We start from the raw sequence: 113,406 nt of genomic DNA, 5'->3' as shown, positions 1-113,406 counted from the left end.
GCCGGCCGCCTGCGGCATCTGGCGCATGGTGAGGTCGGAGCGGCACAGGCCGCAGCCGGCCACGCGCACCAGCGCCTCGCCGGGGCCGGGCGACGGCACGGGCGTCTCCGCGTGCGAAGGGGCGTTGCCCCAGCCGGTCATCCGGAAGGCCCGCATCGCTCTAGAGTGGAACACGTTCTATCGCCGGTCAAGCTGTGGCCGGGGCGAAGTTGATTTCAAGTTAGAACGCGTTCTAGCATGAGACGTGCTTACTCAGCCGTTCGCCGACGCCATCGCGGAAGCCGAGCGCGTCGTCGCCGAGGCGCCCCACATCCGCGGCGAGCAGGATCTGGTCGAGGGCCACGACTATCTGGCCGGCGGCATCCGGGCATCGATCCAGATGGCCTGGGCCTACGAGCGTGACTATCCCTACTTCGTGCGCTCCACCGGGCCGTACACGAAAATGGGTCTCGACAACCCCGACACGCTCTACTTCCACGCCTGGCTGCGCGACGACGCCGAGTACGTGGTGACCGGCCGTCGCGGGAGCACGGCCGACCTGAGCTTCCAGATCCTCGACGGCTCCTACTCGCCGGTGAACGTGCCGGGCAGCCTCGCCGCATTCGACGACCGGGAAATCGACATCGGCGCGGACGGCAGCTTCGAGATCCGGTTCGGGCCGGGGCTGTCCGGCCGCAACGCGTTCGCGCTCGCGCCCGGCTCGGCCATGCTCGTGGTGCGTGAAGTGTTCAGCGACTGGGCCACCGAGCGCCCGGGCATGCTGCGCATCCACCGCGCCGACCGGGCCGGCACGGCTCCGCCGCCGCTCACCCGGGAGCTCATCGCCAAGAGGTACGCGGTGGCCGGCAAGATGCTCGTCGGCCGGATCCGCACGTTCCTGGCGTTCGCCGAGCGCTTCTACCTGAACCTGCCCGTGAACACGCTGACACCGCCGCGGCTCACGCCGGGCGGGCTGGCCACCCAGTATTCGTCGGCGGGCCACTACGAGCTCGCCGACGACCAGGCCATGGTGGTCACCGTGCCGGTCTCGGACGCGCCTTATCAGGGGTTGCAGCTGGGCAGCATGTGGTACGTCTCCCTCGATTACATCAACCACCAGACCAGCCTCACCGTGCCGCAAGCACACGTCGATCCCGACGGCATGATTCGGTACGTCATCAGCGAACGCGACCCGGGCGTGGCCAACTGGATCGAGCGCACCGGCCACGACCGCGGCTACGTGCAGCTGCGCTGGCAACGGCTGTCCCGGGCACTGACCGGCGCCGACGGCCCGCGGGCGGAGGTGGTCGCCGTGGACGACCTGCCCAAGCAACTGCCGTACCACGAGCCGATCGACGAGGCGGCCTGGCGGGAACGCATCGCCGCGCGGCAGGCCGCCACCGCGACCCGGATGCTGGGCTGAGCCATGCTGCTGGCCGAGAAGGTCGTGCTGGTGGCCGGGGTCGGGCCCGGGCTGGGTCAGGCGGTCGCGGTGCGCGCGGCCCAGATGGGCGCCGACGTGGTGCTCGCCGCCCGCACCGAGTCGTATCTGACCGAGATAGCGGGAAAGGTGACCGCGGCGGGAAGGCGGGCGCTCGTGGTGCCCACCGACCTCACCGACGACGACGCGAGCGCGGCGCTGGTGCGCGCCGCGCTCGACGAGTTCGGCCGGGTCGACGCGCTGGTGAACAACGCCTTCGTGATGCCGCCCATGCGCAGCCTCGGCAAGGTCGACCTCGACGACCTGCGGTCCAGCTTCGACGTCAACGTGCTGGCGGCGCTGCGGCTGACCCGGCTGCTGACGCCCGCGCTCATCGAGTCGGCCGGCTCGGTGGTGATGGTGAACTCGGCCGTGCTGCGGCATTCCCGGAGGCCGTTCGGCCCGTACAAGCTGGCCAAGGCGGGGCTGCTCGCGGTCGCGCAGAACCTGGCCGGCGAGCTCGGGCCCAAGGGCGTACGCGTCAACTCGGTGGCGCCCGGCTGGATCTGGGCGGACAGCCTGCGCATGTGGTTCGACTACCAGGCCGCGCAGCGCGAGGTGCCGGCCCAGCAGATCTACGACGAGGTCGCGGCGACCACCGACCTGCGCCGCCTGCCCGAGCCCGACGAGGTGGCCGACGCCGTGCTGTTCCTCGTCTCGCCGATGGCGCGCGGCATCACCGGGCAGTGCCTCGACGTCAACTGCGGCGAGTTCCATCACTGAGCCGGGGGCGGCCATGCAGAGCGCACGCACGGATGTCGGCACGGTGGAGGACCTCCACGCCTCCGCGACCCGGCTCACCGGGCTCGACGACTTCGGCGACGACGACTATCGCGCGGGGATGGGTGCGCTGCTTCACGCGTACACGAAAGAGGCGGCCCTGACCCCGGCGGGCAGCAAGACAACCCGGGGGCTGTTGCGCGCGGCCCTTGTTGCGAGGCTCCTCAGCGAGGCGGCGTGGAAGCAGCACCCCGAGCACGCCGACGTGGCGGTGCCTCGCCCGATCTTCGTGACCGGGCTGCCGCGCACCGGAACCACCGCGCTGCACCGCTTGCTCACCGCCGACCTCGCGCATCAGGGCATCGAGCTGTGGCTGACCGAGGTGCCGCAACCCCGGCCGCCGCGCGAAACCTGGGCCGGGAACCCGATTTTCGCGGCGCTGCAGGCCGGATACGAGCAGCACCACGAGACCGACCCGGAGTTCATGGGGATGCACTTCACCGGGGCCGGCGAGGTGGAGGAGTGCTGGCGGCTGCTGCGCCAGTCGATGACGTCGGTGTCCTTCGAGTGCCTGGCGAACATTCCGAGTTACTCGCGCTGGCTGAGCGAGCAGGACTGGACCGCGGCGTATCGGCGGCACCGGCGCAATCTGCAGCTCATCGGCATGCCCGATCGGGATCGGCGCTGGGTGCTGAAGAATCCGAGCCATCTGTTCGCGCTGGACGCGCTGCTCGCCGCCTATCCCGACGCGGTGGTGATTCAGACGCATCGCGCGCCGCGGGTGGCGATCGCGTCGGTGTGCAGCCTCAACGCGCGGGCCTCGGAGGGGTGGTCATCGCTGTTCCGCGGCTCGGTGCTCGGCCGCGCGCAGTTGGAGTTGTGGTCACGGGGGTTGCGGCAGTTCGCCGGCGACCGCGCCCGGCACGACCCGGCCCACTTCATCGACGTCGACTACGACGACTTCGTGGCCGATCCTCTTCGCACGGTCGAATCCATCTACGACCGGCTGGGGACGCCGCTGACAGCCTCCGCACGGGCGGCGATGACCGCCCTGCAATCGGAAGGGCGGCGGCCGGCCCACCGTTACACGCTCGGCGACTTCGGGCTGACGCCGGCCGACGTGGACGCGGCGTTCGCCGACATCCGGTAGACCGGATCAGGCGCCCTCGGCGGGCGCCACGGCATCCGGCGCCGGCCTGAGACCGTTGATCAGCGCGTTGAGGCCGAGACGCCAGCGACGGTCGACCGACGCCTTCGACGCTCCGAGCCGGCGGGCGCTCTCGGCCGCGGCGAGGCCCTCGGCGAAGGCGAAGAGGAGATGGGCGATGTCGGTGACGTCGCCGGCGAGAAGCCCCGCATCGACCGCGACCCGGACGTGGTGGACGAAGATCTTGCGCACCTTGGCCCCGGCCCGGTCGTCCTGCGCCGTAGGGTCGAAGTCGGCGAACGGGCGGGAGAACATGATCTGAGCCAGCACCGGGTTCGCCACGACGAACTGGCGGAAGGCCTCGGCCAGGCGGCGGAGGGCCTCGAGCGGGTCGTCGACCGGCGGCACCGCCGCGAGCTCGTCGCCGAGGGTCCGGAACCCGTGGAAGAACACCTCGCGGATGAGGCCGGCCTTGTCGCCGAAGACCTCGTAGATGGCCGGTACCGACGCCTCCGCGCGGCGGGCGACCGTGCGCGTGGTGAGCCCGGCGACGCCCTCCTCGGCGAGGACGGCGAGAGCGCTGGCGACGCCTCGCTCGTGGAGCGCTTCGGTTCGTTGTTTCGGCCGCGGCACGGCACGACCGTATCACGGATCACTGTTACGGAACCACGATACGTAACGCTGTATAAAGGAACCATGACAGACGCCGTCCTGCAGTTGCTGCGCGATCGCCGGCAACACGGAAGTACTCCCGGGCATCGCCGCGACGACGCGCGCCTGGTGCTCCTGATCGAAGGCGGAAGCTCCCGGGGCGCCTACTCGAGCGGCATGACGATCGCCATCGAGCGACTCGGGCTGCTGCCGTTGTTCGACGCCGTCTACGGCAGCTCGGCGGGCGCGCTGAACGGCGCGTGGCTGCTGTGCGGCCAGGCCGAGAGCACCATCCACGCGTGGTGGGATCCGATCATCATGCGGGGAACCATCGACCCGCGGCGGGCCTTGCGCCGGCGGCCGGTCGTGGACACCCGTTTCCTGGTCCACACCGTGTACACCGAGATCCTGCCGATGCGGTTCCCCGAGCTTCTGGGCAACCCCGTGGAGTTCCACCCGATCGCCACCGACGCCCTCACCGGCCAGGCCGTCGACCTGCACGCCCAGGTCCGCGACCAGGCCGGCCTGCAGGCAGCATTGCGCGCGTCGACGGCGATGCCCTTCCTCGCCGGCGCCCCGGTCGAGATCGACGGCCGGCGGTACGTCGACGCCGGGGTGAGCGAGACGGTCTGCGTCCCGACGGCGGTGGCGCAGAAGGCCACCCACATCGTCGCGCTGCGCACCCGGCGTGCGGATGAGGTGGTCCTTCCGCCGTCTCGTGTCGAGCGTCTCGTCATGTCACGATGGTTCGCCCGGCAGGCGCCCGGAGCCCTCGAGCCGTGGCTGAACCGCGTGGCCCTGCGGGCGGCGGAGGAGGAACTGCTGGCCTCGCACCCGGCAACCCTGCAGATCCGTCCGCCGAACGGCAGCGCGCGGATCGGCCGCACCGAGCGCCGCCCGGCCCTGCTGCGCGCGGCAGTCGAGGCGGGCCGGGTGGCGGCATCGGACGGGCTGGCCGGGTGCGTCGATGAGCCGCTGATGGCGGACTGATCACGCTTCGTGGTCAGTGCGCCTTCGCCTCGCGGGTCACGACTCCCCTGCCGACCAGCCGGCAGGTGTGCCGTCAGCCGCCGTGGGTGTACGGCGCGCCGACGGTGTACAGGAGCAAGGCCAGCGTGGCCAGGGTGAGGAGCGCCAAGGCCATGCGGCGCCGAGAGAGTGTCATGGGTTTCAGCCTCCGTGCTCGTGTGGTGCGCCGATGGTGTACAGCAACAGGGCCAGCGTGGCCAGGGTGAAGAGCACCGGGGCAATGCAGCGCCAGGAGAGGGTCATGGGTTCAGCCGCCCTGCTCGTACGGTGCCCCGACGGTGTACAGCAACAGGGCCAGCGTGGCCAGGGTGAAGAGCGCCAGCGTGATGCGGCGCCAGGACAGGGTCGCGGTCATGGCTTCTCCGTTCGGAACGGCGCATCGCGATCACGACGAACGCGCAGGCGCCGCCGCCGATCAGGATGTCGCCGGGACTGATGAGGGCGTGCAGCGGAACGAGCGGGATCGTGTCGCCGAGGATGGCGGCCCGGGTCCGCTCGTTTGCGGGCACGTTCTTGGGTGTGCCGGCGCCGGCGGCTGCTCGTGCGTCGTAGGGCATGCGGCCGTTGAGCGCGATGGCCACGCCGTTGAGTGACGCGCCGAGAACGATCAGCACGCCGGCGATCCGGGCGGCCACCGGCCAGCGCGGCAGGTTGACCGCAAGCCAGATCAGCACGACGCCGAAGACGACGGCGAGCATCGCGGCGCGGTGCAGGCCCGGCACGTAGTACTGGGCGAATTGGGCGGCTGCCGCCAGCCAGACGAGCCACAGCGCTCTTACCGGAATGGTGCGCAGGCCGCTGATCCGGCCGCCGGAAAGGTATCCGAGTGCCACGCCCGCAAGCGGTGGCGCGGCGATGACAATGGCGAATCGCAATGACATGGCGACCATTCCCGCGCGGAACGATGGCAGGCTTGATCGGCCCGGCCACGCCGACGAACGGCGTGGCCGGGCCACGGAAAGTGGGACTAGCGGGTCGGACCCGCCCAGGTGCGAGACGGGCCGGCCCATGTGCGCTTGATCATTTGATCCCCCTGTGACAAAGCGTTCCGAATTTCGATGGGCCGACCATAGCGCGGCATGGCCGCACTGGGAATAATGCCATTGCCGGAAACAACTACTTTGCAGGAAACTGCAATCACGGGGGCTTTCATGAATGCGGCATTCCATCGTTACTGGACCGCCCGGCTCGTCTCGTACGCCGGCGACCAGATCGCCCGCACCGCCCTGCTCGTCGCCGTCTTCGACCGGTACGGCGGCGCCGCCGTCGGCCTGTTCCTGCTCGCCGCCACGGTGCCGCGACTGTTCGGCCCGGCGCTCGGCGCGCTCGCGGACCGGTTCGACCAGCGGCGCATCATCGTGGTCTGCGACGTGGCGCAGGCGGCGCTCTACACGGCGATCGCGCTGCTGAGCCCGTCGCTGCCGGTGCTGCTCGCGCTGGTCGCGGCCGCGTCGGTCGCCGCGACGACGTTCACGCCGGCCGGCCGCAGCCTGCTGCCCGAGCTGGTCGGGCCGGAGCGGCTCGGCGCGGCGAACGCGCGCCTGGCCGTCGGGGTCAACATCGGGTTCGCGGCCGGCCCGGCGCTCGGCGGCGTGCTGCTGGCGACGGTGGGTCTGACGCCGACGCTGCTGGCCGATGTGGCGACGTTCGGAATCTCGGCGGTGCTCGTGGCGGGGTTGCGGCCGCTGGCCCAGCGCGGCGCCGCGTCGGTCGAGCCGCTGCGTGCGGTGCTGCGCGACGGGCTCGCCGTGGTCCGCAGCAACCTGGTCGTCCGGGCGGTGGCGTGCGGCTTCCTGGTGCTGGTCACCTTCGCGGCCCTCGACAACGTGGCCGTGGTGCCGCTCGTGCGCGACAGCCTCGGCGCCGGGCCGATCGCGGTCGGCCTGCTCACCTCCGCGTACGGCGTCGGTATGGTCGCCGGTCCGCTGCTGATCGCCCGCCGCGCCGACCGGATCCGGATGGATCTGGTTCTGTACGCCTCCGTGCTGGTGATCGGCGCGGGAACCGTGCTGACGGGCCTGAGCTATGCCGTCGCGTTCGCGGTGGCGGGGCAGGCGCTGGCGGGCGCGGGCGCCGGGTGGCACAACGTCGCCGCCGACACGCTGGTGCAGCGCCACGTGCCGGCCAACCGCCTCGGCACGGTCTTCGGAACGATCTACCTTTTCCCGTACGCCGCCGAGGTTCTCGCCTACCTCGCCGGCGCCGCGCTGCTCGGGGTGGTCGGTGGCCGCTGGCTGTTCGTCATCTCCGGCCTCGGGGCCACGGCGGCATTGGCGCTGATCGTGCCGCTGCTGTCCCGCGCGGTGTCGCCGCGGCGAAGAAGCCCCGTCGCGGTGGGCACTTAGCGTTCAGACCAGCTTTCCGAGGCGCGCGAGAGTCTCGTCGGCCTCGGCGACGAGGTCGGCCAGCACGTCGGCGACGGGCCGGACCGAGTTCATCCGCCCCACGATCTGCCCGACCGGCATCGGCACCACCGTCGGGTCGCCCGATTCCATGAGCCGGGTGTGCGCCTCCGCCACCAGCAGGTTCTGCAGCGGCATCGGCAACGGCGACGGGGCCTCCGTCTCGTTCCAGGCGTCGGTCCATCGGTTGCGCAACAGCCGGGCCGGCTTGCCGGAGTAGATCCGGCTGCGAACCGTGTCCGACGACCGCGCCGTCAGCAGCGCCTCGCGCAGCGCGGGCGAGCTCTGGTACTCCGAGGTGCCGAGCCAGACCGAGCCCATCCACACGCCGCGCGCGCCCAGAGCCAGGGCGGCCGCGATCTGCCGCCCGCTGCCGATCCCGCCCGCGGCGAGCACCGGGACCGACTCCCCCACCGCGTCGACCACCTCCGGCACGAGCACCATGCTGGCGATCTCGCCGGTGTGCCCGCCCGCCTCGTACCCCTGCGCCACCACGATGTCGACGCCGCTCGCGATGTGGCTGCGGGCGTGGTCGGCCCGGCCGGCCAGCGCGGCCACCACCAGGCCGTGCGAGTGCGCCTGGTCGATCACGTCGGGCGGGGGCGGGCCGAGCGCGTTGGCGATGAGCCGCGGCCGGTGGGTCAGCGCCACCTCGACGTGCGAGCGGGCCACCGAGTGCAGCCAGCCCAGCACGCCGGCCCGCCGCGACTCGTCCACACCGAGCGGGGGCACGCCGAGCCGCAGCAGCGTCCGCTCGACGAAGTCGCGGTGCCCGGCCGGGATCAGCTTGTCGAGGTCGGTGGCCACCCCCTCGGTCGGCGAGTGGCTGGGCATCACGACGTCCACGCCGTACGGAAGGCCCTGGGTCTCGTCGTCGAGCCAGCTGAGCGCCGCGTCGAGCTCGGCAGGATCGTTGTAACGCACGCAGCCCAGCACGCCCAGGCCGCCGGCCCGGGTGATCGCCGCGACCACGTGCTCGGAGGGGCTGAAGCCGACGATCGGATGCTCGATGCCGAGCCGCTCGCACAGTTCAGTCCGCATGGCTGACCTCCTCGGCTTGCCCTGACTGAGAAGCCGGGTGCTCGGTGGCGTGCTCGTGTGCCCAACGGTAGTCGGCCTTGCCGCTGATCGTGCGGTGGATCTCGTCGACCAGCCAGACAGCCCGGGGCACCTTGTAGCCGGCGATCTGCTCGCGCAGGTGCTCCTCGACCGTGGCCAGATCGAGCTTCGCGCCGGGGCGGGGCTGCACGAGCGCCGCCACGCGCTGCCCGAGGCGATCGTCGGGCACGCCGATGACCAGGGCGTCGAAGACGTCGGGGTGGGTCTTCAGGGCGCCCTCGACCTCCTCGGGGAAGACCTTCTCGCCGCCGGTGTTCACGCAGGTGCTGCCCCGGCCGAGCAGGGTGATCGTGCCGTCGTCCTCGAGCCGGGCCAGGTCGCCGGGGAACGCGTACCGCACCCCGTCGACCTCGGCCAGCAGGGCGGCTGTCTTGATCGGGTCCTTGTAGTAGCCGAGCGGGAGGTAGCCGCTCTTGGCCAACCGGCCGACGCCGCCGGGCGGCACGGGGCGGCCGTCGTCGCCGAGCACCACGGTGGTGGGCCCGGGCATGACCCGCGGGTCCTCGATCGCGCCGCCGGGAACGTCGGCGACCACGCCCAGCCCGGTGAAGCCGGTCTCGGACGCGCCGATCGCGTCGGTGACCAGAATGTTGGGCAGCAGTTCCAGATACTGCCGCTTGACCACTGGGGAGAACAGGGCGCCGCTGGAGGAGACGGCGCCCACCGAGGAACCGTCGTAGGAGCCTTTCGCGTACGCCTCGATGATGGGCCGGGCCATGGCATCGCCGATCAGCACCACCACGTTGACCCGGTGACGATCGATGGTGCGCCAGACCTCGTCGGCGTCGAAATGCGGCAGCATCACCACGGTGTCGCCGGCGAACAGCGCCATGAGCGCGGCCCATTGCGCGTTGCCGTGGATGAGCGGGGCCAGGCAGAGGCGCACCAACGGATCCGCGCCGACACCGCGCTGGGACTGCTGCCACTCGTCCTCGAGCGGGATGCCGGTCATGAAGTCGACGCCACCGCCCAGCGCGCGCCACACGTCCTCGTGCCGCCAGATCACGCCCTTCGGATAGCCGGTGGTGCCGCCGGTGTAGAGCAGGTAGATGTCGTCGGCCGAGCGCTCGCCGAAGTCGCGGCCGGGGTCGCCGGCCGCCAGCGCGTCCTCGAGATGAACCCCGCCGATCTCCTCGTCCGAGCCGTCCGGCAGGGCGACGACGGTGTGCGGACCGGGCGCGGCGGCGAGCACCGCGGCGACCCTGGGCGCGAAGCGGCGGTCGTGGACCACGGCCGCCAGCTCGGCGTCCGCGAAGAGGAATTGCAACTCGTTCTCGACGTAGCGGTAGTTGACGTTGACGACCGCGGCCCGCAGCTTGTAGACGGCGATCATCGCCACCACGGCCTCGATCGAGTTGCCGGCGTACAGGCCGACATGGTCGCCCGGGCGCACTCCACGATCTTGCAGGAAGTGGGCCAGACGGTTGGCGCGCTCCTCGAGCTCGGCGTAGCTGACCGCCTGCTCGCCGAAGCACACGGCGGTCCGAGGCCCGAAAGCGTCGACCGCGTGCTCGAACAGGTCCGCAATATTTGCCGCCATCCACAGAAAGTAGAACCTGTTATTGTTCGTGACAAGCCCCAGGCCGGTCGGAGGAGGCCCCGTGGAACCGCATGCCCTCGTCGAGCAACGTGGACCGATCCTGATCGTCACCATGAACCGGCCGCAGGTGCGCAACGCGCTCTCCGCCGAGATGATGGCGATCATGCGCGAGGCCTGGGACCGGGTCGACGAGGATCCGGAGATCCGGGTCTGCGTGCTCACCGGGGCCGGCGGCGCGTTCTGCGCGGGCGCCGACCTCAAGGCGATGACCCAGTCGCATCCCGGCGACAATTTCAACGGCTCCGACCTGTCGCGGATCGACGCCTTGCTCAAGGGACGCCGGCTCAGCAAGCCCTTGGTGGCCGCGGTCGAGGGCCCGGCGGTCGCCGGCGGCACCGAGATTCTTCAAGCCACCGACGTACGGGTGGCAGGCGAGAGCGCCCGGTTCGCGGTTTCCGAGGCGCGCTGGGGTTTGTTCCCGCTCGGCGGTTCGGCGGTGCGGCTGGTGCGGCAGATCCCGTACACGATCGCGGCCGAGATGCTGCTCACCGGCCGCCAGTTGAGCGCCGGGGAGGCCCGTCAGGTCGGCCTCATCGGCCACGTCGTGCCGGACGGCCAGGCCCTCGAGAAGGCGCTCGAGCTGGCCGGGGCGATCGCCGCGAACGGTCCGGTGGCGGTGCAGGCCATCCTTCGTACGATCAGAGAGACCGAAGGCATGGCCGAGAACGACGCGTTCGCCGTGGAGTCGCGGATCGGCATGGCGGTGTTCCGCAGCGCCGACGCGAAGGAGGGTCCGCGGGCGTTCATCGAGAAGCGCACCCCGCAGTTCCAGGGGCGCTGACGTGGAAGCGCCGCTGGTCATCGAGTTCGACTACACCCGCTCGCTGGGCCCGGTGCTGGGCCGGTTCATGGCCGGGCTGCGCGACCGCCGGGTGCTCGGCAGCCGCACCGCCGACGGCCGGATCCACGTGCCCCCGCTCGAATACGACCCGGCGACCCACGCCGCGGTGACCGAGCTCGTCGCCGTCCAGCCGACCGGCACCGTGGCCAGTTGGACCTGGACCGACCGGCCGCTCGACGGGCAGCCCCTCGATCGGCCGTTCGGCTGGGCGCTGATCCGGCTCGACGGCGCCGACACCGCGATGCTGCACGCGGTCGACGCCGGGCAGCGCGAGCGGATGCACACCGGCATGCGGGTCCAGATCCGCTGGGCCGCATCCCGGAAGGGGCACATCAACGACATCGAGTGCTTCGAGCCCGAGTCATCGGCTGCCGCCATACCTTTCACGGCCGAAGGCGAACCGGTCACCATCATGAAGACGCCGATCCGGCTCGCCTACACGCACACCACCTCCGACGACGAGAGCCGGTACCTGCAGGCGCTGGCCGAGGGGCGGCTGCTCGGGCAGCGGTGCCCGGTCTGCGGCAAGGTCTACGTGCCTCCCCGGGTCTGCCCCGCCGACGGCGTGCCGACCGAGGAGGAGGCGCCGATCGGCGACCACGGCACGGTCACCACGTTCTGCGTGGTCAACGTGCCGTTCGCCGGGCAGCGTCTCGAGCCGCCGTACGTCGTCGCGCAGATCCTGCTGGACGGCGCCGACATCCCGATCCCGCACCTGATCCTCGGTCTGCCGGCCGAAGAGGTGCGGATGGGCATGCGGGTGGCCGCGGTCTGGCGCGAGCGCGAGAGCTGGTCGGCCACCCCCGAGAACATCGCGCACTTCCGGCCCACCGGCGAGCCCGACGCGCCGTACGAGTCCTACGAGGAGCACTTGTGAGCCCGCCGCCGGTTGCCGTCATCGGCTTCGCCCAGGCCCCGAACCGGCCCTCGGCCGGCACCACCAGCGGCGTCGAGACTCTCGTCCCGGTCTTCCGGCAGGCCCTCGCGGCGGCCGGCCTCGACCGGCGGGAGGTGGACTTCTGGTGCTCCGGCTCCTCCGACTATCTGGCCGGCCGGGCGTTCAGCTTCGTCAACGCGGTCGACGCGATCGGGGCGTACCCGCCGATCTGCGAGTCGCACGTGGAGATGGACGCGGCGTGGGCCTTCTACGAGGCGTACGTGAAGATCCTCGCCGGCGAGGCGGAGACCGCGCTCGTGTACGGCTTCGGCAAGTCGTCGGCCGGCGAGCTGCGCCGGGTGCTGGCGCTGCAGCTCGACCCGTACGTGACCGCGCCGCTCTGGCCCGACTCGGTCAGCGTCGCCGCGCTGCAGGCCCGTTTCGCGCTCGACGCCGGGATCGTCACCGAGCGGGCGATGGCCGAGGTGGCGGCCCGCAGCCGGGCCGACGCGACCACCAATCCGTACGCCCAGGTGTCCGGCCGTGTCGAGGCCGGCGACCTGCTCGCGGCGCCGTACGTCGCCGACCCGCTGCGCAAGCACGACTGCGCGCCGGTCTCCGACGGCGCCGCCGCGCTGGTGCTGGCGTCCGGTGATCGGGCCCGCGAGCTGAGCGAGCGGCCGGCCTGGATCACCGGCGTGGCCCATCGGATCGACCCGCAGGGGCTGGGCGAGCGCGACCTCACCACGGTGCCGTCCGCGACCGCCGCGGCCGCGGCCGCCGGGTTGCCGGGCGACCTCGACGTGGCTGAGTTGCACGCCCCGTTCACCCACCAGGAGCTGCTGCTGCGCGCCGCGCTCGGGCTGGGCGACCGGGTGCGGATCAACCCGTCCGGCGGCGCGCTCTGCGGCAATCCCCTGTTCTCGGCCGGCCTGGCCCGGATCGGCAGTGCGGCCGAGCAGGTGATGTCCGGGCGGGCGCGGAAGGCGGCCGGGCACGCCACCAGCGGGCCGGCCCTGCAGCAGAACCTCGTATGCGTGCTGGAGGCGGAGTCGTGAGACGAGCGGCCGTACTGGGTACCGGGCAGACGCACCACCGGACGCGGCGTACCGACGTGTCGATGGCCGGGCTGTGCCGGGAGGCGATCGACCGGGCGCTCGCCGACGCCGGCGTCGACTGGTCGCAGATCGACGCCGTGGTGCTGGGCAAGGCGCCCGACCTGTTCGAGGGCGTGATGATGCCCGAGCTGTTCCTCGCCGACGCGCTCGGCGCCGCCGGCCGGCCGCTGCTGCGGGTGCACACGGCCGGCTCGGTGGGCGGCGCCACCGCGATCGTGGCGACCAGCCTGATCCGCGCGGGCGTGCACCGGCGGGTGCTGGCGGTCGCGTTCGAGAAGCAGTCGGAGTCCAACGCCATGTGGGCGCTGTCGATCCAGCCGCCGTTCACCGCGCCGATCGGGGCCGGGGCCGGTGGCTATTTCGCGCCGCACATCCGCGCCTACATCCGGCGGTCGCACGCGCCCGGGCACATCGGCTCGATGGTCGCCGTCAAGGATCGCCGCAACGGGGCGCTCAACCCCTACGCCCATCTCCGGCAGCCCGGCATCACGCTGGAATCCGTGCAGGCGTCCCCGATGCTCTGGGATCCGATCCGGTACGACGAGACCTGCCCCTCCTCCGATGGCGCTTGCGCGGTGGTGATCGGCGACCAGTCGGCCGCCGAGGCGAGCGAACGGCCGGTGGCCTGGATCCGGGCGACCGCGATGCGCACCGAGCCGACCTTCTTCGCGGGCAAGGACCACGTGAATCCGCGGGCCGGCGCCGAGGCGGCTCAGGCGCTGTGGCGCGCGGCCGGCATCACCGATCCCCTCGACGAGGTCGACGCCGCCGAGATCTACGTGCCGTTCTCCTGGTTCGAGCCGATGTGGCTGGAGAACCTGGGCTTCACCGAGGCCGGGCACGGCTGGAAGCTCACCGAGTCGGGCGAGACCCGGATCGGCGGCCGGCTGCCGGTCAACCCGTCCGGCGGGGTGCTGTGCTCCAACCCGATCGGCGCCTCCGGCATGCTGCGCTTCGCCGAGGCGGCCATGCAGGTGATGGGCCGGGCCGGCGAGCACCAGGTGGCCGGCGCACAGGTGGCGCTCGGCCACGCGTACGGTGGCGGCTCTCAGTTCTTCTCGATGTGGGTCGTCGGTTCGTCGCCTTATCGGTAACGCACCGGCAGGTGCTTGATGCTGTTGAGCCAGCCGGAGCGCAGCCGCTCGGGCGGGCCGGCCAGGCTGATGTCCGGCATGTGGTCGGCGATCGCGTTGAAGATCAGGTCGATCTCGAGCCGGGCCAGGTTGGCGCCGAGGCAGAAGTGCGCGCCGCTGCCGCCGAAGCCGAGGTGCGGGTTGGGGCTGCGGGTGATGTCGAACCGCTCCGGGTGGTCGAAGACCTCCTCGTCGAAGTTCGCCGAGCCGTAGAACAGGGCAACCCGGTCGCCCTTCTTGATCTGCTGCCCGCCGAGCTCGGTGTCGCGGGTCGCGGTGCGCTGGAAGACGTTCACCGGGGTGCCCCAGCGGACGATCTCGTCGACCATGGTGCGCGGGCGGTTGGCCTTGAACGCCTCCCACTGCTCGGGGTTCTCGAGCAGGGCCAGCATGCCGTGCGCGATGGCGTTGCGGGTGGTCTCGTTGCCGGCCACCGCGAGCACCAGCACGAAGAAGCCGAACTCGTCGGAGGACAGGTGCTCGCCGCCGATCTCGGCCTGCACGAGCGTGCTGACGATGTCGTCGCGCGGGCACGCCTGCCGCTCCTCGGCCATCTTCATGGCGTAGCCGAGCAGCTCCATCGCCGGTTCCAGGGGGTCGTCGGCGCCGCTGTACTCGGGGTCGTCGTAGCCGATCATCGCGTTGGACCAGTCGAAGACGTTGCGCCGGTCTTCCTGCGGCACGCCGAGCAACTCGGCGATGGCCTGCAGCGGCAGCTCGCAGGCGACCTCGGTGACGAAGTCGCCACCGGCGCCCTCGCCCGCCTCGCCCACGATCCGCTCGGCCCGGGTCTGCAGCGCCGAGCGCAGGCTGTTGATCGCGCGCGGGGTGAAGCCGCGGGACACGATCGCGCGCTGCTGGGTGTGCTGCGGCGGGTCCATGTTGAGCAGAACGTATCGCTGCATCTCGATGCGGTCGCGCGGCATGCCGGTCTTGAACCGGACGATCGCCGTGTTCTCCCAGCTGGAGAACGTCTCGCTGTCGCGCGACACGGCCATCACGTCGGCGTGCCGGGTCACCGCCCAGTAGCCGTCGTCGTCGAAGCCGGCGCTGCCGCGCTCCTGCGGGATCCAGCAGACCGGGGCATGGCGCCGCATCTCGGCGAACTCCGCATGCGGGATGCCGTTGACGTAGATCTCCGGATCGGTGAAGTCGAAACCGGTGGGGATACGGGGCTGAGCCACGGCTCCTCCTACAGAAACAGGTTCTACCGATTCAAGCACGCGCACCACCCCCGGCGGTATGCCTCCTGTGCTTTGATATAGAAACACGTTCTAGATTTTTCGGGAGGGCGCGGTGGGCGTTCCGGTGATCGTCGACGCGGTCCGCACGCCGATCGGCCGCCGCGGCGGGTGGCTGGCCGGTCGGCACCCCGCCGAGCTGCTCGGCGCGGCGCAGCGAGCGCTGCTCGACCGGGCCGGCCTCGACCCGGGCCTCGTCGAGCAGGCCATCGGCGGCTGCGTCACGCAGGGCGGCGAACAGTCCAACAACGTCACCCGCACCGCCTGGCTGCACGCCGGCCTCCCGTACGCGACCGGCTGCGCGACCATCGACGCGCAGTGCGGCTCGGCGCAGCACGCCACCCACCTGATCGCCGGCCTGATCGCGGCGGACGCCATCGAGGCCGGCGTCGCCTGCGGGGTCGAGTCGATGAGCCGCGTCCCGCTGCGCGCCAACCTGGGCGACGCCGGCCTCCCCCGGCCCGAGTCGTGGGACATCGACCTGCCCAACCAGTACGTGGCGGCCGAGCGGATCGCCGACCGGCGCGGACTGACCCGTTCCGACCTCGACGCCTTCGGTGTGCGCTCGCAGGCGAACGCGGCGCGCGCCTGGCGAGAGGGCCGTTTCAAGCGTGAGGTGATCGCGGTCGGCGACGTCGACCGGGACCAAGGCCTGCGGGAGACCACCATGGAGGGTCTGGCCGGGCTGAAGCCGGTTCTGCCCGACGGCCGGCACACCGCCGGCACCTCATCGCAGATCTCGGACGGCGCAGCCGCGGTGCTGCTGATGGACGCCGAGCGCGCGTCGGCTCTCGGCCTGCGGCCGCGCGCCCGGATCCTGGCCCAGTGCCTGGTCGGCGCCGAGCCCTACTACCACCTGGACGGGCCGATCGCGGCCACCGACCGTGTCCTCGCGCGCACCGGCATGAAGATCCACGACGTGGACGTGGTCGAAGTGAACGAGGCGTTCGCCAGCGTGGTGCTCTCCTGGCTCAGCGTGCACCAGGCCGACCTCGATCGGGTCAACGCGAACGGCGGCGCGATCGCCCTCGGCCACCCGGTCGGCAGCACCGGGGCGCGACTGATCACCACGGCCCTGCATGAGCTGGAGCGCACGGGCGGTGGCACGGCGCTGGTCACCATGTGCGCCGGCGGCGCGATGTCCACGGCGACCATCATCGAGCGGATGTGAACGCCGGCGATCCGCGGCGGGCCCGGCGCCACCAGACGGCGGCGCCGGTGGTCAGCACGCTCGCCGCGGCGGCGCCGGCCGCGCAGGCGAGCAACTGCCCGACGGTGGCCGGCCGGGCGATCGCGACGACGGCCGCCAGCGCGGCCACCACCGCCCACACCCCCGCGGCCGGGTGGCGAGCGCCGTCGGCGATCAGCGCGTTGACGAGCAGGACGGTGACCGCATACAGCGCGCCGACCAGCACGAAGTACGGCGCGAGGTCGCCGAGCCCGGCGTATCCGCCGCCGCCGACCGCGCGCACGAGCAGGTCGCCGGCGAGCGCCGCGCCGCCGACCAGCACGGCGCCGGCCGCGACAACCAGCGCGAGGCCCACCCGCAGGGCGGCGCCGCCCCGCACGAGCTTCGGCAGCGCCACGATCGTGACGACCTGCGGGCCCCAGATCGCGGCCCGGGTGAGCACGGCGCCGACCGCATACGCCCCGGACTCGCCGGGCGGCAGCAGCCGCCGGGCGAGGATGAGATCGGCGTAGGAGGCGACGAGGATGGCCAGCGAGGCGCTCGCCGCCGCGAACACCGCCCGCCCGCGCAGCTCGCCACCGGGCGAGGCCGCCACGGCATCCGCGCCGGGCGCCACGGTGGCGGGATGCGACGCGCCACCGGCGCGCAGCAGCCAGGCGAGCGCCGGCGGGACCGCCCACGCCACCAGCGCGCCGAGCGCGAACGTGGCGGTCAGCCCGAGCCCGGCGGCCAGGCCCACCAGCACCCCGGCGTATCGGCCCAGGGCCAGCGCCACCGTCCCGAGGGCCAGGCGGCCGAAACGCTCGCTGCCCTGGAGCACACCCAGCGGCCGGCCGGCCAGCACGGCCGGCACGGTCATCGCGGCCAGCAGCGGCGGCACGCCGGGCGGCAACCGCAGCGCGGCGGCGAGCACGGGCGTGGCCAGCAGCATCGCTCCCCCGCACACCGCCGCTGTCAGCCAGGCCTGCCGCGCCGCCGCGACGGGCCGGCCCGAGCGGGCCACCGCGACGGCGACCGCGGTCTGCAGCCCGATGCCGGGGATCGTCGCGATCGCGACCAGGGCGAGCGCCGCGGCCAGCGCGCCGAGGTCGGCCGGGGCCAGCCGCCGGGCGCCGAGCACCGGCGGCAGGTACGCCAGCAGATTCGCCGTCGCGGTGGCCGCGGTGACGGCGATTCCCGCGCGGCCGAGAGTGGCGAGGGAGCCGCGAATGCCCGGCGAAGAGTCCACTGTGCCTCCACCGTCGCTGAATGACGCGGGGCCCGATCGTGCCGACAGCGTAACCGCCCCCGCAACGGCCACCCCCCGACCGGCCGGCCGCCGGGAGCGTTTGCTGCTCTACGGCTGCGCGGCGGTCGTCGTGACAGCCGTCCTGGCTCCGCTGGCCCGCGCCGGCTACGTGCTGCGCTACGACATGGTCTTCGTCCCCCGGCAGCCGCTGACCTGGAACCTGATCGCGCCGATCGGCACGATGCCCCGGGCCGTGCCGGAGGACGCGCTCGTGAGCCTGTCCGCGCTGATCGCGCCGGGCTGGCTGGTCCAACGGGTGGCGCTCGCCGGCATCCTCGCCGCGGCCGCCATCGGCGCCGGCCGGCTCGTCCCCACGCGACGTGTCCTCACCAGGCTGGTCGCGGCGCTCGCCTACGCCTGGACGCCGTTCCTCGCCGAACGCCTGCTGATCGGCCAGTGGGGCCTGCTGCTCTGCTACGCCGCCCTGCCGTGGATCGTCAGCGCAGCCCGCGACCTGCGCCTGGGCCACCCGCGCGCCGGCGCCCGGCTCGTGCTGGCCGCCGCCTGCGCCTCGGTGACGCCGACCGGCGGGCTCATCGCGCTGGCCACGACCGTTGCCCTGGTCCCCCCGGCCGGGCCTGCCCGGCGGTGGCCGCCCGGGCACACACCCACCGACCCGGCCTGGCGTCGTCGCCGGCGCGAGGGCCGCGTCGCCGTGGCCGCGGTCGCCGCGCTCAACGCGCCGTGGCTGGTGGTGGCGGCCACGTCGTCGATGATCCGGGTGACCACGCCGGAGGCCGTGGCCATGTTCTCGGCCCGGGCCGAGAACTGGGCGGGCGCCCTCGTCGCGCTCGCCGGCACCGGCGGCATCTGGAACGCGCTCGCCGTGCCGGCGAGCCGCTCCGGGCCGCTCGTCCCGCTGGTCACGCTCGTCCTGGTCGCCGTGGCCGTGGCCGGCTTCGGGCCGCTGCGCCGGCGCTGGCCCGAGGGCACCGCGACCCGGCTGGCCCGGCTCGCCGGCTTCGCCCTGTTCTTCTCGGCGATCGGTGTGCTGCCCGGCACGTCCGGCACCCTGCGCACGGCCGTCGATCTGCTGCCGGGCGCGGGCCTGTTCCGCGACGGGCAGAAGTTCCTCATGCCGTACGTGCTGTTGCTCGCCCTGTGCCTGGCGCTGGGCGCCGAATGGCTCGCCGACCGGCTCACGGCCGTCGGCGGTGGTCTCGTGCTGGCCGGTTTCCTGCTGCTGCCGGTGGTGGCCCTGCCCGACCTGGCGTGGGGCGCCGGCGGGAAGCTGCGGCCGGTCGAGTACCCGGCCGAGTGGGCGACCGTGGCGGCGGCCGTGGCGGAGGCGCCCGGGCCGGTCCTGTCGCTGCCGATGTCGGCCTACCGGGCCTACCCCTGGAACCCGGGGACGGTCGTGTACGACCCGGCGAGCCGCTACCTGCCGGCCCCGGTCATCATGGACGACCGGCTGCGGATAAGCGTGGAACGTGGCTTCCAGACGACGCGCGGCGAGAGCGATACGGCCGAGGCCGTGCAGGAACGACTCGAGGCGCACGGCCCGGCCGCCGACGACCGGATCCGCTGGGTTCTCGTGCAGGTCGACGCCGCCGGGAGCGTGCCGGCGACGGCGCTGGCCGGGCTCGTTCCGGTCCACCGTGGACCGGGCATGGAGCTGTACAGCAATCCGGGATACCGCGCCATGGGCGGGGCACCGGTGTGGGCGACGGCCGGCTACGTGCTGGCCGGGCTGGTGGTCGCCATCGCGGGATGGCGACGTTTGGCGCTTGGCAGAGCGATGAGGAGGAAAACCCGATGACCGCGTTCAAGACCCTGATCGTCGGCGCCGCGGTGGGCCTGTTGGTCGCCGTCGTCGGCACCGCGGCGGCGATGGCGGCACTCAACCCCACCGCCAAGGAGGTGGCGACGGAGATGGCCAGCCAGGCGAACACGGGAGGCGAGGCCGGCAAGGCCGCCGCCGACCCGATCGAGCCGCCGACCTTCTACGGCGCCCGCTGATCGCTGGCGAGCAGCCCGTCGACGAGGGCGGCGAGCTGCTCCCCGGCGGCGGTCCAGGTGAAGCTCTCCGCGTACGCGCGTGCGGCCGTACCCATCTGCTGCCGCACCCGTTCGTCGGTGAGCAACCATCGGATCTTCACGACGAAGTCGTCCGGATCGTCGGCGAGCAGACCGGTCTCGCCGTCGCGGATCGCGTCGCACACGCCACCCGCGGATCGGAACGCGACGGCCGGGGTGCCGCGGGCCGCGGCCTCCATGATGGTCAGTCCCCACCCCTCCTTGAGCGACGGGACCAGCGCCACCCAGCCGCGCGACAGCAGCTCGTGCTTGCGGCGCTCGCTGACGTAGCCGGCGAACTCGGTGCGCCCGGCGACGCCGAGCCGGGCGGCGTGCTCCCGCAACCGCGGCTCCCACCACCCGCGACCGGCCACGACCAGCCGCAGGCCCGGCAGGTCGGGCGCGAGCGCGGCGAGGGCGTCCAGCGCGTGCTCGACCCGCTTGTGCGGCACGAGCCGACCGAGAACGACCAGGCACGGGTACGTGGCGCGGCGGACCGGAGCGTCGAGCGCGCGGGACAGTCCATTCTGGATGATGGAGATGCGCGCGCCGGTGATGCCTAGCCGCACGAGCTCGTCGCGGGTGGCCCCGGACACCGTGACGTAGCGGCAGCGCCGGTAGACCCGCGGCGCGACCCGGGACTCGAGCCACCAGCCGAACCGGCCACGCCAATCGCCGAACACCACCGGCCACTGCTCCCGGTGCACATGGTGGACCACGACCACGGTCGGGCATCGGGCGTACAACGGCGAGAGGAACGGCACCCCGTTGCAGACGTCGACAATCAGATCAGGCCGTCCGCGTACGCCGGAGGCCAGGCGCCCGAGCCGGCAGCCGCCTGCCAGATACGTGAGCGCCGCGCGCAGGTAGACGGTGTGCCGCCCGCCGCGCCGCAGGACGTGGACGTCGGTGGGCAGCACCTGCTCGGCGGGCGCGCCGTCGTGCGCCGCGCACAGCAGCGTCACCCGGTGGCCGCGCGCCACCAGCTCGGCCGCGATCCGCTCGGTGTAGACCTCGGAGCCCCCGCCCTCGGGGTTCCGGGTGTCCCGCCAGTTCAGGAAGAGAATGTGGCGGGCCGCGGTGGTGGCGGGCACGGCGGCGGGCGGCCGTCAGCCCTGCGGTACGGCGGACGGCTCGGGCTCGGCGGCGTGGGCCGGGGCGTGCTCCTCCGGCGGCGCCGCACGCCGCGTGATCATCAGCCCGGCGACCATCGCCAGGAGCCCGAGGACCAGCAGGCCGATCGGCAGGTAGCGGCCATACAACAGCAGCTGCGAGCGGCCGTCCTGGGCCTGGTCGACGATGGCGTCGGCGGTGGCCTTGTCGTACTGGAAGGTCGCGTCGAGGATGTCGATGGCCGGCCCGGTGTCGGGCACGAGCTGGCGGTGCTGCTGCTCGCGGTAGGCCACGATGGCGCCGGTCATCGGCTCGACCCAGAGGGTGCGGGAGGCCTCGTAGTTCATCGTCGCGTTCTTCGCCTTCGGCGCGAGGAAGCCGAGCAACCCGGCGATCGTCTCGTCGTCGGCCTCGATGCCCTGCTGGGGCACGACCTGCTCGAAGCGGTACGTGTTCATGCCGGCGACATCGTCCTCGCCGCGGTATTCCATCGGCAGCGCCTTACGCAGGGTGCCGTCGAAGTACTGGTACGTCTTCTTCTCGGTGCCGAACGGGAAGAGATAGAGCTGCCCGGAGTACTCGATGTTCCCCGGCTCGCAGGTGGTCGCGTCCTGCTTGGTGACCTTGACGTCGTTGTAGCACTGGCCTTCCCACGGCACGGCGGCGCCCGACCTCCGGTCGAGCGCGATGCGGCTCTCGGCGCGGTTGATCGGCACCTGCTCGTCGGCCCAGTCGGTTGCCTGATACACGTTCCAGATCAGGGTGTTGCCGGCCAGGTCTCCGGTGAGGTCGGCGGCGGCCTCGTAGTCGGGCTTGACGCCGGTCATCGAACGCAGCGTGCCTTCCTTGACGGCGACCTCGGGCTCGCCGTTCGCCAGCAGCCGAGCGCTGACGAATTTCGCATCTGAGGCCACGACCACGACATCCGGCGGCTTCAGATCGTACGGAACCTGGCTGAGGGCGGGGACTATCAGCCATGCGAGGGCCGCCGCGGCAACCACGCAGAGCAACCCCAAGCCGAATAGCGTAGCGCCGGCAACTCGTCGCATCGTAGCACCTCCCATGAACTAGAACTCGTTATAATCTACTGCTGCGTAACCGACGACGAAACCCCGGGAGAACGATGTCTTCCGACGTATCGGCACCGCCTCGCCTGCCGGCCCTCGACGCGCTCCGGGCCGCGGGCGCCGCCGCCGTGGTCGGCGTGCACGTCGGCTTCGCCACCGGATGGGGCGCCGGCCCGTGGGGCGGTCTGGTCGTCCGGCTCGACGTCGGCGTCGCGGTCTTCTTCGTCCTCTCCGGATTCGTGCTGTTCCGGCCGTTCGCATGGGCATGCGCACACGGCGACCACCGCCCCGGAGTCGGCGGTTACCTGTGGCGGCGCGCCCTGCGGATCCTGCCCGCGTACTGGCTGACGGTGGCGGTGTGTTTCCTGGTCCTGCCGAACAACGCCGGGCTGGGGTGGGCCGAGTGGCTGCGGTACGCGACCTTCACGCAGTTCTACGAGCGCGGGCACATACACGACGCGCTCGGGCACACCTGGAGCCTGACCGTCGAGGCCGCCTTCTACCTGTTGCTGCCGCTGCTGGCGGTGCTCGCGCTCGGATCGAGGTGGCGCCCGCGGCGCACGGTCGCGATCCTCTGTGCGGGCGGGGTGATCATCAGCGGGGGCTGGTACGCCGCGATGGCCATGGGCCGGCTGGACATGGGGCTGCACACGATGTGGATGCCCGGGTTCGCGGGCTGGTTCGCCGCCGGGATGGCGCTGGCGACGCTGCGCGTGGCGATGGAGACGGGCAGCCGTTCGCTCCTGGCCGAGGCGGCCAAGGCCCCGCTGACCTGGTGGGCCCTGGCGGCCGGCCTGTTCGTGATCGCCGCCACGCCGCTGACCGGCCCGCGCGACCTCGCCGAGCCCACCGCCGGGCAGTTCGCGACCAAGTCACTGCTGTTCGTCGGGGTGTCGGTCGCGATCGTGCTGCCGGTCGCCTTCGCCGGCCCCGGGCGCCTGACGTCGGCGCTCTCCGCGCCGGTTGCCCGCTGGCTGGGCATGGTCTCCTACGGCCTGTTCCTCTGGCATCCCCTCGTGCTGGCCCTGCTGCACCCGGCCATGACGCCGGAGACCTTCGGCGGCGCGCTGCGCGTCTATCTGCTCACCGTGGCCGGCGCGCTGGTCCTGGCGACCCTGAGCTGGTACGGCCTGGAGCAGCCGCTGCAGGAGTTCGGCCGCCGGTTCACCCGCACCGCGCGTGCCGGTGGTCAGTCCCCTTCGCCGTCCGGGGACGCAGGCCGGCCCGGCCCGGGGATGACGGAGGCAGGACCGGCCGCGGAAGGGCCGGCCACGGCAGGCCCGCCTGTGGCAACGGCAGTGTGGGCAGCTGAAGCGGGGGCAGCTGAAGCGGGGGCAGCTGAAGCGGGGGCAGCCGACGCGGGGGCAGCCGACGCGGGGGCAGCCGACGCGCCGACGGCGGGAGCGGGGGCAGCCGGCGCTCGATCGGCCGATCGGGCCGGGCCGGGGGCGAACGGCAGTGTGCCGAGCCAGAGCGCGGCGAACGCGGCCAGTCCCGCGAGCTGAGGCCCCGACGCCACGTGCGGGCTGCCGGATCGTAGCGACAGCAGGCAGGCGACCGAGAAGAGGACGACCGGCGCCCACCTCAGCCCGCGCAGCACGGCGCGGCGCAGCGCACGACGCCGGTCGCTGGGTGCGACCCGTGCGACGGCCGACAGCACAAGCAGTGCCAGGACGCCGAGCAGCGCCAGGGCCGTCGCGGCGTAGCCACCGGCCACCACCAGGAAGACTCCACCCAGAACGACCAGGAAGCCACCGCCCCGGCGACCCCGCTCGCGACGCCCCGGGAAGCCCCGCCCACGACGCCTCCAGAGGCCGCGCCCCCGCGGCCGGAAGGAGTCGCGCCCAGCTTGCCGGAGCTGGTCCGGCCCGGCCGGCCGGTGGGGGTCGCGCCGGTCCGGCGGGACCGCCGCGGTCGCTGACCGACCGATCGGTAAGGCAGCCAGCACGACCGCGGCCGCGAGGACCGCGCCGCCGGCCAGCCCGGCCCGGTACAGCCCGTCCGGCGCGAACTCGATGGTCGCCACGCCCGACAGTCCGGCCGGGACGATCCACCCCTGCTGCCACCCGTCGACCACGATCGGCCGCAGCGTCCGGGCGCCGATCCGGGCCCGCCACCCCGCGTTGGTGTTCTCCCGCAACACCAGGATCCGCGACGTGGCCCACGGCGCGAGCGTGACCCGCCGCCGGTCGGCATCCCACCGGTCGATCGAGAGCACGCTGTCCACCGGCGCCGCGGCCGGCCCGTCCGAGACGGGCAGCAGCGCCAGCCGGGCCGGCGACGCCGCCGCGCTTGCGGTGGCCACGACCCGCACCACGCCCTCCGCCGTGCCCGGCTTCACCTGATCGGTCTCGCACAGCCGCATCGGGAGCTCGCGCCGCCCGAGGAGGTCGGACACGGTCGCGGTGAACGCCGTCCGGATCCGCCGGTCGCCGATCTGCAGGGCCGGCCCGCTGCCGCACGGCACGCGGACCACGGTGGCCGCTCCCCCGGCGGGACCGGACTGCCCGCGGTCGGACAACACGGTCACCTCGCCCACGCCGACCGGCAAACGCTCGAAGCGATTGGCGTACGGGCTGAACGAGACCGCCTCCGGCACCCCGCCGAACAGCACCGTGAGCTCGTCGGTGCGCACCGGCGGGTCGAGACGGAGTTGCCCCTGGGCGTCGAGGGTGCCGGAACGCGACCCCGCGTCGGTCAGCACCGTCACCGCCCACGGGTGGGCCGCCGCGGCCCGGTCCGGGAGCGTGATGCGCAGGCCGGTGAGGGTGCGCGGGGACGCCCAGTCGAGCCGCAGCCACGGCGTGCGGTCCTCGTCGCTCGCGTACCAGACGGTGTCCGGGTTGCCGTCGACGACCGTGCCGGCCCGGGCGGCGGGATCGGGGACGCCGGTCGAGGAGGCGGTGACCCACGGGGTGTCGGGGCCGGCGATCGCCCGGTCGAGCAGGGCGTCGAGCGCCGGTCCGGCGCGCGGCCGGCCCCACAGCTGGGCGGTGTAGGCGCCGGGTAGCGACCACGGCACCGTACGGTCGAGAGCCGTGCCGTCCTCCGAACCGCGCGACGCCGTGGCGGCACAGTAGGGCAGCCCGTCGGCGAAGAAACAGGACGGCACGGACGGCGCCGCGCCGAGCAGCACACTCGGCGCGGACGCGCGTGTCGCCATCGCGACCATGCTGTCGCCGGTCGTGGCGGAACCCGGTTCGGCGGGCAGTACCAGCGTGCGGTGCGCCGAGACGCCCGGTACGGCCAGCTCGGCGAGGCCGACGCCGCCGTAGCCGAGCCGCACGCTCCAGACCGCCGTGACCTCGATGGTGATGTCGGTGACCGCGAACCACCCCTCGAGCGGCACGGTCACCGTCGCATCCGCGACCGGGATCTCGTGTCGCTCGTTGCCCGCCCGCACGGCGATCCGGGTGGGGATGGCGTCGGCGCCGAGGTCGAAGGTGATCCGCACCTGCTGGAGCCGGCGGGGGCGGTCGAGGGTCACGGTGAGCCATTGCCCCACCGCCGCCGTGCCGGGCGCCGAGCGCCACGAGGTCGCCGGGTCGCCGTCGACCGCCGCGTACGGCAGATGTTCCGGCCGGTTGCCGACGAGCGTCAGCGCCTGGCTGTAGGAGCTGGACGCCTCGATGTCCCGCACGCCGAGGTAGCGCGCGACGGTCTGCCAGCGGGTGGCTCCGGCGGAGTTCGGTGGCGACACGGTGGGCGTGTAGTCGTGTGCCGGCTGGGCGAGCCGCCACGGCTCGGTGGCGGTCATCGTCGCCGACGCGTTGTCGTGCGCCTGCCCGAAGTTGACCTCCCGCCGGCGCAGGCCGTCGGTGACGACGGTGCCGCCGGTGGTCAGGCCGGCGGGCTGGTCGGAGGCGAGCATGGTGGGCGCCGGGCTCAGCCGGCCGGCGTCGGCGAGCGCGAGCAGCGACTCCGGCCCGCCCACCACCGTTCGCGTGTCGGCCAGGTCGTAGGCGCCGACCGGCGCGGCGGCGCCGGCCACCTCGTACACCGCGAGCGCGGGCACCGGGATGTCCAGGCCGCGGTCCACGTAGGAGCCGGCGGGCTGCCCGCCGACCGGCGGGCCGAAACCGGTGACGGGCCGCAGGCCGGGCGAGGCGGCCAGCGCGGCGCGCACCGTGAGCTGCCGCAGCGAGTCGGTTCGGCCGGTGTCCAGGTCGGCGCGGACCAGCAGGTAGCGCACGCCCGATCGGGAGAGCATGGCGGCCAGACCGGGCGAGCCCTGACCGGAGGCCAGCACGGATTCCACGGTGTCGAGGAACCGCACGGTGGTGGGCGGGACGAGCGGGATCGAGTTGCGCACTGCCCAGCCGGAGCGCATCAGCGGCTGGACCATCTCGTCGCCCGGCGCGCCCCACAGGTAGCTCGGGAAGCGGGCGCCGGGCACGACCAGGGTGCGCCCGGCGCCGGCGTGCGCGTCGAGCCACGCGGCGGCCGTACGCCAGTATTGCGGAACCTCGGCGAACGTGCCCTGACCCGGCAGCCCGCCGGCGAGAGCCGGCCCCGCCGCCACCGCGAGCGCCGTGCCCGCGGTGGCGGCGAGAAGAGCGGCCCTGAGAAAACCAGCTTTGGGAACGGCTGGAATGGGAAGAGGGGCCCGAGCCCGCAGGACGATGCCGAGAAGATGGGTGAATCCGAGCACGAGTGGCAGGCGCAGGAGGACGTCGAACTTGTGCAGGTTGCGCAGCGGCGCCCCGCCCGCGTCGAGCCAGACGCGCACGCTTTCGGCGCCGGCGCCCGGCGCCGCGGAAAGATGGCCGAGGCCCACCACCGCCACCCCGGCCAGCGCCGCCGCGATGAGGAACCGCCGGTGCGGCAGGCCGCGCCGGGAAAGACCTGCAAGCCCGAGACCGGCCACCACCATGGTGGCGACCACCAGCGGAACCCCGACCGCCAGCCGCCAGCCTGCCGGCCAGCCGGGTCCGTAGGCTCCGCCGAGGTACGCCAGCCAGTGCGACGCGCCGCGCACGGTGCTCACCACATCGGTGGTGCGGGTGGTGGTCGCGGCCGTCTCGATGTATTCGAGGAACGGCGGGCTGTACCGGCCGAGCAGCAGCAGCGGCACCACCCACCAGGCCGTGGCACAGGCGACCGCGAAACCCCAGGCGGCCGCCACCGCAATGCGCCACCGCCATGGCCGTACGGTGAGAAGCCACAGCAGCGGCAGCGGCAGCACCGCGACCACCGCGGTGGCATTGACCCCGCCGGCCGTGGCCACCGCCAGCGCCGAGAGCGCGACCGCCCGCAGCAGCCGCCGGGCCGGAACCGGGCCGCGCGCGAGACCCACCAGCGGCAGCAGCACCCAGGGCGCGACGGCGGTGGGCCACGCCTCGACCGAGACCGGGCCCAGTTCACTGAGGATGCGCGGGGAGAGGGCGAAGACCACCCCGCCGAAGAGCCGGGCCGCGGGCGTGCCGATGCCGAGCCGCCCGGCCAGCAGCACCACGCCGGTGAACGCGGCACACAGCAGCAGCGCCCACCACAGCCGCTGCATGGCCCAGGCGGGCACGCCGAGCAGCTTGCCGAGCGCGAAGAACGGCCCCATCGGCCACAGGTAGCCGTACGCCTGGTTCTGCATCTGCCCGAAGTTCCCGGACGGATCCCAGGCGTGCAGCACCCGGGCCAGCCACGCGCCGGGCGCGACCACGAGGTCCACTTTGGTGTCCGGCACGATCCGGCCGGGCTGCTGCCAGAACGAGAGCGCGGTCAGCAGCACGCAGCAGGTGGCCACGCGCAGCCGCCACACCACCGTCGCGGTCACGGGTGCTGGCTGCTCACGGAGATCACCTCGCCCGTCAGGTACGAGGCGTAGTCGCTGGCCAGGAACGCCACGACGGTCGCCACCTCCCAGGGCCGCGCGGCCCGGCCGAACGCCTCGCGCCGGGCGAGATCGGCCAGCTCCTGTTCGCCGATCACCCTGGTGAGAAAGGGATGCGCGGCGAGGCTGGGCGCCACCGCGTTGACCCGGATGCCGTGCGCGGCCACATCGAGCGCCGCGCAGCGGGTGAATGCCATGACGCCGGCCTTCGCGGCGGCGTAGTGCGCCTGCCCGGCCTGCGCCCGCCAGCCCAGCACCGAGGCGTTGTTGACGACCGCGCCACCGCCGCCCTGCGCGATCATCTGGCCCAGCGCGGCGCGGGTGCACCGGAACGTTCCGGTCAGCGTGACGTCGAGGACCCGGGCCCACTCGTCGTCGCTCATCTCGGTGACCGGCCGGTTCCCGCCCAGCCCGGCGTTGTTGATCATCACGTCGAGCCGGCCGTACTCGCCCACGGCGCCGTCGATCAGCGCCCGCACCGCGTCGTCGTCGGTGACGTCGCAGGGCAACGACCAGACCTTTGTCGCGTACGCCTTCGTCAGGCGCTCGTGTGCCTCGGCGAGCCTTTGCTCGTGGCTATCGCTGAGCACGACCTGGGCGCCCTCGGCGAGGCAGCGCTCGGCGATGGCGGCCCCGATGCCGGCGCCCGCCGCCGCGGTGACGACCACGGTCTTGCCGTCGAGCAGCCCGTGCCCCTCCGGCGGCGCGGTCACCGCCGGTCCTGCCGGGGCAGGCCGAGGACCCGCTCGGCGAGGATGCCGCGCTGAATCTCGTTGGAGCCGCCGTAGATGGTGTCGGCCCGGCTGAACAGGAACAGCCGGCGCCAGCGGTCGACATCGTGGTCGCCGGGCCGCGCGGCCACCCCGGCCGGGCCGAGCACGGTCATGGCGAGCTCGCCGAGCCCCTGCCGCCAGCGCGACCAGAGCAGCTTGATGACCGTGGCGGTGCCCATGGTGGGCGGCGCGGCCAGCACCCGCAGCGTGTGCGCGCGCAGGACGGTCAGGTCGATCCAGGCCCGGGTCAGCCGTTCCCGCACGGCCGGGTCGTCCACCGCGCCCGTGCGCCGCGCCAGCGCCACGAGGTGGTCGAGGTCGCGCTGGAAGCCGACCTGCTGGCCGACCGTGGCCGCGCCGCGCTCGAAGCCGAGCGTCGCCATCGCGACCCGCCAGCCCTGGCCGGGCTCGCCGACCACCAGGTCGCGCTCGGTGCAGGCTTCGTCGAAGAAGACCTCGTTGAACTCGCTGTCGCCGGTGAGCTGCCGGATCGGGCGGACCGTGACGCCGGGCTGGCGCATCGGCACCAGAAGGTAGGACAGTCCGGCGTGGCGGGAGGCGCCCTCGGGGATGGGCGCGGTGCGGGCCAGCACGAAGCACCAGTCGGCGACGTGCGCCAGCGACGTCCACACCTTCTGACCGGTGAGCACCCAGTGGTCGCCGTCGAGGCGGGCGCGGGTGGTGACCGCGGCGAGGTCGGAGCCGGCCCCGGGCTCGGAGTAGCCCTGGCACCACAGCTCGCTCGCCGCGGCGATGCCGGGCAGGAAGCGTTGCCGCTGCGCGTCGGAGCCGAGCGCGATGAGGGTGGGCCCGACCATGGTGATGCCGATGTGGTCGACGCGGCCGGGGGCGCCGGACCGCGCGTACTCCTCGTGGAAGATGACCTGGCGCGCCAGCGACGCGCCGCGCCCGCCGTACTCGACCGGCCACGCGAGGGTGCTCCAGCCGGCCGCGGCCAGGCGGCGGGCGAAATCGAGGCGCTGCTCGAAGACCTCGTTCTCGCGGCCGGCGCCGCCGGCGCCGCGCAGCTCATCGGTCACGTTCGCGGCGAGCCAATCCCGGATCTCGCGCCGGAACTCCCGGTCATCGTCCACTGGCGTCGCCTCCCGCTCCGCGCGTAGGCTCACCCTACCAAGCACTTGCTTGGTTGACCATCCGCGCGGAGCTGCAGGGAGGCCCGGTGACGTCGACCATTCCGGCGAACCTCATCGGCGCCGCCCGCGACTTCGGCACGGCGCCGGCCCTGGAGCGACTGACCTACGAGGAACTGCTCGCCGAGGTCCGTCGCGTCGCGCGGGCATTGATCGCCGGCGGCCTGCGGCCCGGCGATCGGCTCGCGCTCTGGGCGCCCAATTCGGCGCAGTGGGTGCTGGCCGCGCTCGGCGCGAGCTACGCGAGCCTCACCCTGGTGCCGGTCAACACCCGGTTCACCGGCGTCGAGGCGCTCGACGTCATCCACCGCAGCGACGCCCGCGGCCTCTTCGTGGTCGGCCCCTTCCTCGGCGTCGACCGCCTCGAGGCCCTGCGCGCCGCCGCGGCCGAGGAGGGCATCCCCCTCCCCCAGCTCGTCGTCCAGGTGCCCTCTGGTTGGGACGAGTTCCTGTCCCGGGGCGCGACGGTTCCCGAATCCGAGGCCGACGCGCGCGCCGCCGCGGTCACCCCCGATGACGTCGCCGACGTCCTGTTCACCTCGGGCACCACCGGGCGCAGCAAGGGCGTGATGAGCGCCCACCGGCAGTCCCTCGCGGTCGCTGCCGCCTGGGCCGCCATAGCCGGGCTGAGCCCCGGCGACCGCTACCTGGTGGTGAACCCGTTCTTCAACAGCTTCGGCCTCAAGGCGGGCATCCTGGCCTGCCTGGTCAGCGGCGCGGCCATCGTGCCGCAGGCGGTGTTCGACGTGCCCCGCACGATGGCGCTGATCGGCGAGCAGCGGATCACCGTGCTGCCCGGCCCGCCCACCCTCTACACCAGCCTCATGGACCATCCCGGCGCGGCGGGGCACGACCTGTCGAGCCTGCGCCTGGCGGTGACCGGGGCGGCCACGGTGCCGCCGGCGCTGGTCGAACGGATGCGCAAGGAACTGGGTGCCGAGGTGCTGACCGCGTACGGGCTGACGGAGGCGGTGGTGGCCACGATGTGCCGGCCCGGCGACGACGCGCTGACCGTCGCGCAGACGTGCGGCCGGGCCGCGGCGGGCTTCGAGGTGCGCATCGGCGAGCGGGGCGGCCAGGAGGGCGGCGAGGTTCTGCTGCGCGGGCCGAACACGATGCTCGGCTACCTCGACGACCCGGAGGCCACCGCCGAGGCGATCGACGCCGACGGCTGGCTGCACACCGGCGACATCGGGCGGCTCGACGAGCGCGGATACCTGACCATCACCGACCGGCTCAAGGACATGTACATCTGCGGCGGCTTCAACGTGTACCCGGCCGAGGTGGAGCGCGCCCTGGCCGGGCTCCCGGGGGTGGCCGAGTCGGCGGTCGTCGGGGTGGCCGACCCGCGGCTCGGCGAGGTCGGCCGGGCGTACGTGGTGTGCCGGCCGGGCCACTCGCTCACCGCGCCGGAGGTGATCGAGTTCTGCCGGGCCCGGCTCGCCGGGTACAAGGTGCCGCGCTCGGTCGAGCTGCGGGCCGCGGTACCGCACAACGCCTCCGGCAAGGTCCTCAAGTATCTGTTGCGCGCGGAGGCCGCCGATGGGTGACGAAGTGCTCTACGAGCGCCGGGGCGTGGTCGGCCTGGTGACGATGAACCGGCCGCGGTACCGCAACGCGCAGAACTCGGCGATGACGTACGCCCTGGACGCGGCGTTCACCCGCGCGGTGGACGACGACGAGGTCCGGGTGATCGTGCTGGCCGGTGCGGGCGACCACTTCTCGGCCGGCCACGACATCGGCACCCCGGAACGCGACGCGGACACGTCGTTCCCCCGGCGCGCGGCGATCTGGTGGGACCACACCGGCAAGGAGGGCGCCGACCGCCGCTACGCCCGCGAGATGGAGGTCTACCTGAGCATGTGCCGTCGGTGGCGGGAGATGCCGAAACCGGCGATCGCCATGGTGCAGGGCGCCTGCATCGCCGGCGGCCTCATGCTGGCCTGGGTGTGCGACCTGATCGTCGCGGCCGAGGACGCCTTCTTCGCCGATCCGGTGCTGCGCATGGGCATCCCGGGGGTCGAGTACTTCGCGCATCCATGGGTGCTCGGCCCCCGGTTCGCCCGCGAGATGCTGTTCACCGGCGACCGGTTCGGCGCGCGCCGGGCGTACGAAATAGGAATGGTCAATCGCGTGGTGCCGCGCGCCGAGCTCGAACCCACCGTGTTCGCGCTCGCGGAGCGCGTCAGCGCGATGCCGGCCTTCGGCCTCGCGCTGGCCAAGCGCGCGGTGAACCAATGCGAAGATCAGATGGGCATGCGCGCGGGCATGGACGCGGTCTTCGGGCTGCATCACGTCGCCCACGCACACAACGCCGAGGTGACCGGAAACCCCCTGGCGGGGCTCGATCCGGCCGCCATGAAGAAGGCCTCGTCGTGAACCTCGACCTCGACCCGGCCGCGCTGGCGTTCCGCGACGAGGTCCGGGAATGGCTGGCCGCCAACGTTCCCACCCCGATTCCTGAAGGAGCGGAAGCGCTGCGCGCCTGGGAACGGCGGCTCGCGGACGCGCGACTCGCGGTGGTCTCCTGGCCCGAGCGGTACGGCGGCCGGGCCGCCCCGCCGCTGCACGCACTGCTGTTCGAAGAGGAATACCACGCCGCCGGCGCACCGGCCCGGATCGGCCAGAACGGCCTGTTCCTGCTCGCACCGACGCTGCTGGCGCACGGCACCCAGGAGCAGCGCGACCGGATCCTGCCGCCGATGGCCCGCGCCGACGAGGTGTGGGCGCAGGCCTGGTCCGAGCCCGAAGCGGGCAGCGACCTCGCGGCGATCCGCTCCCGCGCGCGCCGCACCGAGGGCGGCTGGCTGCTGTCCGGGCAGAAGACGTGGAGCTCCCGGGCGGTCGTCGCCGACCGGGCGTTCGGGCTGTTCCGCAGCGACCCCGGGGCCGAGCGCCACCGCGGCCTCACCTACCTGATGTTCGGCCTGCGCGCGCCCGGGGTCACCGTGCGGCCGATCCGGCAGCTCGACGGCGAGCCCGGCTTCGCCGAGATCTTCCTGGACGACGTGTTCGTCCCCGACGCCGACGTGATCGGCGAGCCCGGGGACGGCTGGCGGGTGGCGATGAGCACGGCCGGGCACGAGCGCGGGCTGACCCTGCGCAGCCCGGGCCGGTTCATGGCGGCGGCCCGGCGGCTGGTGGCGCTCTGGCAGGAACACGGCGACCCGGCGCTGCGCGACCGGGTGGCGGACGCGTGGATCGGCGCGCAGGCGTACCGGATGCACGCCTTCGCCGCGCTGGACCGGCCGCCGTCCGGAAGCGACGCCAGCCTGACCAAGCTGTTCTGGTCGGAGCTGGACGTGGCGTTGCACGAGACCGCGCTGGACGTGCTCGGCCCGCGCGCCGAGACCGAGGCCGCGTGGACCGGCGGCTACCTGTTCTCGCTCGCGGGCCCGATCTACGCGGGCACCAACGAGATCCAGCGCGGCATCGTCGCCACGCGGGTGCTGGGACTCCCCCGATGAGGCTGGCGCCGTCGCCGGAGCAGGGCGCCTTCGGGGCCGCGCTGCACGACCTGCTGTCCGCCGCCGCGGTGCCGCAGGCCGCGGAGAGCTGGGCTTGCGGCGACCACGACCCCGCTCGGCGCATCTGGTCGCAACTCGCCGAGGTGGGGGTCACCGGGCTGCTCGTCCCGGTGCGCTGGGGCGGGCTGGGCGCCGGCGCGGCCGACCTGGTCGTCGCCGCCGAGGAGCTGGGCCACCACGCGTTGCCGGGCCCGATCGCCGAGTCGCTCGCCGCGGTGCCCACGCTGCTCGCGGCGCTGGGCGAGCCCGGCAAGTGGCTGCCGGAGCTGGCCGCCGGCCGCTTCCTGGCGACCCTCGCCGCGCCGCCGTGGCTGCCCTATGCCACCGACGCGGACGCCGCCGACCTGGTGCTGCTCGCCGACGGGGACGTGGTCGGGCCGGCTCGACCCGGCGCCGCCCGGTCCTCGATGGACCGCACGCGGCGGCTCTACGAAGTCTCCGCCGACGGCCCCGCCGAGGTCTGCCCGGCGGTCGGCCGTGCCCTCGACCTCGGCGTGCTGGTCTGCGCCGCGCAGCTGCTCGGCGCGGGCCGGGCGCTGCTCGAGGCGGCGGTGGCGCACGCGCGGACCAGGGTCCAGTTCGGCGGGCCGATCGGGCGGTTCCAGGCCGTGCAGCACCGGCTGGCCGACGTGGCGGTGGGGCTGGAGTTCGCCCGCCCGCTGCTGTACGCGGCCGCGGTGACCCTGGCCGCCCGCGACGTCTCGGCCGCGAAGGTGGCCTGCGCCGACGCCGCCGGCCGGGCCGCCCGCGCGGCGCTGCAGGTGCACGGCGCGATCGGCTACACGCAGGAGCACGGGCTCGGCCGCTGGCTGACGAAGGTGCGGGCGCTGAGCCTCGCCTGGGGCACCCCGGCCGACCATCGGGCGCGAGTGATGGCGGAGCTGTCCAAGGGGGGCGCATGGAACTGACCGAGGAACACCGGGCGCTGCGCGACGCCGTACGCGGCCTGCTGGCCGGCCACCCCGCGCGCGTGGCCGCCGGGCAGCCGGCCGGCTACGACGCCGGCCTCTGGCAGCGGCTCTGCAAGGAGATCGGAGTCGCGGGTCTCGCGGTTCCCGAGGCGTACGGCGGGGCCGGCGCGACCCTGCTCGAGTCGCACGTGGTGCTGGGCGAGTGGGGCCGGACGCTCACCCCGGGGCCGATGCTCGGCTGCGCGGTGCTCGCCACCCAGGCCCTGTTGCGCGCCGGCGACCAGCAGGCGTGTGAGCGGCTGCTGCCCGGCGTCTGCGCCGGCGACCTGATCGCCTCGGTCGCCTGGCAGGGCGAGTTGAGCTGCGATGCCGCGGGCAGGATCAGCGGGGTGGCGCATCAGGTGCTCGACGCCCCGGAGGTCCTGCTGGTGGCGACCGGAGACGCGCTCTGGGAGGTCGCGGCGAACGCGCCCGGGGTCACCGTGGAACCGGCTGACGTGCTCGACCCGACCCGGCGGCTCGCCACGGTCCGGTTCGACGGGGCGCCCGGCCGGCGAGCCGGCAGTGTCTCCGTGGCATGGCTGCGTGACCTGGCCTGCGTGGCGCTGAGTGCCGAACAGGTCGGTGCGGCGTCACGGGCGTTCGAGGCCACCCACGAGTACGTGCAGCAACGCGTCCAGTTCGGCCGGCCGATCGGCTCGTTCCAGGTGCTCCAGCACCGGCTGGCCGAGGCGTACCTGCGCCTGGAGGCCGCGACCACCGCCTCCTGGACCGCCGCGGAGGCCCTGGTGGCCGGCTCTTCCGACGCTTCGACGCCGGCCGCGATGGCCAAGGTGTACTGCTCGGAGGCCCTGCAGGCGATCGCCGGCGAGATGGTCCAGATGCACGGCGGCATCGCGATCACCTGGGAGCACGACGCCCACCTCTACCTGCGCCGCGCGTATGCCGACGCACAACTGTTCGGCGCGCCCGCCACCCATCTCGACCGACTGGCGGCGGCATTGCTGGGCTGACCCCTTTACGAAAACGTTTTCGGCAGGCATCTTGATTGACGAACGTCGATCTCATGTCCTGGAGGAAACGATGGTTTCTCGACGAACCCGCCGCCTGCTGGCGGTTGCCGCCGCGGCCACCCTGGGCGCTACCGTCGCGGTCACCGCGCAGGGAGCCAGCGCCGCCGCGGCCGGCTGCCAGGTGTCGTACGCGATCAGCTCGCAATGGCAGGGCGGCTTCGGCGCCAGTGTGGCCGTCACCAACCTCGGCGACCCGATCACCGGGTGGACGCTGCGGTGGTCGTTCGGCGCGGGGCAGGCCGTCACCCAGGCGTGGAACGCCACGGTGACCCAGAGCGGCGCCGCGGTGACCGCCGTCAACGCCTCGTACAACGGCGCGCTCGCCACCAACGGCAGCGCCTCGTTCGGCTTCAACGGATCCTGGACCGGCAGCAACCCGGCGCCGTCCGCCTTCACGCTCAACGGCGTCGCCTGCACCGGCTCGGTGACACCGACAACGCCCTCGACAACGCCCCCGACAACGTCGCCCACCACGATCCCGCCCACTTCCCCGCCGACCGGCCCGGCCCTCAAGACCGTCCGGGTCTTCTACCTCAAGCCCACCGACGTCGCGTACGACCAGCGCTACCCGGACGGCATCGCCGCCGTCATGCGCGAGGCCCAGCGCTACTACAAGCAGGAGCTCGGCAAGACCTTCACGCTCAACAACACCGTCGTCGAGGTGGTCAACGGTGAGCACGACCGGAACTGGTACATCACCACCAACTGCAGCGGCAGCGACCACTACTGGTGCGTGGTCGGGAACATGCACCAGGAGCTGATGCGCCGGTTCGGCATCAGCAACCCGGACAGCCGGTGGCTGTGCGTCGGCGAGATCAGCGCGGAGGAGACGAACCAGTCCGGCGGCGGCGCGAGCCCCGGCTGGGTGGTGCTCAGCGGGCACGACGCCGACGGCGCGGCCGGCATCAACGGCGCGATGAATCGCTGGTACGGCGGCATGGTGCACGAGCTCGGCCACGGCTTCGGCCTGCCCGACTCCACCTCCACCGACGGCACGCCGATGTCCGCGTCGTTCTACAGCTACCCGAACACCCACTTCAGCCAGGCGCAGAAGAACGCCATCATGGCCGGCCCGTACGGGAGCTTCCTGTCCTGATCCGCGCCTACCGAGGGATCAGCACGTGATCGCGATCCGCTCGACGCGGGCGTGGAACGGCGTGGGCTTCGCCCCGAACTGGGCCCGGTTGAGCGCGGCCACGCCGACCCGCACGGTTTGCGGCAGGGTCATCGGGACGCCGGCCAGCTCGGCGAAGTCGAGCTTGTCGGCCGGGCGCCAGGAGCCGGTGATTTTTCCGCCCGTCCGGGTCATCCGGAGGACCAGCCGGGTGGCCTCGGTCTTGATCGGATGCTCGCTGGGCAGCGGCCCGTGCACCCACTTGTGCGGGCCGCCGTCCTTGTACTCGAAGCCGACCGTTCCGGTCCCGCCGAAGCCGCGCTCGATCCGCACGTAGCTGTCCGGGCCGTTCCAGAGCAGCAACCCGGCGCCCTGGTAGAAGACGGCCGGGGACGCCTCCACCGTGGCCTCCAGGACGAAGTCGCCGGTGACCGGCCGCAGCAGCATCGGGGCCGTCATGTTGGCCTTGTAGATGTCCGCGCCGTCCGGAGGGTTGAGGCTCGCCGCACCGCCGCTCACGGCGATCGTCTGGCCCTGCCGGTTGCGCTCCCAGGCCGGGTCGACCGTGGCGCCGGTGAACTCCTCGGTGAAGCCGCAGGCCGGGGCGCTGGCGCTGGCGCTGGCAGCGGGTGGCTGCTCTGCGGCCGGGTGGTCGTCGGCGCGCAGCAGTCGCACGGTGATCGGGACGCTGACGGCGATCGCCAGGACGGCCGCGGCCGCGATCAGGATGCGGAGGCGGCGCCGGCCCCGCCCGGACGCGTCGGGCAGCTGCTCGGTGGCCTCGCCCGGGTTGGCCCGGCCGATCGCAAGCGGCTGGGTCGGCGGGTCGGCCGGCTGCGTGGGCGGCTCGGCCGATGGCGTTGAGGGCGGCGCGGAGGCCGGCGGCGCGGAAGCTGGGATCGGCGCGGCCGCCCGGGCGGCGATGGACGCGGCCGACGGAGCCGGCGCGGACGCGGACGGCGCGGACGCGGACGGCGCGGGCGGGGACGGCGCGGGCGGGGACGGCGCGGACGCGGACCGCGCGGGCTGCTCTGGCGCGGTGGATGCGGGCGGCCCAGGTGCCGGCGGCGGCGCGGGGAGGGAGCCGGTCAACCGGGCCGCGCCCAGCGCGATGCTGTGCTCCGGGTCGGGGTCGACCACGACCGGACGTTCGAACGCCTCGCCCACCAGCGCCCCGGCCAGCGGGATCCGCGACGACCCACCGGCCATCAGGACCACCCGAAGCTGCTCCGGGCCCACCTCGGCCGAGCGCAGCGCCCGGCCCAGCGCGCGCACCGTCTCGTGCAGCGCCGGCGCGATCATCGCCTCGAACTCGCGCCGGGTCAGCCGCACCCGGGTGTGCAGGCCGGGCAGCGCCACCGGGATCATCACCTCGGTGTCGAAGGACAGCGCCTCCTTGGCGTCCACGCAGTCCCGCCGCAAGCGGGTGAGGGCCGCCAGCAGCTCGGGATCGTCCCCGGCCAGCCGGTCGGCCGGCAGGAGCCGGGTCACGTGGTCGAAGACCGCCTCGTCGAAGTCGGCCCCGCCCAGCTGCTCGATTCCCTCCGGCGTGCCGAGCAGCTCGAACCCGCCCGGGGTGCGGCGCAGCACGGCCGCGTCGAAGGTGCCGCCGCCCAGGTCGTAGACGGCCACCATGTCGCCGTCGGCCATGTGCTCGCCTGCCGCGTACGAGATCGCCGCTGCCTCTGGCTCGCTGTGCAGAACCACCTGCGGCGCGTCGGCCAGACGCGCCGCCTGCTGCAGTAGATCGCGCTTGTACGGACCCCAGTTCGCGGGGCAGGTGAGCACCACGGAGCCGGGCGGTCCCTGCTCGGCAGCCGTGGCAACCGCCAGAACGTGCTCCAGCTGGCGGGCGAGCAGCACGTGCGCCGGATAGGGCGAACCGCCGATCAGCAGCGGCACCGGATCGCCGACCCGGCGCTTGAACTCGCGGGCCAGCCGGCCCGGTTGCTCCTCGCCGCGGCGCGCGGCCGGCTCGCCGACCAGCACCGGCCCATTCCCGGGCAGGAAGATCACCGACGGGATCTCGGGCCGCCGGCCGCCGAGCCGGAGCACCTCCACGGCGTTGCCGCGCCGCACGGCCGCCGCGGTCCAGGTGGTCCCGAGGTCTACCCCCAGCCCGTACGTCATCTGGGCCTCACCGCGAGCTTCACCGGCCCCCCTCCGATCCGGGCCCCTGTGGGCCACGGCCGCACCGGGCGACCGGCAATCAGCATCGGCCGATGCCCGGGCACCGACAAGCCCACTGACGAGGGCTGCACCAAAGGCTGCACCGGCGCACCTTCTGGCGTGTCCGAAGGATGCTCGTCCGGCACCAGCTGAAGGGGCGGCCGCCACCCCACGAACCGCCCCACCCGGTAGGGCGGGGCCAGTCCAAGACTAGATCCAGTCGGTGTGGCGGGGCCAGGCCAGCAGGGTGTCGACGACCTCGGGTGAGGCGTTCGGCGAGGATGGGGCGGCAGCGTGGTAACGGCCCTTGAAGAACAGCAGCGGGCCGTCGCCGCGGCATTCGCCGAGGGTCAAGACCCGGCCCACCACGATCGCGTGGTCGCCGCCGGGGTGCACGGCTTCGATGCGGCACTCGGCCCAGGTCAGCGCCCCGGATAGGATCGGCACTCCGGCCGGCGAAGGGGTCCAGGAGACGCCGGCGAACTTGTCGTCGCCCCGGATGCCGAAGGCGCGGGACAGCTCGTCGTGACCCTCGGCCAGGACGTTGACGCCGAAGACGCCGGTCCGCCGGATCCGCGCCCACGTCGAAGAGCCGGCCTGCGGGCAGAACAGCACGAGCGGCGGATCCAGGGACAGCGGGGCGAAGGCCTGGCAGGCGAAGCCGGCCGGGCCTTCCTCGTCGGCCGTCGTGACGATGGTGACGCCCGTGCAGAAGTGGCCGAAGACCCGGCGGAACTCCCGGGCTTCGACCGCGGCCGGGATGACGGTCACCCCGGCCTCAGTGCCCGCCGCCGGCGGCGAACCGGTGGCCCCACACGCTGTGCGCCGTGGTCTGCCGGGCCACCCAGGTGTTGTCGTCGACGGTGAGGCCGGCGGTGCCGTACTCGATGTCGAAGCCGCTCGGCGTACGCACGTAGAACGAGATCATGTTGTCGTTGGCGTGCCGGCCCAGGGTGGAGATCATCGGGGCCTTGTTGCGGGCGCAGCGGTCGATGGCGCGGCCCACGTCGTCGATCGTCTCGGTCTCGGTCATCAGGTGGACGAGGCCGCTGGGCGCGGGGATGGGTGCGAGGGCGACGCTGTGGTGGCGGGGGCCGCAGCCGAGGAACCGCATCCACAGCGGCCGGTCGCTGGGCGGCAGGCCGACGGTCTCGGGGATCAGGCGCATCGAGTCGCGCAGGCGGAAGCCGAGCACCTCGGTCCAGAAGCGCAGGCCGGCGGCGTCGTCGAAGGTCGGCAGCACCACGTGGCCCATGCCCTGCTCGCCGGTGACGAACCTCGTCCCGTAAGCGCTGATGGCGGGGCGGGTGTCGAGCGCGGCGCCGCAGAAGAACTCGAGCCGGTTGCCGGCCGGGTCGTCGACGCTGACCATCTGGGCGACCCTGCGGTCGGCGAGCTCGTCGGCGCCGGCGGCCTTGAAAGCGACGCCGGCCTCCTCCAGCACGCCGGTCAGGCGCCCCAGTGAAACGGGGTCGGCCAGTTCCCAGCCGCTGGCGGCGAGGCGGTCGCGGTCGCCGGGCACGACCACGATGCGGGCCGGCAGTTCGTCCATGCGCAGATAGGCGGCCGAGGGGTCGGGGCCACGGCCCTCGGTCATGCCGAGGACCTTGACGCCGAACTCCCGCCACGCGGGCACGTCGGTGGCCTCGACCCGCAGGTAGCCGAGGGATCGGATGAGACTCACGACCTGTCCCCTTCCAGGAAGTCGAACGCGAGGCGGTTGAACTCGTCGAACTTCTCGAGGTGCGCCCAGTGCCCGCAGCCGCCGAAGACATGCAGCCGGCAGCGACGGATCACCTTCAGCGCGACCAGCGCGCCGTCGAGCGGGTTGACCCGGTCTTCCCGGCCCCACACCAGCAGAACCTCGTTGCGCAGCCGGTGCGCGTCCCGCCAGAGCAGGCCGTCCTCGTAGCGCGCCGGGTCGGTGAACGACGCGCCCATCTCGCGCATGGCGCGCAGCGCGGACGGTGTGGAGGCGGCGGCGAGGCGCTCGTCGATCAGCTCGTCGGTGATCAGCGACTTGTCGAAGACGAGCGTACGAAGGAACGCGGCCAGCTTCTCGCGGCTGGGTGCGGCGCCGAACGCGCCGAGCCGCTTGACGCCCTCGGTTGGGTCGGCGGCGAACACGTTGAGGCTCAGCCCGCCCGGGCCCATCAGCAGCAGCTTGCCGGCCCGAGCGGGATGGCGCAGGGCGAACCGGACCGCGGTGCCGCCGCCGAGCGAGTTGCCGACCAGGTCGACCCGATCGAGGCCGAGCTCGTCGAGCAGGGCGGCGAGGGCGTCGGCGGAGTGGGTGAAGTACTGCGAGGTGATGGCGCCGATATCGGACCCGCCGTACCCGGGCTGGTCGACGGCGATGGTGTCGAATCGTTTGGCGAAGACGGGAATCGTCCGCGCGAAGTTGCTCATGGCCGAAGCACCCGGCCCGCCGCCGTGAAGCAGCACGACCGGAGTCGCGCCGACCGGCCCGGCCCGATGGAAATGAAGACTCATGACAGCCTCACACCATCGCGTCGGCGACGGACAGGCCGAACTCGCCGCGCCCGTACATCGACAACGCCCGCTCGGGGTCGTTGATGGCGTGCACCCGGCCCGCGTGCGCGTCGCGCCAGAACCGCTGCATCGGGTGCGAAGTGTAGATCGCCCGGCCGCCCGAGTTCTCGAAGAGCCGATCCACGGCCTGGATCGCCAGCTCGGTGCCGCGCACCTGATCGCGGCGTATCCGCAGGCGCAGCCGCATCGGCAGCTTCTCGCCGGCACGCGCCAGGCCCATCAGCTCGGTCATGTCGGCGGCGAGCGCGTTCCAGGCGGCGTCCACGTCGGCGCCGGCCCGGGCGACCCGCACCTGCGAGTACGGGTCCTCGGCCGCGCGCACCCCGGCGTACGCGGCCCGCACCCGTTCCTGCATGTAGGTCACGTGCGCGTCGTACGCCCCGGTGGCCATGCCGATGATCGGCGTGGTGATCGAGTACGGGAAGATCGAGCCGTACGGGATGCGGTACAGCGGGGCGGTGTTGAGCTCCTGGCCGGGGCAGACGCAGCGGGCCGTGTCGCCGAAGCTGAGCGACCGGTACGCCGGGACGAACGCGCCGGCCACCACGATGTCGTTGCTGCCGGTGCCGCGCAGCCCGATGGTGTGCCAGACGTCCTCGATGGTGTAGTCGGCGGCCGGGATCAGGAAGGTGCGGAAGTCGGCGGGCGCGCCGCCCTCGCCGGGCGGCACGATTCCGCCGAGCAGCACCCAGGTGGCGTGGTCGCAGCCGGAGGAGAAGCTCCACCGCCCGCTCACCCGGTAGCCGCCCTCGACCGCCTGGATCTTGCCGGTCGGCGCGTACGACGAGGACATCAGCGTGCCGGGGTCGTCGCCCCAGACATCCTGCTGGGCCTGGTCGGGGAAGAGCGCCATCTGCCAGTTGTGCACCCCGATCACGGAGGCGACCCAGCCGGTCGAGCCGCACGCCGACGCGATGTCACGCACGCAGCCGAGGAATGTCAGCGGGTCGGCCTCGAACCCGCCGAAGCGGGCGGGCTGGAGCAGCTTGAAGAAGCCGGTCTCGGCCAGCGATTTGACCGTCTCGGCCGAGAGGGCGCGGCGGTCCTCCGTCTCCTGCGCCCTGTCCCGGAGAACAGGTAACAGTTCCCGCACGCCTGACGCTACGGCTGCGACCTCCATGAGATCCCTCCGGCCTGATACACGAATGCTGGCTTGGCTGGCGAACTGAACGGTCCCTATACTAGAACACGTTCTACCTGAGGGGCTACCGCCGAACCTGGGAGCGACACATGAGCGACGGCGCGCAAGCACGCACGATCGACACCGGGGCGCTGCCGACCAGGTTCGCCCGGGGCTGGCACTGCCTGGGGCTGGCCGACTCCTACCGCGACGGCGAGCCGCACGCGATCGAGGCGTTCGGCACCAAGCTGGTGGTCTTCGCGGATTCGTCGGGCGCCCTGCATGTGCTCGACGGGTACTGCCGGCACATGGGCGGCGACCTCACGATGGGCACCATCAAGGGCGACGAGATCGCCTGTCCCTTCCACGACTGGCGGTGGCGCGGCGACGGCCGGTGCGCCGCCGTCCCGTACGCCCATCGCGTTCCTCTGCGCGCCCGCACCCGCTCGTGGCAGACGCTGGAGGAGAACAAACAGCTCTTCGTCTGGAACGATCCGCAGGGTGCGGCGCCGCCGCCCGGCATCACGATCCCGCACATCGAGGGCGCCTTCTCCGACGAGTGGAGCGCCTGGACGTGGGACTCGATCCGGATCGACGGGGCGAACTGCCGCGAGGTCATCGACAACGTCGTGGACATGGCCCACTTCTTCTACATCCACTTCGCGTTCCCGACGTTCTTCAAGAACGTCCTCGAGGGCCACGTGGCCTCGCAGTTCCTCGAGACCCGGCCGCGGCCGGACGTGCCGATCACGGCGCGGCAGTCCGGCGACGCGACGCTGCGCTCGGAGGCGGCCTACTACGGCCCCTCGTACATGATCGATTATCTCTACAACAACTACCGCGGCATCGACGTCGAGTCGGTGCTCATCAACTGCCACTACCCGGTGTCGGCGAACTCGTTCGTGCTGCAGTGGGGCGTCATCGTCAAGCGGCTGCCCGGCCTCACCACCGAGCAGGCCGAGCGGGCGGCGCTCAAGTTCGCCAAGAGCATCGGCATCGGCTTCGAGCAGGACGTGGAGATCTGGAAGCACAAGACCCGGATCGACAACCCGCTGCTGTGCGCCGAGGACGGCCCGGTCTACCAACTGCGCCGCTGGTACGAGCAGTTCTACGTGGACGTCGAGGATGTCACCGAGGACATGGTGGCCCGGTACGAGTTCGAGGTCGACACGACCCGGGCGGTCGAGACGTGGACCGCCGAGGTCGAAGCGAACCTGAAGAAGACGGCATGACGCTGACCGAGCGGCAGGAATATCTGGAGGGCGGATTCGCGGAGCTGTCCTGCCGGCGCTGCTGCGCGCTGGTCCGGGTCCGGAAGTCGAGCCCGCAACAGACCAGCGTGCAATGGACGACCGCCGCGACGAGCATGTGCGCCGCGAAGCTCAACGCACTGGTGCCCACCTGCTCCGACCTGCGCGCCAGCATCGACGACGCGGTGCGCGCGGGCAAGCTGGAGGTGAGCTGATGGTCCACCGGCTGCGCGTCGCCGAGGTCATCGCCGAGACGCCCGACGCGCATTCGCTGGTCCTGAGCGTGCCGCCGGCGCTGGCCGCGGCGTTCGCCTACCGCCCCGGGCAGTATCTGACGGTCATGGTGCCGCACAACGGCGGGAACGTAGCGCGCTGCTACTCGCTCTCCAGCTCCCCGCACACCGACACCGATCTGAAGATCACCGTCAAGCGGGTACGCGACGGGCAGGCGTCCAACTGGATCTGCGACCACATCCGGGCGGGGGGCACGCTCGAGCTGCTCCCGCCCGCCGGGGAGTTCACGCCCGCCTCGCTCGACGACGACCTGTTGCTGCTCGCCGGCGGCAGCGGCATCACGCCGGTGATGGGCATCATCAAATCGGTGCTCGCGCACGGCCGCGGCCGGCTCGAGCTGGTCTACGCGAACCGGGACGAGCAATCGGTCATCTTCGCCGCCGAGCTGGCCGAGCTCCGCGAGCGGCACGGCGACCGCCTGAGGGTGACGCACTGGCTGGACAGTGAGCGCGGCGCCCCCGACGCGACCGCGCTCGCCTCACTGATCCCCGAGAACGACAGCCGTGACACGTACGTGTGCGGCCCTGAGCCTTTCGTCGCGACGGCCCGCGACGCGCTGCGGCGAGCCGGTGTGCCGGAGGGTCGCGTGCACGTCGAGCGCTTCGATGTCGAGCAGGAGAAATCCATGGACGCCACGCTCGAGGTGGAGATCGACGGTCAGACGCGCCGGCTGCCGTGGCCGGCCGGCAGCCGCATGCTCGACGTGATCATCGGGGCCGGGCTCAACCCGCCCTTCTCGTGCCGGCAGGGCCACTGCGGCGCCTGCGCGCTGCGGATGCTGCGCGGCAAGGTCGACCTGGTCAACAACGAGGTGCTCGAGCAGGAAGATTTCGACGAGGGCTACATCCTCGCCTGCCAGGCCCTGGCCCGCAGCGAAGAGGTCTCGGTCACCTATTACTGAGCTGCACGGCGATGTCGATGAGCTGGTCCTCCTGGCCGCCGACCAGTCGCCGTTCGCCCGCTCGCACCAAGATTTCCGCACCGGAGACCTGGTAGCGCTGGGCGAGGGTGAAGGCGTGGCCGAGGAAGCTCGAGTAGACCCCGGCGTATCCCATGATGAGGGCCATCCGGTCGAGCTTGCACTCGTCGGCCATGACCGGCCGCACGACATCCTCCGCGGCGTCCACGATGGCGAAGAAGTCGACGCCGGTCTCGATGCCGAGCTTGTCGCAGACGCCGACGAAGGCCTCCACCGGGGTGTTGCCGGCGCCGGCGCCGAACCGGCGGGTGCTGCCGTCGATCTGCTTGGCGCCGGCCCGCACGGCCAGCACCGAGTTGGCGACGCCGAGCCCGAGGTTCTCGTGGCCGTGGAAGCCGACCTGCGCGTCGTCGCCGAGCTCGGCCACCAGCGCGGCGACCCGGTCGGCGGTCTGGTCGAGCACGAGCGCGCCGGCCGAGTCGACCACGTACACGCACTGGCAGCCGGCGTCGGCCATGATGCGGGCCTGCCGAGCGAGGGCCTCGGGCGGCTGGGAGTGCGCCATCATCAGGAAGCCGACCGTCTCGAGGCCGAGCTTGCGGGCCAGGCCGAAATGCTGCTCGGTGATGTCGGCCTCGGTGCAGTGGCTCGCTATCCGGCAGACCGTCGCGCCGTTGCCGGCCGCCGCGCGGATGTCGTCGAACAGGCCGATCCCCGGCAGCATCAGGAAGGCGATCTTCGCGCGCGTCGCGGTCTTCACGGCGGCGCCGATGAGCTCCTGCTCGGGCGTGCGGCTCAGGCCGTAGGTGAAGGACGAGCCGCCCAGGCCGTCGCCGTGGGTCACCTCGATGACCGGAACCCCGGCCGCGTCGAGGGCCGCGACCACCGAGGTCACCTCGCCGACGGTGAACTGGTGGCGCTTGGCGTGCGAGCCGTCCCGCAACGAGGAATCGGTGATCCGGATGTCGGCGGTCATGAGGCCAGTTCCTCTCCCACGCGCGTCGCGGCCGCGGTCATGATGTCCAGATTTCCCGCGTACGGCGGGAGGAAGTCCCCGGCCCCGGTGATCTCCACGAAGATCGCGACGCGGCCCTCGTCGAACTGCGGCTCGTTGAGCAGCCGGTAGCCGGGCACGTACCGGGCCACCTCGGCGGCCATCTCCCGAATGGATTCGGCGACCGCGGACCTGTCGGCGTCGGGGCCGATCGCGCAGAACACGGTGTCGCGCATGACGAGCGGCGGGTCGGCCGGGTTGAGTACGACGATCGCCTTGCCCCGCCCGGCCCCGCCGACCAGTTCGAGGGCGCGGCCGGTGGTGCGGGTGAACTCGTCGATGTTCGCTCGGGTGCCGGGGCCGGCCGAGCGGGAGGCGACGGTCGCCACGATCTCGGCGTAGCTGACGGGGGTGCGGCGGGAGACCGCATACACCATCGGGATCGTCGCCTGGCCGCCGCAGGTGATGAGGTTGAGGTTGGGGGCGTCGAGGTGCTCATGCAGGTTGACTTCGGGCACGACCAGCGGGCCGACGGCGGCCGGGGTGAGGTCGATGGCGCGGATGCCGGCCTCGGCGTAGCGGGGCGCGGCGGCCCGGTGCACGGCCGCCGAGGTGGCCTCGAAGACGATGTCGGGCAGCGGGTCCTGGGCGAGCAGCCAGTCGACACCCTTGGCGCTCACCGCAAGGCCTTGGGAAGCGGCGCGACGCAGGCCCGGGCTGCCGGGATCGATGCCAACCATCCACTGTGGCTCGATCTGCTCCGAGCGCTGAAGCTTGTACATCAGGTCGGTGCCGATGTTGCCGGATCCGACGATGGCGGCCGTGAGAGTCATGCCGATTCCTTCGCAAACGTCAGCCGGACCTCGCCGAGACCGGTGAAGACCGCCCGGAACTCGTCGCCCGGGTTCGCATCCACGGCCCGGCAGCACGCGCCGGGCAGCACCAGGTGACCCGCGCGCAGCCGTACCCCGAAGCCGGCGACCGTGCGAGCCAGCCAGGCCACCGCGGTGACCGGGTTGCCGAGGACCGCATCCGACCGGCCCTCGACCGCGAGCGAACCGTTGCAGTAGAGGACCGCATCGATGCCGCGCGGATCCACATCGGACGGCAGCACACGGGACGTGCCGACGACGAAGCCGGCCGAGGACGCGTTGTCGGCGATGGTGTCGGCCAGGCTGATCTTCCAGTCCTGGATGCGGCTGTCGATCAGCTCGATCGACGGGGCGAACGCCTCGGTGGCGGCCAGCACGTCGTTCTCGGTGCAGCCCCCGCCGGGCAGGTCGGCGCCGAGCAGGAACGCGACCTCGATCTCGACCCGCGGGTAGCAGTAGCGCCTCGCGTCGGCCGGTCGGCTCTCGGACAGCCGCATGTCGGCCATCAGATGCCCGTAATCCGGCTCGTCGACGCCCATCATCTGCTGCATGGCCTTCGACGAGAGGCCGACCTTGTGGCCGACGACCGCGCCGCCGCGGCGGCGCACATTCCGGAGCTGAATCGCGTACGCGTCGGCGGCGGTCAGATCCGGCCGTTCGGCCACCAGCGGCAGGATCGGCTGCCGGTCGCGCTCGGCGACGAACAGCCGGTCGGCGAGCGCGCGGCAGTCAGCCTCGGTGAGCATGCAGTCCTCCCCTGTCCTGGATGGCGGCGCTGTGGCCCGCCCGGCGTCCCGAGAAGACGCAGTCGGCCAGCGAGAGCCCGCTGACGTAGCTGCGGGAGCAGATGCCGACGGCGGTGCGGCCGGCGGCGTAGAGGCCTTCTATGAAGCGCCCATCCGGCCGCAGCGCCTGCCCGGTCTCCTCGTCGACCCGCAGGCCGCCGAGGGTGAGCATGGGCGCCGGCACGGCGGGCCGGTTGCGCACGGAGACGTCGATCAACGAGTACGGCGGCGTGGTCAGACCCTTCCCGCTCTCCGCGAGCGCGGCGGCCAGCCCGGTGGGGTCCACCCCGGCCCGGCGCGCGACCGCCTCGGGGGTGGACGCGGTCATCCGGCCGGAGGTGAGCAGCCAGCGCGCCTGCCACCGCTGGAACCACAAGGTCTGCGCGCGCACCTGGCGGCGGCACTCGGCCAGCACCTCGGCGTCGAGCAGCAGCCAGGCCCGTCCGCCGGGCGAGCGCAGGATCGCCTCGCCGACGGCCGCGCCGTACCGGGACTCGTCGCAGACGCGCCGGCCGTCCCGGTCGACCAGCAGGCCGCCGAGCATGGCCGAGGGCGGGGACAGGAACCGCCAGATGGTGACCCGGTCGAGGTGGGCGGTGCCGGCCCCGGCCGCGACGCCGAGCCGGATGCCCGAGCCGTCGTCGCCGGGCGTGCCGAGCCGCAGGCCGCCACGGTAGTCGGGGGCGTGTTCGCGCATCATCGACCGGTCGAAGACGAAGCCGCCCGCGGCCAGCACCACGCCGCGCGCGGCCCCGACCCGCAGCGGGCGGCCGTAGCGCCGCTCCAGCCAGGCGACCGGGCGGTGCAGCGCGCGGCCCAGCCCCGGCAGGTAGACGCCGGGTTTGACCGACCACCGGTGCAGCACGCGGTGGCCGAGCCGGGCCCAGGCCGGGGCGGCGCGCAGGGTGCGGCACTCGACTCCGGTCACGCGGCCGCCGGCATCGGTCAGCAACCCTGAAGCGCGGGTCTGGGCGAGCAGCACCACGCCCCGCTTGCGGGTCGCCGCGGCGAGCCGGGCGTACAGCATCCGGCCGGAGGTGCCGCGCGCGAGCACCCGGTGCCCGCGCGGCGCCCGCTGGCCGAACGAGGTCTCGCTTCCGGAGAAGTACAGATAGTGCTCGTTGGTGGGGTACGAGGTCTTGTACGGACAGACCCGCGGGTCGAACGGCACGCCGAGCCCCGCGAGCCAGTCGACCATGCCAGGGCTCTGCTCGCAGAACCGGCGCAGCGTGGCCGGCGAGACCGCGTCGCCCACCTCTTCGCGCAGGTAGTCGAACATTTCCTGCGGGGTGTCGGCGACGCCGGCCGCACGCTGCTGCCGGGTGCCGCCCCCGGCGTACACGACGCCGCCCGAGATCGCGGTGGCGCCACCGCCGCCGAATCGGTCGAGCACGAGCACCCGGGCGCCCGCGTCGGCGGCCTCGATCGCGGCGCACGCGCCGGCCGCGCCCGAGCCGACCACCACGACGTCGGCCGTCTCGTCCCAGGGCTGGGTCACAGAACCTCCGTAGGGGTGCGGCGCAGTGCGGAAAATTATAACCTGTTCTAGTGTCGATGACCGAGGATGAGTTCGACGTTGTCGTGGTCGGCAGCGGCGGGGCGGGCATGGTCGCGGCGCTCGCCGCGGCGCACCACGGGCTGAGCGCCGTCGTGCTGGAAAAGGCCGACGCGTACGGCGGATCCACCGCACGCTCCGGCGGCGGGCTGTGGATGCCGGGCAACCAGGTGCTGGAGCGGGCCGGCGTCGGCGAGGACGCCCGCGCCTACCTCGCGTACGTCGCGGGACCCGACGCGACCCCGGCCCGGCAGAACGCGTTCCTGTCCGCCGCGCCGGAGGTGCTCGCCTTCGTCCGCGCGCGCACCCCGCTCGATTTCGCCTGGGTGCCCGGGTATCCCGACTACTACCCCGAGGCGCCCGGCGGGCAGCCGAGCGGGCGCAGCATCGAGCCGCGCCCGCTGGACGCCCGGCTGATCGGGCCCGATCTGGCGACGCTGGCCGCTCCGTACCGCGCCGCGCCGGACGGCATCGCGGTCACCCAGGTCGACTACCGGTGGCTGTCGCTGGGCGCCCGGCATCCGCGGGCGATCCTCACCGCGGCGCGCCTCGCGGGCCGGGGCCTGACCGCCCGGCTGCTGCGCCGGCGGCGGCTCACCATGGGCCAGGCGCTCGCCGCCGGGCTGCGGGCCGGCCTGCGGAAGGCGTACGTTCCGGTGCTGCTCGGGACGCCGATGACCGGCCTGGTGGAGGAGGACGGCCGGGTCACCGGTGTCCGCGCCGGCGAGCGGTCGTTCCGCGCCCGGCGGGGCGTGCTGCTGGCCAGCGGCGGCTTCGAGCACAACGAGGCGATGCGCCGCAAGTACCAGGACATCGGCACCGAGTGGACGGTGGGCGCGACCGGCAACACCGGCGACGGCATCGAGGCCGGCGCCGCGCTCGGCGCCGCCCTCGACCTCATGGACGAGGCGTGGTGGGGGCCGTCGATCCCGCTCACCGGCGGGCCGTACTTCTGCCTCGCCGAGCGCAACCAGCCCGGCTGCCTGATGGTCGACGCCACCGGCCGGCGCTTCGTCAACGAGGCCGCGCCCTACGTGGACGCGGTGCACGCCATGCTCGGCCCGGACGTGAGCCTCCCGGCCTGGCTGGTGGCCGACCAGACCTACCGCGACCGCTACCTGTTCGCCGGCCGCGGCCCCCGCACGCCGCTCCCGCGCCGCTGGTTCGACGCCGGCGTGGCGCACCGCGCCGGCACGCTGGACGAGCTGGCCGACCGGATCGGCGTGCCTGCCGGCCCACTCGGCGACACCGTACGGCGGTTCAACGAGTTCGCGGCGAACGGCCGCGACGACGACTTCCACCGCGGCGACTCGGCCTACGACCGCTACTACGGCGACCCGCGGCAGCGCCCGAACCCGTGCCTGGGCGCGGTGGCCCGGCCGCCGTTCTATGCGTTCCGGATGGTCCCCGGCGACCTGGGCACCAAGGGCGGGCTGCGCACCGACGAGCGGGCCCGGGTGCTGCGCCCCGACGGCACGGCGATCCCGGGCCTGTACGCGGCGGGCAACACCGGCGCCGCGGTGATGGGCCGCAGCTACGCCGGCGCGGGCGCGACCCTCGGCCCGGCCCTCACCTTCGGCTACCTGGCCGCGCTCGACATGAGCAAAGCACTCGACACGACCGAAGCGCTCGACGTGACCGAGGAGAGCTGATGCCCATCGACCCGGCCGTCGCCGTCGGCGCCGAGCTGCCGGGCCGCGACCTGAGCTGGGACAGCACCGACGTGCTGCGCTACCACCTGGCCGTCGGCGCCGGCGCGGACGAGCTGTCCTACGTGTACGAGGACCAGCTGCGCGGCGTGCTGCCCACGTTCGCCACGGTGGCCACCACCCTGCGCGACACCGACCCGCCGGCGGTGAAGATGCCCGGCATCGACGTCGACCTGGCCCGGGTGGTGCACGGCCGGCAGGAGCTCGAGATGCACCGGCCGATCCCGGTCAGCGGCCGGTGCGCGGCCCGGTCCCGCATCGCCGCCGTCTACGACAAGGGCAGCGCCGCGGTCGTCGTCACCGAGACCACCACCGAGCTGTTCACCAGCCGGATCAGCATCTTCGTCAAGGGCGAGGGCGGCTTCGGCGGCGACCGCGGCCCGTCCACCCGGGCGCCGGCGCCCGGCCGCGAGCCGGACGCCGAGGTCCTCTCCCCCACCGATCCGCGGCAGGCCCTCTGGTACCGGCTGCTGGGCGACCGCAATCCGCTGCACGTCGACCCGGTCTTCGCGGCGCGTGCCGGGTTCCCGCGCCCGATCCTGCACGGCCTCTGCACGTACGCGATGGTGTTGAAGGCGGCCATCGGCGAGGACCCGGATCGAGTGGCCGGCTACCAGGCTCGCTTCGCCGGTGTGGTCTTCCCGGGCGAGACGCTGCGCACCCGGATCTGGCGCGAGGACGGCCGGCTCGTGCTCGTCGCGACGGTCGCCGACCGGGACGACGCCCCGGCCCTGTCGGACGCGGTGGTCACGCTCCGCTGACTCCGGCACGGAACCGGCGGCTACCGATCGCCCGCCAGGATCAGGCCGCTGGTCGGCACCCCGGTGCCGGCGGTGACCAGCACCGGCCCGTCCCCCGACACCTGGTTGGCCGCCGTGCCGCGGACCTGGCGCACCGCCTCGGCGATCCCGTTCATGCCGTGGATGTAGGCCTCGCCGAGCTGGCCGCCGTGCGGATTGATCGGCAGCTGGCCGGCCTCGATCACGTGCCGCGCCTCGCCGCGACCGCAGAAACCCAATTCCTCCAACTGCAGCAACACGTACGGCGTGAAGTGGTCGTAGAGCACGGCGGCGCGTACGTCGGCCGGGGTGAACCCGGACTGCCGCCACAGCTGGCGGGCCACCACGCCCATCTCCGGCAGCGCGGCCACCTCGTCGCGGTAGTAGCTGGTCATCACGAACTGATCGGCGCCGCTGCCCTGCGCCGCCGCGCACACCAGCGCCGGCCGCCGCCGCAGGTCGGCCGCCCGCTCGGCGGAGGTCACCACCAGGGCCACCGCGCCGTCGCTCTCCTGGCAGCAGTCGAGCAGCCGCAGCGGCTCGGCGATCCAGCGGGAGGCACGATGGTCGTCGAGGGTGATCGGGCGGCCGTAGAACCAGGCGGCCGGGTTGGTTGCCGCGTGCCGCCGGGAGGCCACCGCCACCCGGCCGAAGTCGTCGGGGGTGGCGCCGAAGTCGTGCAGATAGCGCCGGGCCACCATCGCCACCATCGCGGCCGGCGTGGCCAGGCCCATCGGGTAGTGCCAGCTCGCGTCGATCCCGGGCGCGGCCGTCGCCTGCCCGAACCGGCGGCCCGAGCGCTCGTTGAGCGCGCGGTAGCAGACCACCGTCTCGGCGATGCCGGCCGCGACCGCGAGCACCGCCTGCTGCACGACCGCGCACGCCGCTCCCCCGCCGTACCCGATGCGGCTGAGGAACGTGAGCTCGCCCGCGCCGATCTCGCGGGCCACCGCGATCTCGGCGTTGTCGTCCATGGTGAAGGTGACCAGGCCGTCCACATCGGACGACTGAAGACCGGCGTCGTCGAGCGCGGCGCGCACCGCCTCGACCGCCAGCCGCAGCTCGCTGCGCCCCGAGTCCTTGGAGAACTCGGTGGCGCCGATGCCCGCGATCGCCGCGGCCCGCGCGATCACGACGCCACCCGCACGATGCCGGAGACGTGCTCGCCCGACGCCGTCCGCCCGGTCACCGCCACCTCGCCGTCGCGCGCCGACCCGGTGAAGGTCAGCGTGTCGTACGGGTAGCAGGGCGCGCCCAGCCGGATCTCGATGCCGCGCAGCACCGCCCCGGGACCGGCCCAGTCGGTGACGTAGCGCTGCACCAGGCCGGTGGTGGTGAGGATGTTGAGGAAGATGTCCTTGCCGCCGCGGCGCACGGCCGCGTCCCGGTCGTGATGGACGTCCTGGAAGTCGCGGGTGGCCAGGGCCGTGCTGATGACGACCGTGGGAGTCACCGCGAGCTCCCAGGGAGGCAGGCCCTTTCCGTAGCGCCAGACCGGCAGACCGTCGGCGAACTCGACCCGCACCTCGGCGCCGATGCGCACCTCCGTCGGGCGCACGCCACGCAGCTCGCCCACCATCCGCACCCCCTCGTCCAGGTCGACCAGCGCGACGACCACCGGCGACCGGCGACCGGGCAGCGGCGGATGGTGGTGCACGACGTAGCTGTGAATACGTCCTCGCCCGGTCGCGACGACGAACTCGGGCTTGAGGGCGCCGCAGCGCGGGCAGGCCGGTCCCGGCGGGTGGCGCAGCGCGCCGCAGTCGCCGCAGCGCTGGATGCGCAGCTCGCCGGCCTCGACGCCGGTCCAGAAGAACGCGGTGTCGGGGCTGACGACCGGCCGGATCGGCTCGGCGCGCGGCGCGGGCGGGGCGGCGCCGGGGCGGTACTTGAGGACCCGGAACCGCATCTCGGCCACCGGCTCGCCGGCCACCTCCCAGGTGCTGTCGGTGGTGACGAACCAGCCCTCGCCGAGCGCAGTTCGCTTCGGGCCGGTGATGCCGGTGAGCCGCGTGCTGACCGCGACCGTCTCGCCCTCGCGCAGGTAGCGGTGGTAGGTCTGGGCGCAGTCGGTGGCTACGACAGACGTGTAGCCGGCCTCGTCCAGCACGTCGGACATGGCCTGAAGTGGGTCGGCTTGAGTGGGCGCTTGCCCACTTGAAGTGGGCACGCGCCCACTCGGGGCCGGGCGCAAGCCCCGCATCGTCCACACCTGCACCATGGCGGGCGGGGCCACGCCGTCCCGCTCGTACACGGGATTGTCGTCGCCGATCGCGGCGAGCCAGTCGCGGATGGCCGGGCGGTTGACCGGATCGCGGGCGAGCCGTGCGGGCGACGGTCCCAGCTCGGTGATTCGCCGCGCGGCGGCCTCGATGTCGATCATCTCGGCACCCGGGGCAGCCCGAGGCCCGCCGACGCGATGATCTCCCGCTGGATCTCGTTGACCCCGCCGCCGAACGTCAGCACGAGGTTGCGCTTGGCCTGCACGTCGAGCCACGTCAGCAGCTCGGCGGTCGCGGGGTCGCCCGGGTCGCCGTGCCGCCAGACGGCCTCCTCGAGCTCCTGGGCGTGCCGCAGCAGCCGTTCCGACGAGAAGACCTTGGTGGCCGAGGCGTCGGCGGCGTTCGGCTCGGCGCCGGTCACCTGCCAGTTGAGCAGCTCGTTGACCCGCCGGCAGGCCTCGGCCCGGGCGAGGGCGCGACGGATGTCGGGCTGGTCCGGCGCCCATTCCCGTACGCGGTCGATGAGCGCGGCGAACCGCCCGGCCGGACCCAGCATGACGCGCTCGTGGTTGAGCTGCGTGGTGAGCAGCCGCCAGCCGCCGTTCTCGTCGCCCACCCGGCGCGACACCGGCACCCGCACGTCGCTGAGATAGACCGAGTTGACGTGGTGGGCGCCGTCGCACGTGATGATCGGCGTCCACGAGTAGCCGGGATCGCGGGTGTCGACGATGAGGATCGACAGGCCCTTGTGCCGGGCCGCGTCCGGATCGGTGCGGCAGGCCAGCCAGAGGTAGTCGGCGTCGTGGGCGCCGGTGGTGAACATCTTCTGACCGTTCACCACGTACTCGTCGCCGTCGCGCACCGCCCGCGTGCGCAGCGCCGCGAGGTCGGTGCCCGCCTCGGGCTCGGTGTAGCCGATCGCGAAGTGCAGCTCCCCGGCCAGGATCGGCGGGAGGAAGAACTCCTGCTGCTCGGGCGAGCCGTGGGCGAGCAGCGTGGGCGCCACGGTCTGCAGGGTCACGGCGGGCAGCGGGACGTCGGCGCGGGCCGCCTCGTTCACGAAGATCTGCTGCTCCACCGGGCCGAGCCCGCCGCCGCCGAACCGGGTGGGGAACCCGAGGCCCAGCCAGCCGTCGCGGCCGAGCCGCCGGATCAGGCCTCGGTAGACCGCGCCGTGCCGCTCCAGCAACAGCGTCTCGCGCTCCTCGCGCGACAAGACCCCGTTCAGGTACGCCCGCAGGCGCGCCCGCAGCGCATGCTGCTCTTCAGTCAGGTCGATGAACACCGTGTGCTCCCAGCCGGTCGAGGCAGCGCTCGGCGCCGCCGAGGTGGCGGACCAGGTCGCGGACCAGGGCGGTGTGCCGGTGCAGCGGGTAGCTGGCGTCGAGGCCGAGCCCGCCGTGCAGGTGATGGCAGGTCCGCAGGGCCGGCAGCGCCTCGCTGCTCAACCAGTAGGCGGCGGTCCACAGGTCTGCTTCGGCCTCGCCGTTCTCGACCTCCCAGCACGCGGCCAGCGACGCCAGGTGCATCGTGCGGGACGCGACGTAGACGTCGGCGATCTGCTGGGCGACCGCCTGGAAGGTGGCCAGCGGACGGCCGAACTGATGCCGGTCGCGCACGTGGCCGGCGGTCATCCGCAGGGCGCCGGCCAGGGCGCCGTCGCCGAGCGCGCACGCACCCGCCACCGCGAACCGATGCGGATCGGCCGTGCCGTCGCCCAGGGACTCGGCCGCCACGTCGTCGAGCAGCACGACGAACTCGTCCGACATCGGGCCTGGCCGCAGCGTCACGCCCGGCGCGGCCGGGTCGACCAGGGCGACACCTCGTGTCGCCGGCACGAGAATGCGGTAGGCCCGGTCGGCGTACGGCACCGCGCTCCACTTTCCGGTGATCCGGCCGTTTCCGGTGCCCGGCTCGCCCAGGGCGCCCGTCAGCACCCGGCCTTCGAGGACGCCCGGAAGCAGGTCGCGCTGCTGTTCGGGGCTGCCCCAGCGGGCCACCGGCAGGACGCCGAGACAGAGCGTGGACCACGCGGGAACCCGGGCGGCGTGCCGGCCGATCTCGGTGAGCAGCAGGCCGGTCGCCATCGCGCCGAGCCCGGCGCCGCCCAGCTCGACGGGCACCGCGAGGCCGAGCAGCCCGGCCTGGCCGAGGGACTTCCACAGGCGCTCCGGCGTGTCGGCGTTGTCGCTCAGCACCTCGCCGGCGAGGCGGACGATCGCCTCCTGGGCGTCGTCGAGCTCGAAGTCCGGACCCATGCCGCCATTAGAACACGTTCCAGTTCGGAGAGAACACCGGTCGCCGCAACAACCTCACAACATCCCGTTGCTAGGCTGGGGAGAGGAATGAGGCCCCGAGAGGTAACGATGGCAGGACCGAGAACGAATACCAGTACTGGCGCCGCGCGCAGCACGCTCGACGGCGAGCAAGGCTCCGCCGCGCAGCGCGACCGGCGCCGCCGGATCCTCGAGGCGACGCTGCAGCTGGCGTCGAGGGGCGGCTACGAGGCGGTGCAGATGCGCACGGTCGCGGAACGCGCCGAGGTCGCCCTCGGCACGCTGTACCGCTACTTCCCCTCGAAGATCCACCTGTTGGTGTCGGCGCTGGCGTCCGAGCTCGAGAAGATCCATGAAAAGCTCGAGCGCAAGCCGATCCCCGGCGACACCCCGCACGAGCGTATGCAGTTCGTGCTCAACCTGGTGACCCGGGCGATGCAGCGTGAGCCGCTGCTCACCGAGGCGATGACCCGGGCCTTCATGTTCGCCGACCCCTCTGCCAGCGCCGAGGTCAACGCGGTCGCGCGCCTCATGGAGGAGATGTTCACCCGCGCCATGCACGAGGGCGAGCCGACCGCCGACGACCGGGCGAAGGCGCGGGTCATCGGCGACGTGTGGCTGTCCAACCTGGTGGCCTGGGTGACCCGCCGCGCCTCGGCGAACGACGTGGTCAACCACCTCGAGCTGGCCAGCCGGCTGCTGCTGCGCTGACGCCGCCGGGGCCCGCCGGGCGGGCCCCGGCCGGGTAGCTCAGTCGAGGAGCGCGACGAGTTTCTCGAGGGCCTGCTTGCCGGCGGCGCCGGCCTGCTTCTCGAGCATGCCGGCCATCGGGCCCTTGAGCGCCGGCCCGACGAACTCCATCTCGTACGTGATGTGCGAGCCCTCGCCGTTCGGCTCGATGACGAAGAGGTTCTTGGCCTTGACGCCCATCGGGCCGTCGCCGTTCTGCTCGAGCCGCCCCGGCTCGGCCGCGGTCGTCACCCGCCACGCCATCTCGGCGGGCATGCCCATCAGCTTCACCCGCTGCCGGTACGTGGTGCCCTCGCCGAGCCTCTCCGGCACTTCGCCGGTGAATCCCTCGTGCATCGTGTTCCAATCCTGGACCCGCGCCGGGGTCGCCAGCAGGTCGTAGACCCGCTGCGGATCTGCTTTGGCATCGGCCTCGACTGTCACCTTGGTCATGGCGTTCCTCCTCCGTTAGAGCAACTAGAACAGGTTATAGCAGTGTGACTTGATTCACTAGCTCTCACGGCCGCTGGGCAGCGATGCTGTTCCTTGTGGAAGACACACGGGCTCTGCGCCGCACGGCCATCACCGAGCTCGGCGACGCGCTGCGCGTGCTGGTCGAGCACGCCACCACGACCGAGGCGCCGGCCGACGATCTGCTGCGCGCCGCAGCCGAGATCCGCGAGGCGGCGGCGCTGCTGGGCGAGCGGGTGCGCGGCCGGTCCACCCTGGCGAGCGCCGACGACCTGCTCGACGGCGTCCGCATGTACAACCCGGTCATCGGCGCGGGCAGTGCCCTCGCGCCGCCGCTGCGCATCGAGTTGGTGGACGGCACGGCGATCGGCCGCTGCACGCTGGGCATGGCCTACGAGGGCCCGCCGAGGTTCGCCCACGGCGGCGTGAGCGCGATGCTGCTCGACCAGATTCTCGGCCACGCGGTGGTCGCCTCCGGCAACCCGGGTATGACCGTCCGCCTCGACACCACCTATCGCGCGCCGGTGCCGCTGCTGACCCCGTTGCGGCTCACCGCCGAGGTGCTCGACGTCGACGGCCGCCGGGTGACCGCGACCGGCACGATAGCGACCGAGGCCGAGCCCGGCACGGTCCTGGTCTCGGCCACCGGCATGTTCGTCGGCCTGAGGGCCGAACAGACGCGGCGTCTGTTCGGCCCTGTCCTGCAGGCCGAGGCCTGACGAGCGACGGTCAGACCAGGTCGAACTTCTCCCAGGCGCCGATCGCCGCGCGGTTGGCGATCAGTGCGGCCGCCCCGCCGTTCTCGGCGGTGACGTACATGCTGTTGGCCGCCGCGCGGAGGCTTTCGCTGCCGTCGGCGTTGCGGATCAGCGCGAACGTCTCCCATGGGCCAACCGAGGCGCGGTTGGCGATCAGCGCGGCGGCGGCGCCGTTCTCCGCGCACACGTACATGTTGTTCGCGCGCGAACGCAGCGCCACGTTGCCGCCGCCCAGGTCGACCACGTCGAACCGTTCGGTGGCGCCGGCCGTGGCCTTGTTCGCGATCAGCGCGGTGGTCGCGTTCGTGGCCGAGACGAACTGGTTGTTGACCAGCGCCTTGAGCGTCGAGCCCTGGCCGGTGGGTGCGCCGGTGTCGAAGGTGAACGCGTCGACGTCGAACAGGCTGCCGGCGCCGCCCTTGAACACCAGGTACAGCTGGGTGGGTGCGGCCGGCACGTTGGTCAGCGCGGTGCTGACGTCGACGTAGTTCTCCCAGCCGCCGGTGGCCGCGACGGTCGCGGTGCCGTGCAGGGTTCCGGTGGGCGATCCGGTACGCACCTCGATCGTGCCACCGGCGCCGGCCGAGGCCACCCGGGCGGTGAACCTCGTCGCGGTCGACAGGTTGTACGGCCGGAACGAGATCCAGTCGTTGTTGTCGATGTAACCGGCCGTCGCGCCGCCCTCGGCGGTCGCGTGTGCGGCGACCTGCACGCCGCCGGACTGGGTGCCGAAATGTTCACCCTGCCGGTGCCGCGGCTGCAGGGTCCGCTGGCTGGTCCCGGTCAGGCCGCCCTTGTCGGTGTAGGAAGCCACGAACACCCCGAAGATGTTGGCGGCGTTGTCGTGCTCGCCGTCGGCCGGCACGGTCAGGGTGCCGCTGCAGCCGGTCTTCGAGGTGATCTGGTGCTGGTGGCTGTGGTGGCCGAGGAAGTAGGCGACGGTCACCTTCGTGCAGTCGATCGTGCCGTCCTCGGGGTCGCTGACCGTCACGGTGAACGGGACCGTGTCGCCGAAGCTGAACAGTGTGCCGTCGGCGGGGGTGTTGAGCGTGACCGTGGGCGCGGTGTTGCCGACGGTGATCGGGATGCTGGCGGTGCCGCTCAGGCCGGTCGGATCGGTCACCCTCAGCGTCGCGACAAAACTGCCACTGCCGGTGTACGTCTTCGTCGGGTTCGCCGCCGTCGACGTGGTGCCGTCGCCGAACGTCCACAGGTAGGTCAGCGCGCCGCCCTCGGGATCGCTGCTGCCGGCCGAGGAGAAGGCGACGGTCAGCGGGCTCGGCCCGGAGGTGCGGTTCGCCGTGGCCACCGCGACGGGGCTGCGGTTGCCGCCGCCGATGTACTCGATCCGGTACAGCGCCTGGTCGTTCGCCCCGGTGCCGTAGTCGAGCACGTACAGCGCGCCGTCCGGCCCGAACGCCATGTCCATGACCTGGGTGCCGGTCCACGGGAAGCCGCTGATCTCGCCGTACGTGCCATTGGTGTTGACCTGAATTGCTTTGATCCAGCGGCGGCCGTACTCGCCGGCGAAGTAGCGGCCGTCGAGCGACTGCGGGAACTTGACCGCCGAGTTGAGCGCCGCGTCGTAACGGTAGACCGGGCCGCCCATCGGGGACTCGGATCCGCCGCCGAACTCCGGCGGCGTGAAGTCGAAGCCGTACCGGATCCACGCGGGCCGCGCGGCCGGCAGCGTCGGCAGGCCGGTGTTGCGGAAGGAGTTGTTGGTGGCGCCGCCGGCGCAGTTGTACTTGGCGCCGGACGGGCCGGACGGGAACGTGTAGTCGTTGTAGGTCTCGGTGGTCGAGTTGCTGCCGGTGCAGTACGGCCATCCGTAGAAGCCGGGCGAGGTGATCCGGTCGAACTCGACCTGCCCGCCGGGCCCGCGGTTCGGGTCGGCGGCGCCCGCGTCCGGCCCGTAGTCGCCGAGGTAGACGATGCCGGTGGGCTTGTCGACGCTCATCCGGAACGGGTTGCGGAAGCCCATCGCGTAGATCTCGGGGCGGGTGTTCGCGGTGCCGGGCGCGAACATGTTGCCGGCCGGGATCGTGTAGGTGCCGTTGGCTTGCGGCTTGATGCGCAACACCTTGCCGCGCAAGTCGTTGGTGTTGGCCGCGGAGCGCTGCGCGTCGAACTGCGGGTTGCGGTTGGTGCGCTCGTCGATCGGGGTGTAGGCCTGCGATTCGAACGGGTTGGTGTCGTCGCCGGTAGTCAGGTACAAGTTGCCGGCCGCGTCGAAGTCGATGTCGCCGCCGACGTGGCAGCATTGGCCGCGATCGTTGTCGACGGTCAGCACGACGACTTCGCTCGCGAGGTTGATGGTCTCGTCGGCGTTGAGCGTGAACCGCGACAGGTTGAGGTGGCCCTTCCAGGCGTTGAAGTCGGCCGCCGTGCCGGTGGTCGGCGCGTCGCCGGCCGGGGTGCTCAGCGGCGGCGAGTAGTAGAGGTAGATCCAGCGGTTGGTCGCGAAGCCCGGGTCGACCGCGACGCCCTGCATCCCCTCTTCGTCGTGGGTGTAGACCGGTATGGTGCCGGCCACCTTGGTGTTGCCGGCCGCGTCGGTGACCCGGACGACGCCGTTGCGGGCGGTGTGCAGGACCGAGCGGTTGGGCAGGACGGCCAGCGACATGGCCTCGCCGAGCTCGGCGCTGCCGCGGGCCAGGGAGACCTGCTGATAGTCGGCGGCGGGGATGTCGGCGGCCTCGGCCGGGGTGGGGCGGCTGGCCACGACGGCCACGCCGGTGACGACCAGGGCCATGGCAGCCAGGGATCTCGCGAGTCGCATGGTCAGGTTCCCGTGACGAGGTCGAACTTCTCCCAGGCGCCGATCGCGGCCCGGTTGGCGATGAGCGCGCCGGCCCCGGCGTTCTCGGCCACCACGTACTTGTTGTTGACGGTGGCGCGCAGGCTGACCGTGCCGTCGGCGTTGCGGATCAGCGCGAACGTCTCCCACGCGCCGGCCGCGGCGCGGTTGGCCACGAGGGGGTTGTTGCCGGCGTTCTCCGCGCAGACGTACAGGCCGTTGGCCTTGGAACGCAGCGCGACGTTGCCGCCGGAGAGCGTGACGACATCGAACCGCTCGGCGGTGGTGCCGGCCGTGGTGGCGCTGGCGATCAGGTTGCCGGCCGCGGTGCTGACGAACTTGTTGTTCGCCCGCGAGCGCAGCACGGTTCCGGCCGGCTGCGGGTTGGTGCGTGGCGTGCAGTCGGCGGTCACCGCGCCGCCGGCGAACCGGATGCCGCCGAGCAGCAACCGGGTGAAGTTCGAGTCCACGTACGACTCCTGGGTGTGCCCGAGGCCGGTGTAGAACGCGCGGCCGCCGCCGTAGTTCTGGCACCAGGTGATCGGGTGGTCGCCGCTCATCGAGCCGCCGGAATAGGTGCTCTCGTCGAGGCTCAGCAGCACGCGTACGGCCGCGCGCGGGTTGGCGCGGTAGTTGTACCACTCGTCGGTGCGGACCCAGGCGGCCGGCAGGTGCGCGGTGGCTGGGTTGGTGGTGTCCTCCACGCGCACGGTCGCCTGCTGGATCGCGGGGTGGGACAGGAAGTAGGCGCCGACCAGCCCGCCGTACCAGGGCCAGTCGTACTCGGTGTCGGCCGCCGCGTGCACGCCGACGTAGCCGCCGCCGGCCGCGATGTAGGACTGGAACGCGGCCTGCTGATTGGCGTCGAGCACGTCGCCGGTCGTGGAGAGCCAGACGACGGCCTGGTACTGGGCGAGGTTGGCGGCGGTGAACTGGGCGGCGTCCTCGGTCGCGGTGACCGAGAAGCCGTTCTCGCTGCCCAGCTTCTGGATGGCGGCGATGCCGGCGGGGATGGCGTCGTGCCGGAAGCCGGCGGTCTTCGAGAAGACCAGGACCTTGGTGAGAGGGGCGGCCGACGCGGGGATCGCCGGTGACGCGATGAGGATGAGGACGAGGCGCAGAGGATCGTGGTGAGGCGGCGCGACATGATGCGGTCTCCTACCCGTTGACGAGCGTGAACTTCTCCCAGGGACCGATGGCGTCCCGGTTGGCGATCAGCGCGGCGGCGCCGGCGTTCTCGGCCACCACGTACTTGTTGTTGACGGTCGCCCGGAGGCTGATCGTCCCGTCGCTGTTGTTGACGCGGGCGAACGTTTCCCACGAGCCGGCCGCGGCGCGGTTGGCCACGAGAGGGTTGGCGCCGGCGTTCTCGGCGCAGACGTACATGTTGTTGGCCCGGGATCGCAGGGCGATGTTGCCGCCGCCGAGGTCGATCAGATCGAAGCGCTCGGTGGCGCCGATCGCGGTGGCGCCGGCGATGAGGTTGCCGCCGGCCGGCGCGCTGACATACCTGCCGTTGGCCTGGGATAGCAGTGCGGCGCCGCCTCCGCCCCCCGTGGAGGTGCCGAGGCCCAATGTGGACGCCGTTCCGCTGAGGGATTTCACGCCCTGGTTGGCCGTGCCCGTGAGCGTCGTCGACGCGTACACGGAAAGCGGTTTGGCTGTTCTTTCGACGACATAGGTGGTGTTCGCTGTCGTCGCGAAACTGACCTCGGCGGCCGAAACCGTGGTGATGACGGCGTTGTCGGAGGTGCGGCGGACCCGGATCTGCTGGGTGCCCCACGGGTTGATCACGCGCGCCTGCTTGCCGAACTGGCTGCGGATCCCGATGTACTTGGTCTCGCCGGCTTCCCGCTCGGAGCTGACCACGAAACCGTCCTTGGCCAGAAGCGTGAACTTGCCGACGAAGCTGGAATCGTCGGGGAGGGCCGGGAAGACCCGGATCTTGTCGTAGTACGACTGCAGCAGCGACTCGTTCATCGCGGCCAGGTGGATGCCGAGGTACTCGAAGACGCCGTTGGTGTTGCTGGTCATCGCGTTCGGATAATTCTGGTACTTCTGCAGCATCGTCCGCATGCCCTGGTACGCCTGCTCGCCGAGGCCGAGCCGGGCGGCGTGCACGTGGTCGTTGGACCAGACGTTGCCATACGGGAAGGGGCGCACGTTCCAGGTCTGGACCGCGGTCGCCGTGTCGGAGTGCCCGATGCCGGTCTGGTCGTAGGGCCAGACGAGCTCGAGCGCGACGTTCTCGTTGTTGCGGGTCTGCGAGATCGGCGGATCGTGTGGCAGGTAGGCGCCGTTCTGCACCTGGTACGGCGTGAGGTTGTTCAGCACGTCCTGCCATCCGGCGCGCAACCCCGCGTCGAGGCCGAGCTCGGTGGAGACCTGGATGGTCAGGGGGAACAGCAGGCGTACGGCGGCCAGGTCGGTGATCGCGTTCTTCACGTCCCAGTACGTCTCGTGCGAGTTGGAGCTCGCCATGTAGTACTGGGATCCGTTGCGGGACAAGCGATTCTGGTAGAAGCGGGCCGAGTCCTTCAGGTACGGATACGCCACGTCCCGCAGGTACGCCGCGTCGTTCGTGTACCGGTAGTAGAGGTACATGTTGTACGCGGCCTCGGTGCCGGTCGAGTAGATGTCGTTCACGTAGTCGCTGCCGACCGTGCCGCGGGCGTTGCCGTCCCAGCCCATCGTCTCCGGCACCCACAGGGCATCACTGCCATAGCGGGTCTGGGTGTACGCCTTGAGCGCGCCCAGATTCCGGGAGTACAGGTTGTTGAACGTCCGCATCAGGTCGGCGTGGTTCGAGGAGTAGAACGAGTTGTAGACGTCGCGCTGGTTCCAGTACCAGTAGCCGTTGCTCCATTTGGAGTTGTCCTGGGTCGCGCGGAACACGCCGTTGATGAAGTGCAGCGGGTAGTTGCCGTAGCCGCCCGCGGCGATCATGTAGGTGGCCAGGTAGTAGACGTTCTCCAGGTAATCGGAGTTGCCGGCGTTGTACTGCACGAACGACTTCTGCCAGAAGGCGTGCCACCAGTTCCTGTAGCTGGTGAGCGTGCCGGCGTAACCGGTCGACTTCGCCGCGGCGAGCTGGTTCTTCGCCTGCTGCACCGAGTTTCGGCTCGATGAGTTGATCCGGCCGGCCGCCGTGAACCAGACCGTGTAGCTGCTCGTCGGCGTGATGGTCAGGCGCACCCGCGTGCCGTTGACGGCCTGGGCGGTGTACCCGGCGCCCTCGACGGTGGCGGCGAACGTGTAGCCGAAGCCGTTGGCGTCGGTCTGGCCGCGGCTGAGCCCGGCGCCGGTCGAGTCGGCGTACGTGCTGACCGTGCGCCACGTCGTGAGGTCGGGCACGTCCGCGATGTTCTGCACGGTGTTCATGTCCCACAGGCTCAGGTCGAGCGCGACGCTGCCGCCGGCCGGGCCCTCGACGTGGACGCCCATCACCTCGGAGTTCGGGGCGCCCATCACGGTGACCGTGCGGTTGTTGTCGTACTTGGTGGTCAGCGTGCCGTCGTAGAGCGAGAGCCGTTCCTGATACGTGGTGGCCGTGGTGTCCAGCTGGAGGTTGAGGTTTCCGGCGGCGTAGGTGGACTGCTCGGCGAGGTCGACGCCGGACACCTGCATGGTGAGGCCGTTCTGCTGCCAGGCCATCGCGCCGGTGCGGCCGTTGCCGACGGTCAGCCCGTACAGGGGATTGGTGTTCGGGCGGTTGTAGACGACGTCGTGCTTGGCGAGGTAGCCGGCGTAGTCGACGTTCAGCGCGCCGGTGCTCGCGTTGAACGCGGCGTCGGTGGGGGCGGCGCTCGCGGGGGACGGGTGGGCGACGAGCAGGCCGAGGAGGAGCAGGCCCGCCGCCGCGGGACGGAGCACTCTCATGGGGGACGACCCTTCGGGGAGTGAGACCGGATCGACACATGTCCGCCACGAAGGATTAACATCGGGTGTCTGTCGCCGTCAATTCTCAGATGTCGATGTCCCGCAAGAAGCATAAGAGGGCGGTGGGCTGCCTACTTCGACAATGATTTAGTTTCAGAGCTTTCCGAAAGATCCGATGTCTGACGACAGCATCATGTAAGCGCTCAGCAGATACGTGATCCGGCCGAACGGGAAGTTGCATCATTCAGCGACTGTCTCGCCACGCCAGGAGTGCACGATGAACGGGCGTCTCAACAACATGCGGGTCAGCGCGAAGATCTTTTTAGCGGTGGCCGTGGTCGCCCTGGTCGCGGTGGTGACCGCCGGGGTCGCCTGGGCGCGGCTGGGCTCGCTGGACGTCCGTGTGCAGGGACTCAAGACCAGCAACATCACGCGCCTCGACGCGCTGGTCAACCTGCAGAACGGCATGTCGGACATGTATCGTGCGCTCTTCCTCTACCAGGGCGCTCAGTCGGCCGCCGAGAAGACCCAGTACGCGAAGCTCACCAAGGACGGGCAGGCCGCGGTGGACTCCGCCGGCACCCAGTACGCGTCCTCCCCCGACCCGTCGACCACCTGGCAGACCCAGACCCAGGCGTTCGGCGGCGCCTGGACCCAGTACAAGGCGCTGGTCAACCTCCTGCTGTTCCGCGACGCCCCGCCGTCCGGAGTCACCCTGCCCACCACGCTGGCGGACCAGTACAAGCTGTGGGGCGACTCCGAGAACACGATGAACACCGCCGTCGACAAGCTGATGGACCTCGAGCGCTCGCGGGCCGCACAGGCCAGCACCGGGGCCCACGAGGACGCCGTCGGCGCTCAGCGGACCATCCTCATCCTGGTCCTGGCCGGCGTGATTCTCGCGGTCGCCCTGGCGATGCTGATCGGCCGCAGCATCTCCCGCCGCCTGGCCGGCGTCCGGGACGTGCTCGACGCCGTCGCCGGCGGCGACCTGACCGGGCAGGCGGCCGCCAGCGGCGCCGACGAGGTCGGGCTGATGGCGGGTTCGGTCAACCAGGCCACGACCACGATCCGGGAGACCGTCGCGGCGCTCGCCGGCTCGTCGCGGACGCTCGCCGAGTCGTCCCGTCAGCTGTCGACATCCGCGGAGGCCATCGCCGGCAACGCCCAGGAGACCTCGACCCAGACCGGCCTGCTCGCCGCCGCGTCCGAGGACGTCGCGCGCAGCGTGCAGACGGTGGCTGCCGGCACCGAGCAGATGGGGTCGGCGATCCGCGAGATCTCCCAGTCGGCCAACGACGCGGCCGGCGTCGCCTCGCAGGCGGTCACCGAGGCCGCCGCCACCAACGCGAGCATCGGCAAGCTCGGCGAGTCGTCGGCCGAGATCGGCAACGTCGTACGGGTCATCACCGCGATCGCCGAGCAGACCAACCTGCTCGCGCTGAACGCCACCATCGAGGCGGCCCGGGCCGGCGAGTCCGGCAAGGGCTTCGCCGTGGTGGCCAGCGAGGTCAAGGACCTCGCCCAGGAGACCGCGAAGGCGACTGGCGACATCTCCCAGCGGGTGGAGGCGATCCAGGCCGACACCGACGGCGCGGTGGCCGCGATCGGCCGGATCTCGGAGATCATCGCCCAGATCAACGACTACCAGACCACCATCGCCTCCGCGGTCGAGGAGCAAACCGCCACCACCAACGAGATGAGCCGCTCGATCGGCGAGGCCTCCACCGGCTCCGCCAGCATCTCGGACAACATCGCCAGCGTCGCCGAGGCCGCCCGCACCACGACCGCCACGGTGTCCGAGACCCAGCGCTCGGCCCACGAGCTGGCGCAGATGTCGGCCGAGCTCCAGTCGGTGGTTTCCCGCTTCCGGGTCTAGCCCCCCGCAGCGCCCGGCGCCGTGCGGAGTTGCTCGGCCGGGCACCACCAGGTCGTCCGGCCGGCGACCGTGCCGTGGGCCATCGGCACGCCGTCCCGCGGGCACTGGCCGTCCGGGCCCCGCTGGGCAATGATCGTGAGGGTGTGCACGCCGCCGTCGCGCAGGGCGGCCCCGACGGCGTCACGGGTGGCGACCCGGAGCCGTTCCACCTCCGGCCCGGCGATCTCGTCGCCCGGCGTCCGCGGGTCGACCCGCGCCTGCCAGAGGATCTCGTCGGCCAGCAAGTTGCCGATCCCCGCGATCAGGTGCTGGTCCATCAGGCGTCCCTTGACCGGCGCTGTCCCGCCGGTGACGGCCCGGGTGAAGGCTTCGCCGGTGATGGCGGTCGCGTCCGGGCCCAGCGCGCCCAGCGGCGGGTCCAGCCGGATCCGCCCGAGCCGCCGCGGGTCGACCAGCAGCAGCCGTCCGCCGTCGGCGAAGGTGAGAGTGAACCGCGCCCATCGGTAGTCGCCGGGCTTGCGCCGGCCCTCCCAGTAGTCGCCGCCGTCGATCTCATGCCCGTCCGGATCGGCGATGACGATCTTCCCGGACATGCCCAGGTGAATGCCGAGCACCGGCCCGCCGCCCCCGCCCTGGTCGCCGCCGCCGCCGTCGGTGTCGGTGTCGGTGTCGGTGTCGCACCACATGGTCTTGCCGCGCCGATGGGCCGCGGTGAGCCGGCGCCCGAGCAGGGCGGCGCGGATGTCACCCGGCCGGTGCGGCCGGCACACGTACGTGTCGGTATCGTCCACGTCGACGACGAGGCGGTCCAGGGCGGCGCGCTCGATCACCGAACGCGCGAACTCGACTTCCGGCAACTCAGGCATCGCCGCGAGTCTAGTTAGCGACATTTGGGGTCGAGGTCGCGGTCGTCGTCGGCCGCCGTCTGTGGACGGCGCCCTCTCGGGGGATCCCGCGATGTCGCGGTCGCGGCCAGTCCGTGGGACGCACTCCCACCGACTCGCCGGGGTCCCCGGTCAGTGGGCGCAGGGCCCACGGTGCGGGAAAGACCCGATACGAGCGACGGGAATATCCGCTCATATCGACCCGGCCGTTGATCGAGGGCGGCCAGCGGTGATGAGTTCCGGTTCGCGGCGAACCGCCATTTATCAAGGTCCACCCGCGGACGAGCGCTTCTCCCAGGCGCTGACCTCCGCCCGCTATGCCGAGGAGTTCGGCTACGACGCGGTTGCTCTCGGGGAGCGGCATGCGGGAGCGTTCCTGTCCAGCGGGGTCGGCGTGCTGCTCGGTGCGATCGCCGCCACCACCAGCCGGGTGCGCATCCAGACCGGGGTGTCCGTCCTGTCGATTCACGACCCGCTGCGGGTCGCCGAGGACTACGCCACCGTCGATCAGCTGTCGCGCGGGCGGCTCGAGCTGGTGATCGGCAAGGGCAACGAGCTGCGCCAGCTACCCATGTTCAACATCGAGAACGGCGACCAGTGGGACGCCCTCGCGGAGAAGTACGAGTTGCTGCGGCGGCTGTGGCGCGAGGAGAACGTCACCTGGCAGGGCCGGTTCCGCGGCCCGCTGAACGAGGTCACCAGCCTGCCGAGGCCGTACGCCGGCGCGCCCCGGATCTGGCACGGCTCGGCCACCACGCTGACCTCCGCCGGTCGCCGACGCGGCCGCCGAGATCGAGAAGACGTCCCGTTAGGCGGAGGCCGCGAGGCGGATCGCTTCGACGTCGCCACTCAGCAGGAGCGGGCCCGCGGCGTACGGAACAAGCAGCGTGTCTCCCCGGGTGAGCGACAGGTCGTCCTTCTCGCCGGTCAGCCGGCCCTCCCCGGCGACCGCGACCAGCACGCTGAAGCCCTGCTCCAGCCGGTCGCCGCCGCGATGGCGCGAGGCCCGGAAGAACTCGTCGGCCGCCTCGGGCAGCAGCCGCGCGGAATCGCCGCGCAGACCGTCGAGGCGTGCGGGCGTCCAGGCGCCGCGGTCGACGCACCGCAGCGCCAGGTCGTAGCCGAGGCCCAGGTGGCCGTCGGCGAGCCCGAAGCTCTCGTATTCGAGCAGCACCGAGAAGTCGGTCGGCTCCTGGATCTCGACCAGCAGGATGCCGTCGCCGATCGCGTGTGGCAGGCCGGCCGGGCAGAGGATCGCGTCGCCGGCCGCGACGGGGATCCGGTTGGTGGCCGCCAGCATTCCCGCCGAATCCTGCGTGGTCACCCAGGCCGCCAATTCCTCGCCGGCGACATCGCGCGCGAACCCCAGATGCACGTACGCGTCCGACCGCGCCGAGACGATCACCCACGCTTCCGTCTTCCCGTACGGCGAGGCCAGGTGCGACGTTGCGAATCGGCGATCCGGATGGACGTGCAGGGGCAGGCGCTGGCCGGCGTCGAGCAGTTTCACCAGGATCCCGGTGTCTTTGCGCCGGGGCCCGAGCCAGTATTGCGGGTCGTCCTCGATGGCGGAGACCAGCAGCCGCCCGTCGGCCAGCGCCGACAGCCCGGACGGCGCGAGATCGAACCGGCTCGTGGTCGAGCCCACCCAGTCTTCGGGGCGGTCGGGCAGCGCCGGAACGTTGCGGAACTCGGCGATCCGGCCGGCGCCCCGGTAGAACGTCTCGGGCTGGTTGGCGGGCAATGCCTCGACGGTCATCCGTGTCCTTTCAGCGCCAGCTCGGCGAGGAAGCCGCCGACGAACGTGTCGCCGAGGCCGACGGTGGTGGGGTTCTCGACGTCGAGCGCGAAGCCGGGAACGCCCTCGACAGTCTGGCCCAGGCAAGAGTCCATCCGCGAGCGCAGCGCCGCGACAAACGCGACAGACTCGGGTCGCCGCGGTTGCCGGCGCAGGCGCTCGACGTCCTCGCCGGTGAAGTCGTCGCCGTGGCAGTAGCGGGTGGCGGCCATGACGGTGCCGGTGTCGAGGGCCTCGGCGTACCCGCCCGCGCCGAGCGCCACCGCCCAGTACTTCGTGTGCAGCACCAGGGTCGGCACCGGGATGAGCGCCTGCGCCGCGGTGAGCGCCGCCGCGACCTCGTCCGGGTCGAGCAGGTCGACCTGCCGGCCCAAGTACGACTGGAGCTCGTCCTCGTTCAGCCCGTACACGTCGATCTGGCCGAGCAGGGCCTCGCGGACCCGGCGACTGAAGGCGGGCTCGTGGTAGGCCGCGTCCTCGAAGTAGGTCACCGCGCCAGGCGGCAGCCGGCGCATGTGCTGTGTCAAGGATGCGAGGCGCGCGTCGAGCTCGGCCTTGTCGCGCATGGCGTTGAACCCGGAGATCAGGAAGACCTCGGCACGGGACAGACGGGCGCCGAGGTCCTCGGTGAGCAGCATGTCGCCGTTCGCCGGGTCGTTGACGTAGATCAGGCGGTTGGGGGACGGCGCCTCGATGTCGATGTCGCCCGATCGGATCCGCAGGCCCCGGTCGTACTGAACGATCAGGTGTGGATAGAAGGTGTCCTCGACGCCGCTGTTGATGTGCTCGGTGTCCGCCGGCAGCAGCCGGCGGAAGGTGTCGTTGACGGTGACCAGATGCAGCGTCGACGGCACGCCGAGCCGGCTCATCAGGATCCCGGCCCGCACCGACGTGCCGCCCAGGGTCTCTCGATGGGGGAATCTGCTCGCGAAGGCCGACAGCGCCGGGGCGGAGGCGACGAAGTGCTCGCCGCCCGCGCCCCGCGCCACGTACCCGAGGATCGACACCACCAGGTCCCGCTCGTTGGCCACCACGGCCGGCGACGTCAGCTCGCCGGCGACGACGCCGTACTCGAAGGCCAGCGACGAAAGGACGCCGGCGGTCAGCTTGAGCTCGTAGTCGACGCAACCGCCGAGGCCCAGCAGGACGCGGGAAGCTGTGGCCATATCAGTAGAGCGAGCCCTTGCCGGCGGCGCCGAACAGCTCGATCTTCTGGGCGGCGACCACCTTCATGGCGTCGATGCAGGCGGGCTGGATGGCGTTGGGCTCGCGCACCTTCGGATCGTTGCCGAGCACCTCGCGCATCTTGTTGTGGTAGGCGACCTTGATGTCGGTCGAGATATTGATCTTGTTGATGCCGGTCCGGGCGGCCTCGCGGATCTCGTCGTCGGGGTTGCCGGAGCCGCCGTGCAGCACCAGCGGGATCCGTACCCGGCTCTTGATCTCTTTGAGGAGGTCGAGCCTCAGCTCGGGCTTGAGGTGGGCGGGATAGAAGCCGTGGAACGTGCCGATCGCGATCGCGAGGCTGTCCACGCCGGTCTGCTCGACGAAGGTGACCGCGTCGTCGGGGTCGGTGTAGATGATCTCGGCGGCGCCGGCCTCGGCGTAGCTGTCGTTGCCGCCGATCGTGCCGAGCTCGCCCTCCACCGACACGCCGAGAACGTGCGCCGAGCCGGTGACCTTCTTGGTGATCGCGACGTTCTCCTCGAACGGCTTCAGCGAGCCGTCGATCATCACGGACGTGAAGCCGTACTGGATCGCCTGCAGAACCTCCTCGTAGGCGGCGCCGTGGTCCCAGTGGATCGCGATCGGCACGGTCGACCGGTGCGACCGCGCGACGATGCCGGCGATCATCTCGGGGCCGATGTGGCTGACCTCGTCGGGGTGGATGGCGACGATCAGGGGCGCGTCCGTCTCCTCGCTGATCTCCACGATGCCCTTGAACATCGCCCAGTCGCTGATGTTGAAGGCGGGCACGGCGAAGCTGTGTTCGTTGGCGACGTCCAGGATCGCCTTGCCGGTCGTCAGCATTACGGTGTTTTCTCCTTCGCGACAAAAACGGGGGGTCAGGCCTTCACGGCGCCGGCGGTGAGCCCGCCGATGAACCGCTTCTGGAAGAGCAGGAAGAGGACGAGCACGGGAATGGAGCCGAGGATGCTCATCGCCATCATCTGGTTCCACTCGTACGAGTGCTGGCCCATGAGCAGCTGAATGCCGATCGGCACGGTGCGCATGTCGTCGGTGCGGGTCAGCGTGAGCGCGAACAGGTACTCGTTCCACGAGATCATGAACGTGTAGACCCCGACCGCGATGAGGCCGGGCACCGAGATCGGCACCAGGATCCGCCACAGCGCGGTCCAGCTGGTGCCGCCGTCGACCTTGACGGACTCGTCCAGCTCGCGGGGCAGCGTGTTCAGGTACGCGGTGATCATGATGATCGCGTACGGCAGGGTGAACACCATGTGCGTGAGGATCAGGCCGGCATAGGTGTTGTACAGCCCGAGCGCGACGACGAGCCCGAAGTACGGAATGACGAGCGTGATCGGCGGCACGGCCTGGACGCTGACGATCACGGCGTTGATGGTCTTCTGGAACGGGAACGTGAAGCGGCTGAACGCGAACCCGGCCAGGAGTCCCACCAGCAGCGTCAGGATGGTCACCCCGATGGCGACGATGTAGCTGTTGAGGAAGAACCGCAGCTGGGTGGAGCTGCCGAGGATCTCGCGGTAGGCGTCGAACGAGAAGGTCTTGGTGATCAGCCGTGGCGGGTTCTGGAAGACGTCCCCGTTGCCCTTGAACGAGGTGGACAGCATCCACAGGACCGGCAGGCCGGCGAACAGCCCGCCGATGACCAGTCCGGTGATGACGCCGGTCTTGGCGAGGGTGCGACGGGTCTTCATGGTGGCCATGCGTCTCACCGCTCCCTTTGCTGGCGTACGTAGAAGAACGCCAGGACCATCGTCAGCAGGAGCACGATCGCGGCTGCCGCGGCGGCGGTCGAGAACTCGTACTCGCTGAAGGCCTGTTTGTAGGTGTAGGTGCTGAGCATCTCGGTGGTGTTCAGCGGCCCGCCGCCGGTGGTCAGCCAGATCAAGGCGAACTGCTGCGAGGTCCAGATCAGGTCGAGCACCGCCATGCTGATGATCACTGGGCGCAGCTGGGGCAGCGTCACGTGCCGGAACCGCTGGAGCCAGTTCGCCCCGTCCACGCCGGCCGCCTCGTACAGCTCGCCGGGAATGCCCTGCAGCCCGGCCAGCAGGCTGATCATGAAGAACGGGTAGCCCGACCAGATGTTGATGAACGTGACCGCCCAGAGCGCCGTGCCCGGGTCACCGAGCCAGTTCACGCCCTGCTGGATGAGACCCAGCGTGTGCAGCACGTAGTTGACGACGCCGGACGGGTCGAACAGCAGCCGCCAGATCACGGCGATCACCGCGATCGTGAACAGCCAGGGCAGGATGTAGACGATCCGGAAGATGGCCTTGGTGACCCCGCTCAGCAGCTGGGTGTTGAGCATCATCGCGAAGGCCAGGCCGAGCACCAGGTGGGCCACCGTGCTGACCGAGATGAAGACGGCCGTGTTCTTCAGCGCGGCCAGGAAGTCGGGGTCGGTGAGCACCTTGGTGTAGTTGGCGAACCCGACGAACACCGAGTTCTCCTGGACGATCACGTTGTCCCGGAACGAGTAGCTGATCACCATGACGATGGGAACCACCATCAGGACCACGATCAGAACCACCGTGGGGGACAGATAGCCGTACGGGATCAGGCGCCGGACCAGCGTCTTCTTCTTCGGCGGCGCCGCCTGCGCGACCGGCGGGGCGGTCTTCGAGGCGATCAGGGATGTCATCGCTGTCTCCTTGGGTCGGGCGCCGCGCCTGGTGAAGGCGCGGCGCCCGGGCGGACTAACCGATCACCTCGGACCAGGAAGCCTGGGACTTGGCGAGGGCGTCGTCGACACTCGCCTTACCGGTCAGCACGAGCTGGAGCTGCTCGTCGAAGCTGCGCATGAGGTCTTCGGACTTGGGCAGGCCGACGAACTCGTTGGCCGGGAAGCCCTGCTGGTAGATGTCGAAGGCGGTCTTGAACAGCGGGTCGCTGCCGCTGAAGTCGGGCTTGGCGTTCTTGTTGCCGGGGAAGCCGTTGGCGATCGTGCTCAGCTTCGCGTTGGTCTCCTGGCTCATCAGGTAGGACACGAACTTGAACGCCTCGGCCTTGTGCTTCGTCGAGTTGGAGATGCCGATTCCCCAGGACGCGTACGGGATGCCGCGCTTGCCGGTGTAGCCGTCCTCGGCCGGCAGGGCCGCCACCTCGAACTTCAGATCCGGCTTGCTCTTCTTGATCAGGTTGATGTGCGCGAGCGAGTCGATCATCATGCCGACCTGGCCGTTGGTGAACTTCTCGACCTTGTCCTGCTCTTTCATGGTGAGCAAGCCGGGTGCGATGACGCCCGCGTCGTTGAGGCTCTTCACGTACTCGACCGTGCTCTTGACCGGAGCGCTCTGCAGGTTGGGCTTGCCGTCCTGCAGCATGCTGCCGCCGGACGCCCACAACCAGGACATGACGTCGTTCTGGATGCCGTTGGGCACCGCGGTGTCGAGCGGGAGCGCCCATCCCTTCACGTCGCCGCCGGAGGCGCTGATCTTCTTGGCCGCGTCGAGGAACTCGGTGCGCGTGGCCGGCACCTTCGCGACGCCGGCCTTGGCGAGCAGGTCTTTGTTGACGAAGAGCGGATAGACGAAGTTGACCACCGGGATCATGTACGTCTTGCCCTCGAGCTGCACCTGGCTGGCGAGCTGACTGGTGTCGTAGCTCGCGTCGGTCATCAGCTTGGACAGATCGGTGATCGCGCCCTGCTTGGCGAAGTCGTTGACCCAGGCGCCGTCGAGGCCCACCACGTCGGGCAGGGTCTTCGAGGCGGCGCCGGTGATCAGCTGCTGCTTGGTCGAAGCGTACGGCGCGCTCAGCAGCTTGATCTTGATGTTCGGGTTCTGTGCCGTGAAATCGCTGACGATCTTGTCGAACTCCCCGGCCGGAAGCTCGGCCCCCCACCACTGGGCGAACTCCAGCGTGACGTCGCCGCCCGAGGCCGCGTCGCCCGAGTCGCCACCGCCGCACGCCGCCACGAACGCGACCGTCGCGGCCGCCGTCACCGCCCCTATCACTCGCTTCAGCCGGGTTGCACGAACCGCCATGGTGGCTCCTTCTATATCGAGATCTTTCTGTTCTCTGCCGTGTTGGCGCCACGTTAGCAGCGTGTTACCGATTCGAACAAGACAAGAACAGCAGAAAACTGCGGAGTACGGCATACTATTGCTTGCAGAAGACATGCAGGTTCGCTCTGAACAGGGCGAACCGGCCCTGCCCATCCTTGCGGCTCTTCGCTGCTCTCCGCAGCGATGTGCTCCATGGACACGCATTTGTGGCATACTGCCGCACTGACAAGGGGGACTCAGTGACCGTTGACAGGGACGACCGGCAGCGCCACCTGCCCGCCGGGCGTAAGGCCCAGCTGGCCACGTACGTCGCCGACACCGGCCAGGTCACGGTGGGCGAGCTGGCCGAGCGCTTCGGTGTCTCGATCGACACCGTGCGCCGCGACCTCGATCAGCTGGCCGCCGAGGGCATCCTCGTGCGCACGTACGGCGGCGCCGTCAGCCTCTCCACCGTCTCCCGCACCACCGACCGCGCGGTCGACCAGCGGCTCACCGTGCAGGAACAGGAGAAGGAGAAGATCGCGGCGCTGGCCGCGGCACTGGTCCAGGACGGCTCGACCATCATGATCAACGGCGGCACGACCACCCTCGCGCTGGCCCGCAGCCTCGGCCAGCACCGCGACCTGACGGTGGCGACCAACAACCTGCTGGTGCCGGGCGCGCTGCCGGCCACGGCCGTCCGCGACATCTACATCTTCGGCGGCGCGGTGCGCGCGCTCACCCTGGCCACCATCGGCCCGGTCAGCTTCCGCGCCAACACCGGCGCCGATCTCGACATCAGCTGCGACCTGGCGCTGATCGGCGTCGGCGCGGTCGCGGCCGAGGCCGGCTACACGACGAGCAACCTCGCCGAGGCCGCGATGATGCAAGAGATGATCTCGCGGGCCGCCCGGGTGGCGATCCTCGCCGACTCGTCGAAGTTCGGCCGCCGCCTGTTCGCCCAGGTGTCCGAGCTCGGCGCCGCCGACTACCTGATCACCGACACGGCGCCGCCGCCCGACCTGCGCGACGCCCTCGAGGCGAACGGCGTCGAGCTGCTGCTTCCCCGGGCCTCAGCTCCACGGCAGGCGTGAGCGCTCCTGCCAGTACTGCCCGGCCGGCACCGCCAGGTCGTCCGGCCACCCGGCGGTGATCTGCTCGGCGCGCAGGTTCGAGGTCAGCTGGCCGGCGGTCGCGGCCCCGGAGAGGACGATGGTCGCCCAGGGTTGATGCAGCGCCGCGGCGAGCGAGACGGCGTCGCCCGGCTGATCGGCCAGGCGCCCGTTGGCGAGGGCCTCCTTCACGATCACCATGCACCCCGCGTCGTGGGCCTCGGCGAGTGCCGGGCCGGCGCTGGGCTCCAGCAGATTCCAGGTGGCCTGCACGCTGCGGAACAGCGGCTGCCCGCCGACCTGTACGCCGAGCGCGGCCCGGATCGCCTCGGCCTGTGCGGGGCCGCTGGTCGACAGCCCGACCACGACGCCCTGCGCGGCGAGGGCGGCGAGGCGGCTGTGCAGGGCCGCGTCGCGCAGCGCGGGGCTCTCGGGGGTGACCGAGTGGATCTGGTAGAGGGCGAGGCGGTCGCCGAGCAGGGCCCGGGTCTCGCCGAGCTGCCGGTCGAAGGTGGCGACGCTGTGGTCCTTGGCCTCGTTCACCTCGGCATCCATGCGCCACCCGGCCGTGTAGGTGTAGCCCCACTTGCTGCCGACGACGACATCGCCGGCGTCCGGCCGGGCCTGCAGCCACTGGGCCAGGAACTCCTCGGCGCGGCCGTAGGAGCGGGCGACGTCGAAGTACCGGACACCTGACGCGTACGCCTGATCGAGAAGCTCGTGAGCGCGCGTGCGCAGCGCCCCTACCGACCGTTCGGTAGGGAGATCCGCGGCGCGCCCGAGATTGATGTAGGCCGGGCGGCCGACCGCCGCCAGCCCCAGCCCGATCCGGGACGCGCCCGCCAGCCGCTCGAGAATCTCCATGGGCCCACTTGTACATCAGGGCGGGCCTTGCGGGCACATTTCATTGACAACCGCCAATATAGAAGCTTTGTTAACTTCATGACGACGTGGGTTTCGCTCCCGGCCTCCGCTGCGGTCCTGGCTATCGCGGCGGCCGTCTCCCCCCAGGTGAGCCCCGGCTCGGCGGCGCGGGCCGTCACGGCCGCCATCTGTAACAAGTATTGCGACGGGCGCGACGCGGCGCTCGCGCCCGCGGATCGCGTGCCGGTGACCGCGGGCCTGTACGGCCGCGTCTTCAAGGTGCACGTCAACGACACCGACGCGATGGCCTGGGGTTCGGTCGAGAACGGCTCGGCCGGCGACGAGGTCTGGCTCGACCGGTCGTTCGACGGCGGCCAGACGTGGGCCGGTGGCTCGAAGCTCGGCGACGGGACGATCCCCTCCGGCGCGAACAGCCGTCGTACCGGACAGTTCAACGTCGACGACTGGGGAAGCACCGGTGTCGGAGCGCTGCGCGCCTGCGGGAAGGCCGGCGACCGGCCGGAGATCGTCTGCACGGCCTGGACGCGCAGCACCTGGAACGCCTGGGACCGGCGCACCGCCGCCGCCACGGCGCTGATGATGCGCTTCGACCGCACCACCGGACTGTTCGACACCAATGGCTGGTGGACCGGCGCCAACGCGCTGACCGCGATCATCAACAACATCCAGCGCAGCGGCATGAACAGCTACCGGTACGCCATCGCGAGCACGTACGACAAGCAGGTCGGCACCCACCAGGGCCAGTTCCGCAACGAGTACCTCGACGACACCGGATGGTGGGGCCTGGCCTGGGTGGCCGCCTACGACCTGACCGGCGACAGCCGGTACCTCAACACGGCCCGCGCCGACGCCGACTGGATGTACAGCTACTGGGACACCCGCTGCGGCGGCGGCGTCTACTGGAACACCGCCCGGACCGTGAAGAACGCCATCCCGAACAGCCTCTACATCCACCTCAACGCCGCGCTCAGCCGCCGCATCGCGGGCGACACGGTCTACCGTCAGCGGGCGCAGGCGGGATGGGCGTGGTTCCAGAGCACCGGCATGCTCAACAGCGGCAACCTGGTCAACGACGGGGTCAACCTGTCCACCTGCAAGAACAACGGCGACGTGACCTGGACGTACAACCAAGGGGCTTTGATCAATGCGCTGGTCGAGCTGAATCGCCTGACGGGTGACGCCGCCGCGCTCGCGACCGCGCGCCGGATCGGCGACGCGATGACCACCAGTGGCTACCTGTCGCCGAACGGGATCCTGCGCGAACCCAACGAGCCGGATGCCTGCGGCGGCGACGGCGTGTCCTTCAAGGGCGCCGCCATCCGCGGGCTGGGGGTGCTGAACGCGGCAACGGGCGGGGCCTACGACGCCTACCTGCGGCGCAACGCCGACAGCGCCTACGCCAACGGCCGCGACAGCCTCGACTTCTACGGCTCGCACTGGGCGGGACCGTTCCGCGGCACCAACCACAGCTGCCAGCACAGCGCCGTGGATCTGCTGAACGCTGCCCCGTAGGTGCGGCGCTAACGGACGACGGTGAGACGCGGCTTGGCGGACGGCTGCCTGGCCGACGGGCGCTTGCCGAATCGCTGGTTGAGGAGGCGGGTCAGCATCACCCCCGCAAAGACGGTGACCGTGTCGCGCACCAGCGCGTAACCGGCGGCGGCCGCGTCGAGATCCGCGATCAGGGCGACGCTCTGCAGCACCGCGCCGGCCGCGGCCGCCGACGCCGCCGCGCCGGCCAGCCGGGCGAGCGTGGTCTCGCGGCGGCGGAACCGGTCGCCATGCCCCCGCCAGTAGCCGGGCAGCCACCGGTCGAGCAGCCAGGCGAACAGCACGGCCGGCACGACCTGCGGCACCGCCTGCGCCACCCCGGCCAGCAGGTCGTCGTTCATGGGAACCAGCGCGGACAGCACCATCATCGCGAGGACGTCGAAGCGGCGGGGGCCGTACCCCGCCTGCGCGACCAGCCAGATCGCGCCGACGGCCGCGGCCGGCCAGACGACGCCGCCGGCCGCCGAGCCCACGAACAGGGCGAGCAGGTAGAGCACGGCGAACCCGGCAAGTCGGGTGCCATAGCGGGCGAAGCTCAAGGGCCGGCCTCCGCGGTCAGGGGAACGGTCCGATCGGCAGCGGGCGGCCGTGCTTGAGCTGTCAGGCCACCGCTTCTTCCGGCGCCGCCGTCGGGTCGACCCCGGCGAGGAAGCCGGCCGCGTTGTCGCGGATCCGGATCGCGCCGAGTGCGTCCGCCCAGCGCCGCACCTCGGCGGCCAGGGCGACCGCCCCCGCCTCGTCGCCGGCGTCGCGGGCGAGCACGGCCAGCAGCAACTGCTGCGAGAGCGTCCCCGTCACCCGGCCGGCGCCCGCGCCCAGCGCGGTGGCCCGCTGCCAGCGGTCCAGCGCGAGCGCCTGGTCGCCGTTGTCGTGATCGTGGTCGCCGAGGTGCCGTAGCGCCTCCCGGGCGAGCAGGTCGTCACGTCCGGCCCCGGCGGCGAGGGCAGCCTCGTAGTGGGCCGGCGCCGCCTCCCGGTCGGCCCGCAGGTTGTCGGCGATCAGCCCCAGGTACATCTCGGCCCAGCCGCCTTCGACCTGGCCGGGCGCGGTCTGCCGCAGCCCCTCGCCCCGGCGCTCGAGGCCGTCGATGGCGTCCGGGTCCTTTCCCCACGGCCCCGGCTGGAAGTTCCCGCCCACCGGATGGATCAGCTGGAGATAGTCGTTGCGCAGCCGCAGGAAGTCGAGCGCCCACCCCCCGGCGCCGGCTTTCTCGGCGGCCACCAGCCGCTCCCCCGCCGTGCCGGTGCCGACCCACCAGTCCCGGTCCAGCGCCACCTCGGCCGCCGCCAGGGCGATCCCGGCCTCCTGCGGCGCGGCGTCCAGCAACGCGAGCGCGCGCTCCCACCGTCCGCCGTGGGAAAGCTCGAGCGCCGCCGCCATAACCTCGTCCACGAGTTTCGTCATGGCGCCGACGGTAGTTTTTTGAAAAACTATCCACAAGAAAACTACTCTGAGGGGTACGCGTGGAGGAGTCGATCGATCGGCATCTCGAGACCTGGACCCGGGAGCTGGACTGGCTGGACCCGCTCACCGAGGCGATCACCGTGCGGCTCGGGATGGCGTCCCGCTATCTCAAGCAGTCCCGCGAGCGCGCCCTCGCCGGCAGCGGCTTCAAGCTCTGGCAGTTCAAGATCCTGCTCACCCTGCGCCGGCTCGGCCCGCCCTACGCGACCAGCCCGTCCCGGCTCGCCGACGAGATGGGCCTCACCCGCGGCGCGCTCTCCAACCGGCTGGCCCCGCTCGAGGAGGCCGGCCTGATCGAGCGCACCCACGACACCGGCGACCGCCGCCGCGTCGAGGTGCGCCTCACCGACGCCGGCCACGCCGCCTTCGAGGAACACGCGAAGGCCGAGAACCGCGACGAGACCGACCTGCTGGCCCCGCTCACCCCCGAGGAGCGCCAGACCCTCGACCACCTGCTCCGCAAGCTGCTCCCCGAGCCGTTCACCCGCCACGGGTGAGGTGGTCGGCGGCCGGCCGGACCAGGATGGGTCGAGGGTCGCCCCGCGAACGGGAGGTTCTGCCATGGTCGGAGCACTGCTGCTCGGGTTCGTCGCCGGTGTGATCGCCCGGGTCCTCATGCCGGGCGACGCGTTCCGCAAGATGAGCGGCCCCACGTCCTGGCTGGTCTCGATCGGGCTCGGGCTGGCCGGCGCCCTCGTCGGCTACCTCATCTTCACCGTCGGCTTCGGCATCGGCGACGACGACATCTTCGACTGGGGCGGGATCCTGAGTGCCATCATCGGCACCCTGATCGTGATCCCGATCGCCGGCTGGCTCCTGCGCCGCTCCCGACGCGGCGACGTGACCGGCTAGCCGGCTCGGGCGGTTACTGCCACTGCAGGTAGTCGGCCAGCGACCTGGCGAGCTCGCCGGCGTCGTCGTCGCGGCCGAGGGCTCGGGCCAGGGCCACGGCGCCGAGGATCGGCGACAGCTCGGCGTCGAACCAGGCCAAGGCCTGGTCGCGGCCGGCGACCGTGTCCTGTTCCGCCTCGATCAGCTGGGCCGCCGCGCCGGCGGTGCTTCGGTAGTGGTCGAGGATCCGGCGTTCGGCGGCGTGGCGGTCGCCCTCGCCGTCCTGTTCCTGGAACAGCTCCGCGGCGTAGGCCCGCAGGAGATCGTGCAGGGCGTACCGGCCGGGCGCGTGCTCGGTCAGCAGGTGGGCCTGGCACAGTTCGCGCAGGGCCGGGCGTGCCTGGGGCGCCGGCAGGCCGGCCAGGCCGGCCGCGGCGGCCAGGGCGATGTCGGGGCCGGGGTGGGCGCTGAGCATCCGGAACAGCCGCCTTGCGGCGGGAGTCACGGCGGCGTACGACCAGGAGAACACCGAGCGCAGGTCGGTAGCCGTGTCGCCGCCGGTCTCCCGGAGCTCGTCGGCCACGGCGGCGAGGGCGGATTGCGGCTGGGTGGCCGCCCGGCCGGCGACCAGGGCCAGTGCCAACGGAAGCCCGGCGCACCACGCGACGATGCGGTCGGTGGCGTCGGGCTCGGCGTCCAGCCGCGCGGCGCCCAGGCGGGCGGCCAGCAGATCGCGGGCCTCGCCGGCGTCGAGCGGCTCCGGCGTCACCGGGCAGGCGCCCTCGGCGACCAGGCCGGGCAACTGGTGGCGGCTGGTGACCAGGCCGGCGCATCCGGGCGCGCCGGGCAGCAGCGGGCGCGCCTGGCCGGCGTCGGCGGCGTTGTCGAGCAGGACCAGCACGCGCTTGCCGGCCAGCAGGCTGCGGTACAGGCCGACCTGGGCGTCCGGCTGCCCGGGGACGCGCGCCGGGGGAACGCCGAACGCTTCGATCAGCGCGCGAAGGCCCTCGTCCGGCGCCAGCGCCGGGCCGGACGGGCCGGCGCCGCGCAGGTCGAGATACAGCTGGCCGTCGGGGAATCGGTGCGCGAACCGATGTGCCCAGTGCACGGCGAGCGCGGTCTTGCCCGTACCCGCTCCCCCGGTGACCACGGCGACGGCCGCCGCGTCGCCGGTGTGTTCCAGGAGGCGGTCGAGGCGATCGAGGCCGCGCTGCTGGCCGGTGAAGCCGGCGACGCCGGCCGGTAGCTGCTGGGGCACGGGCGCGGCGGCCGGAGTGTGGCGGGCCTGATGCAGCGTGGGGTCCGCGCGGATCATCCGCCGGTGCAGGCGCTGCACGCCGGGGCCCGGCTCGACGCCGGCCTCGTCGGCCAGCAGGCGGTAGAGCCGCTGGTAGGTGGCGAGCGCTTCGACCTGCCGTCCCGAGCGGTACAGCGCGACCATGAGCTGGGCCCAGAACGTCTCGCGGAGTGGATGCCGGGCGGTCAGGTCGCGCAGCTCGCCGACCAGGTCGCCCGGCCGGCCGGCGGCCAGGTCGAGCTCGATGCGCCGCTCGACGGCGTCCAGGCGCCGCTCGGCCAGCCGCGGGGCTTCCACGTCCTCGAGCCACGCCGCGCGGATTCCCTCGAAGGGCGCGCCCCGCCACAGGGCGAGGGCTTCCGCGACGGCGGCGCGCTCCGGCTCCGCGGTGGAAGATTCCAGCAGTCGTACGAAGCTGAGCGCGTCGACCCGGGCGTGCAGGAGGTAACCGTCGGGAGTGGTCTCGATGACGTCGCCGCCGAGGAGGCTGCGCAGCCGGGTCACGTACGTCCGCACGCTGCGCCGGGCGTCGTCGGGCAGATTCTCGCCCCACACGGCGGTGGCCAGCCGTTCCACGGGCGCGGGACGCCCGGCCGACATCGCCAGCACCGCCAGCAACGCCCGCAGCCGGCCGGTCGTGATCTCCACCGCCCGCTCGCCGACCCGCACCTGAAGCGGGCCGAGCACGCCGACGGACAGCACGGCCCGCTACCAGCAGGTGCCGCAGGCCGGGTCGCCCCCGCCGTCGTGGCCGGAGACCCGGACCTCCCGGCTCACCTGAGAGTCGTCGGTGGGCAGCGGGGTCGCGATGACCGTTCCGCCCCGGCCCGGGCTGACCGTGTCGCACGCGACCCGGACGGTGTAGTCGGTGACCAGGCAGATGGTGAACTGCCCGGCGGGCAGGCTCTTGCGGATCGAGTTCGTCGCCGGCCCGGCGAGGTCGTAGCTGTTCACGGTGGACCAGTACGCCACCGCCTGCTTGTCGCGGTACAGCGCGTACATGAAGGCGGCGTTCGGCGTCTCCGGGTCGGCGGCGCAGTCGACGTGACCGTCCACCTCGAGGATGCCGCCGGCCGCGCTCACCCGGTCGATCGCGCCCGAGGAGCACGCGATGCGGGCCCATCCCTGCAGGTCGGCCCGGGCCGCGGTGGGGGCGGCCAGCACGACCACCGCGGCGGTCAGCGCCGCTCCGACTCGTACGAATGCGTTCATTGCTCGCTCTCCTCCGTTGTCGCCTCGCCCGCGTGACCCGGCGGCGTGACCGCGTGCGTCGCGCCCAGCGCGAGGCCCAGCTGGAACCGGTTCTCCACGCCGAACCGATCCATCACCCCGCGCAGCAGGTAAGTGACCGACCGCTGGGACATGCCCAGGCATTTCGCCGCGGTGGCGTCGGTGTGCCCCTCGGCCAGCAACGCCACCACCGCCTTCTCGCGTGGGGTGAGCACGACGGTGGGCACTCCTTTCCGGCGTGGGTCCGTCGCGCCGCTCCAGTGGCGGACGAACAGGGTGACCAGCGCGGCGACCACCGCGGGTTCGTCGATCTCCCAGGTGCCGCCGTCCAGGTCGAGGGGATCGACGGCCATCAGGGCCACCCGCCGGTCGAAAATCATCAGTTTGTACGGCAGCCGGGCGGCCTCCCGGTACTCTCCGCCGAGCCGCACGAACTCCTCGGCGCGCCGGGTGGACCGGTCGCCGTCGGTGGGCGGGCGGCCCAGCGACCGCAGCCGGATCCGGCGCCGGAGCAGCTCGGTGTCCATCGGCGTGGCGATCGCCAGAGTCTCGGCGCCGAACGTCTGCTCCGGGTTCATGGCCAGGTGCTCGCCGCGCTCCACCGTCACCAGCTCCGCGATGCGGCGGCGGGTGGCGGCCCGGTCCGGGAGCCGCCGGGCCACCACCTGGTCGGCGCGGCCGGCCGGGGCGGCGGCGGGATGCAACGCCCGCCGCCGCAGCGTGGCCACCGCCGCGTCGACCGGCGACGCCCGCCACCGCACGCCGTCCGTGCCGGCCGCGCCGCAGCCGTCCAGCTCGTCCAGGGCAGCTCGGACCCTGCGGACGGCGAGGCCCAGGTCGGCCGCGACCTCGCCGGCCGGTCGTGGCCCGAAGCTCGCCAGATAGCGGTACACCAGGTCGGCGTCGGCCGAGACACCCCAGCGGACCAGCGACGGCACCGCTCTCCCGACGGTCAGCACCCCCGAATTGCTGTTCCGTGTCACGAAGAACCCTCCCCGTTGGACTCCGTTACCCAGCGATGGAAGCACAGCCCCGCCGCCGGCGTCTGCGGTCGCGCGCGCCATCCACGACATTCATTGCGCGATCACGCAACACCGGCGGCCGGCTCACTTCCTCCCGCGCCACCAATCCCGGAACTTCTTCCCCGCCGCCGCGAGCGCCACGGCGCCGACGAGGAAGCCTGAGGGCTCCAGGTCGGTTTCCCGGCCGCGCGCGGCCGGTAGTGATTCCGGACTGGATGGCACCGCGACGTGTGTCTCGTACTTTCCCGGCCGCTCCAGTCCGTCGGCGATCGCCGTCGCCGGGCCCTTCCTCGTGGTGTCCTCGCCGGCCGCGCCGCCATCGTGGCCCTCGGCGTTCTCGGCCGCGGGTTTGGACGCCTCCTTCGTCCCGCCGCCCGGCACCACGTCGTCCAGCTTCTCGATCTCGTCCTCGGCCTCCGCGACATCCTCGAGGACCTCCGGGGACTTCTTCTTGATCCGCAGGAAGTCCTTCACGGCGGACCAGGCCTTCTTGACCGCGCCGATCAGCCGGCCGATCTCGAAGATCTTTCCCCAGGGGACGGCGGTGACCAGCAGCGAGAGGCAGGAGCCGAGGTTGCCCTGCCCGAAGCAGCCCTTGATCTCGTCGATGTGCAGGAACTCCTTGATGACGTCGCCGCCGACCTCGAGGACGACATCGATCACGCTCATGTTCTTGACCCGGCGGGCCTCGTCGATCTCCTTCTGGGAGTGCCCGCTGGCCTTGGCCGCCTTCGCCTTGCGCTGCTTGATCTTGTCGGCGATCTGCTTGTTGATCCGGGCGAACTTGGCGGCCTTCGCGGCGGCCTTCTTGATCTGCCCGGCGGTGGCGTGGGCCAGCGACGGGATGGAGACGTAGCCCTCGGCGTCGACGATGTACCGCAGCCCGTCCGGGTCGCTGAACGTGGCCGGGCTGTTGTTGGCGTACGCGTAGCCGTTGAGCTGCTGGGGATCCATCGGGTCGACGATCGGGTCGGCGGAGAGGAAGCGACCGGTGCCCGGGTCGTACTCGCGGGCGCCGAGCTGGACGAGGCCGAGAGTCTCGTCGCGGACGCCGTCGACGAAGCCGTGATCGCCGGGCCAGTCCGGCGCGGGGCCGCGGACGTCGCCGAACGGGGTGAACAGGCGCCGGGTGACGGCCAGATCGACCGAGCCGACGAGGGTGGTGGCGGTGCCGTGCCGGTCGTCGACGAGCCAGTACAGGCTGCCGCCGGTCCGCATCGCCACCGTGGCGCCGCCGTTGCTGTAGTACCGGGTGCCGGTGCGCATGCCGGTGGCCGTGTCGAGGCGGAACTCCTGGTCGCCGAGGTAGAGGGTGACCGCGCCCGGTTCGCGCCGCAGCAACCGGGCACCGTCGGCGTCGTAGACGAACGTGGTCGTCCCCGCGGCCGTCCGCGCGGATGCCAGCCGTCCGGCGACATCCCAGTCGATGGTCTGGCCCGGCCGGGTGGTGGTGTTGCCGGCCTTGTCGTACCCGTACGAGTCGGTGCGGGCGCCCGTGGTCACCGACGAGAGCGTGTGCCCGCCGGGCGCGTACTCGTAGGTGCGGACCACATCGGACAGTCCGTGCTGTGTCTCCGACGTGCGGTTTCCGGTCTTGTCGTACATGTAGGAGGTCCAGTACGGCTGTCGGCCGCCCGCCGCGGGCGTGGCCGGGCAAGTGCCCCCGGCGATCGTCCAGGCGTCGGTCATCCGGCGCAGATGGTCGTACTGGAAGCACTGGATGTCGGCCGGGCCGCCGTCGGGCTCGTCGCCGATCCGGGTGACGTTGCCGGCCGGGTCGTAGTCGTACCGGAAGTCGTCCACGGCGGACGGCGCCGTGGAACCGCCGGCCGGATCGCGGTTGGTCAGCACCCGCTTCGCCCGGCGGGTGGTCTCGTCGTAGTAGAAGTTGCTGGTCACCTGCTTGCCCGCCGCGCCGTAGGCGAACTGCTCCGGCTCGGCGAAGCGGGTGTACGAGCTGGCCGCGACGTAGGTGGCGGTGTAGCCGCCGCCACCCTTGAGGGTCTTGGCCATGCCCAGGTTGTCGTAGTCGTAGGTGAGGGTCTCGGCGGCGAGGTCGCCGGCGACGGGGTTCGGCGCCGACGGCAGACCGGTCGAGGCCAGGCTGCCGTCGGGACGGTAGGTGACGCTGGTCTGGTAGGTGCCGGCCAGCTTGCCCTCGGCCGCGGGGATGCTCACCTGTACGCCGGTGGGCCGGTTGGCGGCATCGTAGCCGACCGTGGTGGTGGTGTACGCGTTGCCGTTGTCGTATCGGGTGCTGCCGCTGGGCAGGCCCTTCATCGCGGTAAGGCCGTCGCCGGCGGTGGACGGCGTCCGGTCGTAGGTCCACTGGGCCAGCAGCGTGCCGGTGGCGTTGTCGCGTTCCTCGGTGCGGCGGCCGAGGCCGTCGTAGGCGTAGGACAGGGTCTTGCCGCGGCCGTCCGTCGCCGTCAGCACCTGGCCGCCCTTGTCGTACGTGACGCTGCTGTCGCCCGCGTCCGGGTCGTGCACGGTGGTGCGGCGGCCGAGCAGGTCGAAGCCGTACCGCCATTGGTTGCCGGCCGGGTCGGTGACGGTGGCCAGCTGCCCGCCCTTGGCGTACGTGTAGCGGGTGATGTCCGGGTTACCGGCCGCGATGGTCCCGGGGTACTGGTACAGGGCCGTGGTGTTGCCCCGCGCGTCGACGTACGTGCTGGTCGCGGTGCCGCCGCGCGGCGGGGTGAAGTCGGTGTGGTCGCCGTGGTAGCCGCTCACCGACGACCACTGCGGCACGTTCTTGTTCAGGACGGTCACGGTCAGCGGTCGCGCGGCGCCGTCGAAGGTGGTCACCGTCTGCGAGGGGATGTTCTGGTCCCCGAAGCCCTGCAACGTGCCCGAGGGGGCGCCCTCGACGTAGTACGGGTTGTTGGACTTCACCGCCAGGCCGCGCGAGTCGTAGACGGTGTCGGTGAGCACCCGCCCGCCGCCCCACGCGGGGGCCTGGGTCTGCCGGGGGCGCATGAACCCGTCATAAATCACGTAGGTGCCGACGTAGTTGTCGTTGGCGTGCAGCGCCTCGGTCAGCACCGAGTTGGTGCGGTCGGCGCCGGTGTTGTACGTGTAGCGGGTGTTCGGCCCCTGCAGGGCGTCCTTCGACCGGCCGGGCAGCCACACGCCGGTCACCCGGCCGAGCGGGTCGTAGACCACATCGGTGCGCCGGTTGTTCGCGTCGACCGCGCGGGTGGCCTCGCCCCAGGCCGGGCTGAGCTCGGTGGTCGTGGTGTGGCCGAGGTTGTTCGTGATGGTCTGCCGGGTGGTGAGCCCGGCGGTCTCCACGTAGTCGAAGGTGGTCCGGCGGCCGAGCGCGTCGGTGGACGTCTTCGGCCGGCCGTACGAGTCGTACGTGGTGGTGGTCGCGGTTAGGTAGTCGGCGACGCCCTCGAGCTGGTCGACCCGGCTGGGCAGGCCCGCCGCGTCGTAGGAGGTGCGCACGTCGGACACGGCGGTCGCCTCGGTGGCGGGCAGCTCGGCCGGGTACGCCGGGCCGGCCGGGCAGGCCGTGGCGGTGACCTGCGACCGCGTGGTCAGCCCACCGGCGTACCACGTACGTGTGCAGGTCTCGTCCCCGGTGACGTCCAGGTCGCCGTGGTCGTCGATCTGGGTCACCTGCCCGTCGCCGTCGTGGTCGCGGGCCACCTGGGTGCGCCGCCACTGCCCGCCGTCGAGCGCGGTGTAGTCGGTGACCGCCCGGGTGTCGAGCAGGTACGCCTTCAGCGACCCGCGCTGGGCCGTGGGCCGGTCGCTCTGCCACGGGTCGGTGATGGTGGTGCCGAGGATCGGCCCGCCGTCGCCGTTGCGGGTGGTGACCTCCCGGACGACCCCGTTGAGCTGGTCGTCGTCGAGCAGCTTGACGTGCTGGCTGTCCTCCACGTAGACGGCCGGGCGGGTGCCGGTCTTCAGGCGGTCGCCGTTCATGCCGCGGAAGTAGCGCATCTCGGTGACGCTGCGCGCGGTGGTGGCGTCGCCGTGGCGGATCACCACGGCGCCGTACCCGCGCCAGTCCGACCAGGTCCGCCGCTCGGGCTTGATCAGCTCGCCGTCGTTGTAGTGCCACGCGCCGCCGCCGACGTACTCGTACGAGGTCACCTCGGTGGGCGAGCGGCCGACGTTGTCGACCTGGGTGATGCTGTCCACCACGTACTTGTGCATCCAGTCCTTGATCTCGGGGGCGCCCTCGGGCGCCCAGAACACCGGGAAGCAGCGCAGCGTGTTGGTGTCCTCGGCGGCCGGCCTGGCCGCGCAGTTCGCCGGGGCGTAGTTGACGGTGGTGGTGCCGCCCGTCTCGTTGTTGATCGCGATGACCCGGTACTTGTTCATGGCGGGCAGGCCGTCGGTGTCGGCGTCGACCCGGTTGGCCTTGGCCTCCCGGTTGAACGTCACCGGCGGCAGGGCCACCGACCCGCCGTACAGCCCGGCGTGGCCGATGCTCTTCAGCGACAGCGCCGGGCTCGACCGGTCGCCGGGGTCGGGGTAGTCCTGGTCGAGCGTCCACTTCTCGACGTCGGTGGCGCCGACGCGGGTGGTGATGCCGGCCAGCCGCACGGTGCTCCAGAACGTCGGCGACGCCTGCGTCCGGCAGTTCGACGCGCAGGCCTGGTCGAACGGGGTGTCCGGATAGCTCTGCGGGGTCTGCGCGGCGCAGTTGGCGCCCGGAGCGCAGCGCGGCGCGGTCGCGAACACCACGCTCGCCGGGGCCGTTCCGGCGAACTCGGCGCCCGCGCGCAGGCCGTAGTCGATCCGCTGCAGGGTCGCCGCCCGGTCGTAGCTCACGGTCTGCGTCCCGGCGAGCAGCCCGTACGAGTTGGTCTCCTTGGCGTACGTGTAGACGATCGCGTTGCCGCGCGGGTCGACGACGTGATCGAGGTTCCACTGGTAGCCCTGCCGGCACCACGACGCGGCGAAGGTGGACTTGTTGCAGGGCTCGCCGGTGTTGTTGCCGAACACCGGCGAGACCTGTGTCGAGTTGGTCTGCGGCAGCTGCCCGAAGAAGTACTGCGTGCCGTCGGTGGTGGTGACCTTCCAGTACTCGTGGTCGTCGTCGCCGTTGGCCGGGCCGTACAGCCGCTCGACGCGCGTGCCGTCGTCGGACTTCAGTTTCCACACCCCGGTGGCGTCGTCGCGCACCAGCTCACCGGAGTGCCCGGCCATCGCCAGCGTCGCGTTGTCCGACGCCCAGCACTGGTCGCCGGTCAGCGCCGAGCCGTTGTTGCCCGCGTCCTCGCTGCAGCCCTTGTACGACCGCGAGACGTACCCGGTCGCCAGGTCGAATCCCTCGCCGACCCAGGACGGCTGGTTGTTCGTCGACGCGGTCCGCCCGTCCACCGACGCCGACGAGTAGGAGATCGCCAGCTGCGGCGCGAGGGTGCCGGGCACCTCCGGCAGCCGGAGCGGATAGCTCCAGGCGAACTCGCCGGTCTGCCCGGTCACGTCCCATGTGGACTGCAGCGGCAGGGGGTTGGCCTTGAAGGACCCGCCCGCGCCGGCCGGGCCGGCGGCCACCGCGAACGTCTCGGCCGTGCCGGAGGCCGGGACCCGCGCGGTCAGCGTGCCGGTCGCCACGTCGTTGGTGGTGGGCAGCGGCACGCCGTCGGAGCGCCGCACCAGCCGCAGCCGGCTGGCCCAGTCGCCGCCGTACGCCTGCCGGAACCCGGAGTAGTCCACAGTCAGTGACACGTCGCCCGAAGCCTTCGCCCCATCGGTGCGGCGCAATCGCAGCAGCATCGCCGTGTTGGGTTCTCCGGCCGGACGATCCAGGACCTCGATTCCGACACCCTTCGTCGGCCAGGTCACTTTGGGGGTGCCCCGCATCGCCTTCGCCGCCGCGGGGTCCGGGGCCGCCGCCCTCGGCTTCACCGGCGTCACCGGTACGGCCGGGTCGTGCTGCCGTGGGGCCGGCGCCGGGGATCTCGGCGCCCCCGCCGCCGGTACCTGACCGGCGACGGTCGTGAACAGGGCCAGGACGGCGATGGCCGCCACGCCGCGTACTCCTCGCATGATCATCTCCCCCGTCACAGCCTGGTGATCAGATAGCCGAGCGGACCCACGACGCTGCGCTGCTCGCAGAGCGCGTCGGTCGAGGCGAACCACTCCCCCGAGCCGTCGGTCCCGGAGCGGCACGCCATGAGCTGGGCGCTCTCCAGCGCGATCTCGGGCGGACCGGTCCAGATGTTGCCGGTCCAGTACCGCTGCTGTTTGCCGTCGCAGGCCGCGCTGGTGGCCAGGAACTCGTCCGCGTCGTCCACGCAGGCGTACAGCGGGCGCTGCCCGGCCTCGGTGGCCATCCCGACGAAGCCCAGCCGGCCCTCCGCCCGGTACGTGTACGCCGGGCCGCCGTTGAACGCGGTGCGCCCGGTCACCGAGGTGAAGTGGTCGGACGGCGCCACCAGGTGGACGTACCGGATCAGGGCGCGGTACGCCTGGGCGTACCCGAGCAGCCCTTCGTTCTTGTTTCCCTCGCAGTCGGAGGTGACGGCGACGAAGTGGTCGCCCTTCGTGGTGACGCACCGGTAGACCGCAACCGTCGCCACGTCGGGACGCGGATTCTTGTACAGCAGGCCGATCTCGCCGAGCACCCTGCTGTCCGAGGTCTCGCAGCCGGCCGTCAGCGTCACGTACTGCCCGCCGGGATACAGGCAGGAGTAGAGCATCCGGGTGTCCGGCGACCCGGGCGGCGCCATGGTGCCGAGCCCGATCTCGAACGCCGTGCCGGGCGGGACGGGGCCGCTGGTGACCCAGTGATGGCTGCCGTGGTCGAAGTAACGGCTGAGCTGGCCGGTGTACGGCGTCGGCCGCGACGTCGCCAGGCTCAGCTTGTCGGCGGTGAGGTCCTCCTTGCTCCGTACGCCGCTCCAGACGTGCACATCGTCGACCCGGCCGCCGAGGAACGTGCCCTTCTTGTCGCGGCCGATCATCAGGTTCCCGGCGACGTTGGCGGTGACCCGGCCCGGAGCGATGTACTCGCTGCCGTCGACGTAGAGGCGCACCTGGCGCGCGGCCGCGTCGTACACGCCGGCCACGAACACCCATTCCTCGTGTACGTCTACCGGGCTGGATGCGGCGGTGATGGGTGTGGCGCCGTCCGAGGGCGCTATCCGCATCACCCACCGGCCGGATGTGCCGGTCCGGTCGTACTGCAAGGCGAAACCGTCCTGGCTGATCACGGTTTGGGTGCGGGTGTCGTCGCTCAGGACGACGCGGGCGCTCACCGTGAAGCTGGTGTCCGTGCGGACGGCCGGCGCCGAGGTCGTGACCGCGTCGTCGACCCCGTCCAGCACCACCGCGCCGGACTCCAGCGACGCGCCGCCGGTCAGGGCGCCGGTGCGGTAGTTGCCGGAGACGTCGCCGGCGCTCTCGTTCAGCGGGTAGAACGCCTCCTCGAGCGCCGGGGTGCCCGCCGCCGTCCGGATCTCCTCCTCCGCCAGCAACCGGTTCCAGATCTTGACCTCGTCGACCAGGCCGGGCCAGTAGGCGCCGGCCTGGCCGCGGCCGATCTGCACCGGGCCGTTCGAGGCCCGCGAGGAGGCGAGCGTCGCCGTGCCGTCCTGGGCGCCGTTGACATAGAGGCGCAGCTCCCTGGTCGCCGCGTCGTAGGTGCCGATCAGGTGCGCCCACGCCCCCGGGGTCGGTGCGATGCTCGCGGTCGCGCGGACCGGCGGCGCGCCGGCGTCCGGCGGGAACATCGTGAAGGCGAACCGGCGGGTGTCGCCCTCGTAGCCGAGGCTGAACCCGGACGCCTGGCTGACGGCGGCGTGGCTGAAGCCATCCGCGCGGTCCAGGTTGACCCAGGCCGACACGGCGAACGTGCCGGCGGTGTCGACCGCGCGCGTGCCGGACGCCAGGGCGAAGCCGCCCGAGGCGGCGTCCGCGCTCGCGTTGAACCTCATCGCGTCCTCGACCCGGCCGGTCGTCCACGCCGCGGTGCTGCCCGGCCAGATGCCGGTCGCCGTGGCGTGCCGGCCACCGCCGGAGAGGTCCGGGACCTCGGTCATCGTGCCGGTGCCGTCCATCGGCCAGTACGCCACCGGCGGCGGCACCGCCGAGCCGACGGTGAAGCCGAACCCGCCGGGCAGACCCGGCTTCTGGTAGACCGCCGAGACGTTGAGGGCCTTGTCGACCGCGCGCACGTACAGGTCGTTGCGGCCTGAGCGCGGCGGCGTCGCCCGGATCGTGGCGGCCCCGCCGGCCGCCGGGGCGAAGTACGGCGAGCTCACGTCCACCGGCGGCATGTCCTGAAAGTTGAGGCTCCACTGGAATCCGAGCAGGCCGGGGTCGGCCGACCGGACGGTGAACGAGCCCGTCCGGCCCACGTACCCGGCGACCTGATCCTCGGGATAGTCGGCCGAGGACACCGCCGGCCGGTCGGGTGGCGCGGTGTCCACGGTGAGCCCGCACCAGGCCGACCAGGGGCCGTCGACGATGCCGTCGTTCGGCTTCACGCGCCAGGCGATCCGGCTGCCGTGGCCGAACGCGCCCGCCGGGACCGTCGCCTGGAAGGAGCTGCCGTTCGCCTGGGCGGCCACCGCCTGCGACCCGACCGTGGCGCCGTTCCACACCGCCCACTCGAAGGTCGCGCTGACGTTCTGGCCGTCCGGATCGGTCAGCGTCGCGTGCAGGATTGGGCGGGCGGTCGCGGTGAACGCCTTGGCCGGGTCGTTCGCGCAGCCGAGGCTGGGGCCCTGCCCGACCGTGCTCCACGCCGCCGCGACGGCCGGCTTCCAGTCGTAGTGGACGACCAGGTAGCCGTTGTCGAACTTCTTCCACGCCAGCGAGTCGCCCTCGGTGTTCACGTCGCCGGCCACCACCGCGTACGCGGACGTGTTCCACCCCGCCGCCAGCTGGGCGGCCACGCGCTCGCCGGCCGGGATGCCCACCCAGTTCGCCGGGCAGGACGAGTTGTAGCCGTACGCGACATTGGGCTGGGCGATCGGGCCGTACCAGCCGGTCGGCTGGCGGTTCCAGGTCGGCGCCGAGGTCATCTCGTCGATCTGGTAGACCCGGAACGGCCGCGCCGAGCACGACGGCGCGTACGACTCGTGCAGGTTGAACTCGGCGCCGAGGATCACCGCGCCGCGCAGCGCCGAGATGTTGAACTGCCAGAACGACCGGGCCGTCCCGATCCCGTTGCAGCCCGCGAAGGCGCAGTTGCCGATCTTCGCGAGCGCGTCGTCGCCCTGCCCGATCCAGTAGCTCTGGTCCGGGTGTCCCGAGAACACCTTGGCCCATCCCGTGCTGGGCGGCGGGTAGTCCAGGCCGGCGGCGGCGATCCCCGGCGGCGCCGCCGAAATCTTCATCGTGAACGTGCCGTCGGGCTCCGCGAACACCTGCCGGGTCCCGGTCCGCGCCGAGCCGACCTCGACTCGCGTCCCCGTGGCCGCCGCCCGTTCGGCGGCGACCTGCTGCGGCCGCCCGGTGTCGGGCCCCGGCAGCGACGTGACCTGCTCCGCCGCCGCCGCGGGCCGCGGCGCCTCGACGGCCGTTCCCCATCCCAGCCCGATCGCCGCCACCACGGCGGCAACCCGAAGAGTCCACCCTCCACGCACGACCGTCTCCCCCCGCCGAGCCATCGCAGACTTGATGCGAGGAGGCTGGCACGGCGGGGATTCATCTCGGCTTCACCGGATGAAGCGATCGACCGGCCGCCGGAGCAGGGTCGCCACCTCCAGTTCGGCGTAACTCGGCCGTGGGCCTGCCCAGGCGTCGTGTTCGCCGCGCCACGGCGTGCGCCGGGACGCCTCGGCGGCTCGCCGCCGCGCGATGTCGATGATCCAGCTCGTGATGTCGGCTTCCGGGGTGTGACGGCAACCCGCCAGCCACCACACCTCGACGTAACTGGCCGCGAGCACCTGGCTGACCTGGCCGGCGCCGGGCAGACGTGCCATCAGCTCGTCGCGGGTGGCGCTCGAGGTGCGGTCGAACAGCGCGACGAAGGCGGCGACGCTTCCCCGGGATATCCAATCGACCAGGGTGGAGTCGCTGCACTGCTCGAAATCGACTTGCGCCGCACCCACCGGCACGGCGAGTCGCGGGCGCCCGCCAGGGCCGTGGAAGACACGTGTCATGGAAGCTCCAGGGCGGTCGGCCGTCAGCTGCCGCCGGGGTCTGGAGCGACCAGCTCGGTGTCGTCGAGCCGTGCCCCGCAGACTACGGCGTTGCGGTCGCCCGAGCCATCGAGTCCTCCGTCCGTGGCCTCCTCCCACAGTCGCGTCTCCGGCAGTTCGGGCAGACCGGACACCGGGTCGCGCGGGGCCACCCGCATGATGAATGTGCCGCCGTCGGCGCACAACACGGTCATCATCGACGGGGATTGATCGGCGCGATAGCCGACGCTGACCCGGCGACCGTCCAGCATCACGTGAGGCGGCCGGGTCGTCCAGCCCACGGCGCTGAGCAGCAGCCGCGTCACCGGGCCGCGGACGTGTTCGAGGACCGGCACCAGCAGGCGCAACTCCACGCCGAGGTCGCCCGAACCCGGCCACCAACTGCCGTCGAGCATCGTGTGATGGTCGCGGATCGGCTCGAGCCGCACCCGGGGCGGAACGAGGGAGCGCGTCGGATCCGGCTGATAGGTCGATGACGCCATGGGGCATCCCGTCGTCGAGGGCCAACGCAGGCGCGGGCCCAGCCGATGAACGGGCGGGGACGAGGTCCACCGAGGCAGGTGAGGCGCACGGCCGTCGGGCCGCGCACACCGGCAGTGGCCGGCATCGATGACGGAGTCACCGACCACATCCACCGTACGCGCCTTCGAACCCCAGGCCCGTACGGCGGAGCGACATCGGCCTCTTCAGCTGACGACCACGACCGTGATCGTGTACGTCTGCTCGTCCTGCGGGATGGTCACGGTGACCGTGCCCGCACGGACGAACCGCAGGTCCACTACCCCACCCTCGTAACTCTGCGACACCAGTGATCCCGGGGAGGCGGTCACGAGACCCGGCCCGATTCCCTGCAGACGCAGGACGCCACCGGTGTGGAAACACATCGACTTGACCAGGTCCAGCACGGTGTTGCGCAGGTCCAGGTCGTGCCGGACGGCGCCGTAACAGGTGCCGGTCGGCTTGGTGGAGGTCGGCTTGGTGGAGGTCGGCTTGGTGGAGGTCGGCTCGGTGGTCGACGTCTTCGCCGGTCCCTTGCCGACCGGCTGTCTCGCGACACCCGGCTTGGGCTTTGCCACCGGGGCCGAGGCACTGGGCGTGGTGCCCAGGGCCGGGCCCGGCGCCACGGAGATCTCGTTCCCGGCGGCCTGTGCGGGCCGTGGTGACACCGACGCCTCGCCACAGGCGGCCAGCGGCATCGTTGCGATCACGGCGAGCGCACCGGCGGCCGTGATATGGCGGAACTTGGGATGGCGCACAATGACTCTCTTTCGTTGTCCTGATGGTCTGTCACTGTGTTAGTCACGTCGGCACCGCCTTTTGTTCGCGGGTTGGCCAAGGTCATCGCGATTGATACCCGTCGAGGTGCCGGCGCATCCCGCGCCGGGCCTCGTGGATCCGCGATTTCACGGTTCCCTCGGGAATGTCCAGGAGCGCGGCGATGTCGCCGTAGCTCATGCCCAGCACGTCGCGCAGCGCGGCCGCCTCCGCGTGGTCCGCGGGCAGTCCGTCGAGGGCGTCCAGCAGGTCGAGCCGGGTCGCGGCCACGACGCTGGTGCGCCGCGGGTCGGGCCGGTCCGGTGGCGACGTCCCGGCCGCCACGCCGTCGTGCCGGCGCCGGATTCCCTGAAAGGTCGACCGGGCCCGATTGGCGGCAAGACTGTGCAGCCAGGTGCGGAAGGTGGATCGGCCGTGGAACTCGGTGATTCCGCGGGCCACCGCCCACAGGGTGTCCTGGCACGCTTCCTCCGCGTCTTCACGGTTCGGAAGGAACCGCCCGCACACGCGGAGGGCCTCCGGACGCGCCGCGACCAGCAGCGCGTCCAGCGCAACCGGATCGCCCACGGACGCCAGCCTGGCCAGCGCTTCCACGTCGATTCCGTCCAAATCAACAACCATGGGATTCATCACCCACCGAGAATGCGCTCATCTCTCGTGGCCAACGCCTTTTCCGCATGCCACCCGCCTCGAATGCCGGGGAGCGGGTAATCCGACACGGCCGCCGGCCGGATACGGCGTATTGTCATCGCTGACATCGCGATTATTCCCACACTGCTGCCCTGGTCCCTGGCGGTTCCTCGGGTTAGGGAGAGGCGCAGCCATGGATGAGCCGGTCGAACGAATCGTCCGTCTCCTCGCAAGCGAACCGGCGCGTACGGATGACGGCGCCGGCGTCGCGGGAGTGTTGCGGCGGCTGTGCACCGCCGCCGTCCGGTCGCTGGCGGCCTCGGGGGTGGGCGTGAACGTGATGGCCGAGGGCGGCCTGCGCGGGGTGACGGCGGTGTCCGAGCCCGGCTACCAGTCGATCGAGGACTTGCAGTTCACGATGGGCGAAGGCCCGTGTCTGGACGCCTTCGTCACCCGCCGGCCGGTTCTGGTGCCCGAACTGTCGCACGACGCGATGCGTCGCTGGCCGGGCTACGCCCCCGCCATTCACGACCGCGGTCTGCGGGCGGTGTTCGCGTTCCCGTTGCAGATCGGCTTCGCCCGTCTTGGGGCTCTCGACGTCTTCCGCATCGAGCCGGGTTCGCTGTCGGCCGTCGAGCTGGGGGAGGCGCTGAACTTCGCCGAGGTGGTGGTCACGACATTGCTCGACGGGCAGGCCCAGGCGGCGCCCGGAGCGGTCGCCGACGGGCTCGACGGCGCGATGGGGCAGCGGGCGGAGCTGTTTCAGGCCCAGGGCATGGTCGCGGTACAGCTGGGCGTGCCGCTCGCCGACGCGCTGGCGAGGATGCGCGCGTACGCCTATGCCGAGAACCAGCCCCTCGGAGAGGTAGCGCGCGACGTGGTGGCGCGTAGGCTCGCCTTCGACACTGACCGTTCGTGACGTTCTGACGCGAGATCGGAGAAAGGCGGTAGGCCAGGATGTCCGCTGTTTCCGCCGCGCGGCTCGCGACGGTGTTCGTGCGGGTCGCCGACACACTCGTCGACGAGTTCGACCTCATCGAGTTCCTGCAGATGCTCGCCCAGCGTGTGGCCGGCCTCTTCGACACCGGCGAGGTCGGTCTCATGCTCGCCGACCAACGCAACCGGCTCGCCTTCATGGCCGCCTCCGACGAGAGCGCGCGGCTCATGGAGCTCTTCCAACTGCAACACGACGAGGGCCCGTGCCTGGACGCGTTCCGTACCGGCCGCCCGGTGACCAACGTGGATCTCGCCGCTGCGGCGGGGCAATGGCCCGAATTCGCGCCCCGAGCCGCGCGAGCCGGCTTCCAGTCGGTGCACGCGTTCCCGCTGCGGCTGCGCAAGCAGGTGATCGGCGCGATGAGCGTCTTCGGCAGCGCCACCGAGCTCGACGACGCGGACACTCAGATCGTGCAGTCGCTGGCCGACGTCGCCGTGATCGGGCTGCTTCAGGAACGCGCCATCCGCCGCGGCAAGGTCCTCACCGAGCAGCTTCAGGGCGCGCTGAACAGCCGCGTCGTCATCGAACAGGCCAAGGGCATCGTCGCGCAGGCCAGCGGAGTCAGCCCGGACGAGGCGTTCGTCCTGATCCGCGAGTACGCCCGCGGCAACAACCGCCGGCTCAGCGAGTTCGCACAGACCATCGTCGCCGACCTGCCCCGGGTGCCCGACCTGACATCGCGCTGACCGGCCGTAACGCTTCGGGAAAGCGGAATCAGGCGGCGTCCATGACCTGGATGTCGTGCAGCTCGCCGACCATCATGTGCAGCCGCTGGACCGGCACGTAGAGGCGCAGCACCGGGAACTCGTCGAGCTCCTCGCGAGTCAGGTGCTCCAGAACGGCCCGGTACACGGGCGTGAACGCGCGATCGAACACGGGGTGCCCGGCGCCGAGATTCCGCAGGCCCTCGAAGGACCGCTCGATGCTGTTCTCCTCCGTCATCCGGGCGAGCCCGATCCGGTTCCCGGCGGCCGAACTGTCCCGGGCGGCCGGGTGGACGACGGACTGTTCGCCGCGTTCGTGCAGGCGGAACGCCTCGACGAGGTCGTCGAACCGGCGCGCCTTCTCGTCGCCCGGGGAGCGCTCGACGGCAGCGCACAGGCGGCGGAGCTCGTCGTGCTGCTCCAGCAGGACGTCGACGACGTCGCGGTAGCTCACGACGACCGCCGGCCCACGTCGTCCAGGTGGCGCAGCGCCTGCCGATAGGAATCGATGAGCGACGTCTGCGCGTACGCCACGTCATGCGCCTCGCAGAAGCGACGCACGATCGGCTGCGCCCGGTGCAGATTCGCCCGCGGCATGCTCGGGAACAGGTGATGCTCGATCTGATAGTTCAGCCCGCCCAGCACCCCGTCGAGGAAACGGCCTCCGTTCACATTGCGGCTGGTCAGCACCTGACGGCGGAGGAAATCGGTGTCGTCGTCGGCATCCAGGATCGGCATGCCCTTGTGGTTGGGCGCGAACGAGCAACCCATGTACAGGCCGAAGAGGCCCTGGTGAATCGCGATGAAGGCGACCGCCTGGCCGGGTGTGAGAACCAGGAACAGAACCGTGAGGTACGCGCCGACGTGCAGGACGAACAGGGGGATCTCGAGGCCGCGGCGCCGCGCCGGGACATCACGGCCGGCCAGCGCCCGCACGCTGCCGACCAGCAGATTCGGGCCCTCCAGCAGGAGCAGGGGAAAGAAGAGGTACGCCTGCGACCGCACCCAGAGACGGGCGATCCCGGTCCGGGCCGTGCCGTGCGTCTTGACGAAGACCAGGGCCCCGGCTGCGACGTCCGGGTCCTTGCCCTCCTGATTCGGGTGGGAGTGATGCCGGTTGTGCTTGTCGATCCACCAGCCGTAGCTGAGCCCGATACCCAGATCGCCGATGAGGATCCCGAGCAGATCGTTGGCCGACCGGCGCCGGAAGATCTGGCGGTGTCCGGCGTCGTGGCCGACGAAAGCCAGCTGGGTGTAGGCGATCGCCATGAGCGGCGCGACGGCCAGCACCCACCACGAGGCCCCGATCAGGACGACTGCCGCCCAGGCCGCCGCGTAGGCCGCCACCGTGAGCGAAATACGTGCCGCGTAGTAGCCGGGCCGCCGGTGAAGCAGGCCGGCCCGCTTCACCTGCCTGGCAAGTTCGGCGTAGATGCTGCCGCGAGGCGTTTCGAGGATGGTCATCGCGACCCGGTCCGGCTCGCGATGCGGTGTCCGGCGACGGTGGTCGTGCTGATGGGTTTTGATGCACTCATGGCCAGCCCCCCGGGGCGTAGGCAGGCGCCGGGGTCTAGGGCATCGAAGGTCGATACTACTCGACCGGCAGCGCGCCGTCTTCGGCCGATTCAGTGCCATTCGATGATCCGGTCGGCTCGTCGGCGGGCCGCGTGCCGGGCGGTTCCCGATCCGGCGTGGGCTCTCCGGCCGGATGGCTGACCAGGTACCGGATGGCGGTGTTGAGCACCGCGAGCAGCGGAACGGCGACCAGGCCACCGATGATGCCCGCGACGACGACACCGGTGGCGATGGAGAGGATCACGGCCAGGGGGTGCAGCGCGACGGCGCGTCCCATGATCATTGGCTGGAGGACGTGGCCCTCCAGCTGCTGAACGGCGATCACGATGCCGAGCACGATCAGCGCCTTGACGGGGCCCACGGTGACAAGCGCGACGAGGACGGCGACGGCCCCGGTGAGCGTGGCGCCGATGACCGGGATGAAGGCGCCGAGGAAGACCAGAGCCGCCAGCGGGAGGGCGAGCGGGACGCGCAGGATCGCCAGGCCGATGCCGATGCCGGCGGCGTCGACGAAGGCCACCAGTACGGTGGCGCGCACGTAGGAGACCAGGGTGTGCCACGAGTAGTGCCCGGCGCGGGCCACCGGGATGCGGGCGTCACGGGGCAGCAGCCGGCAGAGGAAGGTCCAGATCTGACCGCCGTCGCGCAGGTAGAAGAAGAGCGTGAACAGCACCAGGAAGAAGCCGGCAACGACCTCCCCGAGGGTGGCGGCGGTGCTCAGCGCGCCCGAGGTGAGCGCGCTCTGGTTGTCGGTGATCGACTTCTGCAGACTCGCGAGGCCATCGCTGAGCTGGGTCTGCGACAGGTGCAGCGGTCCCCGCGCGAGCCAGCTCTGCACCTCGTTCAGCCCGTCGGCAACCTGGGCGCTCAGGTCGCCGAGTTGCGAGATGAAGGTCTGCACGATCAGCGTGAGGCCGCCGAACACCACGACGAGGCCGGTCACCAGCACGAGTCCGGCGGCAAGCGAGCGGTTCATGCCGCGCTTGCGAAGAGCGGCGGCGACCGGTTCGAACATGGCGGCCAGCAGCAGGGCGACCACCACCGGGATGATCACCACCCGGAGCAGGCTGACCACGCGGATCAGCAGATAGGCGGCGACGACGAACAGGATGATCCGCCACGCCCAGGAGCCCGCCGTGCGCACGCCGCGCGGAAGCCCGTCGTCGACGGATGGGCGCTGCTCGACGAGCGTCACAGGAACGGCGGCCTCGCCGAGTTGCGGGTCGGCGGCGAACGGCGGAGGCGTCGGACCGGTGCGGGCGGCGGCCAGCCGTGCTCGCGCGCGGCGGCGAGCGGTGTCGACCCAGACCATGGGCATTACGGGGCTCCTCGGGTCTTGCCGGCCGGGCCGGAATGAAACAATCTGAGGATGCCCCGCCTTTCAGCGCATAAACGATTCGATCAAGATTGTTTCCCTACGTAAATTACATTTGTGCTCGGCGGATGAAATGTACTGGTGTCAAAACGGCCGGGCGCGGATTCCGGGAATTGGCGAGTCCCACAGCTGAACCGCAGGGCGTCCGCTATGCACGCGTGCTCGCTCGGGGGCGGTGCCAGGCGACCCGCTGGACCAGCAGGGTGAGCACCCCGGCGACGACGATGGCCGCCACGTTGACCATCAGTTGCACCGCCGAGCCGGCCGCCTCGTCGGTGACGCCGTACGCCAGGGCGACGGCCGCGTTCGCGGCGGCCGGGACCGTGGTCACGGAGATCAGAACGCCGACGAGCGTGCCCGCCTTGGCCGAGGTCAGCGACAGCATCCCCGCGACGCCGGCGAGGAAGCCGATCACCCAGCTCAGCGCGTCGGGCTGCCAGATGAAGCTGGTCAGCGGCCGGTCGGCGAGCAGCATGTCGCGGCTGACCAGACCGGCCGCGTCGAGCAGCCAGGTGGTCAGCACGGTGACCGCCATGCCCACCGGGAACCCGACGGCCAGCGTGACCAGCGCCCGGCGCAACAGCGGCGCGCGGCGGCGCACCAGTCCGACGCAGAGCGCGGCGAGCGGCCCGAACTCCGGGCCGACAACCATCGCCCCGACGATGAGGATCGGCTGGTCGAGCAGCACGCCGATGCCGGCGATCACGGTCGCCACCGCCATGAACACGAGGAATGCTGCCGACAACCGGGACTCCTCGCCGGTGGCCTGCTCGATCTGCTCCCAGACCACCGCGTCCACGCCGAACCCGGGGGCTCGCCGCTCCGCACGGTCGGCCGCGCGGGACAGCGACACGTCGACGGTGTCCAGCATGATCGAGCCGTCCCGCTCCAGATCGAGATCGCGCAGCTGCTCCAGCAGTGTGCTGGCGCCCTCCCGGGCCACATCGCAGGTGATCAGGTCGCCGGCCGGATCTCGCGCGACGCCCGGGAACACCACGACGTGCGTGACCGCGACGTCGTCAGCGAGCAGCCGCTCGACTCGGGTGGTCCGATCGGCCGGGCTGATGATCCGCAAGTGCAGCACGGCGTTATTGGACCACGCTCCCGCTTGTCAGCCGATGTCACGGCGGCGCAGGCCGGCGTACCCGGCGGTCAGCAGCGCGGCGGCGAGCGCGAGCAGCACCAGCAGGGGCGTGACGGCGAGGTTGTCGAGCGGCACCCTCGGGGTGTGCACGAACGGCGACGCGCGCCGTGACCAGCCGGGCAGATCGAACGAGTCGGCGAACAGGGCGACGACGGCGCAGTAGGCGACCACCACCCAGGCCACCGCGGCGGCCGGGCGCGGCAGCCAGCCGACGGCCAGCACCGTCACCGCGATGACCAGCCACACCGCGGGCAGGTAGGCGAGGGCGACCCCGATCAGGCGCGGCACCTGGCCGGCGTCGGAGACCGTCGATCCGTACGCGATGCCCTCGCCGAGACCGAATGCGATCAGGGTGATGGCGGTGCCGGTCAGCGCGACGCTGACGTGGCTCGCCAGCCAGGTCCGGCGGCTGGTCGGGGTGGCCAGCACGACCTCGGGCCGGCCGGCGGTCTCCTCGGCCCGGACGCGGAGCACGCTGGTCACCCCGTAGGCGGCGGCGAGCAGGGCGGACAGGCCGGTGGTCAGCGCCAGATAGGAGTTCACGACGTCGTCGGCGCCGCCGGGCAGGAACTGCGCGATCTCGGGGTTGTCGCGGACGTACTGCGCGATGCTGTCGCCGATCGAGCCGTACGCGACGCCGAGCAGGGCGAGCCCGGCGGCCCACCCGATCAGGGCGCCGCGTTGCAGGCGCCAGGCCAGCGCGTACGAGTTGCGCAGCAGCGCCGAGGCCGACGGCCGGCCGGGCCGGGGCGGCACCAGGCCCGCGCCGAAGTCCCGGCGCCCCAGCAGGGCCACCGCGGCGGCGCCCAGCAGCGCGGCGACCGACACCGAGAGCAGCAGCGGCCACCAGCGATCCCCGGCGTACGGGAAGATGCGCTGGCCCCAGCCGATCGGCGAGGCCCAGGACAGCGCGCCGTTGCCCACGTCGCCGGCAGCGCGCAGCGCGAAGGCGGCGCCGAGCAGGAACGCCACCGCGCCGTAGACCGCCCGGGTGCTCTCGAAGACTTGCGCCGCGACCGCGGTCAGCGCCGCGAAGACAAGGCCCACCGCGGCGATCCCGGCGCCGAACAGCACCGAGCCGGCGACCGGCAGGCCGGTGCCGGCCGCGACGGCGAACACCAGCAGACCCACCACCACGTCGGCCGTTCCCGCCAGCGCAAGGGCCGCCGCCAGCGGAGCGTGCCGGCCGACCCGGGCCGACCGGATCAGCTCGGCCCGGCCGGACTCCTCGTCGGCACGGGTGTTCCGGCCGACCAGGAACATGCTCATCAGCGCCACCACGATCGACACGAACGCGAAGATCTCGAACACGATCTCGCCGCCGATCGACGCGAGCAGCCCGGTCGGCCCGCTCATCGCGATCACGGCGTTGTTCGCGCCGATCGTCTGCCGCAGCCGTTGCAGCGCCTCGGCGGTGCCGTACAGGTTCTGACTCTGCCCGGACTGGACCAGCACGAGCAGCGTGGCGCCCAGCAGCCAGAACGGCAGGCCGATCCGCTCGCGCCGCAGCAGGAACCGCAGCAGCCGACCCGTCCCGGTCACGACGCGTCCTCGTCGTCGCCGTAGTGGCGCAGGAACATCTCCTCGAGCGTCGGCGGCGAGCTGCTCATGCTGCGCACCCCCAGCGGGGCCAGCCGGCGCACCACCGCGTCGAGCTGCGCGGTGTCCACATCGAACCGGGCGTGATGATTTTCGACGATCGCGTCGTGCACCCCCGGCAGCGCCTCGATGCCGGTCGCCGGCTGCGCCGTCTCGACCGCGATCGACGTACGGGTCAGATGGCGCAGCTCGCCCAGCGTGCCCGTCTCGACGGTCCGGCCGAGCCGGATGATGCTCACCCGGTCGCACAGCGCCTCGACCTCGGCCAGGATGTGGCTGGACAGCAGCACCGTACGGCCCCGGCTCTTGATCTCGTGAACGCACCGCTGGAACACCGACTCCATCAGCGGGTCCAGACCCGAGGTCGGCTCGTCGAGCAGGAACAGCTCGGCGTCCGAGGCGAGCGCGGCGACCAGGGCGACCTTCTGCCGGTTGCCCTTGGAGTAGGTGCGGGCCTTCTTGCTCGGATCCAGATCGAACTGCTCCAGCAGCTCGTCGCGGCGTTGCCGGTTGATGCCGCCACGCAGGCGGCCGAGCAGGTCGATGACCTCGCCACCGGTGATGCCCGGCCACAGGGTGACGTCGCCGGGCACGTACGCCAGGCGGGCGTTCAGCTCGACGGCGTCGCGCCACGGATCGCCGCCGAGCATGCGGACCTCACCCGAGTCGGGGCGCAGCAGGCCGAGCAGCACCCGGATCGTGGTGGTCTTGCCGCTGCCGTTCGGACCGAGGAAGCCGTGCACCTCCCCCTCGGCCACGTCCAGGTCGAGCCCGTCGAGGGCTTTGGCCGCGCCGAACGACTTGCGCAGCTGGGAGATGGTGATCGCGCGCGAAACCATGACGCCTCCACGGGTCGACGACTCGCCGACCAGTCTTCCCGGCACGTCAAGTAGCCGACGAGAACGGTCAAACCCCGGCCTGCCGCCGGGCTCGATCGTGCTCGATGTCGGCGCTCGCGAGGGGCGTTACAGTTTAGAGCTTTCGCGTCGTTTCGGGTTCACGGTGCGAGGCATCGAGCCGGTCCGCCGTCATCTGGACAACGCGGCCCGCGACCTCGCAGCGTTCGCGGTCGAGGAGCCCGAGGCCGCCGCCCGGGTCCGCATCGACGAGGGCATCGCCGAGAAGCTGACCGACCCCAGCGGCACGGTCGATCTGATCTGGTGCCGGGACGTGCTCGTCCATGTCGAGGACCTGGAGGCGGCATTCGGGGAATTCCGCCGGGTCCTCAAACCCGGAGTTCTCACCGACAGCCTGTGGGGCGTGTACCAGATGATCGGGAAGCTGAATCCTCGGATCTACGTGCTGTCGGCCTGATCAGCGCTGGGCGGCCTCGGCGGGCGCACGCCGGGCCGGGCCGGCCACCGCGTACACGATGAGCCCGCCGACGGCGAACAACGCGGCCGTCACCGCCCCGGCGGCGCTCAGCCGGGGCTGTGTCTGCCACGTCAGGATCCGTCCGAGGATCGGCTCCGATCGGGGGAACAGGGTCGCGGCGAGCGTCCAGCCCAGCGGCACGAACCACGCCCGGGCGACCCCGAGCGTCGCGGCGCCCAGGGCGGTCAGCCCGATCAGCCCGGCCGCGTCGAGCACCACCAGCCAGGCGGGGCCGAACCGGGCCCCGGTCGCCAGCGTGGCCAGCGGCAGCGCCGCCACGACCAGGAAAGCCGCCAGCACGTGCGCGGCCCGGCGTGGCAGCCACGGCCGCGCCGCCGTCCCCTCGAGGGCGTCGTCGGGGCCGCCGAGGGTGGCGGTCAGGGCGGCGACCAGCAGCAGGACCGTCAGGACGACCACCTGCGGGGCGACGTCACGGCTGTCGGAGAACACCGACCACATCGACCACATCAGGAGCTCGCCGCCGCCGGCCACGATCAGGGCCACCGGTACGCGCCGGGAGCGCAGATACAGCGCGAGCCACCTCATCGCGTGCTCCGGGACAGCAGCCCCTCCTCGACCGTGCAGCTCAGGGCGGCCTGGCGCAGGGACGCCACCCGGGCCTCCGCCTCGCCGCGGGGCAGTTGTCCAAGGTTCCGCCACAGCTGGGCGGCCTCGGCGATGGCCGCCGGGTCGTAGAGGCCGCGGGCCACCGGCTCCCGGCCGATCAGCCAGTAGGCGGCCGCGAGCTTCTCGGCCGGGCCGGCGAAGTGGTCGCAGCCGGGCGGGCCGGCGAACGCCCCGGTCACCACGTCCGCCACCACGCCGGCCCGGTCCTCGACGTGGCCGGTCGAACCGGCTTCCACGGTGAGCAGCACGACGTCGTCGTGCCACGGCGGGTAGACGACCGGCCCGTACGTCGTGGTGTCCTCGTCCACCTCGGTCGGCGCCGACGGCAGCTTCGCCAGGATCGTCAGGCCCTCCCGGGCCGGCGGGGTCACCTCGGCCAGCAGTCCGGAATGGACCCGGCTGACACACACTCGCGGTTCCCCGCCGGCACACACCAGTTCCCTCGCCACCGGGTCGATGGCGTCGATGACCACCCTCTTCTGGTGGGGCATCGCCGTGATCGCCAACGCGGCGCCGAGCACCACCGGCAGCACCGCCGCCACCCGCAGGCGCCAGCCGCCGGAGGCGAACAGCAGCACGGCGGTGACGGCGAGGGCGGCCAGCCAGATGGCCTGGGCCGCGCTGACCCGGCCGGGCACTGTGGCGTACGCGCCGGGCATGTTCATCTCGTAGATCGGCGAGAACACCAGGGCCAGCCACCCGCGGGGACGCGTCGCGCCGGGAATGACCAGCAGCAGCCCGAGGCCGGCGACGCCGAGCGCCGGGGCGGTCACCGGCGACGGCAGCAGGCGGCCGATCGCGAGGCCGAGCCAGACCGCCGCGATCAACGACAGGAGGCCGACGGCCGAGACGGCGAAGACCTGCGCCGGGAAGTAGTGGGCGGTACGGACCATCCACAGTCCGCCGGCCAGCCCCATCGCCACGTAGCCGCCGACGACCGCGACCCCCATCGCGCCGAGCGTCGGCATCGTCCGGTGCGCCCTCGGGCGCGGGGTGCTGGCGAACAGCTCCGCCACGTTCGACCGGGTCTCGCGGCGGGCCTGCCAGGCGCCGGCGGCGAGCGCGAGCGGCCACAGCAGGGCCAGGTAGAGCCGCTGCGTCATGGCCAGCTGCATCCATCCGGTGGTGAACTCGGACTGCCCGGCGAAGAAGAGCAGCAGGACGCCGATCACCAGCAGGATCAGGGCGGACCCGAGGGCCGCGGAGCGACGCAGCTCGATGCCGAAGACCCGGCTCATCGGCCGGCCTCCGCCCCGCCGGCGTCCGTCTGGCCGTGCTGCGCCCGGTGCCGGCGCAACAGCGCGGAATAGCCTCGCTCGGCCGGGGAGTCGCCGGCGTCGCCCTCGCCGCCCTGCGCGGCCAGGTCGTCCGGGGTGCCCTGGTGGACGAGGCGGCCCTCGTTCATCAGGACCACGTCGGTGCAGGCGGCCACCACGTCCTCGACCAGGTGGGTGGACACCAGCACGCAACTGTCGACGCCGACGTCGCGCAGCAGCTCGCGGAAGTCGAGACGCTGCTCGGGGTCGAGGCCGACGGTGGGCCCGTCGAGCAGCAGCACCGCGGGGTCGTTCACGATCGCCTGGGCGATGCCGGCCCGGCGCAGCATGCCGCCGGAGAGCGTCTTCATCCGCGCGTCGGCCTTGGCGGTCAGCCCGACCCGGTCGATGGCCCGCTGGGTCGCGCCCGGCACCTCCGCCTTCGGCATCTCCTTGAGCCAGGCAATGTACTCGACGAACTCGCGCACCGTGAAGCGCGGGTAGAACCCGAACTGCTGCGGCAGGTAGCCGAGCCCGCGACGCACCCGCCGCAGGTCGGCCCGTCCGCCGACCGGCTCCCCGAGCAGGGTCAGCCGCCCGCCGGCCGGTTTCACCACCGTCGCCAGCGCGCGCATCAGGGTGGTCTTTCCCGCCCCGTTCGGCCCCAGGAGACCGTGTACGCCGGCGCCGAGGGTCAGGTCGAGCCCGTCGACGGCCAGGTGCCGGCCGGCGCGCACCTTCAGCCCCTCGGCGTCGACCGCCCACGGATAGGTGGTGGGTGCCGTCTCGGCCGCGCTCACCGTACGCATGATCGATTCTCCTCAGTTGTGGCTGGACAGCCGGCGGAAGTCGGCGGCCCGCGTCGCGGCGAGACCGGCGAGCGCGAGCGTCAGCAGCGCCCACACCCCGGAGCTGCCGGGTCGCAGGACCGCCGGCACGTGAACGGTGACCAGGGAGGGCACCAGCACGGCCAGCGTCCAGGCGATCCCGAGGCCGGTCGCGGCGCGCTGCACGCCGACGAAGGCGCCCAGCGCGATGGTCGCGGCGGTGAAGGCCAGGCAGGGCAGCAGCGTGAGGGCCAGGGAGGCGCCGGACCGGCTGCCGGCCACGGCCAGCGCCGGCACGACGACGATCAGAACCGCAGCCGTACGCCGGAGCAGCATCGCCAGCCCGGCGGCGGGCGTTCCCGCGATCAGTTCCCAGGCGGGGTCGTGGCGCCGGCTCCACGCGATCGCCACCCCGGGCAGGGGCGCCACCGGAGCCAGCAGCGACACCAGCGGAACCCGGGGCTCCACGGCCTGCAGCAGGACCGCGCACGCCAGGACCGCCACCGTCATGACGAGCCACGGAACCAGGTGCCAGACCAGCCAGCGGTTGCGCGCCACCGACCAGTGCCGGCGGCGGGCCGGAGTGGGTCCGGCCGCGATCTCGCGGTCCACAGCGGCCGCGACCCGCTCGAGGAGGGCCGGGCCGGTGGTCAGCCGCGCACGGCAGTCCGCGCACTCCTCCAGGTGCACCTCGACCGACCACATGGTGACCTCGTCGAGATCCGCCCGCGGGTCGGCGTAGCGGGCGATCGCCGCGGCGCTCGGATGCGTGGTCATGACAGCGCCTCCCGGAGGGCTATCCGGGCCCGCCGGGCCCGGGACTTCACCGTGCTTTCCGGCACGCCCAGCAACAGCGACGTCTCCCGCACCGACAATCCGTCGAGAACCATCGCCCGCAGCACCTGACGCGCCTCCGGCGGGAGCACGAGCAGCGCCTGCTCCAGCTCCTGACCGACCCGCCCGGACATGACCTCGTCCTCGGCGGCGGGCGCGACCGTCTCGGCCAGCGGCACGGCCGGCACGTCGTTGTGCCGGGCCCGCCGGCGGAACGCGTCGACCAGGCGGTGGGCGGCGATGGTCCACAGCCAGCCGACCGCGCTGCCCGATGTCCCCGCCCCGGCGAAGCTGCCCGCGGCCCGCCAGACCGCCAGGTAGGTCTCCTGCATCACGTCGGCGACCACGTCCTCGTCGGCGCACCGGCGGCGCAGCCGGGTGAGCAGCCATGGCGACGTACGCCGGTAGAGCTCGTCGAAGGCGCGCCGGTCGCCGGCGGCGGTGCGGCGCACGAGCTCGCCCTCGTCGGCCGCGTCCAGACTCCGTTTCACACCTGGCAAGACGACGGCCGGTTCGTCCAAGATTCACCAATCTGTGTGACCTGAGTCACTATGCGTTTTCGGCGCCGGCCGGCGCATAGCATTTGCCGATGCGCCAGGACTTCCACGACGAGCTCGCACGCGTCAGCAGCTCATTGGTCACCATGGCCAAAGCCGTCCGGGAAGCGATGCGCCAGGCCAGCGCCGCCCTGCTCGCCGCCGATCACACCCTCGCCCAGCAGGTTACCGTCCGTGATGCCGAGATCGATGTGCTCTACCGCGTCGTCGACGACCGGGTCTTCGACCTCATCGCCCGCCGGCAGCCGGTCGCCGACGAGCTGCGGGTGGCCCTCAGCGCGCTGCAGGCGGCCGCCGACCTCGAGCGCATGGGCGACCTGGCCGCGCACGTCGCGCGGGCCACGCTGCGCCGGCACCCGGTGCCCGCGGTCGCACCCGAGCTGACGGTCATGTTCCGGGCGATGAGCACGGTCGCCGACGAGTTGGCCGGGAAGATCGTGGCAGCGCTGGCCGACGGCGACGCCGAGGTGGCGGGCCGGCTCGACAGCGACGACGACGCGATGGACCAGCTGCACAGCGAGCTGTTCAAGGTGATGCTCAGCTCCGAGTGGCCACTGGGCGTCGAGGCCGCCGTCGACGGCGCGCTGCTGGGCCGCTACTACGAGCGGTTCGCCGACCACGCCGTCAACGTCGGCCACCACGTGATGCTCCTGGTCGTCGGCAAGACAGACTGAGCGGCCGACGCCGGGCTGCACGCCCACGTCGACCGCTCAGACCTCAGGCCTCAGCCGCTCAGGCCGCCGCGACGAGGCCGGCCGACACGGGCTCCAGGGCCGTGCCCAGGATCTCGCGGACGTCCGAGACGACGTGCACGGTCAGCGCGGCCAGCACGTCGGCGGGGACCTCGTCGAGGTCGGGCTCGTTGCGCTGCGGCAGATACACCTCGGTGAGGCCGGCCCGCTGGGCGGCGAGCAGCTTCTGCTTCACGCCCCCGATCGGCAGGACCCGGCCGGTGAGCGAAACCTCGCCGGTCATGCCGACCTCGGCCCGCACGTTGCGGCCGAGCAGCAGCGAGACCAGCGCGGTCGTCATCGTGACCCCGGCCGACGGCCCGTCCTTGGGCACCGCGCCCGCGGGCACGTGCAGGTGGATCGGGTGGTCGAGCTGCTCCGGCGAGATGCCGAGCTCTTCGGCGTGGGCTCGCACGTAGGAGAGCGCGATCTGCGCCGACTCCTTCATCACGTCGCCGAGCTGCCCGGTGACCGACAACCCGCCCTTGTCGCCGGGCAGCAGCGACGCCTCGATGTAGAGCACGTCGCCCCCCATGCCCGTGACGGCCAGGCCGGTGGACACGCCGGGGACGGCGGTCCGCTCGGACGACTCGGGGATGAACCGCGGCCGGCCGATCAGGTCCTTGAGGTCGGCGGCCTCGACGGTCGCCGGGAGCTCGCGCAGGGCGGCCTTGCGGAACGCCTTGGCCAGCAACCGCTCGAAGGACCGTACGCCGGCCTCGCGGGTGTAGTTCGCGGCGATCTCGCGGAGAGCGTCGTCGGTGACCGTCACCTCGCCGGGAGACAGGGCGGCCCGCTCCAGCTGCCGGGGCACCAGGAAGTCGCGGGCGATGGCGACCTTGTCGTTCTCGGTGTAGCCGTCGATCGAGATGAGCTCCATCCGGTCGAACAGCGCCTGCGGGATCGTGTCGAGGACGTTGGCGGTCGCGATGAACAGCACGTCCGACAGGTCGAGGTCGAGGTCGAGGTAGTGGTCGCGGAACGTGTGGTTCTGCGCCGGGTCCAGGACCTCGAGCAGCGCCGCCGCGGGGTCGCCGCGGTAGTCGCTGCCGACCTTGTCGACCTCGTCGAGCAGCACGACCGGGTTCATCGAGCCGGCCTCCTTGATGGCCCGCACGATGCGGCCGGGCAGGGCGCCGACATACGTACGGCGGTGGCCCCGGATCTCGGCCTCGTCCCGCACGCCGCCCAGCGCCACCCGGACGAACTTGCGGCCGAGCGTGCGCGCGACCGACTCGCCCAGCGAGGTCTTGCCGACCCCGGGCGGACCGGCCAGCAGGATCACCGCGCCGGAGCCGCGGCCGCCGACGACCGACAGGCCGCGGGACTCGCGGCGGGCGCGGACGCCGAGGTACTCGACGATGCGCTCCTTGACCTCGTCCAGGCCGTGGTGGTCGGCATCGAGGACCGCCCGGGCGGCGGCCAGGTCGGTGGCGTCGGTGGTACGGACGTTCCAGGGCAGGTCGAGAACCGTGTCGAGCCACGTACGGATCCAGCCCGCCTCGGGGTTCTGGTCGCCGGCCCGCTCGAGCTTGCCGACCTCGCGCAGCGCGGCCTCACGGATCGACTCGGGCAGGTCGGCCGCCTCCACCCGGGCGCGGTAGTCGTCCTTGCCGTCCGGCTCGCCCTCGCCGAGCTCCTTGCGGATCGCCTTGAGCTGCTCGCGCAGCAGGTACTCCCGGTTGCGCTTCTCGACCGACTCGCGAACGTCCTGCTCGATCGTGTCGTTGACCTCGGACTCGGCCAGGAAGTCCTTGGTCCACTCGACGAGCAGCCGCAGCCGGGCCTCGACGTCGGGCGTCTCCAGCAGTTCCCGCTTGCGGTCGTTGGTCAGGTACGAGGCCCAGCCGGCGGTGTCGGCCAGGTCGCTGGGGTCGTCGATGGCGCTGACCGACTCGATGACCTGCCACGCCTCGCGGCGCTCGAGCACGGAGACGACCAGCTGCTTGTATTCGGCAGCGAGCTCGCGGGCGTGCTCGCCGGGGGCCGCGGTCTCGACCGGCTCGGCCTCGACCCACAGGGCGGCGCCGGGCCCGGTCACGCCGCTGCCGATGCGGGCGCGCACACCCGTACGCAGCACGGCGGCGGGCGATCCGCCGCGGGACTTGCCGACCTGCCGGACGCTCGCCACCACGCCGTGGGTGGCGTAACGGTCCTCGAGCCGCGGGGCGATCAGCAGCTCGGAACCGGCCGAGGTGCGGGCCGCGTCGACGGCGGCCTGGGCGGCCTCGTCCAGCTCGATCGGGACGATCATGCCCGGGAGCAGCACGATGTCGTCGAGGAACAAGACGGGGAGTCGTTTGGTGGACACCGGGCACCTCCGAGAAGTTGAGTACGGCCGACTCAACCGCGGAGCGTCGCGCTGTCTTCCGGCGTTCACTGCGAGCGAAAAACAGCCCGGCCGCTACCGGTCCGCCTCGCCCGCCTCGCCCGCCTCGCCCGTCGCTTCCTGGCGGGGGCGTCCGGGACGCCGCATCCGCCCGGCGTCGGTGGGCAGCCGGCCCTCGGCCTGCAACGCCCGCCGCAGCAGGTACTCGATCTGCGCGTTGGTGCTGCGCAGCTCGGCGGCGGCCCACCGGGCCAGGGCATCGTGAACGGCCGGATCCAGCCGCAGCAGGATGCTCTTGCGCTCTGCCATGGGGTCAGTGGTAGAGCGTGCCGGTGTTGACGACCGGCTGGGTGTCGCGATCGGCGCACAGCACGACGAGCAGGTTGGAGACCATGATTGTCCCCTCTCTTCTTCCGGCCGGGTCTTGCCCGTCCTCTATCAAAGTGATATCACATTTTCCGTGAGACGCCAGTTGGAGATCGATCAGGTCAGCAAACGCTACGGCGACGTCATCGCCCTGGACGGCATCACCTTCGAGGTGCGCGCCGGGGAGATCTTCGGCCTCGTGGGCAGCAACGGCGCCGGCAAGACCACCGCCATGCGCATCGTTCTCGGCGTGCTGGCGTCGGACGCGGGCGCGGTGCGGTGGGATGGCCACGCGCTCGACCGCGGCACCCGCCGGAAGATCGGTTACATGCCCGAGGAACGCGGGCTCTATCCCCGGATGAAGGTCGCCGAACAGCTGATCTACCTGGCCCGGCTGCACGGCATGTCACCGGCGGCGGCGCGCGCCTCGGTCGACGTCTGGGTCGAGCGGCTGGCCGTCGCGGCCCGCCGCGACGACGACCTGATCAAGCTTTCGCTGGGCAACCAGCAGCGCGTGCAACTGGCCGCCGCGCTCGTCCACGATCCCGAGATCCTGGTCCTCGACGAGCCGTTCTCGGGCCTCGACCCGGTCGCGGTCGACGTGATGAGCGGCGTGCTGCGCGACAAGGCCGACGCCGGCGTGCCGGTGATGTTCTCCAGTCACCAGCTCGACCTCGTCGAACGTCTCTGCGACCGGGTCGGCATCGTCCGGCAGGGCCGCATGGTCGCGGCCGGGACGGTCGACGAGCTCCGGGCCGGCGGGCCGGAGGAGCTGGTCGTCAAGGCGCCGGCCGCCCCGCCGGGATGGACGGCCGGGCTGTCCGGCGTCACCGTCCTCGACCAGTCCGAGGCAAGCACCCGGCTGGCCCTCGACGACGGCGCCGACGACCAGGCGATCCTCCGGGCCGCGCTCGCCACCGGGCCGGTGCACGAGTTCGCCCGCAGCCGCCCCTCCCTGACCGATCTGTTCCGGCACATCGTCAGCGCCCCCACCGAGGGAGAACCAGCATGATCTGGCTGATCGCCGGCCGCGAGATCGCCACCCGGCTGCGCTCCAAGGCCTTCCGCATCGCGACCCTGGTCAGCGTCCTCATCCTGATCGGCATCGCCCTGATCGCGAAACTCGCCGACAACGGCCCGTCCTATCTGGATGTCGGCGTCACCCCGGCCGCGGCCGCTCTGACACCCGCGCTCACCTCGACGGCCGCCTCGATCAACGTCGACGTCCGCACCCACGACGTCGACGAGGCCACCGGGCGCGTTCAGGTCGACGCCGGCACGCTCGACGCGCTGCTGGTCACCGGCACGAGCCCGATCCAGGTCGTGGTCAAGAGCGAGATCGACGACGGGCTCCAGTCGGTGCTCCAGCTCGTGGCCCAGCGCACGGTGCTCGACCAGCAGGTCACCGCCCTCGGTGGCGAAC

General features: G+C 72.1%; 98 protein-coding genes and 3 pseudogenes (2 of these 101 cut by a window edge). 39 read left to right on the top strand and 62 right to left on the bottom strand.

What is annotated here, in order from left to right; genetic code table 11:
- Window positions 1-156, bottom strand: partial view of an alcohol dehydrogenase catalytic domain-containing protein gene (locus ACIA5D_RS06260; RefSeq protein ID WP_396028783.1) — the 5' end (the start) only. 870 nt of this gene lie to the left of the window's left edge; the window shows 156 of its 1,026 coding nt (coding positions 1-156); the start codon lies at window positions 154-156; its stop codon lies beyond the left edge, outside the window.
- A gap of 88 nt (window positions 157-244) precedes the next feature.
- On the opposite strand from ACIA5D_RS06260, the gene ACIA5D_RS06255 reads away from it, so the two are divergent.
- Genes ACIA5D_RS06255 through ACIA5D_RS06245 form a run of 3 tightly spaced genes read left to right on the top strand, consistent with a single transcriptional unit; the run spans window position 245 to window position 3,329 of the window.
- Window positions 245-1,402: a hypothetical protein gene (locus ACIA5D_RS06255; protein WP_396028782.1), complete on the top strand. Its 1,158-nt coding sequence runs from the start codon at window positions 245-247 to the stop codon at window positions 1,400-1,402.
- 3 nt (window positions 1,403-1,405) lie between these two features.
- Window positions 1,406-2,182 carry an SDR family oxidoreductase gene (locus ACIA5D_RS06250; RefSeq protein ID WP_396028781.1) on the top strand — a complete coding sequence of 259 codons (777 nt, stop codon included), beginning with the start codon at window positions 1,406-1,408 and terminating at the stop codon, window positions 2,180-2,182.
- 13 nt (window positions 2,183-2,195) lie between these two features.
- Entirely contained in the window at window positions 2,196-3,329 is a 1,134-nt protein-coding gene (locus ACIA5D_RS06245) for a sulfotransferase family protein (RefSeq protein WP_396028780.1), read from the top strand.
- 6 nt (window positions 3,330-3,335) lie between these two features.
- Here ACIA5D_RS06245 and ACIA5D_RS06240 read toward each other — a convergent pair whose 3' ends face one another.
- Window positions 3,336-3,959: a TetR/AcrR family transcriptional regulator gene (locus tag ACIA5D_RS06240; RefSeq protein WP_396028779.1), complete on the bottom strand. Its 624-nt coding sequence runs from the start codon at window positions 3,957-3,959 to the stop codon at window positions 3,336-3,338.
- 63 nt (window positions 3,960-4,022) lie between these two features.
- On the opposite strand from ACIA5D_RS06240, the gene ACIA5D_RS06235 reads away from it, so the two are divergent.
- Window positions 4,023-4,967: a patatin family protein gene (locus ACIA5D_RS06235; protein ID WP_396028778.1), complete on the top strand. Its 945-nt coding sequence runs from the start codon at window positions 4,023-4,025 to the stop codon at window positions 4,965-4,967.
- A gap of 278 nt (window positions 4,968-5,245) precedes the next feature.
- Here the strand turns inward: ACIA5D_RS06235 and ACIA5D_RS06230 are convergent, their stop codons facing one another.
- Window positions 5,246-5,896, bottom strand: coding sequence for a DUF5317 family protein (locus ACIA5D_RS06230; protein ID WP_396028777.1), 651 nt, complete (start codon window positions 5,894-5,896; stop codon window positions 5,246-5,248).
- Between the two features lie 261 nt (window positions 5,897-6,157).
- On the opposite strand from ACIA5D_RS06230, the gene ACIA5D_RS06225 reads away from it, so the two are divergent.
- Window positions 6,158-7,351, top strand: coding sequence for an MFS transporter (locus ACIA5D_RS06225; RefSeq protein ID WP_396028776.1), 1,194 nt, complete (start codon window positions 6,158-6,160; stop codon window positions 7,349-7,351).
- Between the two features lie 3 nt (window positions 7,352-7,354).
- Here ACIA5D_RS06225 and ACIA5D_RS06220 read toward each other — a convergent pair whose 3' ends face one another.
- A complete protein-coding gene (locus ACIA5D_RS06220) occupies window positions 7,355-8,449 on the bottom strand; it encodes an NAD(P)H-dependent flavin oxidoreductase (RefSeq protein WP_396028775.1) in 1,095 nt (364 codons plus the stop codon).
- Window positions 8,439-10,067, bottom strand: coding sequence for an acyl-CoA synthetase (locus ACIA5D_RS06215; RefSeq protein ID WP_396028774.1), 1,629 nt, complete (start codon window positions 10,065-10,067; stop codon window positions 8,439-8,441). Before ACIA5D_RS06215 ends, ACIA5D_RS06220 begins: the two co-directional genes overlap by 11 nt.
- 61 nt (window positions 10,068-10,128) lie before the next feature.
- Between ACIA5D_RS06215 and ACIA5D_RS06210 the strand changes: the two genes are divergently transcribed.
- From ACIA5D_RS06210 to ACIA5D_RS06195, 4 genes are read left to right on the top strand one after another with little or no spacing between them, the layout of a single operon-like run.
- Window positions 10,129-10,908 carry a crotonase/enoyl-CoA hydratase family protein gene (locus ACIA5D_RS06210; protein ID WP_396028773.1) on the top strand — a complete coding sequence of 260 codons (780 nt, stop codon included), beginning with the start codon at window positions 10,129-10,131 and terminating at the stop codon, window positions 10,906-10,908.
- A gap of 1 nt (window position 10,909) precedes the next feature.
- Window positions 10,910-11,845 carry a Zn-ribbon domain-containing OB-fold protein gene (locus ACIA5D_RS06205; protein WP_396028772.1) on the top strand — a complete coding sequence of 312 codons (936 nt, stop codon included), beginning with the start codon at window positions 10,910-10,912 and terminating at the stop codon, window positions 11,843-11,845.
- Window positions 11,842-12,903 (top strand): thiolase domain-containing protein, encoded by a 1,062-nt coding sequence (locus ACIA5D_RS06200; protein ID WP_396028771.1) that lies wholly within the window; start codon window positions 11,842-11,844, stop codon window positions 12,901-12,903. The genes ACIA5D_RS06205 and ACIA5D_RS06200 overlap by 4 nt, the downstream gene beginning before the upstream one ends.
- The gene (locus tag ACIA5D_RS06195; RefSeq protein ID WP_396028770.1) at window positions 12,900-14,057 is read left to right on the top strand and encodes a thiolase domain-containing protein; all 1,158 of its coding nucleotides are present in this window, start codon (window positions 12,900-12,902) and stop codon (window positions 14,055-14,057) included. The genes ACIA5D_RS06200 and ACIA5D_RS06195 overlap by 4 nt, the downstream gene beginning before the upstream one ends.
- Here ACIA5D_RS06195 and ACIA5D_RS06190 read toward each other — a convergent pair.
- Window positions 14,048-15,280, bottom strand: coding sequence for a cytochrome P450 (locus ACIA5D_RS06190; RefSeq protein ID WP_396028769.1), 1,233 nt, complete (start codon window positions 15,278-15,280; stop codon window positions 14,048-14,050). The two genes, ACIA5D_RS06195 and ACIA5D_RS06190, sit on opposite strands and share 10 nt — an antisense overlap.
- Before the next feature lie 112 nt (window positions 15,281-15,392).
- On the opposite strand from ACIA5D_RS06190, the gene ACIA5D_RS06185 reads away from it, so the two are divergent.
- Entirely contained in the window at window positions 15,393-16,508 is a 1,116-nt protein-coding gene (locus ACIA5D_RS06185; RefSeq protein WP_396028768.1) for a steroid 3-ketoacyl-CoA thiolase, read from the top strand.
- Here the strand turns inward: ACIA5D_RS06185 and ACIA5D_RS06180 are convergent.
- On the bottom strand, window positions 16,492-17,754 hold the full coding sequence (locus ACIA5D_RS06180; RefSeq protein ID WP_396028767.1) for a polysaccharide biosynthesis protein: 1,263 nt from the start codon (window positions 17,752-17,754) through the stop codon (window positions 16,492-16,494). The genes ACIA5D_RS06185 and ACIA5D_RS06180 overlap by 17 nt on opposite strands.
- Before the next feature lie 130 nt (window positions 17,755-17,884).
- Between ACIA5D_RS06180 and ACIA5D_RS06175 the strand changes: the two genes are divergently transcribed.
- Both ACIA5D_RS06175 and ACIA5D_RS06170 read left to right on the top strand, forming a co-directional pair.
- On the top strand, window positions 17,885-19,573 hold the full coding sequence (locus ACIA5D_RS06175) for a hypothetical protein (RefSeq protein ID WP_396028766.1): 1,689 nt from the start codon (window positions 17,885-17,887) through the stop codon (window positions 19,571-19,573).
- Window positions 19,570-19,773, top strand: a complete 204-nt coding sequence (locus tag ACIA5D_RS06170; RefSeq protein WP_396028765.1) for a hypothetical protein — start codon at window positions 19,570-19,572, stop codon at window positions 19,771-19,773. The genes ACIA5D_RS06175 and ACIA5D_RS06170 overlap by 4 nt, the downstream gene beginning before the upstream one ends.
- Here ACIA5D_RS06170 and ACIA5D_RS06165 read toward each other — a convergent pair.
- Both ACIA5D_RS06165 and ACIA5D_RS06160 read right to left on the bottom strand, forming a co-directional pair.
- Window positions 19,758-20,924: a glycosyltransferase family 4 protein gene (locus ACIA5D_RS06165; protein ID WP_396028764.1), complete on the bottom strand. Its 1,167-nt coding sequence runs from the start codon at window positions 20,922-20,924 to the stop codon at window positions 19,758-19,760. The genes ACIA5D_RS06170 and ACIA5D_RS06165 overlap by 16 nt on opposite strands.
- 15 nt (window positions 20,925-20,939) lie before the next feature.
- On the bottom strand, window positions 20,940-21,992 hold the full coding sequence (locus ACIA5D_RS06160) for a DUF3068 domain-containing protein (protein ID WP_396028763.1): 1,053 nt from the start codon (window positions 21,990-21,992) through the stop codon (window positions 20,940-20,942).
- A gap of 74 nt (window positions 21,993-22,066) precedes the next feature.
- On the opposite strand from ACIA5D_RS06160, the pseudogene ACIA5D_RS06155 reads away from it, so the two are divergent.
- Window positions 22,067-23,110 (top strand): annotated as a pseudogene (locus tag ACIA5D_RS06155) (acyltransferase family protein); the annotation flags it as partial.
- An 89-nt stretch (window positions 23,111-23,199) separates the two neighbouring features.
- On the opposite strand, the gene ACIA5D_RS06150 reads toward ACIA5D_RS06155, so the two are convergent.
- The 3 genes from ACIA5D_RS06150 to ACIA5D_RS06140 are packed head-to-tail and all read right to left on the bottom strand — an operon-like array spanning window position 23,200 to window position 29,737.
- Window positions 23,200-27,780 (bottom strand): alpha-(1->3)-arabinofuranosyltransferase family protein, encoded by a 4,581-nt coding sequence (locus ACIA5D_RS06150; protein WP_396028762.1) that lies wholly within the window; start codon window positions 27,778-27,780, stop codon window positions 23,200-23,202.
- On the bottom strand, window positions 27,777-28,550 hold the full coding sequence (locus ACIA5D_RS06145; RefSeq protein WP_396028761.1) for an SDR family oxidoreductase: 774 nt from the start codon (window positions 28,548-28,550) through the stop codon (window positions 27,777-27,779). Before ACIA5D_RS06145 ends, ACIA5D_RS06150 begins: the two co-directional genes overlap by 4 nt.
- Window positions 28,547-29,737, bottom strand: coding sequence for an acyl-CoA dehydrogenase family protein (locus tag ACIA5D_RS06140; protein WP_396028760.1), 1,191 nt, complete (start codon window positions 29,735-29,737; stop codon window positions 28,547-28,549). The genes ACIA5D_RS06145 and ACIA5D_RS06140 overlap by 4 nt, the downstream gene beginning before the upstream one ends.
- 53 nt (window positions 29,738-29,790) lie before the next feature.
- Here ACIA5D_RS06140 and ACIA5D_RS06135 point away from each other — a divergent pair, with 53 nt between their 5' ends.
- From ACIA5D_RS06135 to ACIA5D_RS06110, 6 genes are all read left to right on the top strand, one after another.
- The gene (locus ACIA5D_RS06135; protein ID WP_396028759.1) at window positions 29,791-31,311 is read left to right on the top strand and encodes a FadD3 family acyl-CoA ligase; all 1,521 of its coding nucleotides are present in this window, start codon (window positions 29,791-29,793) and stop codon (window positions 31,309-31,311) included.
- Window positions 31,304-32,140: an enoyl-CoA hydratase gene (locus tag ACIA5D_RS06130; protein WP_396028758.1), complete on the top strand. Its 837-nt coding sequence runs from the start codon at window positions 31,304-31,306 to the stop codon at window positions 32,138-32,140. Before ACIA5D_RS06135 ends, ACIA5D_RS06130 begins: the two co-directional genes overlap by 8 nt.
- Window positions 32,137-33,228, top strand: coding sequence for an acyl-CoA dehydrogenase family protein (locus ACIA5D_RS06125; protein ID WP_396028757.1), 1,092 nt, complete (start codon window positions 32,137-32,139; stop codon window positions 33,226-33,228). Before ACIA5D_RS06130 ends, ACIA5D_RS06125 begins: the two co-directional genes overlap by 4 nt.
- Window positions 33,225-34,196 (top strand): acyl-CoA dehydrogenase family protein, encoded by a 972-nt coding sequence (locus ACIA5D_RS06120; protein ID WP_396028756.1) that lies wholly within the window; start codon window positions 33,225-33,227, stop codon window positions 34,194-34,196. The genes ACIA5D_RS06125 and ACIA5D_RS06120 overlap by 4 nt, the downstream gene beginning before the upstream one ends.
- Window positions 34,193-35,212, top strand: coding sequence for an acyl-CoA dehydrogenase family protein (locus tag ACIA5D_RS06115; RefSeq protein ID WP_396029485.1), 1,020 nt, complete (start codon window positions 34,193-34,195; stop codon window positions 35,210-35,212). The genes ACIA5D_RS06120 and ACIA5D_RS06115 overlap by 4 nt, the downstream gene beginning before the upstream one ends.
- A 70-nt stretch (window positions 35,213-35,282) precedes the next feature.
- Window positions 35,283-36,368, top strand: a complete 1,086-nt coding sequence (locus tag ACIA5D_RS06110; RefSeq protein WP_396028755.1) for a cellulose binding domain-containing protein — start codon at window positions 35,283-35,285, stop codon at window positions 36,366-36,368.
- An 18-nt stretch (window positions 36,369-36,386) separates the two neighbouring features.
- On the opposite strand, the gene ACIA5D_RS06105 is transcribed toward ACIA5D_RS06110, so the two are convergent.
- The 5 genes from ACIA5D_RS06105 to hsaA form a co-directional block, all read right to left on the bottom strand.
- Window positions 36,387-38,516, bottom strand: coding sequence for an Hsp70 family protein (locus ACIA5D_RS06105; protein WP_396028754.1), 2,130 nt, complete (start codon window positions 38,514-38,516; stop codon window positions 36,387-36,389).
- A gap of 249 nt (window positions 38,517-38,765) precedes the next feature.
- Window positions 38,766-39,317, bottom strand: coding sequence for a 3-hydroxy-9,10-secoandrosta-1,3,5(10)-triene-9,17-dione monooxygenase reductase subunit (gene hsaB / locus ACIA5D_RS06100; RefSeq protein ID WP_396029484.1), 552 nt, complete (start codon window positions 39,315-39,317; stop codon window positions 38,766-38,768).
- Between the two features lie 16 nt (window positions 39,318-39,333).
- Window positions 39,334-40,239 (bottom strand): iron-dependent extradiol dioxygenase HsaC, encoded by a 906-nt coding sequence (hsaC, locus tag ACIA5D_RS06095; protein WP_396028753.1) that lies wholly within the window; start codon window positions 40,237-40,239, stop codon window positions 39,334-39,336.
- Complete coding sequence (gene hsaD, locus ACIA5D_RS06090) at window positions 40,236-41,048, bottom strand: 4,5:9,10-diseco-3-hydroxy-5,9,17-trioxoandrosta-1(10),2-diene-4-oate hydrolase (protein ID WP_396028752.1); 813 nt, start codon at window positions 41,046-41,048, stop codon at window positions 40,236-40,238. The genes hsaC and hsaD overlap by 4 nt, the downstream gene beginning before the upstream one ends.
- Window positions 41,049-41,055: 7 nt before the next feature.
- Complete coding sequence (gene hsaA, locus ACIA5D_RS06085; RefSeq protein WP_396028751.1) at window positions 41,056-42,228, bottom strand: 3-hydroxy-9,10-secoandrosta-1,3,5(10)-triene-9,17-dione monooxygenase oxygenase subunit; 1,173 nt, start codon at window positions 42,226-42,228, stop codon at window positions 41,056-41,058.
- 110 nt (window positions 42,229-42,338) lie between these two features.
- Here hsaA and ACIA5D_RS06080 point away from each other — a divergent pair, with 110 nt between their 5' ends.
- The 3 genes from ACIA5D_RS06080 to ACIA5D_RS06070 are packed head-to-tail and all read left to right on the top strand — an operon-like array spanning window position 42,339 to window position 44,673.
- Window positions 42,339-43,460 carry a Rieske 2Fe-2S domain-containing protein gene (locus ACIA5D_RS06080; RefSeq protein ID WP_396028750.1) on the top strand — a complete coding sequence of 374 codons (1,122 nt, stop codon included), beginning with the start codon at window positions 42,339-42,341 and terminating at the stop codon, window positions 43,458-43,460.
- The gene (locus tag ACIA5D_RS06075; RefSeq protein ID WP_396028749.1) at window positions 43,457-43,693 is read left to right on the top strand and encodes a hypothetical protein; all 237 of its coding nucleotides are present in this window, start codon (window positions 43,457-43,459) and stop codon (window positions 43,691-43,693) included. Before ACIA5D_RS06080 ends, ACIA5D_RS06075 begins: the two co-directional genes overlap by 4 nt.
- Window positions 43,693-44,673 carry a 2Fe-2S iron-sulfur cluster-binding protein gene (locus ACIA5D_RS06070; protein WP_396028748.1) on the top strand — a complete coding sequence of 327 codons (981 nt, stop codon included), beginning with the start codon at window positions 43,693-43,695 and terminating at the stop codon, window positions 44,671-44,673. Before ACIA5D_RS06075 ends, ACIA5D_RS06070 begins: the two co-directional genes overlap by 1 nt.
- Here the strand turns inward: ACIA5D_RS06070 and dmpG are convergent.
- Genes dmpG through ACIA5D_RS06050 form a run of 4 tightly spaced genes read right to left on the bottom strand, consistent with a single transcriptional unit; the run spans window position 44,660 to window position 48,840 of the window.
- Window positions 44,660-45,667: a 4-hydroxy-2-oxovalerate aldolase gene (dmpG, locus tag ACIA5D_RS06065; protein ID WP_396028747.1), complete on the bottom strand. Its 1,008-nt coding sequence runs from the start codon at window positions 45,665-45,667 to the stop codon at window positions 44,660-44,662. The two genes, ACIA5D_RS06070 and dmpG, sit on opposite strands and share 14 nt — an antisense overlap.
- Window positions 45,664-46,518, bottom strand: a complete 855-nt coding sequence (locus ACIA5D_RS06060; protein WP_396028746.1) for an acetaldehyde dehydrogenase (acetylating) — start codon at window positions 46,516-46,518, stop codon at window positions 45,664-45,666. Before ACIA5D_RS06060 ends, dmpG begins: the two co-directional genes overlap by 4 nt.
- Window positions 46,515-47,303 (bottom strand): 2-keto-4-pentenoate hydratase, encoded by a 789-nt coding sequence (locus ACIA5D_RS06055; protein ID WP_396028745.1) that lies wholly within the window; start codon window positions 47,301-47,303, stop codon window positions 46,515-46,517. Before ACIA5D_RS06055 ends, ACIA5D_RS06060 begins: the two co-directional genes overlap by 4 nt.
- Complete coding sequence (locus ACIA5D_RS06050; RefSeq protein WP_396028744.1) at window positions 47,287-48,840, bottom strand: FAD-binding protein; 1,554 nt, start codon at window positions 48,838-48,840, stop codon at window positions 47,287-47,289. Before ACIA5D_RS06050 ends, ACIA5D_RS06055 begins: the two co-directional genes overlap by 17 nt.
- Window positions 48,841-48,890: 50 nt before the next feature.
- Between ACIA5D_RS06050 and kstD the strand changes: the two genes are divergently transcribed.
- Window positions 48,891-50,549 (top strand): 3-oxosteroid 1-dehydrogenase, encoded by a 1,659-nt coding sequence (gene kstD / locus ACIA5D_RS06045; protein WP_396028743.1) that lies wholly within the window; start codon window positions 48,891-48,893, stop codon window positions 50,547-50,549.
- Entirely contained in the window at window positions 50,549-51,367 is an 819-nt protein-coding gene (locus ACIA5D_RS06040) for a MaoC/PaaZ C-terminal domain-containing protein (protein ID WP_396028742.1), read from the top strand. Before kstD ends, ACIA5D_RS06040 begins: the two co-directional genes overlap by 1 nt.
- A 20-nt stretch (window positions 51,368-51,387) precedes the next feature.
- Here ACIA5D_RS06040 and ACIA5D_RS06035 read toward each other — a convergent pair whose 3' ends face one another.
- From ACIA5D_RS06035 to ACIA5D_RS06015, 5 genes and pseudogenes are all read right to left on the bottom strand, one after another.
- Window positions 51,388-52,518 carry a lipid-transfer protein gene (locus ACIA5D_RS06035; RefSeq protein WP_396028741.1) on the bottom strand — a complete coding sequence of 377 codons (1,131 nt, stop codon included), beginning with the start codon at window positions 52,516-52,518 and terminating at the stop codon, window positions 51,388-51,390.
- Window positions 52,515-52,886 carry an acyl dehydratase gene (locus tag ACIA5D_RS06030; RefSeq protein WP_396029483.1) on the bottom strand — a complete coding sequence of 124 codons (372 nt, stop codon included), beginning with the start codon at window positions 52,884-52,886 and terminating at the stop codon, window positions 52,515-52,517. The genes ACIA5D_RS06035 and ACIA5D_RS06030 overlap by 4 nt, the downstream gene beginning before the upstream one ends.
- Window positions 52,872-53,768 (bottom strand): annotated as a pseudogene (locus ACIA5D_RS06025) (bifunctional MaoC family dehydratase N-terminal/OB-fold nucleic acid binding domain-containing protein); the annotation flags it as partial. The gene ACIA5D_RS06030 and the pseudogene ACIA5D_RS06025, both read right to left, overlap by 15 nt.
- Window positions 53,765-54,892 carry an acyl-CoA dehydrogenase family protein gene (locus ACIA5D_RS06020; RefSeq protein ID WP_396028740.1) on the bottom strand — a complete coding sequence of 376 codons (1,128 nt, stop codon included), beginning with the start codon at window positions 54,890-54,892 and terminating at the stop codon, window positions 53,765-53,767. The pseudogene ACIA5D_RS06025 and the gene ACIA5D_RS06020, both read right to left, overlap by 4 nt.
- Window positions 54,873-55,865: an acyl-CoA dehydrogenase family protein gene (locus ACIA5D_RS06015; RefSeq protein WP_396028739.1), complete on the bottom strand. Its 993-nt coding sequence runs from the start codon at window positions 55,863-55,865 to the stop codon at window positions 54,873-54,875. The genes ACIA5D_RS06020 and ACIA5D_RS06015 overlap by 20 nt, the downstream gene beginning before the upstream one ends.
- Window positions 55,866-55,973: 108 nt before the next feature.
- Here ACIA5D_RS06015 and kstR point away from each other — a divergent pair, with 108 nt between their 5' ends.
- Window positions 55,974-56,594, top strand: coding sequence for a cholesterol catabolism transcriptional regulator KstR (gene kstR / locus ACIA5D_RS06010; RefSeq protein ID WP_396028738.1), 621 nt, complete (start codon window positions 55,974-55,976; stop codon window positions 56,592-56,594).
- 39 nt (window positions 56,595-56,633) lie between these two features.
- Here the strand turns inward: kstR and ACIA5D_RS06005 are convergent, their stop codons facing one another.
- Window positions 56,634-57,065, bottom strand: coding sequence for an SRPBCC family protein (locus tag ACIA5D_RS06005; protein WP_396028737.1), 432 nt, complete (start codon window positions 57,063-57,065; stop codon window positions 56,634-56,636).
- Window positions 57,066-57,148: 83 nt separating this feature from the next.
- Between ACIA5D_RS06005 and ACIA5D_RS06000 the strand changes: the two genes are divergently transcribed.
- Window positions 57,149-57,802 carry a PaaI family thioesterase gene (locus ACIA5D_RS06000; protein WP_396028736.1) on the top strand — a complete coding sequence of 218 codons (654 nt, stop codon included), beginning with the start codon at window positions 57,149-57,151 and terminating at the stop codon, window positions 57,800-57,802.
- 10 nt (window positions 57,803-57,812) lie between these two features.
- Here the strand turns inward: ACIA5D_RS06000 and ACIA5D_RS05995 are convergent, their stop codons facing one another.
- The 3 genes from ACIA5D_RS05995 to ACIA5D_RS05985 are packed head-to-tail and all read right to left on the bottom strand — an operon-like array spanning window position 57,813 to window position 64,520.
- Window positions 57,813-60,623 carry a PQQ-dependent sugar dehydrogenase gene (locus ACIA5D_RS05995; protein WP_396028735.1) on the bottom strand — a complete coding sequence of 937 codons (2,811 nt, stop codon included), beginning with the start codon at window positions 60,621-60,623 and terminating at the stop codon, window positions 57,813-57,815.
- A 2-nt stretch (window positions 60,624-60,625) separates the two neighbouring features.
- Window positions 60,626-61,762 (bottom strand): ThuA domain-containing protein, encoded by a 1,137-nt coding sequence (locus tag ACIA5D_RS05990; protein ID WP_396029482.1) that lies wholly within the window; start codon window positions 61,760-61,762, stop codon window positions 60,626-60,628.
- Between the two features lie 37 nt (window positions 61,763-61,799).
- Entirely contained in the window at window positions 61,800-64,520 is a 2,721-nt protein-coding gene (locus tag ACIA5D_RS05985; RefSeq protein WP_396028734.1) for a glycosyl hydrolase family 95 catalytic domain-containing protein, read from the bottom strand.
- Window positions 64,521-64,585: 65 nt separating this feature from the next.
- On the opposite strand from ACIA5D_RS05985, the gene ACIA5D_RS05980 reads away from it, so the two are divergent.
- Together ACIA5D_RS05980 and ACIA5D_RS05975 are read left to right on the top strand one after the other, a co-directional pair.
- Entirely contained in the window at window positions 64,586-64,666 is an 81-nt protein-coding gene (locus ACIA5D_RS05980) for a hypothetical protein (protein ID WP_396029480.1), read from the top strand.
- Window positions 64,667-64,797: 131 nt separating this feature from the next.
- Complete coding sequence (locus ACIA5D_RS05975) at window positions 64,798-66,399, top strand: methyl-accepting chemotaxis protein (RefSeq protein WP_396028733.1); 1,602 nt, start codon at window positions 64,798-64,800, stop codon at window positions 66,397-66,399.
- Here ACIA5D_RS05975 and ACIA5D_RS05970 read toward each other — a convergent pair.
- Window positions 66,396-67,265 (bottom strand): DNA-formamidopyrimidine glycosylase family protein, encoded by an 870-nt coding sequence (locus ACIA5D_RS05970; protein ID WP_396028732.1) that lies wholly within the window; start codon window positions 67,263-67,265, stop codon window positions 66,396-66,398. The genes ACIA5D_RS05975 and ACIA5D_RS05970 overlap by 4 nt on opposite strands.
- Before the next feature lie 91 nt (window positions 67,266-67,356).
- On the opposite strand from ACIA5D_RS05970, the pseudogene ACIA5D_RS05965 reads away from it, so the two are divergent.
- A pseudogene (locus ACIA5D_RS05965) lies at window positions 67,357-68,376 on the top strand (LLM class flavin-dependent oxidoreductase); the annotation flags it as partial.
- Between the two features lie 662 nt (window positions 68,377-69,038).
- Here the strand turns inward: ACIA5D_RS05965 and ACIA5D_RS05960 are convergent.
- The 5 genes from ACIA5D_RS05960 to ACIA5D_RS05940 are packed head-to-tail and all read right to left on the bottom strand — an operon-like array spanning window position 69,039 to window position 74,276.
- Complete coding sequence (locus ACIA5D_RS05960; protein WP_396028731.1) at window positions 69,039-70,247, bottom strand: ADP-dependent glucokinase/phosphofructokinase; 1,209 nt, start codon at window positions 70,245-70,247, stop codon at window positions 69,039-69,041.
- A gap of 1 nt (window position 70,248) precedes the next feature.
- Window positions 70,249-71,112, bottom strand: coding sequence for a ketose-bisphosphate aldolase (locus tag ACIA5D_RS05955; RefSeq protein ID WP_396028730.1), 864 nt, complete (start codon window positions 71,110-71,112; stop codon window positions 70,249-70,251).
- Between the two features lie 35 nt (window positions 71,113-71,147).
- A complete protein-coding gene (locus ACIA5D_RS05950) occupies window positions 71,148-71,990 on the bottom strand; it encodes a carbohydrate ABC transporter permease (protein ID WP_396028729.1) in 843 nt (280 codons plus the stop codon).
- Between the two features lie 5 nt (window positions 71,991-71,995).
- Window positions 71,996-72,931, bottom strand: coding sequence for a carbohydrate ABC transporter permease (locus ACIA5D_RS05945; protein WP_396028728.1), 936 nt, complete (start codon window positions 72,929-72,931; stop codon window positions 71,996-71,998).
- A 55-nt stretch (window positions 72,932-72,986) separates the two neighbouring features.
- Window positions 72,987-74,276 (bottom strand): ABC transporter substrate-binding protein, encoded by a 1,290-nt coding sequence (locus ACIA5D_RS05940; protein ID WP_396028727.1) that lies wholly within the window; start codon window positions 74,274-74,276, stop codon window positions 72,987-72,989.
- Window positions 74,277-74,536: 260 nt separating this feature from the next.
- Here ACIA5D_RS05940 and ACIA5D_RS05935 point away from each other — a divergent pair, with 260 nt between their 5' ends.
- A complete protein-coding gene (locus ACIA5D_RS05935; protein WP_396028726.1) occupies window positions 74,537-75,370 on the top strand; it encodes a DeoR/GlpR family DNA-binding transcription regulator in 834 nt (277 codons plus the stop codon).
- Here the strand turns inward: ACIA5D_RS05935 and ACIA5D_RS05930 are convergent.
- Window positions 75,350-76,252: an aldo/keto reductase gene (locus ACIA5D_RS05930; RefSeq protein ID WP_396028725.1), complete on the bottom strand. Its 903-nt coding sequence runs from the start codon at window positions 76,250-76,252 to the stop codon at window positions 75,350-75,352. The genes ACIA5D_RS05935 and ACIA5D_RS05930 overlap by 21 nt on opposite strands.
- A gap of 78 nt (window positions 76,253-76,330) precedes the next feature.
- Between ACIA5D_RS05930 and ACIA5D_RS05925 the strand changes: the two genes are divergently transcribed.
- The gene (locus ACIA5D_RS05925; protein WP_396028724.1) at window positions 76,331-77,785 is read left to right on the top strand and encodes a glycoside hydrolase family 76 protein; all 1,455 of its coding nucleotides are present in this window, start codon (window positions 76,331-76,333) and stop codon (window positions 77,783-77,785) included.
- 8 nt (window positions 77,786-77,793) lie between these two features.
- On the opposite strand, the gene ACIA5D_RS05920 is transcribed toward ACIA5D_RS05925, so the two are convergent.
- Together ACIA5D_RS05920 and ACIA5D_RS05915 are read right to left on the bottom strand one after the other, a co-directional pair.
- On the bottom strand, window positions 77,794-78,363 hold the full coding sequence (locus ACIA5D_RS05920) for a hypothetical protein (protein WP_396028723.1): 570 nt from the start codon (window positions 78,361-78,363) through the stop codon (window positions 77,794-77,796).
- Between the two features lie 61 nt (window positions 78,364-78,424).
- Window positions 78,425-79,228 carry a hypothetical protein gene (locus ACIA5D_RS05915; RefSeq protein WP_396028722.1) on the bottom strand — a complete coding sequence of 268 codons (804 nt, stop codon included), beginning with the start codon at window positions 79,226-79,228 and terminating at the stop codon, window positions 78,425-78,427.
- Window positions 79,229-79,287: 59 nt separating this feature from the next.
- On the opposite strand from ACIA5D_RS05915, the gene ACIA5D_RS05910 reads away from it, so the two are divergent.
- Both ACIA5D_RS05910 and ACIA5D_RS05905 read left to right on the top strand, forming a co-directional pair.
- Window positions 79,288-79,785 (top strand): MarR family winged helix-turn-helix transcriptional regulator, encoded by a 498-nt coding sequence (locus ACIA5D_RS05910; protein WP_396028721.1) that lies wholly within the window; start codon window positions 79,288-79,290, stop codon window positions 79,783-79,785.
- Between the two features lie 64 nt (window positions 79,786-79,849).
- The gene (locus tag ACIA5D_RS05905; protein ID WP_396028720.1) at window positions 79,850-80,140 is read left to right on the top strand and encodes a GlsB/YeaQ/YmgE family stress response membrane protein; all 291 of its coding nucleotides are present in this window, start codon (window positions 79,850-79,852) and stop codon (window positions 80,138-80,140) included.
- A gap of 13 nt (window positions 80,141-80,153) precedes the next feature.
- Here ACIA5D_RS05905 and ACIA5D_RS05900 read toward each other — a convergent pair whose 3' ends face one another.
- From ACIA5D_RS05900 to ACIA5D_RS05860, 9 genes are all read right to left on the bottom strand, one after another.
- Window positions 80,154-82,118, bottom strand: a complete 1,965-nt coding sequence (locus ACIA5D_RS05900) for a BTAD domain-containing putative transcriptional regulator (RefSeq protein ID WP_396028719.1) — start codon at window positions 82,116-82,118, stop codon at window positions 80,154-80,156.
- 6 nt (window positions 82,119-82,124) lie between these two features.
- On the bottom strand, window positions 82,125-82,628 hold the full coding sequence (locus ACIA5D_RS05895) for a hypothetical protein (protein WP_396028718.1): 504 nt from the start codon (window positions 82,626-82,628) through the stop codon (window positions 82,125-82,127).
- Window positions 82,625-83,629, bottom strand: coding sequence for a LuxR C-terminal-related transcriptional regulator (locus tag ACIA5D_RS05890; protein ID WP_396028717.1), 1,005 nt, complete (start codon window positions 83,627-83,629; stop codon window positions 82,625-82,627). Before ACIA5D_RS05890 ends, ACIA5D_RS05895 begins: the two co-directional genes overlap by 4 nt.
- Window positions 83,630-83,752: 123 nt before the next feature.
- A complete protein-coding gene (locus ACIA5D_RS05885; RefSeq protein WP_396028716.1) occupies window positions 83,753-89,680 on the bottom strand; it encodes an RHS repeat-associated core domain-containing protein in 5,928 nt (1,975 codons plus the stop codon).
- A gap of 14 nt (window positions 89,681-89,694) precedes the next feature.
- Complete coding sequence (locus ACIA5D_RS05880) at window positions 89,695-93,225, bottom strand: LamG-like jellyroll fold domain-containing protein (RefSeq protein WP_396028715.1); 3,531 nt, start codon at window positions 93,223-93,225, stop codon at window positions 89,695-89,697.
- A gap of 72 nt (window positions 93,226-93,297) precedes the next feature.
- Window positions 93,298-93,744: a hypothetical protein gene (locus ACIA5D_RS05875; protein ID WP_396028714.1), complete on the bottom strand. Its 447-nt coding sequence runs from the start codon at window positions 93,742-93,744 to the stop codon at window positions 93,298-93,300.
- Between the two features lie 23 nt (window positions 93,745-93,767).
- Window positions 93,768-94,265, bottom strand: a complete 498-nt coding sequence (locus tag ACIA5D_RS05870; protein WP_396028713.1) for a DUF5994 family protein — start codon at window positions 94,263-94,265, stop codon at window positions 93,768-93,770.
- A gap of 204 nt (window positions 94,266-94,469) precedes the next feature.
- Window positions 94,470-95,039, bottom strand: coding sequence for a hypothetical protein (locus ACIA5D_RS05865; RefSeq protein WP_396028712.1), 570 nt, complete (start codon window positions 95,037-95,039; stop codon window positions 94,470-94,472).
- Window positions 95,040-95,121: 82 nt separating this feature from the next.
- On the bottom strand, window positions 95,122-95,679 hold the full coding sequence (locus ACIA5D_RS05860; RefSeq protein ID WP_396028711.1) for an RNA polymerase sigma factor: 558 nt from the start codon (window positions 95,677-95,679) through the stop codon (window positions 95,122-95,124).
- A gap of 202 nt (window positions 95,680-95,881) precedes the next feature.
- On the opposite strand from ACIA5D_RS05860, the gene ACIA5D_RS05855 reads away from it, so the two are divergent.
- A complete protein-coding gene (locus ACIA5D_RS05855) occupies window positions 95,882-96,607 on the top strand; it encodes a GAF and ANTAR domain-containing protein (RefSeq protein ID WP_396028710.1) in 726 nt (241 codons plus the stop codon).
- A 38-nt stretch (window positions 96,608-96,645) separates the two neighbouring features.
- The gene (locus ACIA5D_RS05850; protein ID WP_396028709.1) at window positions 96,646-97,371 is read left to right on the top strand and encodes a GAF and ANTAR domain-containing protein; all 726 of its coding nucleotides are present in this window, start codon (window positions 96,646-96,648) and stop codon (window positions 97,369-97,371) included.
- Window positions 97,372-97,399: 28 nt separating this feature from the next.
- Here the strand turns inward: ACIA5D_RS05850 and ACIA5D_RS05845 are convergent, their stop codons facing one another.
- From ACIA5D_RS05845 to ACIA5D_RS05820, 6 genes are all read right to left on the bottom strand, one after another.
- The gene (locus ACIA5D_RS05845; protein ID WP_396028708.1) at window positions 97,400-97,843 is read right to left on the bottom strand and encodes a hemerythrin domain-containing protein; all 444 of its coding nucleotides are present in this window, start codon (window positions 97,841-97,843) and stop codon (window positions 97,400-97,402) included.
- Window positions 97,840-98,853, bottom strand: a complete 1,014-nt coding sequence (locus ACIA5D_RS05840) for a fatty acid desaturase family protein (RefSeq protein ID WP_396028707.1) — start codon at window positions 98,851-98,853, stop codon at window positions 97,840-97,842. Before ACIA5D_RS05840 ends, ACIA5D_RS05845 begins: the two co-directional genes overlap by 4 nt.
- A 127-nt stretch (window positions 98,854-98,980) precedes the next feature.
- On the bottom strand, window positions 98,981-100,282 hold the full coding sequence (locus ACIA5D_RS05835) for an AI-2E family transporter (protein ID WP_396028706.1): 1,302 nt from the start codon (window positions 100,280-100,282) through the stop codon (window positions 98,981-98,983).
- Window positions 100,283-100,487: 205 nt separating this feature from the next.
- Entirely contained in the window at window positions 100,488-101,423 is a 936-nt protein-coding gene (locus ACIA5D_RS05830; protein WP_396028705.1) for a DUF389 domain-containing protein, read from the bottom strand.
- Between the two features lie 27 nt (window positions 101,424-101,450).
- Window positions 101,451-103,025 carry an ABC transporter permease gene (locus tag ACIA5D_RS05825; RefSeq protein WP_396028704.1) on the bottom strand — a complete coding sequence of 525 codons (1,575 nt, stop codon included), beginning with the start codon at window positions 103,023-103,025 and terminating at the stop codon, window positions 101,451-101,453.
- Window positions 103,022-103,921, bottom strand: a complete 900-nt coding sequence (locus tag ACIA5D_RS05820; RefSeq protein ID WP_396028703.1) for an ATP-binding cassette domain-containing protein — start codon at window positions 103,919-103,921, stop codon at window positions 103,022-103,024. Before ACIA5D_RS05820 ends, ACIA5D_RS05825 begins: the two co-directional genes overlap by 4 nt.
- Between ACIA5D_RS05820 and ACIA5D_RS05815 the strand changes: the two genes are divergently transcribed.
- Complete coding sequence (locus ACIA5D_RS05815; protein ID WP_396029479.1) at window positions 103,899-104,396, top strand: class I SAM-dependent methyltransferase; 498 nt, start codon at window positions 103,899-103,901, stop codon at window positions 104,394-104,396. The genes ACIA5D_RS05820 and ACIA5D_RS05815 overlap by 23 nt on opposite strands.
- Here ACIA5D_RS05815 and ACIA5D_RS05810 read toward each other — a convergent pair whose 3' ends face one another.
- Genes ACIA5D_RS05810 through ACIA5D_RS05790 form a run of 5 tightly spaced genes read right to left on the bottom strand, consistent with a single transcriptional unit; the run spans window position 104,397 to window position 108,491 of the window.
- Window positions 104,397-105,002: a hypothetical protein gene (locus ACIA5D_RS05810; RefSeq protein WP_396028702.1), complete on the bottom strand. Its 606-nt coding sequence runs from the start codon at window positions 105,000-105,002 to the stop codon at window positions 104,397-104,399.
- Entirely contained in the window at window positions 104,999-106,321 is a 1,323-nt protein-coding gene (locus ACIA5D_RS05805; protein WP_396028701.1) for a hypothetical protein, read from the bottom strand. The genes ACIA5D_RS05810 and ACIA5D_RS05805 overlap by 4 nt, the downstream gene beginning before the upstream one ends.
- On the bottom strand, window positions 106,318-107,148 hold the full coding sequence (locus ACIA5D_RS05800) for an ABC transporter ATP-binding protein (protein ID WP_396028700.1): 831 nt from the start codon (window positions 107,146-107,148) through the stop codon (window positions 106,318-106,320). The genes ACIA5D_RS05805 and ACIA5D_RS05800 overlap by 4 nt, the downstream gene beginning before the upstream one ends.
- A 12-nt stretch (window positions 107,149-107,160) precedes the next feature.
- A complete protein-coding gene (locus ACIA5D_RS05795) occupies window positions 107,161-107,943 on the bottom strand; it encodes a hypothetical protein (RefSeq protein WP_396028699.1) in 783 nt (260 codons plus the stop codon).
- Entirely contained in the window at window positions 107,940-108,491 is a 552-nt protein-coding gene (locus ACIA5D_RS05790) for an RNA polymerase sigma factor (RefSeq protein ID WP_396028698.1), read from the bottom strand. The genes ACIA5D_RS05795 and ACIA5D_RS05790 overlap by 4 nt, the downstream gene beginning before the upstream one ends.
- A gap of 98 nt (window positions 108,492-108,589) precedes the next feature.
- On the opposite strand from ACIA5D_RS05790, the gene phoU reads away from it, so the two are divergent.
- The gene (phoU, locus tag ACIA5D_RS05785; RefSeq protein ID WP_396028697.1) at window positions 108,590-109,231 is read left to right on the top strand and encodes a phosphate signaling complex protein PhoU; all 642 of its coding nucleotides are present in this window, start codon (window positions 108,590-108,592) and stop codon (window positions 109,229-109,231) included.
- A gap of 58 nt (window positions 109,232-109,289) precedes the next feature.
- Here phoU and lon read toward each other — a convergent pair whose 3' ends face one another.
- The 3 genes from lon to ACIA5D_RS05770 all read right to left on the bottom strand — a co-directional run bounded on the left by lon (window position 109,290) and on the right by ACIA5D_RS05770 (window position 112,059).
- Window positions 109,290-111,542 carry an endopeptidase La gene (gene lon, locus ACIA5D_RS05780; RefSeq protein WP_396029478.1) on the bottom strand — a complete coding sequence of 751 codons (2,253 nt, stop codon included), beginning with the start codon at window positions 111,540-111,542 and terminating at the stop codon, window positions 109,290-109,292.
- Window positions 111,543-111,692: 150 nt separating this feature from the next.
- Window positions 111,693-111,926, bottom strand: a complete 234-nt coding sequence (locus tag ACIA5D_RS05775) for a hypothetical protein (RefSeq protein WP_396028696.1) — start codon at window positions 111,924-111,926, stop codon at window positions 111,693-111,695.
- 4 nt (window positions 111,927-111,930) lie between these two features.
- On the bottom strand, window positions 111,931-112,059 hold the full coding sequence (locus tag ACIA5D_RS05770; protein WP_396028695.1) for a hypothetical protein: 129 nt from the start codon (window positions 112,057-112,059) through the stop codon (window positions 111,931-111,933).
- An 18-nt stretch (window positions 112,060-112,077) separates the two neighbouring features.
- Between ACIA5D_RS05770 and ACIA5D_RS05765 the strand changes: the two genes are divergently transcribed.
- Both ACIA5D_RS05765 and ACIA5D_RS05760 read left to right on the top strand, forming a co-directional pair.
- Window positions 112,078-112,995, top strand: a complete 918-nt coding sequence (locus ACIA5D_RS05765) for an ABC transporter ATP-binding protein (RefSeq protein WP_396028694.1) — start codon at window positions 112,078-112,080, stop codon at window positions 112,993-112,995.
- Window positions 112,992-113,406, top strand: partial view of an ABC transporter permease gene (locus tag ACIA5D_RS05760; protein WP_396028693.1) — the 5' portion only. Its footprint extends 755 nt past the window's final position; only the first 415 of its 1,170 coding nucleotides appear in the window; the start codon lies at window positions 112,992-112,994; its stop codon lies off the right edge, out of view. Before ACIA5D_RS05765 ends, ACIA5D_RS05760 begins: the two co-directional genes overlap by 4 nt.

This window comes from Actinoplanes sp. NPDC051513 (genome assembly GCF_044454685.1).
Classification (GTDB): domain Bacteria; phylum Actinomycetota; class Actinomycetes; order Mycobacteriales; family Micromonosporaceae; genus Actinoplanes.
This window is presented reverse-complemented; position numbering and strand designations above follow the sequence as displayed.

Bases quoted from the DNA above. Each gene is read 5' to 3' on its own strand.
- ACIA5D_RS06250 (WP_396028781.1), top strand. From the start codon at position 1,406: ATGCTGCTGGCCGAGAAGGTCGTGCTGGTGGCCGGGGTCGGGCCCGGG.
- ACIA5D_RS06245 (WP_396028780.1), top strand. From the start codon at position 2,196: ATGCAGAGCGCACGCACGGATGTCGGCACGGTGGAGGACCTCCACGCC.
- ACIA5D_RS06235 (WP_396028778.1), top strand. From the start codon at position 4,023: ATGACAGACGCCGTCCTGCAGTTGCTGCGCGATCGCCGGCAACACGGA.
- ACIA5D_RS06230 (WP_396028777.1), bottom strand. From the start codon at position 5,896: ATGGTCGCCATGTCATTGCGATTCGCCATTGTCATCGCCGCGCCACCG.
- ACIA5D_RS06225 (WP_396028776.1), top strand. From the start codon at position 6,158: ATGAATGCGGCATTCCATCGTTACTGGACCGCCCGGCTCGTCTCGTAC.
- ACIA5D_RS06220 (WP_396028775.1), bottom strand. From the start codon at position 8,449: ATGCGGACTGAACTGTGCGAGCGGCTCGGCATCGAGCATCCGATCGTC.
- ACIA5D_RS06215 (WP_396028774.1), bottom strand. From the start codon at position 10,067: ATGGCGGCAAATATTGCGGACCTGTTCGAGCACGCGGTCGACGCTTTC.
- ACIA5D_RS06170 (WP_396028765.1), top strand. From the start codon at position 19,570: ATGACCGCGTTCAAGACCCTGATCGTCGGCGCCGCGGTGGGCCTGTTG.
- ACIA5D_RS06160 (WP_396028763.1), bottom strand. From the start codon at position 21,992: ATGCGACGAGTTGCCGGCGCTACGCTATTCGGCTTGGGGTTGCTCTGC.
- ACIA5D_RS06130 (WP_396028758.1), top strand. From the start codon at position 31,304: ATGGGTGACGAAGTGCTCTACGAGCGCCGGGGCGTGGTCGGCCTGGTG.
- ACIA5D_RS06120 (WP_396028756.1), top strand. From the start codon at position 33,225: ATGAGGCTGGCGCCGTCGCCGGAGCAGGGCGCCTTCGGGGCCGCGCTG.
- ACIA5D_RS06110 (WP_396028755.1), top strand. From the start codon at position 35,283: ATGGTTTCTCGACGAACCCGCCGCCTGCTGGCGGTTGCCGCCGCGGCC.
- ACIA5D_RS06105 (WP_396028754.1), bottom strand. From the start codon at position 38,516: ATGACGTACGGGCTGGGGGTAGACCTCGGGACCACCTGGACCGCGGCG.
- hsaD (WP_396028752.1), bottom strand. From the start codon at position 41,048: ATGAGTCTTCATTTCCATCGGGCCGGGCCGGTCGGCGCGACTCCGGTC.
- hsaA (WP_396028751.1), bottom strand. From the start codon at position 42,228: ATGGAGGTCGCAGCCGTAGCGTCAGGCGTGCGGGAACTGTTACCTGTT.
- ACIA5D_RS06080 (WP_396028750.1), top strand. From the start codon at position 42,339: ATGAGCGACGGCGCGCAAGCACGCACGATCGACACCGGGGCGCTGCCG.
- ACIA5D_RS06075 (WP_396028749.1), top strand. From the start codon at position 43,457: ATGACGCTGACCGAGCGGCAGGAATATCTGGAGGGCGGATTCGCGGAG.
- ACIA5D_RS06070 (WP_396028748.1), top strand. From the start codon at position 43,693: ATGGTCCACCGGCTGCGCGTCGCCGAGGTCATCGCCGAGACGCCCGAC.
- dmpG (WP_396028747.1), bottom strand. From the start codon at position 45,667: ATGACCGCCGACATCCGGATCACCGATTCCTCGTTGCGGGACGGCTCG.
- ACIA5D_RS06060 (WP_396028746.1), bottom strand. From the start codon at position 46,518: ATGACTCTCACGGCCGCCATCGTCGGATCCGGCAACATCGGCACCGAC.
- ACIA5D_RS06055 (WP_396028745.1), bottom strand. From the start codon at position 47,303: ATGCTCACCGAGGCTGACTGCCGCGCGCTCGCCGACCGGCTGTTCGTC.
- ACIA5D_RS06040 (WP_396028742.1), top strand. From the start codon at position 50,549: ATGCCCATCGACCCGGCCGTCGCCGTCGGCGCCGAGCTGCCGGGCCGC.
- ACIA5D_RS06015 (WP_396028739.1), bottom strand. From the start codon at position 55,865: ATGGGTCCGGACTTCGAGCTCGACGACGCCCAGGAGGCGATCGTCCGC.
- kstR (WP_396028738.1), top strand. From the start codon at position 55,974: ATGGCAGGACCGAGAACGAATACCAGTACTGGCGCCGCGCGCAGCACG.
- ACIA5D_RS06005 (WP_396028737.1), bottom strand. From the start codon at position 57,065: ATGACCAAGGTGACAGTCGAGGCCGATGCCAAAGCAGATCCGCAGCGG.
- ACIA5D_RS06000 (WP_396028736.1), top strand. From the start codon at position 57,149: ATGCTGTTCCTTGTGGAAGACACACGGGCTCTGCGCCGCACGGCCATC.
- ACIA5D_RS05995 (WP_396028735.1), bottom strand. From the start codon at position 60,623: ATGCGACTCGCGAGATCCCTGGCTGCCATGGCCCTGGTCGTCACCGGC.
- ACIA5D_RS05985 (WP_396028734.1), bottom strand. From the start codon at position 64,520: ATGAGAGTGCTCCGTCCCGCGGCGGCGGGCCTGCTCCTCCTCGGCCTG.
- ACIA5D_RS05975 (WP_396028733.1), top strand. From the start codon at position 64,798: ATGAACGGGCGTCTCAACAACATGCGGGTCAGCGCGAAGATCTTTTTA.
- ACIA5D_RS05970 (WP_396028732.1), bottom strand. From the start codon at position 67,265: ATGCCTGAGTTGCCGGAAGTCGAGTTCGCGCGTTCGGTGATCGAGCGC.
- ACIA5D_RS05960 (WP_396028731.1), bottom strand. From the start codon at position 70,247: ATGGCCACAGCTTCCCGCGTCCTGCTGGGCCTCGGCGGTTGCGTCGAC.
- ACIA5D_RS05955 (WP_396028730.1), bottom strand. From the start codon at position 71,112: ATGCTGACGACCGGCAAGGCGATCCTGGACGTCGCCAACGAACACAGC.
- ACIA5D_RS05950 (WP_396028729.1), bottom strand. From the start codon at position 71,990: ATGGCCACCATGAAGACCCGTCGCACCCTCGCCAAGACCGGCGTCATC.
- ACIA5D_RS05945 (WP_396028728.1), bottom strand. From the start codon at position 72,931: ATGACATCCCTGATCGCCTCGAAGACCGCCCCGCCGGTCGCGCAGGCG.
- ACIA5D_RS05940 (WP_396028727.1), bottom strand. From the start codon at position 74,276: ATGGCGGTTCGTGCAACCCGGCTGAAGCGAGTGATAGGGGCGGTGACG.
- ACIA5D_RS05930 (WP_396028725.1), bottom strand. From the start codon at position 76,252: ATGGAGATTCTCGAGCGGCTGGCGGGCGCGTCCCGGATCGGGCTGGGG.
- ACIA5D_RS05925 (WP_396028724.1), top strand. From the start codon at position 76,331: ATGACGACGTGGGTTTCGCTCCCGGCCTCCGCTGCGGTCCTGGCTATC.
- ACIA5D_RS05915 (WP_396028722.1), bottom strand. From the start codon at position 79,228: ATGACGAAACTCGTGGACGAGGTTATGGCGGCGGCGCTCGAGCTTTCC.
- ACIA5D_RS05905 (WP_396028720.1), top strand. From the start codon at position 79,850: ATGGTCGGAGCACTGCTGCTCGGGTTCGTCGCCGGTGTGATCGCCCGG.
- ACIA5D_RS05895 (WP_396028718.1), bottom strand. From the start codon at position 82,628: ATGAACGCATTCGTACGAGTCGGAGCGGCGCTGACCGCCGCGGTGGTC.
- ACIA5D_RS05885 (WP_396028716.1), bottom strand. From the start codon at position 89,680: ATGCGAGGAGTACGCGGCGTGGCGGCCATCGCCGTCCTGGCCCTGTTC.
- ACIA5D_RS05875 (WP_396028714.1), bottom strand. From the start codon at position 93,744: ATGACACGTGTCTTCCACGGCCCTGGCGGGCGCCCGCGACTCGCCGTG.
- ACIA5D_RS05870 (WP_396028713.1), bottom strand. From the start codon at position 94,265: ATGGCGTCATCGACCTATCAGCCGGATCCGACGCGCTCCCTCGTTCCG.
- ACIA5D_RS05860 (WP_396028711.1), bottom strand. From the start codon at position 95,679: ATGGTTGTTGATTTGGACGGAATCGACGTGGAAGCGCTGGCCAGGCTG.
- ACIA5D_RS05855 (WP_396028710.1), top strand. From the start codon at position 95,882: ATGGATGAGCCGGTCGAACGAATCGTCCGTCTCCTCGCAAGCGAACCG.
- ACIA5D_RS05850 (WP_396028709.1), top strand. From the start codon at position 96,646: ATGTCCGCTGTTTCCGCCGCGCGGCTCGCGACGGTGTTCGTGCGGGTC.
- ACIA5D_RS05840 (WP_396028707.1), bottom strand. From the start codon at position 98,853: ATGACCATCCTCGAAACGCCTCGCGGCAGCATCTACGCCGAACTTGCC.
- ACIA5D_RS05835 (WP_396028706.1), bottom strand. From the start codon at position 100,282: ATGCCCATGGTCTGGGTCGACACCGCTCGCCGCCGCGCGCGAGCACGG.
- ACIA5D_RS05815 (WP_396029479.1), top strand. From the start codon at position 103,899: ATGGTGATCGCGCGCGAAACCATGACGCCTCCACGGGTCGACGACTCG.
- ACIA5D_RS05820 (WP_396028703.1), bottom strand. From the start codon at position 103,921: ATGGTTTCGCGCGCGATCACCATCTCCCAGCTGCGCAAGTCGTTCGGC.
- ACIA5D_RS05810 (WP_396028702.1), bottom strand. From the start codon at position 105,002: ATGAGGTGGCTCGCGCTGTATCTGCGCTCCCGGCGCGTACCGGTGGCC.
- ACIA5D_RS05805 (WP_396028701.1), bottom strand. From the start codon at position 106,321: ATGAGCCGGGTCTTCGGCATCGAGCTGCGTCGCTCCGCGGCCCTCGGG.
- ACIA5D_RS05800 (WP_396028700.1), bottom strand. From the start codon at position 107,148: ATGCGTACGGTGAGCGCGGCCGAGACGGCACCCACCACCTATCCGTGG.
- ACIA5D_RS05795 (WP_396028699.1), bottom strand. From the start codon at position 107,943: ATGACCACGCATCCGAGCGCCGCGGCGATCGCCCGCTACGCCGACCCG.
- phoU (WP_396028697.1), top strand. From the start codon at position 108,590: ATGCGCCAGGACTTCCACGACGAGCTCGCACGCGTCAGCAGCTCATTG.
- lon (WP_396029478.1), bottom strand. From the start codon at position 111,542: ATGATCGTCCCGATCGAGCTGGACGAGGCCGCCCAGGCCGCCGTCGAC.
- ACIA5D_RS05775 (WP_396028696.1), bottom strand. From the start codon at position 111,926: ATGGCAGAGCGCAAGAGCATCCTGCTGCGGCTGGATCCGGCCGTTCAC.